115 protein-coding genes and 1 tRNA gene (2 of these 116 running past the window's edge) are annotated in these 112,753 nt (G+C 64.4%); 51 read left to right on the plus strand and 65 right to left on the minus strand.

Annotated features, from left to right (window positions below):
* From alaS to ubiA, 8 genes are all read right to left on the minus strand, one after another.
* Positions 1 to 428: the start of an alanine--tRNA ligase gene (gene alaS, locus J7347_RS05950; RefSeq protein ID WP_209161312.1), read on the minus strand. Its footprint begins 2,233 nt before the window's first position; 428 of the gene's 2,661 nt are visible here — the first part of the coding sequence; it begins with the start codon at positions 426 to 428; its stop codon lies beyond the left edge, outside the window.
* 66 nt (positions 429 to 494) lie between these two features.
* On the minus strand, positions 495 to 1,322 hold the full coding sequence (locus J7347_RS05955) for a class I SAM-dependent methyltransferase (RefSeq protein WP_209161313.1): 828 nt from the start codon (positions 1,320 to 1,322) through the stop codon (positions 495 to 497).
* 4 nt (positions 1,323 to 1,326) lie between these two features.
* Entirely contained in the window at positions 1,327 to 1,953 is a 627-nt protein-coding gene (locus J7347_RS05960; protein WP_209161314.1) for a glutathione S-transferase, read from the minus strand.
* Positions 1,954 to 2,195: 242 nt separating this feature from the next.
* A complete protein-coding gene (gene recA, locus J7347_RS05965; protein ID WP_209161315.1) occupies positions 2,196 to 3,257 on the minus strand; it encodes a recombinase RecA in 1,062 nt (353 codons plus the stop codon).
* Positions 3,258 to 3,399: 142 nt separating this feature from the next.
* Complete coding sequence (locus tag J7347_RS05970; RefSeq protein WP_209161316.1) at positions 3,400 to 5,886, minus strand: response regulator; 2,487 nt, start codon at positions 5,884 to 5,886, stop codon at positions 3,400 to 3,402.
* Positions 5,883 to 6,494, minus strand: a complete 612-nt coding sequence (locus J7347_RS05975; protein WP_245173886.1) for a DUF2062 domain-containing protein — start codon at positions 6,492 to 6,494, stop codon at positions 5,883 to 5,885. Before J7347_RS05975 ends, J7347_RS05970 begins: the two co-directional genes overlap by 4 nt.
* Positions 6,491 to 6,973, minus strand: a complete 483-nt coding sequence (smpB, locus tag J7347_RS05980) for an SsrA-binding protein SmpB (protein WP_067681833.1) — start codon at positions 6,971 to 6,973, stop codon at positions 6,491 to 6,493. The genes J7347_RS05975 and smpB overlap by 4 nt, the downstream gene beginning before the upstream one ends.
* Before the next feature lie 46 nt (positions 6,974 to 7,019).
* The gene (gene ubiA, locus J7347_RS05985; protein WP_209161317.1) at positions 7,020 to 7,931 is read right to left on the minus strand and encodes a 4-hydroxybenzoate octaprenyltransferase; all 912 of its coding nucleotides are present in this window, start codon (positions 7,929 to 7,931) and stop codon (positions 7,020 to 7,022) included.
* Between the two features lie 39 nt (positions 7,932 to 7,970).
* On the opposite strand from ubiA, the gene J7347_RS05990 reads away from it, so the two are divergent.
* Positions 7,971 to 8,735, plus strand: coding sequence for a 16S rRNA (uracil(1498)-N(3))-methyltransferase (locus tag J7347_RS05990; protein ID WP_209161318.1), 765 nt, complete (start codon positions 7,971 to 7,973; stop codon positions 8,733 to 8,735).
* A 95-nt stretch (positions 8,736 to 8,830) separates the two neighbouring features.
* Entirely contained in the window at positions 8,831 to 10,216 is a 1,386-nt protein-coding gene (locus J7347_RS05995; RefSeq protein ID WP_209161319.1) for a glutamate--cysteine ligase, read from the plus strand.
* A gap of 9 nt (positions 10,217 to 10,225) precedes the next feature.
* On the opposite strand, the gene J7347_RS06000 is transcribed toward J7347_RS05995, so the two are convergent.
* The 5 genes from J7347_RS06000 to J7347_RS06020 form a co-directional block, all read right to left on the minus strand.
* A complete protein-coding gene (locus tag J7347_RS06000) occupies positions 10,226 to 11,578 on the minus strand; it encodes an isoprenylcysteine carboxylmethyltransferase family protein (RefSeq protein WP_209161320.1) in 1,353 nt (450 codons plus the stop codon).
* A 60-nt stretch (positions 11,579 to 11,638) separates the two neighbouring features.
* Positions 11,639 to 12,994: a PQQ-binding-like beta-propeller repeat protein gene (locus J7347_RS06005; RefSeq protein WP_067681848.1), complete on the minus strand. Its 1,356-nt coding sequence runs from the start codon at positions 12,992 to 12,994 to the stop codon at positions 11,639 to 11,641.
* A 23-nt stretch (positions 12,995 to 13,017) separates the two neighbouring features.
* Entirely contained in the window at positions 13,018 to 13,821 is an 804-nt protein-coding gene (locus J7347_RS06010; protein WP_067681851.1) for a tetratricopeptide repeat protein, read from the minus strand.
* A 179-nt stretch (positions 13,822 to 14,000) separates the two neighbouring features.
* A complete protein-coding gene (locus J7347_RS06015; RefSeq protein ID WP_209161321.1) occupies positions 14,001 to 15,191 on the minus strand; it encodes a glycosyltransferase family 4 protein in 1,191 nt (396 codons plus the stop codon).
* The gene (locus tag J7347_RS06020) at positions 15,188 to 16,063 is read right to left on the minus strand and encodes an alpha/beta hydrolase (RefSeq protein ID WP_209161710.1); all 876 of its coding nucleotides are present in this window, start codon (positions 16,061 to 16,063) and stop codon (positions 15,188 to 15,190) included. The genes J7347_RS06015 and J7347_RS06020 overlap by 4 nt, the downstream gene beginning before the upstream one ends.
* Before the next feature lie 111 nt (positions 16,064 to 16,174).
* On the opposite strand from J7347_RS06020, the gene J7347_RS06025 reads away from it, so the two are divergent.
* A complete protein-coding gene (locus J7347_RS06025; protein ID WP_209161322.1) occupies positions 16,175 to 17,566 on the plus strand; it encodes a protein adenylyltransferase SelO family protein in 1,392 nt (463 codons plus the stop codon).
* Positions 17,567 to 17,576: 10 nt separating this feature from the next.
* On the opposite strand, the gene J7347_RS06030 is transcribed toward J7347_RS06025, so the two are convergent.
* Positions 17,577 to 18,029: a hypothetical protein gene (locus J7347_RS06030; protein WP_245173887.1), complete on the minus strand. Its 453-nt coding sequence runs from the start codon at positions 18,027 to 18,029 to the stop codon at positions 17,577 to 17,579.
* A gap of 104 nt (positions 18,030 to 18,133) precedes the next feature.
* Positions 18,134 to 20,242 (minus strand): YadA-like family protein, encoded by a 2,109-nt coding sequence (locus tag J7347_RS06035; RefSeq protein ID WP_209161324.1) that lies wholly within the window; start codon positions 20,240 to 20,242, stop codon positions 18,134 to 18,136.
* 319 nt (positions 20,243 to 20,561) lie between these two features.
* Here J7347_RS06035 and astD point away from each other — a divergent pair, with 319 nt between their 5' ends.
* Positions 20,562 to 21,995, plus strand: a complete 1,434-nt coding sequence (astD, locus tag J7347_RS06040) for a succinylglutamate-semialdehyde dehydrogenase (RefSeq protein ID WP_209161325.1) — start codon at positions 20,562 to 20,564, stop codon at positions 21,993 to 21,995.
* On the opposite strand, the gene J7347_RS06045 is transcribed toward astD, so the two are convergent.
* Together J7347_RS06045 and J7347_RS06050 are read right to left on the minus strand one after the other, a co-directional pair.
* Complete coding sequence (locus J7347_RS06045; RefSeq protein WP_067681868.1) at positions 21,996 to 22,715, minus strand: hypothetical protein; 720 nt, start codon at positions 22,713 to 22,715, stop codon at positions 21,996 to 21,998.
* Positions 22,716 to 22,939: 224 nt separating this feature from the next.
* Positions 22,940 to 23,380, minus strand: coding sequence for a glycine zipper 2TM domain-containing protein (locus J7347_RS06050; RefSeq protein WP_067681870.1), 441 nt, complete (start codon positions 23,378 to 23,380; stop codon positions 22,940 to 22,942).
* A 188-nt stretch (positions 23,381 to 23,568) separates the two neighbouring features.
* Here J7347_RS06050 and rarD point away from each other — a divergent pair, with 188 nt between their 5' ends.
* Positions 23,569 to 24,492: an EamA family transporter RarD gene (gene rarD, locus J7347_RS06055; protein WP_209161326.1), complete on the plus strand. Its 924-nt coding sequence runs from the start codon at positions 23,569 to 23,571 to the stop codon at positions 24,490 to 24,492.
* Between the two features lie 3 nt (positions 24,493 to 24,495).
* On the opposite strand, the gene pyrC is transcribed toward rarD, so the two are convergent.
* On the minus strand, positions 24,496 to 25,539 hold the full coding sequence (pyrC, locus tag J7347_RS06060) for a dihydroorotase (protein WP_209161327.1): 1,044 nt from the start codon (positions 25,537 to 25,539) through the stop codon (positions 24,496 to 24,498).
* Between the two features lie 38 nt (positions 25,540 to 25,577).
* On the opposite strand from pyrC, the gene J7347_RS06065 reads away from it, so the two are divergent.
* Positions 25,578 to 26,336, plus strand: coding sequence for a folate-binding protein YgfZ (locus J7347_RS06065; protein ID WP_209161328.1), 759 nt, complete (start codon positions 25,578 to 25,580; stop codon positions 26,334 to 26,336).
* Here J7347_RS06065 and J7347_RS06070 read toward each other — a convergent pair.
* Positions 26,333 to 26,941 (minus strand): TetR family transcriptional regulator, encoded by a 609-nt coding sequence (locus tag J7347_RS06070; RefSeq protein ID WP_209161329.1) that lies wholly within the window; start codon positions 26,939 to 26,941, stop codon positions 26,333 to 26,335. The genes J7347_RS06065 and J7347_RS06070 overlap by 4 nt on opposite strands.
* Before the next feature lie 205 nt (positions 26,942 to 27,146).
* Here J7347_RS06070 and J7347_RS06075 point away from each other — a divergent pair, with 205 nt between their 5' ends.
* Positions 27,147 to 28,037: a metal-dependent hydrolase gene (locus tag J7347_RS06075; protein ID WP_209161330.1), complete on the plus strand. Its 891-nt coding sequence runs from the start codon at positions 27,147 to 27,149 to the stop codon at positions 28,035 to 28,037.
* Positions 28,038 to 28,112: 75 nt separating this feature from the next.
* Here the strand turns inward: J7347_RS06075 and J7347_RS06080 are convergent, their stop codons facing one another.
* The 3 genes from J7347_RS06080 to rplU form a co-directional block, all read right to left on the minus strand.
* A complete protein-coding gene (locus J7347_RS06080; RefSeq protein ID WP_209161331.1) occupies positions 28,113 to 28,649 on the minus strand; it encodes a GNAT family N-acetyltransferase in 537 nt (178 codons plus the stop codon).
* A 224-nt stretch (positions 28,650 to 28,873) separates the two neighbouring features.
* Entirely contained in the window at positions 28,874 to 29,143 is a 270-nt protein-coding gene (gene rpmA / locus J7347_RS06085; protein WP_067681890.1) for a 50S ribosomal protein L27, read from the minus strand.
* Positions 29,144 to 29,155: 12 nt separating this feature from the next.
* A complete protein-coding gene (rplU, locus tag J7347_RS06090) occupies positions 29,156 to 29,659 on the minus strand; it encodes a 50S ribosomal protein L21 (RefSeq protein WP_209161332.1) in 504 nt (167 codons plus the stop codon).
* Between the two features lie 201 nt (positions 29,660 to 29,860).
* Between rplU and J7347_RS06095 the strand changes: the two genes are divergently transcribed.
* A complete protein-coding gene (locus tag J7347_RS06095; protein WP_209161333.1) occupies positions 29,861 to 30,376 on the plus strand; it encodes a hypothetical protein in 516 nt (171 codons plus the stop codon).
* A gap of 4 nt (positions 30,377 to 30,380) precedes the next feature.
* Positions 30,381 to 31,067: a Crp/Fnr family transcriptional regulator gene (locus J7347_RS06100; protein ID WP_209161334.1), complete on the plus strand. Its 687-nt coding sequence runs from the start codon at positions 30,381 to 30,383 to the stop codon at positions 31,065 to 31,067.
* Between the two features lie 3 nt (positions 31,068 to 31,070).
* On the opposite strand, the gene J7347_RS06105 is transcribed toward J7347_RS06100, so the two are convergent.
* From J7347_RS06105 to J7347_RS06170, 15 genes are all read right to left on the minus strand, one after another.
* On the minus strand, positions 31,071 to 31,562 hold the full coding sequence (locus tag J7347_RS06105) for a hypothetical protein (protein WP_209161335.1): 492 nt from the start codon (positions 31,560 to 31,562) through the stop codon (positions 31,071 to 31,073).
* 81 nt (positions 31,563 to 31,643) lie between these two features.
* Positions 31,644 to 32,123 carry a molybdenum cofactor biosynthesis protein MoaE gene (locus tag J7347_RS06110; RefSeq protein ID WP_348521579.1) on the minus strand — a complete coding sequence of 160 codons (480 nt, stop codon included), beginning with the start codon at positions 32,121 to 32,123 and terminating at the stop codon, positions 31,644 to 31,646.
* Complete coding sequence (locus J7347_RS06115) at positions 32,116 to 32,358, minus strand: MoaD/ThiS family protein (protein ID WP_067681907.1); 243 nt, start codon at positions 32,356 to 32,358, stop codon at positions 32,116 to 32,118. The genes J7347_RS06110 and J7347_RS06115 overlap by 8 nt, the downstream gene beginning before the upstream one ends.
* On the minus strand, positions 32,358 to 33,347 hold the full coding sequence (gene moaA / locus J7347_RS06120; RefSeq protein ID WP_209161337.1) for a GTP 3',8-cyclase MoaA: 990 nt from the start codon (positions 33,345 to 33,347) through the stop codon (positions 32,358 to 32,360). The genes J7347_RS06115 and moaA overlap by 1 nt, the downstream gene beginning before the upstream one ends.
* A gap of 7 nt (positions 33,348 to 33,354) precedes the next feature.
* Positions 33,355 to 33,684: a Rossmann fold domain-containing protein gene (locus tag J7347_RS06125; RefSeq protein ID WP_209161338.1), complete on the minus strand. Its 330-nt coding sequence runs from the start codon at positions 33,682 to 33,684 to the stop codon at positions 33,355 to 33,357.
* Positions 33,684 to 34,055 (minus strand): dihydroneopterin aldolase, encoded by a 372-nt coding sequence (locus J7347_RS06130; protein ID WP_067681921.1) that lies wholly within the window; start codon positions 34,053 to 34,055, stop codon positions 33,684 to 33,686. Before J7347_RS06130 ends, J7347_RS06125 begins: the two co-directional genes overlap by 1 nt.
* A gap of 9 nt (positions 34,056 to 34,064) precedes the next feature.
* Positions 34,065 to 34,964, minus strand: coding sequence for a class I SAM-dependent methyltransferase (locus J7347_RS06135; RefSeq protein WP_209161339.1), 900 nt, complete (start codon positions 34,962 to 34,964; stop codon positions 34,065 to 34,067).
* Positions 34,964 to 36,352, minus strand: a complete 1,389-nt coding sequence (gene thrC, locus J7347_RS06140) for a threonine synthase (protein WP_209161340.1) — start codon at positions 36,350 to 36,352, stop codon at positions 34,964 to 34,966. Before thrC ends, J7347_RS06135 begins: the two co-directional genes overlap by 1 nt.
* 69 nt (positions 36,353 to 36,421) lie before the next feature.
* A complete protein-coding gene (locus tag J7347_RS06145; RefSeq protein ID WP_348521580.1) occupies positions 36,422 to 36,982 on the minus strand; it encodes an SURF1 family cytochrome oxidase biogenesis protein in 561 nt (186 codons plus the stop codon).
* 5 nt (positions 36,983 to 36,987) lie between these two features.
* Positions 36,988 to 37,392, minus strand: coding sequence for a DUF983 domain-containing protein (locus tag J7347_RS06150; RefSeq protein WP_209161342.1), 405 nt, complete (start codon positions 37,390 to 37,392; stop codon positions 36,988 to 36,990).
* Positions 37,389 to 38,210 carry a cytochrome c oxidase subunit 3 gene (locus J7347_RS06155; protein WP_067681936.1) on the minus strand — a complete coding sequence of 274 codons (822 nt, stop codon included), beginning with the start codon at positions 38,208 to 38,210 and terminating at the stop codon, positions 37,389 to 37,391. The genes J7347_RS06150 and J7347_RS06155 overlap by 4 nt, the downstream gene beginning before the upstream one ends.
* A gap of 101 nt (positions 38,211 to 38,311) precedes the next feature.
* Positions 38,312 to 38,887, minus strand: coding sequence for a cytochrome c oxidase assembly protein (locus tag J7347_RS06160; RefSeq protein WP_209161343.1), 576 nt, complete (start codon positions 38,885 to 38,887; stop codon positions 38,312 to 38,314).
* A 2-nt stretch (positions 38,888 to 38,889) separates the two neighbouring features.
* On the minus strand, positions 38,890 to 39,015 hold the full coding sequence (locus tag J7347_RS13420; RefSeq protein ID WP_255362978.1) for a hypothetical protein: 126 nt from the start codon (positions 39,013 to 39,015) through the stop codon (positions 38,890 to 38,892).
* A complete protein-coding gene (locus J7347_RS06165) occupies positions 39,012 to 39,932 on the minus strand; it encodes a heme o synthase (RefSeq protein WP_209161344.1) in 921 nt (306 codons plus the stop codon). Before J7347_RS06165 ends, J7347_RS13420 begins: the two co-directional genes overlap by 4 nt.
* Before the next feature lie 115 nt (positions 39,933 to 40,047).
* Positions 40,048 to 41,544 carry an EAL domain-containing protein gene (locus J7347_RS06170; RefSeq protein WP_209161345.1) on the minus strand — a complete coding sequence of 499 codons (1,497 nt, stop codon included), beginning with the start codon at positions 41,542 to 41,544 and terminating at the stop codon, positions 40,048 to 40,050.
* On the opposite strand from J7347_RS06170, the gene J7347_RS06175 reads away from it, so the two are divergent.
* Complete coding sequence (locus J7347_RS06175) at positions 41,503 to 42,144, plus strand: hypothetical protein (protein WP_197465563.1); 642 nt, start codon at positions 41,503 to 41,505, stop codon at positions 42,142 to 42,144. The genes J7347_RS06170 and J7347_RS06175 overlap by 42 nt on opposite strands.
* Positions 42,145 to 42,305: 161 nt before the next feature.
* Here J7347_RS06175 and J7347_RS06180 read toward each other — a convergent pair whose 3' ends face one another.
* The 3 genes from J7347_RS06180 to coxB all read right to left on the minus strand — a co-directional run bounded on the left by J7347_RS06180 (position 42,306) and on the right by coxB (position 46,360).
* Positions 42,306 to 43,283, minus strand: a complete 978-nt coding sequence (locus tag J7347_RS06180) for an alpha/beta hydrolase (protein WP_067681951.1) — start codon at positions 43,281 to 43,283, stop codon at positions 42,306 to 42,308.
* A 169-nt stretch (positions 43,284 to 43,452) separates the two neighbouring features.
* Positions 43,453 to 45,174 carry a cytochrome c oxidase subunit I gene (gene ctaD / locus J7347_RS06185; protein WP_209161346.1) on the minus strand — a complete coding sequence of 574 codons (1,722 nt, stop codon included), beginning with the start codon at positions 45,172 to 45,174 and terminating at the stop codon, positions 43,453 to 43,455.
* A 64-nt stretch (positions 45,175 to 45,238) separates the two neighbouring features.
* Positions 45,239 to 46,360, minus strand: coding sequence for a cytochrome c oxidase subunit II (coxB, locus tag J7347_RS06190; protein ID WP_209161347.1), 1,122 nt, complete (start codon positions 46,358 to 46,360; stop codon positions 45,239 to 45,241).
* Positions 46,361 to 46,648: 288 nt separating this feature from the next.
* Between coxB and pyrE the strand changes: the two genes are divergently transcribed.
* The 10 genes from pyrE to J7347_RS06240 are packed head-to-tail and all read left to right on the plus strand — an operon-like array spanning position 46,649 to position 53,307.
* On the plus strand, positions 46,649 to 47,227 hold the full coding sequence (gene pyrE / locus J7347_RS06195) for an orotate phosphoribosyltransferase (protein ID WP_209161711.1): 579 nt from the start codon (positions 46,649 to 46,651) through the stop codon (positions 47,225 to 47,227).
* A gap of 1 nt (position 47,228) precedes the next feature.
* Complete coding sequence (locus J7347_RS06200; RefSeq protein WP_209161348.1) at positions 47,229 to 47,975, plus strand: pyridoxine 5'-phosphate synthase; 747 nt, start codon at positions 47,229 to 47,231, stop codon at positions 47,973 to 47,975.
* Positions 47,975 to 48,244, plus strand: coding sequence for a pyridoxal phosphate biosynthetic protein (locus J7347_RS06205; RefSeq protein ID WP_209161349.1), 270 nt, complete (start codon positions 47,975 to 47,977; stop codon positions 48,242 to 48,244). Before J7347_RS06200 ends, J7347_RS06205 begins: the two co-directional genes overlap by 1 nt.
* On the plus strand, positions 48,241 to 48,642 hold the full coding sequence (acpS, locus tag J7347_RS06210; protein ID WP_209161350.1) for a holo-ACP synthase: 402 nt from the start codon (positions 48,241 to 48,243) through the stop codon (positions 48,640 to 48,642). The genes J7347_RS06205 and acpS overlap by 4 nt, the downstream gene beginning before the upstream one ends.
* Positions 48,639 to 49,520, plus strand: a complete 882-nt coding sequence (lepB, locus tag J7347_RS06215; RefSeq protein WP_209161351.1) for a signal peptidase I — start codon at positions 48,639 to 48,641, stop codon at positions 49,518 to 49,520. Before acpS ends, lepB begins: the two co-directional genes overlap by 4 nt.
* 3 nt (positions 49,521 to 49,523) lie before the next feature.
* Positions 49,524 to 50,672, plus strand: a complete 1,149-nt coding sequence (locus J7347_RS06220; RefSeq protein ID WP_209161352.1) for an AI-2E family transporter — start codon at positions 49,524 to 49,526, stop codon at positions 50,670 to 50,672.
* Positions 50,662 to 51,900, plus strand: a complete 1,239-nt coding sequence (locus J7347_RS06225; RefSeq protein ID WP_209161353.1) for a DUF3089 domain-containing protein — start codon at positions 50,662 to 50,664, stop codon at positions 51,898 to 51,900. The genes J7347_RS06220 and J7347_RS06225 overlap by 11 nt, the downstream gene beginning before the upstream one ends.
* Positions 51,879 to 52,364, plus strand: a complete 486-nt coding sequence (ruvX, locus tag J7347_RS06230; RefSeq protein ID WP_209161354.1) for a Holliday junction resolvase RuvX — start codon at positions 51,879 to 51,881, stop codon at positions 52,362 to 52,364. Before J7347_RS06225 ends, ruvX begins: the two co-directional genes overlap by 22 nt.
* A 57-nt stretch (positions 52,365 to 52,421) precedes the next feature.
* Positions 52,422 to 52,904, plus strand: coding sequence for a PaaI family thioesterase (locus J7347_RS06235; protein ID WP_067681977.1), 483 nt, complete (start codon positions 52,422 to 52,424; stop codon positions 52,902 to 52,904).
* Positions 52,897 to 53,307, plus strand: coding sequence for a PaaI family thioesterase (locus tag J7347_RS06240; protein WP_067681981.1), 411 nt, complete (start codon positions 52,897 to 52,899; stop codon positions 53,305 to 53,307). The genes J7347_RS06235 and J7347_RS06240 overlap by 8 nt, the downstream gene beginning before the upstream one ends.
* Here J7347_RS06240 and J7347_RS06245 read toward each other — a convergent pair.
* Together J7347_RS06245 and J7347_RS06250 are read right to left on the minus strand one after the other, a co-directional pair.
* Positions 53,304 to 55,550, minus strand: a complete 2,247-nt coding sequence (locus tag J7347_RS06245) for a transglycosylase domain-containing protein (protein WP_209161355.1) — start codon at positions 55,548 to 55,550, stop codon at positions 53,304 to 53,306. The two genes, J7347_RS06240 and J7347_RS06245, sit on opposite strands and share 4 nt — an antisense overlap.
* Positions 55,551 to 55,599: 49 nt before the next feature.
* Positions 55,600 to 56,592, minus strand: coding sequence for an AAA family ATPase (locus J7347_RS06250; RefSeq protein WP_067681987.1), 993 nt, complete (start codon positions 56,590 to 56,592; stop codon positions 55,600 to 55,602).
* Positions 56,593 to 56,646: 54 nt separating this feature from the next.
* Between J7347_RS06250 and J7347_RS06255 the strand changes: the two genes are divergently transcribed.
* Positions 56,647 to 57,492: an oxygenase MpaB family protein gene (locus J7347_RS06255; protein ID WP_209161356.1), complete on the plus strand. Its 846-nt coding sequence runs from the start codon at positions 56,647 to 56,649 to the stop codon at positions 57,490 to 57,492.
* Positions 57,493 to 57,500: 8 nt separating this feature from the next.
* Here the strand turns inward: J7347_RS06255 and J7347_RS06260 are convergent, their stop codons facing one another.
* On the minus strand, positions 57,501 to 58,091 hold the full coding sequence (locus J7347_RS06260) for a J domain-containing protein (protein ID WP_209161357.1): 591 nt from the start codon (positions 58,089 to 58,091) through the stop codon (positions 57,501 to 57,503).
* A gap of 60 nt (positions 58,092 to 58,151) precedes the next feature.
* Between J7347_RS06260 and J7347_RS06265 the strand changes: the two genes are divergently transcribed.
* From J7347_RS06265 to J7347_RS06280, 4 genes are read left to right on the plus strand one after another with little or no spacing between them, the layout of a single operon-like run.
* Positions 58,152 to 58,424, plus strand: a complete 273-nt coding sequence (locus J7347_RS06265; RefSeq protein ID WP_067681995.1) for a BolA family protein — start codon at positions 58,152 to 58,154, stop codon at positions 58,422 to 58,424.
* Positions 58,421 to 59,173, plus strand: a complete 753-nt coding sequence (locus J7347_RS06270; protein WP_209161358.1) for a glutathione S-transferase — start codon at positions 58,421 to 58,423, stop codon at positions 59,171 to 59,173. The genes J7347_RS06265 and J7347_RS06270 overlap by 4 nt, the downstream gene beginning before the upstream one ends.
* The gene (locus J7347_RS06275) at positions 59,170 to 60,060 is read left to right on the plus strand and encodes a pirin family protein (protein WP_209161359.1); all 891 of its coding nucleotides are present in this window, start codon (positions 59,170 to 59,172) and stop codon (positions 60,058 to 60,060) included. Before J7347_RS06270 ends, J7347_RS06275 begins: the two co-directional genes overlap by 4 nt.
* 10 nt (positions 60,061 to 60,070) lie before the next feature.
* Positions 60,071 to 60,880, plus strand: a complete 810-nt coding sequence (locus tag J7347_RS06280) for an SDR family NAD(P)-dependent oxidoreductase (RefSeq protein ID WP_209161360.1) — start codon at positions 60,071 to 60,073, stop codon at positions 60,878 to 60,880.
* A 7-nt stretch (positions 60,881 to 60,887) separates the two neighbouring features.
* Here the strand turns inward: J7347_RS06280 and J7347_RS06285 are convergent, their stop codons facing one another.
* A complete protein-coding gene (locus tag J7347_RS06285) occupies positions 60,888 to 61,973 on the minus strand; it encodes a DUF2332 domain-containing protein (RefSeq protein WP_209161361.1) in 1,086 nt (361 codons plus the stop codon).
* Between the two features lie 42 nt (positions 61,974 to 62,015).
* On the opposite strand from J7347_RS06285, the gene hisG reads away from it, so the two are divergent.
* The 9 genes from hisG (at position 62,016) to J7347_RS06330 (ending at position 73,043) form a co-directional block, all read left to right on the plus strand.
* Complete coding sequence (gene hisG, locus J7347_RS06290; RefSeq protein WP_209161362.1) at positions 62,016 to 62,672, plus strand: ATP phosphoribosyltransferase; 657 nt, start codon at positions 62,016 to 62,018, stop codon at positions 62,670 to 62,672.
* The gene (hisD, locus tag J7347_RS06295; RefSeq protein WP_209161363.1) at positions 62,672 to 63,961 is read left to right on the plus strand and encodes a histidinol dehydrogenase; all 1,290 of its coding nucleotides are present in this window, start codon (positions 62,672 to 62,674) and stop codon (positions 63,959 to 63,961) included. Before hisG ends, hisD begins: the two co-directional genes overlap by 1 nt.
* Positions 63,958 to 64,410: a transcription antitermination factor NusB gene (gene nusB / locus J7347_RS06300; RefSeq protein ID WP_067682007.1), complete on the plus strand. Its 453-nt coding sequence runs from the start codon at positions 63,958 to 63,960 to the stop codon at positions 64,408 to 64,410. The genes hisD and nusB overlap by 4 nt, the downstream gene beginning before the upstream one ends.
* A complete protein-coding gene (gene thiL / locus J7347_RS06305; protein WP_209161712.1) occupies positions 64,407 to 65,261 on the plus strand; it encodes a thiamine-phosphate kinase in 855 nt (284 codons plus the stop codon). The genes nusB and thiL overlap by 4 nt, the downstream gene beginning before the upstream one ends.
* A gap of 147 nt (positions 65,262 to 65,408) precedes the next feature.
* Positions 65,409 to 67,562, plus strand: coding sequence for a sodium-translocating pyrophosphatase (locus tag J7347_RS06310; protein ID WP_067682128.1), 2,154 nt, complete (start codon positions 65,409 to 65,411; stop codon positions 67,560 to 67,562).
* A gap of 249 nt (positions 67,563 to 67,811) precedes the next feature.
* Entirely contained in the window at positions 67,812 to 69,875 is a 2,064-nt protein-coding gene (locus J7347_RS06315; RefSeq protein ID WP_209161364.1) for an alpha/beta fold hydrolase, read from the plus strand.
* 161 nt (positions 69,876 to 70,036) lie between these two features.
* Positions 70,037 to 71,221 carry a GNAT family N-acetyltransferase gene (locus J7347_RS06320; protein WP_209161365.1) on the plus strand — a complete coding sequence of 395 codons (1,185 nt, stop codon included), beginning with the start codon at positions 70,037 to 70,039 and terminating at the stop codon, positions 71,219 to 71,221.
* Complete coding sequence (locus tag J7347_RS06325) at positions 71,212 to 72,081, plus strand: cupin-like domain-containing protein (protein WP_209161366.1); 870 nt, start codon at positions 71,212 to 71,214, stop codon at positions 72,079 to 72,081. The genes J7347_RS06320 and J7347_RS06325 overlap by 10 nt, the downstream gene beginning before the upstream one ends.
* Before the next feature lie 32 nt (positions 72,082 to 72,113).
* Positions 72,114 to 73,043 carry an acyl-CoA thioesterase domain-containing protein gene (locus J7347_RS06330; RefSeq protein ID WP_209161367.1) on the plus strand — a complete coding sequence of 310 codons (930 nt, stop codon included), beginning with the start codon at positions 72,114 to 72,116 and terminating at the stop codon, positions 73,041 to 73,043.
* 188 nt (positions 73,044 to 73,231) lie between these two features.
* Here J7347_RS06330 and J7347_RS06335 read toward each other — a convergent pair whose 3' ends face one another.
* Together J7347_RS06335 and uvrC are read right to left on the minus strand one after the other, a co-directional pair.
* A complete protein-coding gene (locus tag J7347_RS06335; RefSeq protein ID WP_209161368.1) occupies positions 73,232 to 75,547 on the minus strand; it encodes an EAL domain-containing protein in 2,316 nt (771 codons plus the stop codon).
* 101 nt (positions 75,548 to 75,648) lie between these two features.
* Complete coding sequence (uvrC, locus tag J7347_RS06340) at positions 75,649 to 77,607, minus strand: excinuclease ABC subunit UvrC (RefSeq protein WP_209161369.1); 1,959 nt, start codon at positions 77,605 to 77,607, stop codon at positions 75,649 to 75,651.
* Positions 77,608 to 77,702: 95 nt separating this feature from the next.
* Between uvrC and J7347_RS06345 the strand changes: the two genes are divergently transcribed.
* Together J7347_RS06345 and J7347_RS06350 are read left to right on the plus strand one after the other, a co-directional pair.
* A complete protein-coding gene (locus tag J7347_RS06345; protein ID WP_209161370.1) occupies positions 77,703 to 78,998 on the plus strand; it encodes an APC family permease in 1,296 nt (431 codons plus the stop codon).
* On the plus strand, positions 78,998 to 80,173 hold the full coding sequence (locus J7347_RS06350; RefSeq protein WP_067682140.1) for an NAD(P)/FAD-dependent oxidoreductase: 1,176 nt from the start codon (positions 78,998 to 79,000) through the stop codon (positions 80,171 to 80,173). Before J7347_RS06345 ends, J7347_RS06350 begins: the two co-directional genes overlap by 1 nt.
* Before the next feature lie 5 nt (positions 80,174 to 80,178).
* On the opposite strand, the gene J7347_RS06355 is transcribed toward J7347_RS06350, so the two are convergent.
* Complete coding sequence (locus J7347_RS06355; protein ID WP_209161371.1) at positions 80,179 to 82,980, minus strand: TonB-dependent receptor; 2,802 nt, start codon at positions 82,978 to 82,980, stop codon at positions 80,179 to 80,181.
* 254 nt (positions 82,981 to 83,234) lie between these two features.
* Here J7347_RS06355 and infA point away from each other — a divergent pair, with 254 nt between their 5' ends.
* From infA to purQ, 11 genes are all read left to right on the plus strand, one after another.
* Positions 83,235 to 83,480, plus strand: a complete 246-nt coding sequence (gene infA, locus J7347_RS06360) for a translation initiation factor IF-1 (protein ID WP_007163491.1) — start codon at positions 83,235 to 83,237, stop codon at positions 83,478 to 83,480.
* 25 nt (positions 83,481 to 83,505) lie between these two features.
* Complete coding sequence (locus J7347_RS06365) at positions 83,506 to 84,081, plus strand: nucleoside triphosphate pyrophosphatase (protein ID WP_209161372.1); 576 nt, start codon at positions 83,506 to 83,508, stop codon at positions 84,079 to 84,081.
* Positions 84,074 to 85,051 carry a ribonuclease gene (locus J7347_RS06370; RefSeq protein WP_209161373.1) on the plus strand — a complete coding sequence of 326 codons (978 nt, stop codon included), beginning with the start codon at positions 84,074 to 84,076 and terminating at the stop codon, positions 85,049 to 85,051. Before J7347_RS06365 ends, J7347_RS06370 begins: the two co-directional genes overlap by 8 nt.
* A complete protein-coding gene (gene yacG, locus J7347_RS06375) occupies positions 85,044 to 85,232 on the plus strand; it encodes a DNA gyrase inhibitor YacG (RefSeq protein ID WP_067682029.1) in 189 nt (62 codons plus the stop codon). The genes J7347_RS06370 and yacG overlap by 8 nt, the downstream gene beginning before the upstream one ends.
* A 101-nt stretch (positions 85,233 to 85,333) precedes the next feature.
* Positions 85,334 to 85,409 (plus strand) — tRNA-Phe (locus tag J7347_RS06380).
* Positions 85,410 to 85,548: 139 nt separating this feature from the next.
* Positions 85,549 to 86,151: an NAD(P)H:quinone oxidoreductase gene (gene wrbA / locus J7347_RS06385; protein ID WP_209161374.1), complete on the plus strand. Its 603-nt coding sequence runs from the start codon at positions 85,549 to 85,551 to the stop codon at positions 86,149 to 86,151.
* A 42-nt stretch (positions 86,152 to 86,193) separates the two neighbouring features.
* Positions 86,194 to 87,510: a sodium:proton antiporter gene (locus J7347_RS06390; protein WP_209161375.1), complete on the plus strand. Its 1,317-nt coding sequence runs from the start codon at positions 86,194 to 86,196 to the stop codon at positions 87,508 to 87,510.
* A 103-nt stretch (positions 87,511 to 87,613) separates the two neighbouring features.
* On the plus strand, positions 87,614 to 88,420 hold the full coding sequence (gene purC / locus J7347_RS06395; protein WP_067682038.1) for a phosphoribosylaminoimidazolesuccinocarboxamide synthase: 807 nt from the start codon (positions 87,614 to 87,616) through the stop codon (positions 88,418 to 88,420).
* A 38-nt stretch (positions 88,421 to 88,458) separates the two neighbouring features.
* Complete coding sequence (locus J7347_RS06400) at positions 88,459 to 91,332, plus strand: insulinase family protein (RefSeq protein WP_209161376.1); 2,874 nt, start codon at positions 88,459 to 88,461, stop codon at positions 91,330 to 91,332.
* Positions 91,333 to 91,417: 85 nt separating this feature from the next.
* Positions 91,418 to 91,651 (plus strand): phosphoribosylformylglycinamidine synthase subunit PurS, encoded by a 234-nt coding sequence (gene purS, locus J7347_RS06405; protein ID WP_067682044.1) that lies wholly within the window; start codon positions 91,418 to 91,420, stop codon positions 91,649 to 91,651.
* Positions 91,651 to 92,328, plus strand: coding sequence for a phosphoribosylformylglycinamidine synthase subunit PurQ (gene purQ, locus J7347_RS06410; protein ID WP_209161377.1), 678 nt, complete (start codon positions 91,651 to 91,653; stop codon positions 92,326 to 92,328). Before purS ends, purQ begins: the two co-directional genes overlap by 1 nt.
* Positions 92,329 to 92,356: 28 nt before the next feature.
* Here purQ and J7347_RS06415 read toward each other — a convergent pair whose 3' ends face one another.
* From J7347_RS06415 to J7347_RS06425, 3 genes are all read right to left on the minus strand, one after another.
* Positions 92,357 to 94,702 carry an EAL domain-containing protein gene (locus tag J7347_RS06415; RefSeq protein ID WP_209161378.1) on the minus strand — a complete coding sequence of 782 codons (2,346 nt, stop codon included), beginning with the start codon at positions 94,700 to 94,702 and terminating at the stop codon, positions 92,357 to 92,359.
* Positions 94,703 to 94,813: 111 nt separating this feature from the next.
* Entirely contained in the window at positions 94,814 to 96,637 is a 1,824-nt protein-coding gene (gene glmS, locus J7347_RS06420; RefSeq protein WP_209161379.1) for a glutamine--fructose-6-phosphate transaminase (isomerizing), read from the minus strand.
* Positions 96,638 to 96,720: 83 nt separating this feature from the next.
* Positions 96,721 to 97,641, minus strand: coding sequence for a DMT family transporter (locus J7347_RS06425; RefSeq protein ID WP_209161380.1), 921 nt, complete (start codon positions 97,639 to 97,641; stop codon positions 96,721 to 96,723).
* Between the two features lie 213 nt (positions 97,642 to 97,854).
* On the opposite strand from J7347_RS06425, the gene J7347_RS06430 reads away from it, so the two are divergent.
* Entirely contained in the window at positions 97,855 to 99,384 is a 1,530-nt protein-coding gene (locus tag J7347_RS06430; RefSeq protein WP_067682053.1) for a CpaF family protein, read from the plus strand.
* A 6-nt stretch (positions 99,385 to 99,390) separates the two neighbouring features.
* On the opposite strand, the gene J7347_RS06435 is transcribed toward J7347_RS06430, so the two are convergent.
* A complete protein-coding gene (locus J7347_RS06435; RefSeq protein WP_233999335.1) occupies positions 99,391 to 99,621 on the minus strand; it encodes a hypothetical protein in 231 nt (76 codons plus the stop codon).
* A 124-nt stretch (positions 99,622 to 99,745) separates the two neighbouring features.
* On the opposite strand from J7347_RS06435, the gene J7347_RS06440 reads away from it, so the two are divergent.
* A complete protein-coding gene (locus tag J7347_RS06440; RefSeq protein WP_197465570.1) occupies positions 99,746 to 99,892 on the plus strand; it encodes a hypothetical protein in 147 nt (48 codons plus the stop codon).
* A gap of 48 nt (positions 99,893 to 99,940) precedes the next feature.
* Here the strand turns inward: J7347_RS06440 and J7347_RS06445 are convergent, their stop codons facing one another.
* The 13 genes from J7347_RS06445 to J7347_RS13425 all read right to left on the minus strand — a co-directional run bounded on the left by J7347_RS06445 (position 99,941) and on the right by J7347_RS13425 (position 109,550).
* Positions 99,941 to 100,546 carry a DUF938 domain-containing protein gene (locus tag J7347_RS06445; RefSeq protein ID WP_209161713.1) on the minus strand — a complete coding sequence of 202 codons (606 nt, stop codon included), beginning with the start codon at positions 100,544 to 100,546 and terminating at the stop codon, positions 99,941 to 99,943.
* Entirely contained in the window at positions 100,537 to 100,989 is a 453-nt protein-coding gene (locus J7347_RS06450) for an ABA4-like family protein (protein WP_209161381.1), read from the minus strand. The genes J7347_RS06445 and J7347_RS06450 overlap by 10 nt, the downstream gene beginning before the upstream one ends.
* A gap of 9 nt (positions 100,990 to 100,998) precedes the next feature.
* Entirely contained in the window at positions 100,999 to 101,700 is a 702-nt protein-coding gene (locus J7347_RS06455) for an NAD(P)H-binding protein (protein ID WP_209161382.1), read from the minus strand.
* Positions 101,693 to 102,865 carry a deoxyguanosinetriphosphate triphosphohydrolase gene (locus J7347_RS06460; RefSeq protein ID WP_209161383.1) on the minus strand — a complete coding sequence of 391 codons (1,173 nt, stop codon included), beginning with the start codon at positions 102,863 to 102,865 and terminating at the stop codon, positions 101,693 to 101,695. Before J7347_RS06460 ends, J7347_RS06455 begins: the two co-directional genes overlap by 8 nt.
* Before the next feature lie 130 nt (positions 102,866 to 102,995).
* The gene (locus J7347_RS06465; protein WP_245173888.1) at positions 102,996 to 104,114 is read right to left on the minus strand and encodes a S8 family serine peptidase; all 1,119 of its coding nucleotides are present in this window, start codon (positions 104,112 to 104,114) and stop codon (positions 102,996 to 102,998) included.
* Positions 104,115 to 104,237: 123 nt separating this feature from the next.
* Positions 104,238 to 104,933: an amino acid racemase gene (locus tag J7347_RS06470; RefSeq protein ID WP_209161384.1), complete on the minus strand. Its 696-nt coding sequence runs from the start codon at positions 104,931 to 104,933 to the stop codon at positions 104,238 to 104,240.
* Between the two features lie 105 nt (positions 104,934 to 105,038).
* Complete coding sequence (locus J7347_RS06475) at positions 105,039 to 105,356, minus strand: hypothetical protein (RefSeq protein ID WP_209161385.1); 318 nt, start codon at positions 105,354 to 105,356, stop codon at positions 105,039 to 105,041.
* Complete coding sequence (locus J7347_RS06480) at positions 105,353 to 105,697, minus strand: hypothetical protein (RefSeq protein ID WP_209161386.1); 345 nt, start codon at positions 105,695 to 105,697, stop codon at positions 105,353 to 105,355. The genes J7347_RS06475 and J7347_RS06480 overlap by 4 nt, the downstream gene beginning before the upstream one ends.
* Before the next feature lie 19 nt (positions 105,698 to 105,716).
* A complete protein-coding gene (locus J7347_RS06485; protein WP_209161715.1) occupies positions 105,717 to 107,156 on the minus strand; it encodes an NAD(P)(+) transhydrogenase (Re/Si-specific) subunit beta in 1,440 nt (479 codons plus the stop codon).
* Between the two features lie 41 nt (positions 107,157 to 107,197).
* Entirely contained in the window at positions 107,198 to 107,482 is a 285-nt protein-coding gene (locus J7347_RS06490) for an NAD(P) transhydrogenase subunit alpha (protein ID WP_067682077.1), read from the minus strand.
* A gap of 141 nt (positions 107,483 to 107,623) precedes the next feature.
* Complete coding sequence (locus tag J7347_RS06495) at positions 107,624 to 108,223, minus strand: fasciclin domain-containing protein (protein ID WP_209161387.1); 600 nt, start codon at positions 108,221 to 108,223, stop codon at positions 107,624 to 107,626.
* Positions 108,224 to 108,292: 69 nt separating this feature from the next.
* Positions 108,293 to 109,414: a Re/Si-specific NAD(P)(+) transhydrogenase subunit alpha gene (locus tag J7347_RS06500; protein ID WP_209161388.1), complete on the minus strand. Its 1,122-nt coding sequence runs from the start codon at positions 109,412 to 109,414 to the stop codon at positions 108,293 to 108,295.
* A 10-nt stretch (positions 109,415 to 109,424) separates the two neighbouring features.
* Positions 109,425 to 109,550 (minus strand): hypothetical protein, encoded by a 126-nt coding sequence (locus J7347_RS13425; RefSeq protein ID WP_280635681.1) that lies wholly within the window; start codon positions 109,548 to 109,550, stop codon positions 109,425 to 109,427.
* 179 nt (positions 109,551 to 109,729) lie between these two features.
* On the opposite strand from J7347_RS13425, the gene J7347_RS06505 reads away from it, so the two are divergent.
* Positions 109,730 to 111,148: a sigma-54 dependent transcriptional regulator gene (locus tag J7347_RS06505; RefSeq protein ID WP_209161389.1), complete on the plus strand. Its 1,419-nt coding sequence runs from the start codon at positions 109,730 to 109,732 to the stop codon at positions 111,146 to 111,148.
* Positions 111,149 to 111,167: 19 nt separating this feature from the next.
* Complete coding sequence (locus J7347_RS06510) at positions 111,168 to 111,956, plus strand: SDR family oxidoreductase (protein WP_209161390.1); 789 nt, start codon at positions 111,168 to 111,170, stop codon at positions 111,954 to 111,956.
* Here J7347_RS06510 and J7347_RS06515 read toward each other — a convergent pair.
* Positions 111,953 to 112,753: the 3' portion of an alkaline phosphatase D family protein gene (locus J7347_RS06515; protein ID WP_209161391.1), read on the minus strand. 351 nt of this gene lie beyond the right edge of the window; 801 of the gene's 1,152 nt are visible here — the last part of the coding sequence; its start codon lies off the right edge, out of view; it ends in the stop codon at positions 111,953 to 111,955. The genes J7347_RS06510 and J7347_RS06515 overlap by 4 nt on opposite strands.

A 112,753-nucleotide genomic window follows, 5' to 3' on the forward strand; every position in this document is an offset into this window, starting at 1 on the left:
AGCTTCTTCCACAGGTCGAACGCTTCGTCGTCCGTGTGATAGACGGTGACCAGCAGGCGCTCGGGATCGAGGCCCCATTCCTTGGTCAGCAGCGTCCATGCGTGGTGGATCGCCTGTTCCTTGAAATAATCGCCGAAGCTGAAATTGCCCAGCATTTCGAAGAATGTGTGGTGCCGTGCGGTGTAGCCGACATTGTCGAGATCGTTATGCTTGCCGCCGGCGCGCACGCATTTCTGCGCGCTTGTCGCGCGCGGCGCGGGCGGGCTTTCGAGGCCGGTGAACGAATTCTTGAACGGCACCATCCCCGCGTTGACGAACATCAAGGTGGGATCGCTGAAGGGGACGAGCGGCGCGGAGGCGACTTCCTTGTGCCCCTGACCGGCGAAATAATCGAGGAAGGAGCGGCGGATGTCGTTGGTCGAAGTCATGCCCGGCAGTTAGGCAATCGGACGGCTAGCGACAAGCCGGGAATGGCATGCGCCGAACGGAGTTGGTCATCCCGCGTTTGCGGTGACGATCCAGGTCGCCGCGGGGAGCACGATCCTGTCCTGCTCGCGATGATCCGCGAGCATGGCGCGCAGATTCGCGACGGCCCGCTCGCGCGCCGCCCCGTCGAGAGCGGCTATGGCGCTGGCGGCCGGGCCGATCCGCAGGAAATAGGCCACCGCCTCTTCGACTGCGCCCTCGCCTTCGCCTGCAATCATGGCGTAATCGACAGGTTCGAAGGCGATGTCTTTCCAGCCCGCATCGCGGAGGATCACGCTCACCCGATCTTCGTTGCCGAAGGCGAACGGTCCGGGCGCATGCGGATCGGGCTTGGAGAGCGGCTCCGGCAGAATGCCTTGCAACAATTCAGCCCAGCCATTCGCGTTTCGTTCGCGGAAGCAGGAGAAGCGGAGCAGGGCGTTTGTGGAAGCTAGTAAGCGAAGATGCGCAAAAGCGGCGACTGGATGATCGAAGAACATGACCCCGTGGCGCGAGATCAGGAGATCTGGCGCGATTGCCGCCTTGTCGAGATGCCAGGTGGCAGCATCGGCATGATGAAAGGCGACATTCGGTAATTCCGCAGCGCGTTCTCGGGCGATGGCGAGAAGATCGGACGAGATATCGAGTCCGGTGATTGCAGCATTGGGATTGCGGGTCGCGAGAGCGATCGAAATCTCGCCTGCACCGCAGCCGATATCGAGCGCATGCGAGAAGCTGCTTAGAGCGGTGGGATCAAGCAGGCGATCGGTCAGCTCGCCGAAGCTGCGATCGGTGCGCTGCCATTCTTTGGCCCACACGCCGCCGACGCGGCCAGTCCACTCACCAGCGCCGGTCATGGCCTCACCATACGAAATAGGGGCCGCCGCGTTCGCGGGCACGCTGCCAGCCCGGGCGGGCGTGAACCGCTTCCACGAAGCGCGCGAGTTTCGGTGCGCGGTCGGCATAGCCCTGCATCACGGCGATTTCGGCCGGGAAGCTCATCATTACATCGGCGGCGGACCAATCCTCGCCGACGAAATGGAGATCGTCGGATATCCGGCTTTCCGCATAGTCGATATGCGCCACGAGCTGCTCTTCGATGCGAGGCATAAGCGGCGCTGCGGCCTCGCCAAGGCGCCCGGCATAGATTTTGAGCATGACGGGAACGAAGAAGCTGCTTTCGCCGAACTGCATCCATTCAAGATGATCGATATGCGCATCGCTGGTGGGATCGGGAAGCCAGCTCTGCCCGCCATGCCGCTCGCACAGATACTGGATGATCGCCCCGCTTTCCGCGACGCTGCGCCCCGCATCCTCGATCAGGGGCGATTTGCCGAGCGGATGCGCCTGCTTCAATTCTGGCGGCGCGAGATTGGTGGTGGCATCGCGCTGGTAGGATACGATCTCGTATTCAGCTCCGAGTTCTTCCAGCAGCCAGAGAATGCGCTGCGAACGACTGTTGTTGAGATGGTGGACGGTGATGGTCATGCGCGCGCTCCCGAAAGCTGGTTCGCATGTCATGTAGTCGAGAGAAAGCGTGATGGCCAATGAGCTGGGGCAAGCCGGATACGCGAGAGACGAAGCCTGCGGCCTGAAACGCGAAAAGCCGGCGCTGCGAGGGACTTTTTGGACAGCCCTCGCCAGCACCGGCTTTCCGCGTTTTCGGATGCCTTTTTCGGGACTCGGCCTGTAGGTAGGAAGGCCGCGGCACCCGCTTGAGAAGATGGGTCTTAGTCCTCCGCGTCAGGACCGGTCATCATCTCCTCGGCGACTTCGTCGGTTTTGCCGCGAATGGCGGCTTCCAACCGGTCGCAAACGTCGGAATGCTCTTTAAGATAGTTCTTCGCGTTCTCGCGGCCCTGGCCGATGCGGATGCTGTCATAGCTGAACCAGGAGCCCGACTTTTCGACAATGCCCGCCTTGACGCCGAGATCGAGGATCTCGCCGATCTTGGAGATGCCTTCGCCATACATGATGTCGAATTCGACCTGCTTGAACGGCGGGGCAACCTTGTTCTTGACCACTTTCACGCGAGTCGAATTGCCGATGATATCGTCCCGGTCCTTGATCTGACCGGTGCGGCGGATGTCGAGACGGACCGAAGCGTAGAACTTCAGCGCGTTGCCGCCCGTCGTCGTCTCCGGATTGCCGTACATGACGCCGATCTTCATGCGCAGCTGGTTGATGAAGATCACCATGCACTTCGAGCGGTTGATCGAGCCGGTGAGCTTGCGCAGCGATTGCGACATCAGGCGCGCCTGGAGGCCGACATGGCTGTCGCCCATCTCGCCTTCGATTTCCGCGCGCGGAACCAGCGCGGCGACCGAATCGACCACCAGCACGTCGATCGCATTGGAGCGCACCAGCGTGTCCACAATCTCCAGCGCCTGTTCGCCGGTATCGGGCTGCGACACGATAAGCTCGTCGATGTCGACGCCCAGCTTGCGGGCATAGACCGGGTCGAGCGCGTGTTCCGCATCGACGAAGGCGACGGTGCCGCCCTGCTTCTGCGCTTCAGCCAAAACGTGCAGCGCCAGCGTGGTCTTGCCCGAGCTTTCCGGCCCGTACACTTCGATCACGCGGCCCTTAGGCAGGCCGCCCACGCCCAATGCGATGTCGAGACCGAGCGATCCGGTGGAGATCGACTCCACATTCATCGCTTCCTTCTGACCCAGCTTCATCGCCGAGCCTTTGCCGAACGCGCGATCGATCTGCGCGAGCGCGGCGTCGAGTGCCTTTTGACGGTCCACGGATTTTTCCTTGCTGTCCACGAGCTTCAGACTGGCCGCCATGACATGTCCCTTCCTATCTGCCTAGAGCCGCGATCGACTCTTCAACCGAAGCGGTATGTACCACTTCTGTTCCAGAGAACAAGAGGGGAACGAAAAGAATCTTTGTGCAGCGCCCTTCGCGGCGTTCGCAAACGCCGACCCGTCAGGCCTTTTCGCGCTTGCGCTTCTGCAGGCTCAGCACGTCGGCCACCTTGGCGTTGATCTGCTGGACGCTGAACGGTTTGGGGATGAAGTGCATGTTTTCGATATCGATTTCGTTGCGCAGATGCTCTTCGGCGTATCCCGACATGAAGAGGATCGGGATGTCCGGCTGCACGCGGCGGATCGCCCGCGCCATGGCGGGGCCGTCCATCACCGGCATGACCACGTCCGACACGACGAGATCGAATTGTTCGCCAGAATTGGCGACGATGCCCAGCCCGATCTCGCCGTCGCTGGCCGTCGTGACGGCATAGCCTGCGCGCGTGAGCGCCCGTTCCGCCACGGCGCGGACCGTATCCTCGTCCTCCACCAGAAGCAGTTTGCCGCCTGCCGACCATTCGCTGGCCTTTTCGCTTTCGTCGCGGCGCGGCTTGGCTGCGCGCGGCATCTCGCCGCGATGGACGGGCAGATACATGGTGAAGCGCGCGCCTACCGGATTGCCGCCCGGTCCCTGGACATTGTCCGCGAAGATGAAGCCGTTCGACTGCTTCACGATCCCGTAGACCGTCGACAGGCCCAACCCGGTGCCCTTGCCCTGTTCCTTGGTGGTGAAGAACGGTTCGAAGATCTTGTTGATCACGTCACGCGGGATGCCGCCACCCGTGTCCTGTACGATCAGGACGGTGTAATCGTCGGCGGGCATGATATCGATGCCCATTTTCCGCACGTCGCGCGCCGAAACCCGCCTTGTTGCCAGCGTCAGGCGGCCCTTCCAGTCGTTGGGCGCATTCTGGCCGTAGGAATGCATCGCGTCGCGCGCATTCACGGCCAGATTGATGATGACCTGTTCCAATTGCTGCGGATCGGCGCGCACCGGGCCCAGCTCGCGATCGTGACGGATCGAATATTCGATCTTGTCGCCCATCAGCCGCTTGAGGAGCTGACTGACCTCGCTCACCACATCCGGCAATTGCAACACGACCGGCCGCAAGGTCTGCTGGCGGCTGAAGGCGAGCAATTGCCGCGTGAGGCTGGCGGCGCGGTTGGAATTGGCCTTGATCTGCTGGATGTCGTCGTAATCGCTGTCGCCGGGCGTATGGCGCAGCAGCATGAGGTCGCAATAGCCGATGATCGCGGTCAGCACGTTGTTGAAATCGTGCGCGACCCCGCCCGCCAGCTGGCCGACCGCCTGCATCTTGGTGGCCTGCGCGACCTGACGGCGCAGGCGCTTCTCCTCGGTCGAATCGCTCAAGGATAACAGCACCGCCGCATCGCCCAGCCCGCGGACTCCCGCAAGGCCCAGCGAGATCGGCTCCTCCTTGTCGCCCGCCAGCCTTACGGCCATGTCCCCGCTTGCCGCAGAACCGCGCGCGAAACGGCGCACTGTGTCCGACAGCACGCCCTTGTCTTCGCGGACGACGAGATCGGACGGGTATTGCGGTAACCCCTGCTGCTCGCGCTCCACCGCGCGCAGGAATGCCTTGTTGGCGAACAGGAAACGCCCGTCGCGATCGGTCAGCGCGAGGCCGAGCGGCAGGGCCGACAGCAGCGCTTCCAACTGGGGGATCGCGGCCGACTGGGCGCCATCGGGCCGGTTGCCGATACCGACCTGCCCGTCGATCAAAACCATGGTGGACGGCGCAGGCGGCTGCCCCTGCTGGCGTGATTTGCGATCCGGCTCCAATGAAACCTGGACGAGCGTCTGCGGAGTGCCCTGCTGGCCTTCGCGGGCGAAGAAGATTCGGTCGCGATCGTCGGTACGCAGCAACTGGACGAACTCGCTGCCCCTCAGATCCGCATCGGGCGTACCCATCGCCCGGGTCGCCATGCCCGGCGTATGGGCCATCACCACGCCATCGCTCGCCACCAGGGCGACTTCGAGGCCGGCGCGCGACATCATATAGCCGAACGGTCCGGAAATCCGCTCCGCCACACCGTCATAGCTGTTGGCGACCACCATTTCGGTAAACCGCCAGACGAGATAGTCCTCACCCCGGCCGCTGCGCTCGACTTCCAGTTTATAATTCTTGCCGGAAGCGGCGAAGGTCAGATCTTCCGCGGTCCCGACACCGTCCCGCCACGCGCCCCGGGCAGCGCCGGTCAGCCTGTCGCGATCGGATTCGTCGAAACCCAGCTCCGGAGGCGCAGCCTCGCCACCGAACCACTGGTCGTAACACGTGTTGGAGCATACGACGCGATTGGCCCGATCGGTAATCGCGATGGCGCGCCGACGATTCTCTATCGCGGCATGCGTGACCGACCAGTCCGGCTGGCCGTGGCCGTCTTGCTCTGCCGCGCCTCGCAAACCGTTCGTCAGAAGCAGCGCCAGGATCAGCACGAGAAGGCCACCGGCATAGGCCGCGGCGACCAGCATCGAGCCTCCGACCAGCCAGATCAGAATGGCGGACAGCAGCGCCGCGCCCAGCAATCCCGCCATCAACGGCAAGGGGGGCAAGCGGTCGGACCCATCGGCGAAGCGTGTGATCATGCCTCGCCCTGTGTCGGTTCGCTGCCCACCGCTTCGCCCTTCAGCGGATCGCAGCGCTGAGCCATGTCGCGAAGGCGGTTTGTGCGCTTGCGCGCCACCATCAGGCGCCAGATCAGGCTGGCCATCAGATACCCGATCGCAGCGCTAACGATCGCCAGCACCACGAAGCCGAAAGCGGTCACGCCGGCCAGTTCGAACCAGCCCGCCAGCGCGCCGCCATCATGCGCGATCTCGCGCGCCGCATCCCCGCCGACGGCATTGTCGAGATTGAGAACGAAGGCCCCCGTGCGGTTGGCCATCACTGCCCAGAAGGGGAAGGTGAAGGGATTGGTCACGAAGGTCACCAGCGCGGCGAGCGGCACGTTGGCGCGCGAGGGCAAGGCCAAAAATGCGGCAAGAAAGATCTGCCCCAGCGGCACGATGAAGGCCGCGAACAGGCCCAGAGCCACGCCGCGCGGGACCGAGCGACGCGTGAAGCGCCATAATTCCGGGCTGAGGAAACGATGCGCGATCGGCGACAGCCAGCGATTTTCGGCCATCTCCTCGCGCGAGGGCATGTATTTGCGGATCAGGTCCGCCATGAAAGTCTTGGAGCGTCGGTCGCTCAACCCCGTTCTCGCATCAGGCGAGCCTTGTCGCGCTTCCAGTCGCGATCCTTGACCGCCTCGCGCTTGTCGTGCGCCTGCTTGCCCTTAGCCAGCGCCAGTTCCACCTTCGCGCGCCCGGTCGAATTGAAATAGACCGACAGCGGCACCAGCGTCATCCCCTTGCGCTCGACCGCGCCGAACATGCGCTCGATCTCGCGCGAATGGAGTAGCAGTTTGCGCGGGCGGCGCGGTTCGTGGTTGAGGCGGTTGCCGTGCGAATATTCGGGGATGTTGGCATTGATCAGCCACACCTGCCCGTCGCGCACCTCGGCATAGCTTTCCTTGATGCTCGCCTCGCCGGCGCGCAGGGCTTTCACCTCGGTCCCCTGCAAAGCGAGGCCGGCTTCGTAAGTGTCCTCGATATGATAATCGAACTTCGCGCGCCGATTGTCGGCGGCGACGCGTTGCTTGTCGAAGGTGGTCGGTTTGGGGCGGGCCATATGGGGGCCGCAGATAGGCTTTCGAAGGGCTTACGCCAAGGGGGCCTTACGCGTTTCCGACGACGAAACAGGCTGCTGCGACCAGCGCGCCCGTCCAACGGTTGGAGCGGAAGCGGGCCAGCGGGTTGTCGGGATCGCTCTCGTCCAGCGTCGCGATCTGCCACGCCAGATGCCCCGCCGCCGGAATCAGCGCCAGCAGCGCGATCCAGTCCGCGCGGTAGAGCCAGAAGGCAAGCGCCCAGAGCGCCATCGCGCCCCCATAGCACAGCGCCACGCCGCCCTTCACGAAACCGCCCATCCTCAGCGCGCTCGACCTGATGCCGACCAGCGCATCGTCCTCGCGGTCCTGCAGCGCATAGATCGTGTCGTATCCGATCACCCAAAGCGCCGATCCGATATACATGGCGGCAAGCGCGTCCCAATTATCGGCCCGCAATTGGGTCCAGCCGACGAGCAGCCCCCAGGTGAAGACCAGCCCGAGCCAGGCCTGCGGCCACCAGGTAATGCGTTTCATGAAAGGATAAGCGGCGACCAGCGCCAGGCTCGCCAGAGCGACGATCTGCGCGAGGGCCCGCAATTGCAGCAACACGGCCAGGCCGACAAGGCAGAGCGCCAGCAGCCAGGCCCACGCCCGCTTTTTCGATACTCTGCCGCTCGCCACCGGACGGCTGGCCGTGCGCGCCACCTTCCGGTCCAGATCGGCGTCGACGATGTCGTTATAGACGCAGCCTGCCCCACGCATCGCGATCGCGCCGAGCAGCAGCCAGCCGAGCAGCGCGACCTGCCAGCCCGCCCCCGCCAGCCAGACGCCCCAGACACACGGCCAGAACAGGAGCCACCAGCCGATCGGCCGATCGAAACGCGCCAGCATCGCGAGGTCGCGCAAATTCTGCGGCAGGCGCGCGACAAGACCGCGATGCTCGCTATCGGGAACGATGTCGGAATTGCTGGCTGGCATGGCTTGCCTCCTACTGTCCGCATCGCCAACAGGAAAGCCATGCCCGCCACGCACGATCCGAAAACCCCCGCCTGGCCTCCCCGCAGCGCGCCGCGCCTCTTCGTCGCGGACGAGCTGGATATGGGCAGCATAATCGCGATCGAGGGCAATCAGGCGCATTACCTCTCGCGTGTCATGCGCGTGGGCGAAGGCGATATCGTGATCCTGTGCGACGACATCACCGGCGAATGGGCCGCGCGCATTTCCTCGGTCGGAAAACGGCGGATCGAGGCGGAGGCGGTTGAGCGGTTGCGCGCGCGCGAGGCGGTGCCCGATTTCTGGCTCTGCCCGGCGCTGGTCAAGAAGGATCGCTTCGATCTGATCCTCGAAAAGGCGACCGAACTCGGCGTGGCGCGAATCCGTCCGGTGACGACTCGCCGCGCCGTGGTGGACAAGCTCAACGCAGAGCGGGCGCGAACCGTCACGGTCGAGGCTGCCGAGCAATGCGCGCGCACTGCTCTGCCCGTGGTGGACGCGCCCGAAAAACTCGACGCCTTGCTGCGCGACTGGCCGCAGGACCGCACCCTTTATTTTGCGGACGAGACGGGCGGCGAACCCGCCTCCGCCGCTTTCGCGCGGTACAAGGTGCCTGCCGCCTTATTAATCGGACCGGAAGGCGGCTTCGACGATGCGGAGCGCGCGGCCATTCGCGCTCTGCCGCAGGCGGTACCGATCGGATTGGGGCCGCGTATTCTGCGCGCGGAAACGGCGGCAATCGCGGCAACCGCGATGTGGATGGCAGTGGCAGGCGACTGGGCCGCGTAAACGGGCGCGACGAAGCCATCGCAGCGCCCCTCTTGCTCCGGACACTCCACTTCCCCCCTTCCCTCGCTCCGATAGGTTGCGTAACGCCACCCGCCATGAGCACGCGCGACACTTCCGAGCGGGACGATCCCATTATCGAAACCCGCGACCAATTGGTCGCGCCGATGCAGGCCGGCGAAAAACCCAAGGCGGATTGGCGCATTGGGACCGAGCATGAAAAGCTGGTCTATATGCGCGGCGATCACCACGCCCCCTCTTACGAGGAGAAAGGCGGCATTCGCGACATCCTGATGGCGTTGACCGAATTCGGGTGGGAGCCGGTCGAAGAAGGCGGCCCAGATGGTAAAATTAATGTCATCGCCATGCGGGGGAGCGACGGCACCGTCAGCCTCGAACCGGCGGGCCAGCTCGAACTGTCGGGCGCGCCGCTCGAAAACCTGCATGAAACCTGCGCGGAAACCGGGCGGCATTTGGCGCAGGTCAAGGCGGTGGGCGAACGGCTCGGCGTCGGCTTCCTCGGCCTCGGCATGTGGCCGGACAAGGCGCGTTCGGACCTGCCGATGATGCCCAAGGGCCGCTACGAGATCATGAAGAACCACATGCCGCGCGTCGGCGATCTGGGGCTCGACATGATGCTGCGGACCTGCACCATTCAGGTCAATCTCGACTATTCGAGCGAGGCGGACATGGCGCAGAAATTCCGCACCGGCCTCGCGCTGCAACCGCTGGCGACGGCATTGTTCGCCAATTCGCCCTTCACCGAAGGGCAACCGAACGGTTACCTCTCCTTCCGCAGCCATATCTGGTCGGACACCGATCCGCACCGCACCGGCATGCTGCCCTTCGTGTTCGAGGACGGCTTCGGCTACGAACGTTGGGTCGATTACATGCTCGACGTGCCGATGTATTTCGTCTTCCGCGAAGGGAAATATATCGACGCGGCGGGCCTCAGCTTCCGCGATTTTCTCGACGGAAACCTGTCGGTCCTACCGGGCGAGAAACCGACGCAGAGCGATTGGTGGGATCACCTCTCCACTGCTTTTCCCGAAGTGCGCCTCAAGAGCTTCCTCGAAATGCGCGGTGCCGATGGCGGGCCGTGGAGCCGAATCTGCGCCCTGCCCGCTTTCTGGGTCGGCCTGCTTTACGATCAGACCGCGCTCGATGCGGCGTGGGATCTGGTCAAGGACTGGACGATGGAAGAGCGCGAGGATCTGCGCAACGCGGTGCCGAAATTGGCGCTCGACGCGCCGATTCCCGGCGGCGGCAAGCTGCTCGATCTGGCGCGCGAAGTGATGAAGATCGCCCGCGCGGGCCTGTCGGCGCGCGCGCGCCTCAATTCGAGCGGGGACAACGAGACGGGCTTCCTCGAAACGCTCGATGAGATCGTGACAACCGGGAAGGTGCCCGCGCAAGTCCTGCTCGACCGCTATCATGGCGAATGGGGCGGCGATATCGACCGGGTCTACAAATACAGCTTCTAGAGCCGGAGATCAGGCGGGTGCGGTCACCGGCCTCAACCCCTTGACCCAGGCGAACAATCGCGTCAGCGGCGCGGTGATCAGCCCGTTTTCGGCCATATAGTCGTAATAGGCTCGGTATTTGGCGTCCTCGCGCAGCAGATGCGCCTCTTCGGTCCGCGCGCGCCAGTAATAGATACCGTTAACGACCAGCAGGAAGAACGAATTGCGGATCATCTCAACCGGGCTGCCCGTGGTGACGAGGAAGGGTAAGGTCGCGAACCACCAGAACAGGTTCTTCGACACATAGGCCGGATGCCGCGTCCAGCGATAGGGGCCGTTGGTGATGACGCCGCGATAGGTGAGGTTGGAAAATCGCAGGCCGAACACGAAGGTTGCCCAGGCATAGAAGAACGTCAGCACGACGAGCCACGCACCCCAGCCCGCGACCAGAAGGTCGTTCCCCTGCATCCAGTACAGCCATTCGGGCGTGTTCTGCTGGTAATTGACGAATTGGGCGTTGCCCATGATCCCCCACACCATCGGGGGATAACAGATTAGCGCCGCGATCCAGCCGCCCAGGAACGGATTGCCGCTGCGGATATGCGCGTCGAGCGGGCGCACGGTCATGATGTAGCCCACCGTGCCGATGATCACGTCCATCATGAACATGACTTCGATCAGGAACAGCGCCGCGCTGGCCGGATGCGAAAAGGTCTGCGGCAGGTCCGCCGTCACCACGGTCGCGAAGGCGAAGGGGACGATCGAGATCATGAAGGCGGTGTAGAACCCCTTGATGATCCAGGCGCGCCAGTGCTTCTTGATCTGCTCCGGCTCCCAGCCCGGCCTGCCCAGGATCAGCGCGCCGAAATGCCAAGCATGGTCGCGCGGGTTCAGCATCACCCGGTCGAGCCACAGCACATAGGGCACCGACAGCACGACCAGCGGGAGCGCCGCCCAAGTCAGCACCTTGATCGCGAAGATGTAATTCCCGTCCCAATACCAGCGGCACAGGCAATAGAGCGCGGCGATCACCGCCCAGGTCGTCCACAGGCCGAGCAGCTTGACCATGCTGGTGCCGCGATCGGGCACGCGGGTCTTTCGCAGCGACCAGTCGATCCCGGTCGAGGGGCGCAGATGCACCTTGTCGACGAAGACCGACCACAGCGCCATCGGCACCGCTGCCGCGACCAATGCGGCCAAGGCGGAATGCGGCCCGCTCATCGGCTGGCGCGGCAGGGGAAGATCGAAATAATCGGCGATGGCGGGGAAATTGCGCGACACCGCCACCCACGCGAACAAACCCGCCAGCCCCACCAGGCCGACAAAGGAGGAAACGTCGCTTTGCGGTCTGGCGGCGCGGGGCGGCGCCTGTGCGGTGTCCATGCGCAAAACTCCTACGCCGCAAGGGTTAACATGCGGGTAAGGCCGAGTCTCGCGCGGGGTTTAGCGGAAGGCGTGGATGCGCCCGCTATCGTCGAGGATGTAGAGCGTTTCGTTGGCTACCACCGGAGGCAGGCTGACCGGCTCGCCGAGTTCCTGATAGAGCTGCGCCGAGCCTTCGCCCGTGCTCACCCGCCACAACTCGCCGCGCGAATTGACCAGCCACAGCGAATTGCCCGCCAGCACCGGCCCGGTCCAGAAGATCGGATCCTTCTTCTTCTCGACATTGCGATACTCGGCCAGCTGGGTCAGCCAGCGCACCTTGCCCGTCGAGCGCGCGATGGCGAGCAGGCGGGCATCGTCGGTCAGCGTGAAGATCCACTCGCCCGCGATTGCAGGCGTGGAAATGCCCGCGAGGTTCAGCTCCCAGATTCGCTGGCCGGTGACGAGTTCGTAGGCCGCCATGCGCCCGCCTTGGCCGAGCGCGTAGACGCGGCCATTGTCGATGATGGGATCGGCGTCGATATCGGTCAGCGTGCCGACCTGGGTCGAGATGCTGGTGCGCGCCAGAGCGTCCGCCCACAGGCTGCGTCCGTTCTCGTAGCGATAGGCCACCAGCTCGCCCGAGCTGTAGCCTGCGATGACCGTGCCCTGCCCCACGGCAGGCGCGGCCACGCCGAACACGCCGGCCTGCGTCGAAGAGGCCGATTCCTGCCACTGGAGCGAGCCGTCATTGGCATCGAGGGCGAAGATCTGGTTGTCCTGCGTCATCACATAGACCGACCCAAACGCGACGGTGGGTGAACCGCGCAGCGGGCCCGATGGGGTGACCTTCCACAATTCGTTGCCGGTCGCCGCGTCCATGGCGATGACCTCGCCCGCGCCATTGGTGCCATAAAGCTTGCCACTGTCGAAGCTCACGCCGCCGCCGAAGGCGCTGTTGCGCAGATTGTTTTCGAGCGCGGCGTTGCGGGTCCAGATCCTGGCACCGGTCTGCGCGTCGAAGGCGTAAACCGTGCCGTCCACGTCGACGGCGTAGAGCCGTCCACCGCCGACCACGGGCGCAGCGCCGAGGCGCGCGCGATTGCTCGATCCGGCGATCTGCGCGGTCCAGGCCTTGGTCGGCTGCTGACCCAAAGCGAGATGGCCGTAGGACTTGCTGGCCGTGCCGCCGGCTTGCGCGAAGCTGGCATTGGTCTGCGCGGGCGGCAGCACCACCTGGACGCTGGCCAGCGCGGGATCGACCTGTGCGCCGGTTTCGATGCGCGACAGGATCGGAATACGCTCGCCCACGGTGGGCGTGGTGTTGTCGTCGTCCCCGCCGCCGAACAGTCCGCCTGCGCAGGCCGACAGGCCAAGCGTCAACGCGCCGAAAAGGCCGGTCCGGGCCAGGATCTTCGTCTTGGAAATGCTCGTCATAGCGTTGTGCCTGTGATTGCGCGTCATTCGGCCGCCGGTGCGCCTGGCGCGTCCGGCTCCGCTTCGCGGTCGATACCCTGTTGTTCGAGAAGCGCGTCGACATCCGCAATGGCGTCGACGCCCAGAATGCCCGCCATCTGGCGCGAGCGCGAGCGCAGGCTTTCCGGCGCGGTCTCGCTCTGCGCGATCTGCGAGAACAGTTTGCCCGCCTCAGCCCGGTTGCCCCGTTCGAGCTGCGCCATGGCGACCAGTTCCGCCGCGCTGCCGAAGAAGGGATGATCGGGCTGGGCCAGCGCATTCAGTTCGCTGACCACGGCGCCCTTGTCCATCGTATCGAACCCGGCCGAAACCTTGCGGATCAACGCCAGATCGCGCAGCGGCTGCGGCGCGCTTGCATCCTTGGCGAGCGCATCGAACGCGGCCACCGCCTGTTCGGTATCGCCACGGCGGGCCAGAATCGCGCCGCGCATCATCTTGGCATTCGCGCTCGCCGCACCGCGATCGGCGGCGGCAAGGCCTTCGAGATTGTCGTAGGCCGTCTGAAGATTGCCCGCCTCCAGATTATCGAGCGCGGCAATCAGCACCTCGCCATCGGCCTCACGCGCGGCTTCCTGCTGGTTCTGCCAGAAGAGATAGCCCGCAAAGGCGACGAGCAGCAGGACGATCGCGCCCGCGATCGGCACGCCGTATTTCTTGCCGAAGCTTTGCAGATCGCCCTGGCGGACGGCATCGTCCACTTCGCGGATCAGCGCGTCGTCTTCGGCGGCCTTGCGGCGAGCCAGTTCTTCTTCGCGGGTGAGGGCGGGTTTTTTCGGTGTGAGAGCCACGAGCGGCTGGTTTCCCGTTCAGATAAGCGTTGCGTTCGGCATCACGGCGACAATCTCGCCCACCGGTTCAGCGGCGTTCATTAGGCGGCGCACTGCATTAGGGCAATGGGCTGGGGAAACAGCGTGGGCATGACGCATCGACTGCCCCCGCAAGCGTGAATGGCGGCTGAAACCTTCGCTCAGAGATCGAAGCCGTGCATCGCGCTCGAATAGAGGCGGCGATAGGTAGCGATCATCTTGTCCGCATCGAATTGCGCGCGGGCCTTTGCGCGGTTCGCCTTGCCCACCGTGTCGCGCAGTTTCGCATCGTCCGACAGAGCGACGAGCTCGCTTGCGATCGCTTCCTCGCTCGGCGTGTCGGCGAGATAGGCTCGGTTTTCTTCGGCGACGATGTCCGCGATATCGCCCACTTTGGGTGCCACCACCGCACGCCCCGCCGCCATCGCCTCGACAACGGAGAGCGGGAATTGCTCGCTGTCGCTCGACAGGGCGAAGATGTCGAACAGGCCGACCACTTTGGCAGGATCGTCCACCGCTCCGGGCAGATGGACGCGATCGTTCAGTTCCAGCCGGTCGATCTCCGCCTCGATCCGCGCGCGATCCGGCCCCTCCCCGCATACGATCAGATGCCAGTCATCGGGCATGGCAGCAAAGGCGCGCACCAGGCGGGGGATGTTCTTGACCGGGCGCAGACCCGCCAGCGTGCCCACCCATTTTTCGCCCGGCCTTTTCAGAAGGCGCGGGATCGCATCGGTCTTGGGCTTGGCGGCAAAGGCACCGGTGTCGATGCCATTGGGAATGCGCTTCACCCGCCCGAGCGGCTGCTGCCATTCGACAAGCGCGATCTCTTCCAGCACGCTCGACGGGACGACCAGGCCAGAGGATTTGCCCAGAGCGATCCGGCGAAACCAGGTCCGCCGCTGCTTGCGTTTGACCAGCTCGCTTTCGTCGAAGCCATCCTCGTGATGGATCAGCTTGGGCAGGTCGAACGCCTCGGAAAACAGCGTGTGCGCCATCACCGCGTCCATCGCGCCCCAATTATAGGTCAGCACGAGATCGTAGCCGCGCATCGCCTTGGCGAGTTTCTGCAGGCGTCCGGGCGTCGGCAATCCCTTGAGCGCGGGGAAATCCGGCTGGAGCGTGACCGCGATCCCCTGGCGGATTCGCTTCGCCGCGCCCAGCTGGTCGGGCTCGGCGGATACGATCGTATGCCGCGCCTTGGCCCCGAAGGCGTTGATCAGCTGGACGCAGCGCAGCTCCTTGCCCCCCGGCGAGAACGTGGAGTGGATGTGCAGGATATGCGGCACGCGCGATGCCTGCCGAACGTCTTGCTTGCCCGCGCGGCGGGGCGGACCCTTGGACTTACTCATGCGAATTCGGACAGGAAAGCGTCGATCGCGGCGCGCGCCTCGGGCTCGTCTAGCGTGGGGGCATGGCCGGTTTCGGAGATCGTCACTGCTTTCGCTTGCGGAAGGCGGCGTTGCATTTCCGACAGCGTCTCAGCCGCGAACAGCGTGGATATCTCGCCCCGCACCACCAATACCGGCTTGCCCTTCAGCGCTTCGAAGGCCGGCCACATATCGGGTGGCACCGCGCTTTCGTCCGCAGCCATGATCGGCTCGGCGATCTTCATATCGTAATCGTAGGAAATGCGGCCATTGTTGCACAGCACCAGCGTGCGCTTGGCCATCCTGATCCAGTCCTCGGTATCGAAGCGCGGGAAGGCGGCGCCATGCGTTTCCTCCAGCGCGCGCGCGGCGTGCATCCAGGTAGGGAAACTGCGCCCCTGCCCGACATAGGTTTTGATCGCGTCCAGCCCCTCGGTCCGCAATTCGGGGCCGATATCGTTCAGCACCGCGCCCGCGATCGTCCGGGGGCGAGTGGCGGCCAGAATCATCGTGATGATCCCGCCCATGGACGTTCCGATCGAAACGAACCGCTCGATCCCCTGATCTTCGAGCAGCGCGATGACATCGCCGACATAGGTGGGGACGGCATAGCTCGCCGGGTCGGGCGCATAATCGCTATCGCCCCGCCCGCGCATTTCGGGCACCAGCACGCGCCATTCGCCCGCCAGATGCTCTGCCAGATCGGCGAAATCGCGCGCATTGCGGGTGAGGCCGTGGAGGCAGATTATCGGCGGGCGCGCGGGATCGGCGCCCGCGCTGGCCGGATAGTCGCGGTAATGCAGGGTGAGGCCGTCGGCGCTTTGCCAGGTCCGGTCGGTATAGGGCTTGTCCATTATCGGCGCGGTGTCGCTCTTCACTGGCTGTGTCGGTCATACGGAACGGTCGGCCCTGCGGTTTCGGCGGGCGGTCTTGTGCCGTATCGGTCTCACCCCCACTATCGCTGGATGAACGACCCTGTGCAAGCCGCCTCCTATCGTCCCGACACCCCGATCGCCGCGCTGGCCGACTGGATCGGCGATCCGGTGGAGGCCGCAGACTTTCCCGAAACCACGCTGCGCTGGCGCAATGACCGCGCGGCGCGAACGGTCGGGCTGGCGGAATTGAGCGATGCCGACTGGGTACGCCATTTCGGGCGGTTCGATCCCGTGCCCGGCAATCTCCCCCAGCCGCTCGCGCTGCGCTATCACGGGCATCAATTCCGGGTCTACAATCCCGAGATCGGCGACGGGCGCGGCTTTTTGTTCGCTCAGATGCGGGACGAATCCGGGCGCCTGATGGATCTCGGCACCAAGGGATCGGGCACCACGCCGTGGAGCAGGCGCGGCGATGGGCGGCTGACGCTGAAAGGCGCGGTGCGCGAGATTCTGGCGACCGAAATGCTCGAAGCGCTCGGCGTGAACACGTCGAAAACCTTTTCGGTGATCGAAACCGGCGAGCAGCTGGAGCGCGGTGACGAGCCCTCGCCAACCCGCTCCGCCGTGCTGACGCGGCTCAGCCACGGACATATCCGCATCGGCATCTTCCAGCGCCTGCTGGCCTTGGAGGAGCGCGATCATATGGTTGAGCTGATCGACTATTGCCTGGCGCAATTCCCCGGCCCTCCGCCCCCCGAAGACGCCCCCGACCGCTACGAGCCTGCCGTGCGTTTGATGCATCTGGTGGTCGAACGCATGGCCGATCTCGCGGCGAGTTACATGGTGGCCGGCTTCGTCCACGGCGTCCTCAACACCGACAACATGAACATTTCGGGCGAAAGTTTCGATTACGGCCCGTGGCGGTTTCTGCCGCGATGGGAACCGGGCTTCACGGCCGCCTATTTCGACCATGCAGGGCTCTATGCCTTCGGTCGCCAGCCTGAGGCGTTGCACTGGAATTGCGGGCAGCTTGCAGTGGCGTTGCGCCTCGTTTGCGATGCACCGCCCCTGATCGCCGCGCTGGAGCGATTCGGTTCGCTCTATATGGAAGCGGTCGGGCGGCGCTGGTGCTGGCGGCTCGGTATCGCGAACCGCGGGTCGGAGGCCGATGCTGCACTTGTGGGCGCATGCGAGCGCGCGATGCGGGAAAGCGGCGAAAGCCCGGACGCTTTCTTCCACCGGCATCGGGGCGGCCGGAACGCGGAGGGAAGCCTCGCCGAAGCGCTGTCGGACCACGCACCTACGGACAGCGCACATCCCTATTGGGACGAAGAACCCGAAACGATGGTGATCGAGGAGGTCGAGCGTATCTGGGCCGCCATCGACGAGACGGACGATTGGCAGCCCCTGGCCGACAAGATCGCCGCGATCCGCCGCATGGGCGCCGCACACGGCGACGCTCCGCGACCTGCCGGGCAATAGCTGTTGCGATTTAGCGCGAAGGTGCCTGGCTCGTCATCTGGAGTGGCTGCAGGTCGATGCCGACCAGTTTCCAGCGGCCCTGTTCCCATTGATAATACAGGTCGAATCCGATCGAGATCGGGCGCATCTGGAACACGCCCTGGACGCGGAAGACGTCTTCCTGAACCAGTTGCGGCGCCACCGTATAGGTTGGTGGGACCAGCAAAGCGTTGGAAAGGTCGATCTGCAAGTCGCGCAGGCCCGCGAAGATCTGGCCCAATTGCGCAGGCGTATTGTTGATCTGGAACCCTTGCGCCGAGATATCCCGCAGCACCGAGTAATTGCCCGACCTATTAGCATGATCGACCGCCGCAACGGTGGACCATATCAGCTTTGACAGTTCGAGCTGCCCCGGCGTCGGGCGAACCGATGGCGGTGGCTGAACGCTGGGCTGGGGTGCGGCCTGCTGTGCGGAAGCGGGCATGGAACAAGCGAGCGCCGCCGCCAGCGCGACGAAAAATGCCGGGGCAGGACGCCCCGGCATTTTCCTGATGTTTGCGATCCTGAACATGGACCGGGTGTAGCCGCTTACCAGGCGATCTGGAAGCCGCCGCGTGCACCGACTTCGCCGCTGTCGAAGCCGACGCCGAGGCCTGCACCCACCGACATGTTGGTCCCGACGCGAGCCGAAACCGCCAGCGTACCGGCAGCCTGATCGTCATAATAACCGACGCCGCCCGACAGGCCGAAATTGGTCCCAGCCGGAAGCATCGGCGATTCCATCGCCAGCGCCATCGCGACACCTTCGTTCGCCCGATCGACCGCGTCGCGCAGCTCGGCAGTCTGGCCGAACAGCGTATTGATCTGCGCAGTCTGGTTGGAGGTCAGCGTCTGCAGCGAAGCGATGTTGGCGTTCGCCGTCGTGATCGCCGCCGAATTTGCACCGATCGACGCAGTATTCGCTGCGATCGACGCATTCGCGGCTGCCACCGAAGCCGTCGTGGCGAGAGCCGAACGGCCCAGCGTCCCGTTGCTGTCCGTCGTCACCGCAAAGACCGTTCCCGTCTGGCTCGCCGTGCTGGTGTCCAGTCCGGCGATGACCACCTGACCGTCATTCACAGCGCGCGCGCCATTGCCGATCGCGACCGAGTTTGCTCCCGAAGCGACCGACTGGTTGCCCATGGCAATCGCACCGCTGCCGGTCGCAGTTGCCGCTTCACCGACCGAGACGGAGCGCACGCCGCTCGCCACGGCAAGATGGCCAAGAGCGGTCGCCCGTTCGGCGGTCGCTTCCGAACGCCAGCCATAGGCGGTTGCGCCCGCCCCATTGGCAAGCGCCTGACCGCCGACCACCGTCGTCGACGGGCCAGTGGCGACAGTTGCACGGCCGTTAGCGCCATCGCGATTGCCGCCGATCGCGATCGAATCGCCGCCGGTTGCCTGCGCAGTGTTACCGATCGCAACCGCGTTGGAACCCGACGCGACGGCATCTTCCGCCCCGGCAAAGCTCTGTGCGCCCGATGCGGTAGTCTGATGGCCGACGGCAGTGGCCATCGCGCCGGTGGCACGGGCCTGCCAGCCCAGGGCGGTCGAGCCGGGCGTGGTCGCAACCGATTCGCCGCCGACCGCCGTCGTCGAATTGCCCTGCGCCAACGCGGTATCGCCAAGCGCCAGCGCGTCGATACCGTTGGCGATCGCCTCGTTACCGATCGCAGTGGAATTGTCGGTCTGCGCGTCTGCATTCTCACCCACGGCTAGCGAACGCACGCCCTGCGCGGTCGCCAGATGACCGAAAGCCTGCGCACGCTCGGCAGTCGCCATAGCCTGCCAGCCGAATGCCGACGCGCCCGGACCCGTGGCTACGCTTTCGCCGCCGATGGCCGAGGTCGAATTGCCGTTCGCGCTGGCATTGTCGCCCAATGCGAGCGCATCGACGCCCGTCGCGCTCGCCTGATTGCCGATCGCGGTCGAAAATGCGCTTTGCGCCTGTGCCGCCTCGCCTACCGCGAGCGAGCGCTCGCCCTGCGCGCTGGCGAGGTGCCCGAATGCATGGGCGCGCTCACCCGTCGCGTTCGACCGCCAGCCGAAGGCCGTGGCCGCCGTTCCGTTCGCGACGCTTTCACCGCCTACCGCCGTAGTCGAGGTTCCGGTCGAACTCGCATTGTCGCCGACGGCCAGCGCGTCGACGCCATTGGCAACCGCCTGATTGCCGATCGCGGTCGAGAACGCGGTCTGCGCCTGCGCGGCCTCACCTACGGCGAGCGAGCGCTCGCCCTGCGCGCTGGCGATATGGCCGATCGCGTGGGCGCGTTCGCCCGTCGCGTTGGACTGCCAGCCGAAGGCCGTGGCCGCTGTACCGTTCGCGACGCTCCGAGCGCCGACTGCCGTAGTGGACGTGCCGGTCGCCGTAGCTACGTTACCGTAGGCGCTCGCGCCGTCCCCATTGGCCGTCGCGCCCGATCCGGTCGCCGTTGCACCAGTGCCGGTGGCTGTTGCATCGCCGCCGCAGGCCAGTGCATCGTCACCTGTCGCGTTCGCGCCAGCCAAGGTCGGGTTGGCCTGATCTTCGGTCAGCACGCATTCCGCATCGGGATTGCTTTGGGCGGCGGCAGTGGACGGCATGATCCCCACGGCGGCAATCGCCATAAGCGATGCGCCGAAAGAGAGGCCGGTCGTTTTGCTGAATTGGAAACGCATGAGTTTTCCCCTTGGTTACCTCGAAACCGGTAACGAAATTGCGCGAGCCGCGATCTCGAACCAATTCGATGGAAATGATCTGGAAAGTGCTGAAAATGGATAGGCGTCGAAACGATCGGTACGCTCTCGTACCGTCGCACGAAGTATTGTCGCTGCGCTCTCCTCCTCCCCGCCGTTCGAACCGATTTGACGTCGCGAGCGATACGGACCACATGCTTGCGCGGCGCGCAGCCGCCTGATCGGCAACGCCAGCAAAATTTCCGCAATCGGACACGATTGCACTTGACCGACGTTGCAACCGAGCAACCGACCCCGATCCATGAGGTTCCCTGAGACCGTGAGCAGCTCCGAACTAGTTTCCTTCGAACCCGCGACCGGACGCGAATTGTGGCGCGGCGGAATCGGCGATCCGGATGCCGCGATCGAACGCGCGCGGGCCGCCCTTGCCGAATGGTCGCGCCTTCCCGTTGCGAACCGGATGGAGCTGATGCGCCGCTTCGCCAACGAAGTCCGGCGTCAGGCCGAACCTTTCGCCGAAGTGATCGCGCGCGAAACCGGCAAGCCGATGTGGGAAGCGCGCACTGAAGTCGAAGCGGTGATCGGCAAAGTGGAGATCTCGATTTCCGCCTATGCCGAACGCACCGGGCAGAAAAAGCTAAACAGCGCGCTGTCCGGTACGGCGGCTGTGCGGCACAAGCCGCATGGCGTGATGGCCGTGTTGGGGCCGTATAATTTTCCCGCCCACCTTCCCAATGGCCATATCGTTCCGGCGCTGATCGCCGGGAACACGGTGATCTTCAAACCCAGCGAAAAAACGCCTGCGACGGCGGAATTCCTGGTAAAATGCTTCCACGCCGCGAAGGTACCCGAAGGCGTGGTCCAGCTGCTGATCGGCGGGCCGGACGAAGGCAAGGCGCTGGTGGGGCACTGGCTTGTCGACGGGGTGCTTTTCACCGGATCGGCGCGCGCAGGCATCGCGATCAATCGCAAGCTCGCCACCGAACCGAACAAGATCGTGGCGCTCGAAATGGGGGGCAACAACCCCGTCGTCATGCTCGACACGCCGAAGATCGACGATGCGGCGGCGCTCATCATCCAGTCCGCCTTCACCACGGCGGGCCAGCGATGCACGGCGGCGCGGCGATTGATCGTCCTCGATTCCGTCTACGACCAGATCGTGCCCAAGCTGAAGGAGCTGACCGAGCGGCTGATCGTGGACGAGCCTTTCGCCGATCCCCAGCCTTTCATGGGATGCGTGATCGACAATCAGACAGCCGATCTGCTGCATGAAAGCTTTCTGGCTCTCATGAGTCGGGGCGGACAGCCGATCCTGCATATGAAGCGCCCGCAGGAAGACCGGCCCTTCCTCACGCCCGCCATTATCGACACGACCGAGATGCACGAGCGCCCCGATATCGAGCTGTTCGGCCCCCTGCTCCAGGTGATCCGGGTGCCCGATTTCGACGCTGCCATCGCAGAGGCGAACAACACCCGCTACGGCCTGTCTGCCTCGCTCCTGGGTGGCGGACCGCACGATTTCGAGCGCTTCTGGGACAATGCGCGCGCGGGGATTCTCAACTGGAACCGCCCCACCAACGGCGCATCCTCCGCCGCGCCGTTCGGCGGCGTGGGACTGTCTGGCAACCACCGCCCGGCCGCCTATTACGCCGCTGATTACTGCGCCTATCCGGTCTGCAGCACCGAAATGGAGCAGCCGCGCGCGAGCATCGGAGTGGGTCTCAGCGACGCGTGATTAGGGATTGCTGGTGACGAGGTCGATCTCGGTCACGCCCGAAGGCAGGCGCCGACCGTAGACGACATAAGCCGCTTCGCCCTTGGTGCCGCTCAGGATATTGTCACCGGCCGCCTTCACATGCTCCGCCGAATAGCCGTTGGCGAGCGCGCGGGTGTTATAGAACGCCAGCACCTCGTCGAGCGGGACGGGCGAGCGGAAGCTGACGACGCGCAGCGCACATGCGCCTTCGTCCGTTCCTGCCGCTTCCTTGGTGTTGCCGCGTGGATAGACCGGGAAGGTGCCGGGAAGCTTGGCAGCCCAGGCAGTCGAATATTCGACCTGTTCGGCGCAATTCCCGCCGCCCGGGCTGACTGCTGCCTGCGCAGCCTTCTGCATCGCCTTGGTGACGGTGGCCTGGGTGCCGAGATCGCGCGGGGCCGGAGCCGGGCGCAGCGCGTTCGTGCCGCCGACCAGTTCGGCTGCGCGGCTGCGGGCCGCCGCGATCGCCTCGGGTGAGGTGTTGATCGTCGGCACCGAACCGTCGCCCGAACCCGAGAGCGCCGCATCGCCCTCATTATTGGCGGCCATATCCGGATCGGTCATCAGATCGCCATTGAGCGCCTGCTCGCTCGCCGGATCGCTCGCGCCATCCGCAGTTTGCGCGTCGGGTTCGTTGCTGCAAGCCGACAGAAGCACGAACGGCAGAGCGATGGTAAGAGCGACAGGGGTGAAGCGCATGGGACAATCTCCGACAGGATTTTCCGGAGCCGTAAGCACGCAAGCGTTAAGATCAAGAGCAGCGGCCGGCGCATGCGCCATCGCGGGACAGCCGATCGCCTGAATCTTACGGCACGGAATCGAAGACGCCGCCCACCCCGATCATGGGACGAGCGACGCCTTCCACGGTCCCCTAGGGTCCGCGCTACGACCGTGGGTGGGCACGGTCGAAGTTCGTTTCTACTTTAGCGGCACTTGGTGCTCGATCGGTCGATCGCGCGGCCCAGCAGGGCCCCGCCCGCTGCGCCGAGAATCGCGCCAAGCGTCCGATCGCCATTGCGTCCGGCGACTTCGTGTCCGATCAATCCGCCGACGCCTGCGCCGATCAGCAGCCCGGTCGTGCCATTTTCTTTCTTGCAGTAATAACGGCCGTCATTCCCGCGCCAGACCTGCGTGTCGCGATAGACCGGCTCTGCGTAATTGCGGTCGTAACGCTGCCCGTAATTGCGATAATCACGGCGATCGCGATATTTGTCGCGCCCGTGATTGAACGCGGTTTCGCCGAATACCGAAGTCTGCGCCGAAGGGGTGGCCGTGTGGTAGGCCGGAGCGGCAGAAGCCGGGCCGGACAGAGCGAGGCCCGTGGCGGCAAGAGCGAGACCGGCGGTCTTGAGCGATAGGGTCATGTCGGTATTCCTTCCTCATTTCGCGAGAGCGGCGCGGGGCTCGTCCGCCTCTGACGTTCAGCTATAAGCGTTCGAAACTGAACGGATCGCAACCGAGACGACAGATTCCGGATTTGCGGCGAAACGACTTTCATGCGGCGACGAAATGAGCGCTTGCCGCCGTCATACCCCGGCCCTAGCGCGCCGAAATGGCCGATCCCGATCCCGATACCGAACAGACCGACGCGAAATCGGGCCTGCCATCGGCACTCGGCGCCTATACGATATGGGGTTTCTTTCCGCTCTATCTGATCCTCGTCAGCGCGGTTCCGCCTTTCGAATTCGTGGCCTGGCGGATCATCTGGACGGTACCGATCTGCGCAGTGATCGTGCTGGTGCGCCGCCAATGGCCGCAGGTGCGGGCCGTGCTTTCCGACTGGAAAGTCCTGCGCTGGCTGCTGCTGAGCTCGGTTCTGATCGCGATAAACTGGGGCGTCTATGTCTGGGCGATTCAGCGCGGCAATGTCTATGCGGCCAGCCTTGGCTATTACATCAATCCGCTCTTCAATGTCCTGCTCGGCACGCTCGTTCTGGGCGAGCGGCTGACCCGCTTGCAGTGGAGCGCGGTCGGACTGGCGACGGTGGGCGTGTCGCTGCTTGCCGCCGGCGCGCTAACCACGCTGTGGATCAGCCTGACGCTGGCCTGCTCATTCGGAACCTACGGGCTGGTCAGAAAGCGTGTTCCGGTGGGGGCCCTGCCCGGGCTGACCATCGAATCGGCGCTGCTCATGCTGCCCTCCGCTGCGGTTACCTGGTGGTATGCCGCCAGGTACGGATCGTCCTTCGCCATCGATCCGGGCCTCAGCTTCGCGATCGCGCTCGGCGGGCTGGTGACCGCTGTACCGTTGCTGATGTTCGCCGTGGCGGCCCGGCGAATGCCCTATTCGACACTGGGTTTCATCCAGTTCCTGGCCCCCAGCATCGTCTTCGTGCTCGGCCTGACCGTCTTCGAAGAGCCGCTGAAGCCCGTCCAGATCGCATGCTTCGGCTTTATCTGGGCGGCGGTGATCATCTTCGCCTGGGATCTCGTCGCCAAGGCCCGCGCGGCGCGCGTCGTCGCTCCTGCTGGCTGACGATCAGGCTCGCAGCCGCCAGCCGAGCCTTTCCCCGGCATGGAACGGGACCACGCGCGCATCGCCGCCATCGACTTCATAGGGCACGGGAATGTCCGCGCGCTCCAGCGTCACTTCGTCTTCGTTTACGGGCAGGCGATAAAAGCCCGGGCCGTTCAGCGAGGCGAAGGCTTCGAAGCGGTCGATCGCGCCCTCCTCCTCGAACACCGTGAGATAGCTTTCGAGCGCAAAGGGCGCGTTGAAGATGCCCGCACAACCGCAATCGCTTTCCTTCGCATGGCGATGGTGCGGTGCGCTGTCGGTACCGAGAAAGTATTTGGCGGAGCCCGATGTCGCGGCCTTGCGCAGGCCCAGCCGGTGCTCCTCGCGCTTGGCGACGGGGAGGCAGTACATGTGCGGCCTGATGCCTCCCACCAGAATGGCGTTGCGATTGATGTGGAGATGCTGCGGCGTAATCGTGGCGGCGACGTTCTCACCGGCCGAATCCACGAAATCGACCGCTTGGCGCGTCGTGATGTGTTCGAAGATCACGCGCAGTTCGGGCATGCGCTCGATCAGCGGCGCCAGCACGCGTTCGATAAAAACGGCCTCGCGGTCGAAAATGTCGATATCCGCGCTCGTCACCTCGCCATGGACGCAGAGCGGCATGCCGATTTCGGCCATGCGTTCGAGCACGCGGTCGATCTTGCGAATGTCGGTCACGCCGCTCGCCGAATTGGTGGTGGCGCCCGCCGGATAGAGCTTCGCCGCCGTCAGCACGCCCGATTCGAAACCCTGGGCCAGATCGTCGGGATCGGTATCGTCGGTGAGATAGGCGGTCATCAAAGGCGTGAACGCAACACCTGCGGGCACGGCGGCCACGATCCGGTCGCGATAGGCCGCAGCCATGGAAGTGGTCGTCACGGGGGGCGACAGATTCGGCATCACGATCGCGCGGGCAAACTGGCGGGCCGTGTGCGGCACCACTGCGCGCATGGTCTCTCCGTCGCGGAAATGGAGGTGCCAGTCGTCGGGGCGGCGGATCGTGATCGTGTCTGGGGAAGCCATGGGTTTTCCTATGACGCGGTGCATCCTATCTGTCACCCATGCCGCATGCCCCAGCCCCGACCCGCCTGTTCGACCGCGCAATCGTGCGCCTGACGCCCGAAAGCGAAGAGGAAGATGTCAAAGGCTTTCTCCAGGGCCTCGTCACCAACGATCTCAACCAGCCGCTTCCGATCTATGCAGGGCTCTTGAGCGCGCAGGGCAAGGCGCTGTTCGATTTTCTCGTTTGGCCTTCGGGCGACAGGGAATTGCTGATCGACTGCGAAGCGGATCTGGCGGAGGAATTGGTCAAGCGCCTCTCGCTCTACCGCCTGCGTCGTAAGATAGCGATCGCGGTTGATCCGACGGTGGCCGTCCATTGGCGCGCTCATCAAGGCGATGGCGGAGTGGCCGATCCGCGGCTGGGCGAACTCGGCCAGCGCTGGCTCGCGCCTGCCGAAGAGCAGACTACCGACAAGCGGGAAGGCGCCGATGCCGCCTGGCGCGCGCATCGCCTGCATCTGGGCGTGCCCGAGGGGCGGGCGGAATTGGGCGACATATTGTGGCTCGAAACCAATGCGGTCGATCTCAACGGCGTCAGCTTTTCCAAGGGCTGCTATATCGGGCAGGAAAATACCGCGCGGATGAATTGGCGCCAGAAGGTCAATCGTCGCCTGGTCGTCGTTCCGCTCGACCGGTCTGAAGAAAAGCGCCGTAAGGCCACGTATCCCGAACTGGGCCTCGCAGTCGATCATCTGCGCGTGGCGGATATCGATCCCGCTATCGCGCCGCCCTGGATGAGCCTGGAACCCGCGAACTAGCCCGGCGGGAGATCGACGCCGATCGTGGCGATCGAATTGACCAGCATCCGCTCCGCCCGGTCGCGCGCGGCCGTGTCCGGCAAGCCGAGCGACCGCGTCAGCGCGCCACCGATCAGCGCATCGCCCATTGCCATCAGCACCAGAGCGAGCGTCGCTTCGTGCAGACGCGACAAACCTTCCGGATCGGTGCATTCGCCGGGCGCGATCTCGTCGATGAGCTCGTGGATCGTCTCCACGATCGGTGCCAGCGCATCCTCGTTCCCGGTCAGGATCATCCAGCTGGCGAGCTGCCCCGCCCCTTCCTTGTCGAAGGCATCGAATGCCAGATCGACCACTTCGCGCGGGGTGCCGAGGCCGGCGCGCGTGGCCCGCACCGCATCGGCGATGGCATCGCACACGGTCGCAGCCAGATGGCCGGCCAACGCCTTCTGAAGGCCCGCCGCCGATCCGAAATGGTGCAGCAGATTGGCGTGCGTGCGGTCGATTCGACCCGCCACGGCCTTCAGCGTTACCGATTGCGGCCCGGTCTCGATCAGCAGTCCACGCGCCGCTTCGAGAGCGGCGAGACGTGATTCTTCGGGGCTGAGGCGCTTGCGGGTTGCCATCGCGACGGAAAGAGTCCTGTTCGGCTGAGAAAATCTGGGGTGCGGAAAAACGTAGATCGCCCGGGCGCGCGCGGCAAGCCGGATCGGAGAAATGCGCGGTTCAGCCGCTCCCCTTAAGTTAACCCTGGACATCGAGGCTAATTGACACTCGTGTCAGTAAGGCTTACTTACATCTCTGTCAGTAACGTAAACCGGACCCCTATCCATGAATGCACAGACTGGTTTCGAGACCGCCAAGCCGATCGGCGCGCCGACGCCCGCCGATCTGACCATCACCGTGCGCGACGAGCGCTTCAACCGCGATGCCACGCCCAAGCGCTGGTGGGCGGGCGAACCGTTCGGCACTGCCTGGCACAATGCGCTGTCCGCGACCTTTCCGCGCGGCGAGGCCTTTTTTATCGAAGCGGTGAAGGCGCACCGGCCCAAGGACGGCGATGGCGCCGATCCCAAGTTGACGGCGGAAATCCGCGCGTTTGTAAAGCAGGAAATCAATCACACTCGCGAACATATCGCTTTCAACCGCCTCGCCGAAGACCATGGCTACGATATCAAGGCGATCGACAAGCGCGTCGAGGAATTGCTTGCACTGACGAAGGGCCGTCCTGCGATCGCCAATCTGGCCGTCACCATGGCGCTCGAACATTTCACCGCCATGATCGCGGCGGAATTTCTTCAGAACCCCAAGCATTTCGAAATCTCCGACCCCGAAGTCGCCGCCATGTGGCGCTGGCATGCGGTCGAGGAGATCGAGCACAAGGGCGTGGCCTACGACACCTGGAACCACGCGACTCGCGATTGGAGTGCCTGGCGCCGCTGGCGGGTGCGCAATCTCGTCATGCTGATCGTAACCGGACGCTTTCTCAAGAATCGCTGGATCGACACTCTGATGCTGCTCGAACAGGACGGTATCACCGGCTGGAAGGCGCGGTGGGGCCTGTTCAAATACCTCGCCGTCACGCCCGGCGTGATCCGGCGGCTGGCCCTGCCCTGGCTTTCCTATTTCAAGCCCGGTTTCCACCCGTGGGACCATGACGATCGCGCGCTGATCGGGAAATATGATGGCGAATTTTCCGACGCGCTGATGCCCGCCGAATAGACGATCCGCCCGAAACGATAAAAGGCCCCGCGAGACATCGCGGGGCCTTTCTCTTATCGCATTATGGCACCGAACTCAGGCGGCGACCGGAATTTGCGGTGCATCCTGAAGATCGAGCGCAAACATCACGCAATCGGCTGCACCGCCTCTGCCGCAGCTATGGCGCTTCGCGACCTGACCCGTCGGCTGGAAACCGGCCTTTCGCAGCACGCGCCCCGACGCCGGATTGTCCACGAAATGACCTGCCGACAAACGGGCGTGCCCCAACAGCCGGGCAATCTCGATCACGGCGCGGGTCGCCTCGGTCGCGAAACCGCGCCCCCAATACGGGCGGGCTATCCAGTAACCGAGTTCGGCAGCGCCCGGCCCCGCATCGCCATTCTGATCGATGCCGATGCACCCGACGAGCCGGGATTGCGAGGTGATGAGGAAAAGGGGATACGAATCGCGCTGAGCGCGCAGGACGAAGGCCTGCGCATCTTCGCGGCTGTAGGGCCACGGCGCGCTCGCCAGATTGCGGACCACGCCTTCATCCGCAATACCGCCGAAGATCGCTTCGGCATCTTCCGGCCAGGCAGGCCGCAACAGCAGCCTTTCGGTCACATGGAACATCGTCTGTCTCCCCTTCGAACCACGTGCAGGTCTCCTAGGCCGGCCGCGTGACGATTGCGTGATGACGAAACAAAGTTTCGCCGTTTCGGTTGCAGAGGGAGAAACGATAAAAGGGAGCGGAACCTCCCCGACAAATCGGGCTGGTCCCATCTCCCTCTACGAATGCCGGTCGTAAGCCCGGCTGGGACCGTCCCGATGGACGATCCCCTTATCGAACCGTCCGGTTATTCCGCGGCTTGCGCCTGCATGTCGACCGATACGTATTTGCGGCCGAGCTTGCCCGCGTGGAATCGCACGATCCCGTCGGTAAGCGCGAACAGCGTGTGGTCCTTCCCCATGCCGACATTGCTGCCCGGGTAGAACTTGGTTCCGCGCTGGCGCACGATAATGTTGCCGGCGACCACGTCCTGGCTGCCGAACTTCTTCACGCCGAGACGACGGCCAGCCGAATCGCGACCGTTGCGGGACGAACCACCTGCTTTTTTATGTGCCATGGTTAGCGATCCTTACTTCTTGTCTTCGGACTTGGCGGCAGCCTTCTTAGGCGCTGCCTTCTTGGCGGGAGCCTTCGCGGCCGTCTCGGTTTCGTGCGTGCCGGACTTGGCGGGCGCAGCATCCTTCTTCGGAGCGGCCTTCTTCGCCTTCGCTTCGGCCGAATCGTCAGCCTTGGGAGCGGCTTCCTTCTTCGGCGCGGCCTTCTTTTCGGCCTTCGAATCGCCAACCGCGGTGATGCGCAGCAGCGTCATCTGCTGGCGGTGACCGGCCTTGCGGCGGTAATTGTGGCGGCGGCGCTTCTTGAAGACGGTGACCTTCTCGCTCTTCGCCTGAGCGATGATCTCGGCAGACACGGTGACCTTGCCCGCATCTTCCATCTTTTCGCCTTCACCGGCGAGCAGAACGTCGCCCAGCGTGATCGTGTCGCCGGCGTCGCCCGCCAGCTTCTCGACCGCGATCTTGTCTCCGGCGGCAACCCGGTACTGCTTGCCGCCCGTACGCACGACTGCGAACATGGTGCTTATCTCTCAATCAGTTTGCTTTGCCACGTTCTTGCGAAAGCGCGGCGCGCCCGTCAGGCCGCCGAAAGCAGCCCCGGAAAGAACGGTGCCGTTAAGGTAACCCGCTTGCGAAGTCAACGCCGGAATCGTTCAATCCGGGTGGTGGGATCGCTCTGCGCTGGCGCCGGGCCGACGCCGTGCTATCAGGACCGCACTATGCGTCTAGCCCTTATCGCCGCAATCGTCCTCCTCCCCACCCTTGCCGCGTGCCAGACCGCGCCCCACGGCGCCTACCCCTCGCTGGCGATCCGCGATGTCGAGCGGGTGGAGGGGCGGTACGAGCCCATTCCGGGCGATCCCATCGACGTGCCGCCGGTCGAAGTGCCTCTCAACGGCCCGCTCGATCAGCGCCTCGCCGCGTTGCTGGAACAGGGCCGCAGCGCCCATGCGCGCTTTACCGAAGCGGCACCGCGCGCATCGCGGCTCGCTTCGGCAGCCAGAGGCGTGAGCGTGGGCAGCGATGCCTGGGCCTCCGCGCAAGTCGCGCTGGCCGATCTCGATTCGATCCGCAGCGCGACCGCGATCGCTCTCGCCGATGTCGACCTGCTCTACATCGCGGCGAGCGTCGAAGCGACGACCACGCCCGCTCTTACCGACGCACGCCAGTCCCTGCTGGCGCTGGTGCAGGACGAAGACCGGACGCTCGCCGATCTACGAGCGCGGGTGCGCTGAACGCATGAGCCTCGCCTGCGCCTCATGTCCGGTGCGCGACCGAGCGGCATGCGCCGTACTCGCCCCCGAAGAGCGGGCGGCGCTGGCCGAGGCCGGGCATACCCGCACCCTCGCACGCGGCCAGACGCTGTTCGCGGCGGGCGATCCAGTAACCAGCTGCGCCACGCTGGTTTCGGGCGCGCTCAAGATCGCGAGCCTCGATGCCGATGGAAGCGAACATATCCTGGCCCTCGTCCATCCTTCCGGATTTGTCGGCGAGTTCTTCCAGCCTTTCGCCGCCTATGACGTGATCGCTCTCGCCGATAGCCGGTTGTGCGTGTTCGCCGGGCCGGACATGGACTCGGCGATCGCGCGCTATCCGGCGCTGTCGCGTGCGCTGCTCCGCCGCGCGCAGGAAGACCTCCATGCCAGCCGGGCCCTGCTGGCGATCGGAAGCAAGACCTCGGCCCGGGCGCGGGTTGCCGCGATCCTCATCGAATTCGCCCGCGCCGCCAGCGATTCGCCGTGCCACCCGGCGCGGACATTCGACCTGCCTTTGTCGCGCGGCGACCTGGCCAGTTTCCTCGGCCTCACCATCGAGACCGTCAGTCGACAGATCACCGCTCTCGAACGCGAGGGAGCGATTGCACGCACCGGGAAGCGCGGGATCGAACTGGTCGACCCCGCGCTCCTCTCCACCGCGGCGCAATGACGATCACACGAAGGCGCGGATCGTCACTACCGCCATCCCCCAACCCAGGATCAGCACCGGCAGGATCAGCATCTGGATCGCCGCGTCACCCCCTTCGAGCTGGCCCGTATAGGTCGCGATTCCCCGGCGCATCAGTTGCTGCAGTTTCAGGGGACGCTTGCCATGGTCCGGAGCGATCCGTGTCCACAGCGCCGGAACGCCGAACCCTGCCACGATGAACAGCGCGAAGATCGCCATCGGAATGGCCAGGCCGGGGCTGGCGAAACCGACGGCCATGACCGCCACGAAACCCAGATAGAGCGCAACCGTCGCAGCATAGAGCGCGACCGGCATTTCGAAGCTGCGGTCGACGACGACCGGCTGCACCGGATCGGCGTGCAAGGCGGGGAGGATGTCGGGAAGGACATCCGGCGCGGGCTTGCGCTGGGTTGCGATCGGATCTGCATGAATCCGGGCCCGCTGCGCCATCTGGTCTCGTGCGACGTGCTTGGACATTGTCTGTACTCCCGTTGCTGTGGGAGCAGGAATGCGCCGATCCCGCCGCTCGCACCTTGATCTCGATCAAACGGGAGGAATTTATTTCCAGCGGGCCAGCGCCGCATGGTCGTCGCCACGCGGTTCGATCCAGTGCCAGGCGCCGTTCGCACCGTCTCCGCGCCGTTCGCGCTTCCAGAACCATGCGGCGGACTTGAGGTGGTCCATCAGATAATCCACCGCATCGAACGCGGCGCGGCGATGGCGCGCGGCGGCAGCCACCAGCACGATCCCCTCGCCCGGCTGCATCGTGCCGACCCGGTGCCAGACGAGCACCCCGTCGAGCGCAAATCGATCCAGCGCCTGCCCGGCGAGCTTTTCCATGCCCGGCAAAGTCAGCGGCTCGTAATGAGTCAGTTCGAGCGCCTTTACATCCTCACCCGGCCGCACCTTGCCGAGAAAGCTGGCGATCCCGCCCGCATGATCGTGCGTTGCGTTGAACGCGGCCAGCGCCTCGCCCGCCGACAGCCCCTTGTCGAGCAGGCGGACATCCGCCGGGCTTTCGAGGGTCAGCCTAGCCACCGCTGACCGGTGGGAGCAGCGCCACCTCGTCGCCGTCCTCGGCTCGCAGCGCGGTCTTGTCGGCCAGAACCTCTCCCGCGCAAGCGACATGGACGCGGGCGCTCCGCAATTGCTCGGCCACGACGGAGCCGGCCACCGCCAGCAATCCGTCCCAATCGAGCGGTGCGGACACTTCGAGCGAGTCGGTGCCCGCCGCCTCGCGCAGCGGGCCGAGAAAGACGATCCGGACCGCCATCAACCGCCCGTCACCGACATATGGCGCGGTTGCGAGGGCGCTTCGCCCGGCCCGTCGATCGCAAAGGAATGGCGTAAGGGCTTGATCGCCATCGCGCGCTGCATCGCGGCCTGCAACGCGCCGTCTCCGTCACCCTCGCGCAAGGCGGCGCGCAGATCGACGCGCTCTCCGCCGCCAAGGCAGGGATAGAGCTGGCCGGTGGTGGTCACTCGCACCCGGTTGCAGCCTTCGCAGAAATTCTGAGTCAGCGGCGTTATCAGGCCGAGCCTGCCGCCGGTTTCCGCCACATCGAAATAACGCGCCGGGCCGCCGGTCCGGTGATCGGACCCGGTCAGCGTCCAGCGTTCTTCCAGCCGGGCGCGAACGGTTTCGAGCGACAGGAAATGATCGAACCGATCCTCGTCCACCTCGCCCAGAGGCATCGCTTCGATCAGAGTGACCGAATGGCCTTCGGAATGCGCCCAGGCGATCAGGTCGGGCAGCTCGTCCTCGTTCCGGCCCTTCAGCGCCACCGTGTTGAGCTTGACCTCAAGACCCGCAGCCTTGGCCGCAGCGATCCCTTCCATCACCTTGTCCAGCGCATCGCGCCGGGTCAGTTCGGCAAACAGCGCCCGGTCGCGCGTGTCGAGCGAGACGTTGACGCGCCTGACGCCTGCCGCCGCCAGAGCGTCGGCATGCTGCGCCAATTGCGTGCCGTTGGTGGTAAGCGTGACTTCGTCGAGACCGGTTCCGATCTGCCGCCCCAGTGCGCGGACCAGATCCATCATGTCGCGCCGGACCAGCGGTTCGCCGCCGGTCAGGCGGATACGCCGGACGCCGTGGGCGATGAACGCCGTGGCCAGCCGATGCAGCTCTTCCAGCGTGAGCACTTCCGCCTTGGGGAGGAAGCGCATCTTTTCCGGCATGCAATAGGTGCATCGCAGATCGCACCGATCGGTGACCGACAGGCGCAGATAGGTGATGCGGCGTTGGAATGTGTCGACGAGCATGAACGCCCTATTGTGCCGGATCGCCCGCGCCCTGGCCATCCCCTTCGAGATATTGGCCGGTTATTCCGCGCGCTTCGCCGAGATAGGCTTCGAAAGCGTCCAGCGCGTCGCCGTGGCCCGCGACCACATTGGCGCGGGCTGGCGCGTGGGCGCGCGCAAGACCCGTGGCGAGCGCCAGCCGCCATTCGCGGTGCGTATGGTCTGCCGGCGGCAAGGCGATCATCACATCCTCACCGCTCGTCATGATCGCTTCGACCGACGCGAGATGATCGTGATGGAACGCGCCCGACGCGGCGAGCGGTGCCTCGGGCAGGTCGGCCAAGGTCACGCGCCGCATCAGCGCCGCTCGCGGTGGAGCGTGATGCCGATCTTCTCGCCCGCTTCGGCAATGGCGAGTTTCACGATCTTCACCGTCACCGCCTCGATCCGCTTATCCTGCAGGAACAGGGTCTCGCAGATGTGGTCCGCCACGGCTTCGATCAGCTTGAAATGCACGCCTTCCGGCAGTGCCCCGGACGCGGCGAATTTCAGATCCATGTAATTCTTGGAATGTTCGAGCGAGGTGTCGGGATCGTACTGGTCCAGCGGCTTCATCCGCGCCTGGATCGTGAAGCGCAGCGGTTGAGGCTTGCCGGTCTCCTCGGAATAGATTCCGGTGAGCACGTCGTGTTCGAAATCGGCGATTTCGAGAATGAGCGAATCGGTCATGCGTCCGCCCTAGCCCGGATTGGACCAGCGCGCGAAGATCGCGGTGGGAAGCAGGCGCGGATCGTCGCCCTGTTCCGCAACCGCCAGATCGCCGTGCTCGATCGTGCCGGGCAGGTCGGCGAACACCTCTGCCAGCAACCCGCCGAGCGCGAGGCTGCTCATGCGGACGGCATAGACGGTCAGGAAGAGGAAGCGGCTGTCCGCATCGAGCAGCTGGCGGCAATCCGAGACCAGCGGCGCCAGCCCCTCCTCGATCCGCCAGGTCTCGTTCTTCGGCCCACGCCCGAATTTCGGCGGGTCGAGGATAATGCCGTCATAGCGATTTTCGCGCCGCACTTCGCGGCTGGCGAACTTCATCGCATCGTCCACCAGCCAGCGGATCGGCCGGTCCTCGAGTCCCGAAAGAGCCGCGTTCTCGCGCGCCTGAGCGACCGATTTCTTGCTCGCATCGACATGGGTGACGGGGCCGTGCCCGCTCAGCGCGAGCGATCCCACCCCGGTATAGCCGAACAGGTTGAGCGTGGGGCGCGGTTCGCCCGCGCGCCCTTTGAGTCGCTCGCCCATCCAGTCCCACACCGGGGCCATGTCTGGGAAGAAGCCGAGATGGCGGAACGGCGTACACTGGGCGGTGAAGCGCACAGTGTCGCCCCAGCCCAGTTCCCAGCCATCTTCGGGAACGTCCGGCGATAGCTGCCACCGCCCGCCTCCATCCTCGTCGCTGCCCGGCACGAATTCGCCATGCGCGTCCCATTCGGCAAGGCGCGGCGCCCACAGGGCCTGCGGTTCGGGCCGGATGAAGCGATAGGGGCCGTAGGCCTCGAACTTGCGGCTATGCCCACTGTCGAGCAGGCGATAGGCATCCCACCCTTCGCCCACCATCAGAACCGAATTGCGGACCAGCTCCGCCATCAGCGCGCCTTGGCGAGGATATGCGCCTTCACCGCCTCGTAATCGCCCGGCAATTCGTCGAAGCGCTCCTCGCGCGCGAAAAGGTCGCCGACGCGGGTGGGCAGTGGGGGGCGCGTGCCCGTGGCCCGCTCCACCGCGTCGCGAAACTTGGCCGGGTGCGCGGTGGCGAGCGTGACCGTGGGCACAGTGGAGGGCAGATCCTGAAGCCGCGCCGCATGCAGGCCGATCGCGGTGTGGGGGTCGATGATCTCGCCCGCTTCCTCAGAAGCCCAGCGCATCGCCGCCGCCATGTCGTGCGCATCGGCGCGCGCGCTGGCGAACAGGGCAGCGCCGCCGCGCTGCGCATCCGTCAACCGCATGGCCCGCGCGCCTTCGAAGCCGCGCATCTGGTCCGCCATCGCCACGCCGTCGCGCCCGCCGACATCGAACAGCAGGCGTTCGAAATTGGAACTGACCTGGATGTCCATGCTGGGCGAGGCCGTAGGCGTGACGTCTCCGGCGGAATAATCCCCCTCGGACAGCGCGCGGTGGAGAATGTCGTTCACATTGGTGGCGACCACCAGCCGTTCGATCGGAAGGCCCATGCGCGCGGCGACATGGCCTGCGAACACATCGCCGAAATTGCCCGTCGGCACGCTGAAGGCGATGCGGCGCTCGGGCCCGCCGAGCTGAAGCGCGGCGGCGAAATAATAGACCACCTGCGCCATCAGCCGCGCCCAATTGATCGAATTGACCGCCCCGATCCGGTGTTTCGCGGTAACGTCCTCGTCGGCGAAGATCCGCTTCACCATCGCCTGCGCATCGTCGAAACTGCCGTCGATCGCGATGTTGTGGACGTTGGGCGCCAGCACCGTCGTCATCTGGCGGCGCTGCACGTCGCTGACCCGACCTGCGGGGTGCAGCATGAAGATCTCGACATTCTCGCGCCCGGCAACCGCATCGATCGCGGCGCTGCCGGTATCTCCGCTGGTCGCGCCCACGATGGTGAGGCGGCTGTCGTCGCGCGCGAGAAACTCCTCGAAAAGCAGGCCGAGCAATTGCAGGGCCACATCCTTGAAGGCGAGCGTCGGCCCGTGGAACAGCTCGAGCAGCCATTGACGCTCGTCGAGCTGGACCAGCGGTGTCACCGCAGCATGCGCGAACCGGCCATAGGCCTGCTCGCACAATTCGCGCAGACGCTCTGGAGAAAGACTGTCCCCGACGAAGGGCTGCATCACACGTGCCGCCAGCTCCGCATAGGGCATGCCGCGCATCGCCGCGATCTCGGCGGAGGAAAACTCCGGCCAGCGTTCGGGCAGGTACAGCCCGCCATCGCTGGCAAGACCTGTCAGCGTGACCTCGGCGAAATCGAGCGTGGGCGCCGCGCCGCGAGTGGAGATATATCGCATGGGTGCGCCGGTTAGCTCCGCCGGGCCAAGCGAGCAAGCGAGGCCCGCTTTACGCCCGTGAAGATCGGCTCACGCCGATGGGCGACGCCGCCTCAGCGCAAGCCAGTAGATCACCAGCGCAGTGAGCGCGAAGAAGAACCACTGGCCCGCATAGGCCAGATGATTGTTCGGAATCCCCGAAGGATCGGGGCGGGCAAGCGGTTCGAGCCCCGCGACCGGCGGTTCGCTGGCGACGAGCCGCGGCCCGGGCGCGATCACCCCCGTAACCTCGCCTCCGCTCCATTCAGCCGCGGCCGGTTCGCGCGTCCAGCCGAGATCGATGGCCACAGGCGCGCTCGCCCCCTTCACCTCGCACGAGGCGCGCTGCGCCCAGCCGCTCCGCGCGCTTGCACTGCGTCCGGCAGTGGGCTGGACGCCGAGCACGCGCAGGCAGTCGAGCGAACTGCGGCGGAACCAGTCCCGCTCCCCGTCCCCTCGAATCGGGAAGGCGACCGGGGCGGCGATGCCTTCGGCGGCGGCGTAGCGCGCGAGCAGCGCCTCCTTCTGTTCCAACCGCTGCAATTGCCACACGCCGAGTGCGACCATGACCGCAGCGGCGGCGAGGACGACTATCGTGGCGAATATGGGCACGCGTCTCACTCGTCGCGCCCCGCTTCACCGGCCTTGTTGCGGTATTCCGCGATCAGGAGGAGCGCCTTGGACACGCGAAGCCCTGCCAGCACCGCCGCCACCGTGACCGGAACCCAGATCACGATATGAACCCAGAACGGCGGGCGCACCGACAGGTCGAGCCAGATCGCAAGCCCGGTAATGAGCGCGCCGATGATCAGCGTCAGAAAGCCTGCCGGACCGTCGCCCACATTGAAGCGCGTGAAATCGAGCCCGCAGGCGCGGCACCGCTCCGCGAATTTCACCGGACCGTCGAACAGCGTTCGCGCGTCGCAGCGCGGGCAGCAACCGAAAAGGGCGGCCTCTGCGAGAGAGGGCCGCCCTTTCGTGTTTTCCGGTGCATCGTCCGGAGAACCGGGCTGATCCGTCAATGGATTTCCGCGCCCCAGCCGCCCCAGACATAGACGACCACGAAGAGGAACAGCCACACCACGTCGACGAAGTGCCAGTACCACGCCGCCGCTTCGAAGCCGAAATGCTGGCGCGGGGTGAAGTGGCCGAGATAGGTGCGGCGCAGGCAGACGATCAGGAAAATCGTGCCGATCAGAACGTGGAAACCGTGGAAGCCGGTCGCCATGTAGAAGGCGCTGGAATAGGTGTTGCCGCCGAATGCGAACGGGGCGTGCATGTATTCGTAGGCCTGGATGAAGCTGAACACCACGCCGAGCAGGATCGTGGCCCACAGGCCCTTTTTGAGGCCTTCGCGATCGCCATGGATCAGCGAATGGTGCGCCCAGGTCACCGTGGTGCCCGAACACAGCAGGATCAGCGTGTTGAGCAGCGGCAGGCTGAACGGATCGATCACCGCCTCGATCGCTTCGGGCGGCCAGACCCCGCCGACTACTTCGGACAGCACGCTTGGGAACAGCGAGAAGTCGAACCAGCTCCAGAACCAGCCGACGAAGAACATGACTTCGGAAGCGATGAACAGGATCATCCCGTAGCGCATGTGCAGCTGGACCACCGGCGTGTGGTCGCCGCGCTCGGCTTCCTTCACGATGTTGGAGAACCAGGTGAAGAAGGTGGCGATAAGACCGGCGATGCCGAGACCCAGGATCAGGTATCCACCCGCCATGTCGTGCATGAAGAATACCATGCCGGTGGTGAACACCAGCGCCGACAGCGAGCCGACGAACGGCCAGATATCGGGTTCGAGAATGTGGTAGTCGTGATTTACGGTGCCGGCCATGGTCTCGTATCGTCCTGTTGGTCTGTCGCCTTCGCCCTTATCGCGCGCGTGGCCGATGGTCTAGGGGCTAGTGTCCGGTTTCCCTATCGCAGGCGTCCCGCTCACCCTTCGGGCGAATCCTTCGCCTTGTGGAAGGTGTAGCTCAGCGTGATCTGTTCGACGTCCTTGGCGTTCTCGTCTTCGAGGATCGCGGGGTCGATGTAATACAGCACCGGCATGCGGACTTCCTGGCCCGGCATCAGCGTCTGTTCGGTGAAGCAGAAGCACTGGATCTTGTTGAAATAGCGCCCGGTCTGTTCCGGCTCGACATTGAAGGTGGCCGTGCCGGTGATGGGTACGTTGCTGTTGTTGCGCGCAGTGTAGAACGCCATGTCGCGCTGGCCGATCTGGACGGTATCGGTCGATTGGACCGGCTGGAACGTCCACGGCACATCGCGCGCCGTGCTGGCATCGAAGCGCACCGAAATCGCCTTCGCCCCGGCGCTGAGCGCGGCCTGCGCGGCGATATCGGCATCGCTTTCGCTGGCGCGCTGCGTCGTCCCGCCGAAGCCGGTGACGCGGCAGAAAAGATCGTAAAGCGGCACGGCGGCATATCCCATGCCCAACATGAACAGCGCGCCCAGCAAGGCATAGAGGGCAGTGCGGGAATTGCGGTTTTCGAGAGGCGCAGTCGCCACGGTCAGTCTCCCATGCGAACGATGGTGATGGCGTAGAACAACACGACCAGGAACAGCAGCACCCCGGCCAGCACCAGATTGCGCGTCTTCTGGCGGCGCTTCAGTTCGGTCTCTTCCTCGGGCGTCATGCGATTACTCCGGCATCGATCAGCAGGCGGTCGGCGACCAGCGCGGCGAACAGGGCGAACAGGTAGAACACGCTGAAGGCGAACAGTCGCTTTTCAGGCCGCATTCCGTCGCCCGGTGCTGCCTGCCGCATTCCGACCGGCAGCGAAAGCGCAAGGAAGGCAAGCGTCAGTGCGAGCGCCGCAATCCCGTAGACCGGGCCCGTCCCGCCGATCGCCCACGGGGCGACCGCGACGGGCACCAGAGCCACGCAATAGGCGACGATCTGGCGGCGGGTGGATTTCTCGCCCCGGACCACCGGCATCATCGGAATGCCGACCTTGGCGTAATCCGACTGCACGAACAGGGCCAGCGCCCAGAAATGCGGCGGAGTCCATACGAAGATGATCGCGAAAAGGAGGATCGGCATCGCCGTGATCTCTCCCGTCACCGCGATCCACCCGATCAGCGGGGGAAATGCGCCCGCCCCTCCTCCGATCACGATATTCTGCGGCGTGCGCGGTTTCAGCCAGATCGTGTAGACGACCGCATAATAGACGATCGAGACAGCCAGAATGGCGGCGGCGAGCCAACCGATCGCCAGCCCCATCACCATCACCGATCCGACGGACAGCATGATACCGAAATCGCGCGCATCCTCGCGCCGCATCCGCCCGGTAGGGAGCGGGCGGTTGGACGTGCGCTTCATCCCCGCATCGATATCGGCTTCCCACCACTGGTTGAGCGTGGCCGCCCCGCCCGCGCCCAGTGCGATGCACAGGATCGCGGTGAAGCCGAGCACCGGATTGATCGATCCCGGCGCGGCAAGCAGGCCGCACAGGCCCGTAAACACGACCAGTGTCATCACCCGCGGCTTGGTCAGCGCGAAGAAGTCCCGCCAGTCGGCAGGCATGGCAAGGGGAGCGGTGGATTGAGTCATCGGATATAGGCCATCGGGGGTTTGCCCCGCCTATACAGGGACGCGATCGAAAGGGAAAGCGGGCGCGGGTAAAGCGGGCGGTGTCAGCCGCGGCTGTCCCGCGTTTGCGACCGCATCAATGCACCTTCCACTTGAAGCGCCGCTCCTTTCCCGATCGACGCTCCAGCGAAGCCATCTTCGCGGCGGCGGCCTTGCGCTTTTTGCGCTCCAGAAGCGCCAGAACCTCCGCTTCGGGCAAAGGCTGTCCGAGGAAATAGCCCTGACCGAAATTGGCCCCCAAATGGAGAGCGGTATCGCGGTCCTCCTCGGTCGCGATAAATTCGGCGACGCTTTCAAGCTTCATCGCCGACAGCATCTTGATGACGCCGTTCAGCATATCCCGACCGGCACTGTTGCGAGCTTCCTGAATAAGCGATCCGTCGATCTTCACCTTGTCGAACCGGATTTCGCGCAGATAGACCAGCGAGGCGAAGCCTGCGCCGAAATCGTCCAGCACGATGCGGCACCCCGCCTGGCGCAACTCCTCGATATTGCGCCGGGCGGCGTCGAAATTGATCATCATCGCCGTTTCGGTAATTTCCAACTGCAGGCGATGGAGGGGAAAGCCGCTCTGCTCGACCAGCGAGACGATCTCGCCTGCGGCATCCTCTGCGCAGATATGGGCAGCGCTCAGATTGAACGAGAGGCGGCAGTCTGAATCCCAGCGGCTTGCAAATTGCAACGCCTTACACAGCAGCGCGGTCGTTATGTCGCGGATTGTCCCGGTGCGCTCTGCGATGGGTATGAATTGGGACGGTGAGATTTCGCCGAGCGTCGGATGATACCAGCGCGCAAGGGCCTCAAACGAGGATAGTTTGCCGTTCCTCAAATTGACGATCGGCTGATAGGCGAGCGAGAACTGTTCTAGTGCGCCGCGTTTCGACATCGCCGCCTCGATCGCGTTCAGGCGTGTGGCATCGATCCTGATGGCATCGTCGAAGACCCGGATCGTATCCAATCCTTCGCGCTTGGCTACGTAGAGGGCGGAATCGGCGTCCTGCAATGCCTGCGCAACGCCGATCTCAGGGCAATAGAGAATTCTGCCGCCCGCGCTGCTTCCGATCGTCACCAGCGAACCGGACATGCGCATGGGGCGGCGCAGGCGCATCAACGCACGATCGCAATGGGACGCAAGCTCGCCCAATTCCTGTGTGTTCGATGTGCCGCCGACGAACACTCCAAACTCGTCCCCACCAAGCCTGCCAACGATAGCCGAGCCGGGAAGCGCCCTTTGGAGACGTCGCGCGACGAAGCGCAGGACGAGATCGCCGGCAAAATGCCCATAGAGATCGTTGATCGGCTTGAAGCGATCGAGATCGATCACCGCCAGCATCCCGCCTTGCCCATACAGAAGAGCGGCTTCGACGTCGCGAATGAAGGCGTAGCGATTGCGGACCCCGGTCAGGCCATCGAACTCCGCGCGATATTGTGCGCTGCGCCGTGCCTCCATCAGGTCGAAATTGGTTTTCTCCGCCTGCGACAAAGCTTCGTCGGCATCGACCTGCGCGCCGAAGAGCTTCAGGCGCGTCTTGTGGCTCAGCTCCGCAAGATAGAAGGAGATGGCAGTCAGCACCGCTCCCGCGATGGGAACGGCGAGGAGTCCGTTTGGAAATCGAAAGGCGGCGAGCAGAACCAGGGGAAAAGCGAAGCACGCAAAGGCGACGCGCGAGGCATAGATGATGCCACTCAGCGCGGCCCCTTGCGTCAGGGCCGCAAGCAGGCCGACGCCCAAAACCTTCAGCCACAAGAAAGCGTCCGGACCGGCTGCGTCAATCTCGAAAACCAGATCGATGTAGAAATACGCCTGAACGCACGACAACATGACGACCATGACGCCCGTAAAGCGGGCGGTGGCCGCATTGGTGTCCTCGCTCTGGCCCTCGACTGGAGGCGACACCCAGTGACGAAAGCGCAGCAATACTGCCAACAGAAGAAATCCTCCGACAATTTGTGTCGGAAGTCGATCAGGAAAACTCGCTGCAATGCTGGCGAAAGGCACCAGGATCGCAAGATAATAGACGAAAATGATGTCGCGTACGGAGCGGATGCGCTCTCTGCCGAACTCGACCAAGTTCGCGTCTTCACCGGAGAATCCGATCATCCGGTCGAAACGCTCGACGATTTTCACGCAGTTTCCTCCATGGAAGCGCAAAAATACACCAAGGCGTCCTAATTCGCGCTGAATGGCGCTTCGGTAAATTTACGGGGGTGCTACTGCCGTCCTTTCAGCGCGCAGTTCCTACCGGTGATGCCGGAAAGCGCCTCGGTGTGGATCAACCGTTCTTCTGGCGGGGCCGATGCTTCCTATACGATCGGTATCGCGGCGCAGCCTGGTCAGGCCTCCAGCCCCTCCAGCCAGTCGATAAGGATGCGCGTGACCGCTTCCGGCTTTTCCTGCTGCGTCCAATGACCCACACCTGACAGGATATGCCCCTCCACCTTGGGCGCGAACATCCGCATCATGGCGACAGGATCGCTCACCGCCCCGAACAGGAAGGTCGCCGGATCGCTTGTCCCGCCGATGAAGAGGCTGGGCTGCTCGATTTTACGGTCCTTATATCCCTGCAGCCACGCGAAATCGCGCTCGTGATTGCGATAGCGATTGAGCGGTCCGCGAAAACCGGACTGGCGGAATTCGGCCTCGTAGAAATCGAGATCGTCCTCGGTCAGCCAGGCGACCGGCGCGGGATCGGGCAGGCCCTCCAGAAAGGTCGCCCCGTAGGGTTTGTCGAAATGATTGCCGGGGGGCGCATCGCCGCTGATCGCGTACATCATCCGCTGGACGAAATCGCGCGGATCCTTTTCCGCCTCGGCTTCGGCAACGCCGGGCTCCTGAAAATATTCCTGGTAGAAGAATTTGCCCTTGTCGGTGAAATGCTGGCGGAAAACTTCGGTAAAGGGGCGCTGCGGTACACCGGCAAACGGTACCGACAGGCCCGCGACGGCGCGGAAATGATCCGGGTTCGTCAGAGCTGTGTTCCACACGATCGGCGCACCCCAGTCGTGGCCGACCAGGATCGCCTTCCGCTCGGGTGAGAGCGCCGTTTTCAGCCCGACAAGGTCGCCGACGATCTTTTCGAGCGCATATTCCTCGATGGCCTGCGGCTTGTCCGATCCGCCGTAGCCGCGCACGTCGATTGCACAGGCGGTGTAACCGGCTTGCGCCACCGGTCCGAGCTGATGGCGCCAGCTATACCAGCTTTCGGGGAAGCCGTGGACGAAGATGACGAGCGGCGCGTCGGACGAGGGATCGCCCTCGATCGCGCATCGCAGGCTGATGTCACCGACATCGACAGTTCGCATTTGGGGCATTGAGCGTCCTCTCACCAGATCGGACGGCACTCTAACCCTTCGCTGCGGGCGAAGTCGAGCGTGCGATGCGCTGTCTGATTTCGATCTCGCATTCGATGCGCACAGCAAAACGGCCGGTCCACTGGGACCGGCCGTCGATTGTTTCCGATTGTCGCGAGGCGTGACCGGATCAGGCGGGCTCGCGCTGATCGGCCGGGCGGTGATCGTGATAGTCGTGATGCTCTTCGATCACAGGCAAGGTTTCGAACTGGTGGAACGGCGGCGGACTGGACAGCGTCCATTCCAGCGTCGTTGCACCCGGACCCCACGGATTGTTGCCCACCTTCTTGCCCGCCACGAAGGCGTAGACGAGATTGGCGAAGAACAGCAGCATGCTGGCAGCCATGATGACATAGCCCCACGAGCTGATCGCGTTCCAGTATTCATAAGCCGGGGTGTAGTCAGGATAGCGGCGCGGCATGCCCTGGAGGCCCAGGAAGTGCTGCGGGAAGAAGATCACGTTCACGCCGATGAAGAAGCCCCAGAAATGCGCGTGAGCGAGAAATTCGCTGTGCATCCGGCCGCTCATCTTCGGGAACCAGTAGTAGAACGCCGCGAACAGCGAGAACACCGCACCCATGGAAAGCACGTAGTGGAAGTGCGCGACTACGAAATAGGTATCGTGGACCACATCGTCGATACCGCCATTGGCGAGATAGACGCCGGTCACGCCGCCCACGGTGAACAGGAAGATGAAGCCCATCGCCCACACCATAGGGGATTTGAACTCGATCGATCCGCCCCACATCGTGGCGATCCAGCTGAAGATCTTCACGCCGGTCGGCACCGCGATCACCATGGTCGCCGCCGTGAAATACATCTTCGTGTTCACGTCGAGGCCGACCGTATACATGTGGTGCGCCCACACGATGAAGCCGACCACGCCGATCGCAACCATGGCGTACGCCATGCCGAGATAGCCGAACACCGGCTTGCGGCTGAAGGTCGCCACGATCTGGCTGACCATGCCGAAGCCCGGCAGGATCATGATGTAGACTTCCGGGTGGCCGAAGAACCAGAACAGGTGCTGGTAGAGCACCGGATCGCCGCCGCCCGCCGGATCGAAGAAGGTCGTTCCGAAGTTACGGTCGGTCAGCAGCATGGTGATGGCGGCCGCAAGCACCGGCAGTGCAAGCAGCAGCAGGAAGGCGGTGACCAGCACCGACCACACGAACAGCGGCATCTTGTGCAGGGTCATGCCCGGCGCGCGCATGTTGAAGATGGTGGTGATGAAATTGGTCGCGCCAAGGATCGAGCCCGCGCCGGCAAGGTGCAGCGCGAAGATCGCGAAATCGACGGCCGGGCCCTGGCTACCCGTAGTGGATAGTGGCGCGTAGACGGTCCAGCCGGTGCCCGCACCGGGGCCGGTGCCGCCGGGAACGAACATCGAGAAGATGAGGCTGAAGAAACCCGCAACGGTCAGCCAGAACGACACGTTGTTCATACGCGGGAACGCCATGTCCGGCGCGCCGATCATCAGCGGAACGAACCAGTTGCCGAAACCGCCGATCATGGCGGGCATGACCATGAAGAACACCATGATCAGGCCGTGTGCGGTGATGAACACGTTCCACATGTGGAGCGAGGTGTCGAAATCCGACGTCCCGCCCATCAGCTGGGCCCAATAGGTCAGGTACTGGATCCCGGGCTCGTGCAGCTCGGCACGCATGATGCCCGAGATCGCGCCGCCGACGATGCCCGCGACGATCGCGAAGATCAGGTAGAGCGTGCCGATGTCCTTGTGGTTGGTGGACATGAACCAGCGCGCAAAGAAACCGGGCGTGTGATGCGCGTCATGATCGTGCGCATGATCCTCGGTATGGGGCTGGAAGTTGTCGGCGGTGGTAGCCATGGTCTGCTGTTCCTAGCGCTCGGTAAGTCGTCTGTGTCGTTCGATCGGTATCGGTCGGTGTATATCAGGTCGTCGGCGACGTGTCTTCAGTCGGCGGGGCACCTGCGCCCGGCGCGCCGGGCTCGGCGCTTTCGGGGCCCTGGATCGGCGCCAGCTCGGGCGCGGCATCCTCGGCATCGCCGAAGGTACCACCCTGGGCGAGCACCCAGGCGCGCCACTGGTCGACCGGAAGAGCTTCGATCGCGATCGGCATATAGGCGTGGCGCGCTCCGCAAAGCTCGGAACACTGGCCATAATACACGCCCGGCTCGTCGATCGTCAGCAGGCGCTCGTTCAGACGGCCCGGGATCGCGTCGATCTTGAACCACAGGCTCGGAATGGCGAAGCTGTGGATCACGTCCGCGCCGGTGGTCTGCAAGCGGATCGGCACGCCGACCGGAAGTACGAGACGATTGTCGACCGCCAGCTGCGGCGGCTCGCCCTCGGCGACGGCCTGCGCTTCGTCCTTCATGTTCGAAATGATCTCGAACCCGCCATTGTCGGGATAGGTGTAGCCCCAATACCACTGATACCCGGTCGCCTTGACGGTGACGGCATCTTCCGGCGGCGTTTCGTACTGACGCGCCAGCAGCGAGATGGAGGGAATCGCAATGCCGACCAGGATCAGGACCGGAACCAGCGTCCAGGCCACTTCGAGCGCGGTATTGTGAGTCGTCTTCGACGGGGTCGGATTGGCGCGGCGGTTGTACTTCACAACCACCCAGATGAGCAGAGCGAGCACGAACACGCTGATGACCACCATCACCCAGAACAGGCCGAAGTGAAGGCCACGCGCGAATTTGCCGATTTCGGAATGCTGGTCCTGAACGTCGATACCGGCATAGACCGGCATGCCCTTACCTTCGGTCGGAGCCATTGGCGTGTAGCTGCTGCTCGGATCCACGACCGCATCGGGATCGGCGACTTCGGCCGCCTGATCGTCGGGCACCTGTTCGAGCGCGGCGGGCGGCGTGATCGCCGGAGCCGGAGCGACCAGATCGCCGGACTGCAAGGTCGTTTCCGATTGCGCCTGCGCCGGGTTCGCCGCGACGAAGGCGGCCGCGAAGGCGAGCGCCAACAGGACGACGAGGCCCGCAAGAATGCGGGAGAGGCCGGGGCGGGATGCGGTAGGATTAAGGATCGACATGCTGTTCCGCTTCGCTAGGCGGGTGCCCCTTCACGCGACAGGAGGGCTCCCCGTGATCGAAAAACGTCCTGGGCAGCGCATAAGCGCCCTATGCCCACGGGCCGGTTCGGAACGGCCTATAAGCGCGGTTTGCCCCGGCCTCAAGCGCGCGGGGAAAAAAATACGTTTTGCCTGGGAACCTAACCCGGTTCGCGACCGGTGCTCGAGGAGCGGCAGACTGCCCCAGGCGCTCATGGGGCTTGCAGAACGCACCGCAACAGGCTTTGAACCCGCGCCATGAACGACCCCATGACAGACGAAACCATCCTCGCCGAATTTCGCGCCAGCGAAGCCCTGCTCGAAGGGCATTTCCTGCTCTCCTCCGGCCGCCATTCCGCGCATTATCTCCAGTGCGCGCGCGTGCTCATGGATGCCGAGCGCGCCGGAAGGCTGGCCCGCGCGCTGGTCCAGCGCCTTCCGCGAGAGCTGCGCAGCCGGATCGACATGGTCGTGAGCCCGGCCATGGGTGGACTTATCATCGGGCACGAAATCGGCCGCGCGCTGGAAAAAGGCGCGATTTTTCTGGAACGCCCCGACGGCGTCTTCCATCTGCGGCGCGGCTTCCGGCTGGAAGCGGGGCAGAAGGTGCTGATGGTGGAAGATGTCGTGACCACGGGCCTATCGAGCCGCGAGGCGATCGCGGCGGTGGCGCGCGAAGGCGGCGAGGTGATCGCCGAAGCGGCGCTGGTCGACCGCAGCAATGGGTCGGTCGATCTGGGCGTGCCTTTCTATCCCCTGCTCGACATCAACTTCCCGACCTATGCAGAGGACGATGTGCCGCCAGAACTCGCCGCCATTCCCGTGACCAAGCCCGGCAGCCGCGCCTGAGATGACGCGCGGCTCTCCCCTGCGCCTGGGCGTGAATATCGATCACGTCGCCACGATCCGCAATGCGCGCGGCGGCGATCATCCCGATCCGGTGCGCGCCGCTGAGATCGTGGCCAGCGTGGGCGGTGACGGGATCACCGCCCATCTGCGCGAGGATCGCAGGCATATCCGCGATGCCGATCTCAAACGCATTCAGGAAGCGACCGACCTTCCCCTGAATCTCGAAATGGCGGCGACCGAGGAAATGCTGGCGATCGCGCTGGCCCATGCGCCGCATGCGGCCTGCATCGTCCCCGAAAAGCGCGAGGAACGCACCACCGAAGGCGGTCTGGATGCGGCGGGCCTGCACAACACGCTGGCGCCAATCGTCGATCGCCTGCGCGAAGCGGATATCCGCGTCTCGCTCTTCATCGAGGCGCAGGAGCGACAATTGGATGCGGCCCTGCGGCTGGGCGCGCCGGTGGTCGAATTTCACACCGGGGAATACGCCCATGCCTTCGAATCCGGCGACAGCGAGCGGACCGCGCGCGAACTGAAGCGCATTGCCGATATGGCCGCCCTCGCCGCGAAGAACGGGATCGAGCCGCATGCGGGCCACGGGCTGACTTACGAGAACGTCCAGCCCATCGCCGCCATTCCCCAGCTCGCGGAACTGAATATCGGCCATTATCTGGTGGGCGAGGCGGTTTTCGTCGGCCTGGAACAGGCGGTGCGGCACATGCGCGAATTGATGGACGACGCGCGCTGATGACGAATGCCTCGTCATCGCGGGACGGTGTGCTGGCGCTGGCCGCCGCGATACCGTTTCTCTTGAGCCTTGCCCTGCTCGGCTTCGCGCTGAGCCGGCAGACCCTGCTCGCCTTCGCGATCGGCTGGCCGCTGGTCCAGGTGTTCGGTTACGGCGGCTCGCTCAAGCTGGCGAAGGGCACGATCGATCACCCGCTCGTCAAGACGCAGATCGTCCTGCACTGGATGATGCTGGCCCTTTTCATTGCTATTCTGGTGCGCGCGACATGATCATCGGCCTCGGCTCGGACCTCTGCAATATCGAGCGAATCCAGTCCTCTCTCGACCGCTTCGGAGAACGCTTCGAAAATCGTGTCTTCACCGAGACGGAACGCGCCAAAGCGCGCAAGCGCCCCTTCACCATCGCCGGAACCTACGCGAAGCGCTTCGCCGCCAAGGAAGCGTTCTCGAAAGCGGTCGGCACCGGTTTTCGGCGCGGCGTGTTCATGAAGGATATCGGCGTCATCAACGCTCCCTCGGGCGCACCCACGCTCGCGCTGACCGGAGGGGCTGCAAAGCGCCTTGCGGAAATGGTGCCGCCCGGCCATGAGGCGCATGTTCATCTCACCCTCACCGACGATCACCCATGGGCGCAGGCCTTCGTGATCATCGAGGCCTTCCCCGCATGAGTAGCTCCCCCGCCGTGACCAAACGCGCTTCCGATACAAAGCAAGATGGCGAGGAAAACGTCAACTGGCTGGCCGAACTGCGCGGCCTTCTGGTGATGCTGCTGGCCGTGTTCGCCTTCCATAGCCTGGTGGCGAAGCCATTCTATATCCCGTCCGAATCGATGATGCCGAACCTGCTGGTCGGCGATCGCCTGATCGTGAGCAAATACCCCTATGGCTGGAACTGGTCATCGATCAGCTTCCACCTCGCCCCGCGTGGAGATTGGCGCATCTTCGGATCGACTCCCGAATATGGCGACATCGTGATCCCCGTCCATCCAGAACGGGACGAGGATTATATCAAGCGCGTGGTCGGCCGTCCGGGCGACCGGTTCGAGGTCAGGAACGGCCAGATCATCCTTAACGGTGTGCCCGTGCCCCAGAAGGTCGAGCCGCCGGTCGATATTCCGGTCGATCTCAATTCGACCTGCAACGATTATCCGGAAATGAAGACCACCCTGCCATCGGGCGAACGGGTGTGCGAAATGCCGATCCTGCGCGAAACGCTGCCCAATGGGGCGACCTATCGCATCATCGATCATCTCGATCAGGGGCTCGACAATTATCCCGAGATCGTGATCCCCGAAGGCCATGTCTTCGTGATGGGCGACAATCGCGACCATTCGGCGGACAGCCGCGCCAGTATCGGCGCGCTCGGCCTTGGTGGGCCGATTCCGCTGGAAAATATCGGCGGGCGCGCGGAATTCATCACCTTCTCGCTCGATGGGACGACGAACTGGAACCCGATCAGCTGGTTCACCTCGCTACGGGAAGGCCGCGCTTTTACTACTCTGCGCCCACCCATCGTAGAGTCCGCCGCGCCCGCTCCGAAGGACTGATATATGGCAGACGGCGATTCTTCCGCTGACGGCAGCGCAGGCGCCAAGGGCGAAGCCAGAATCGGAACCAGTCCCTCCCGCCTGACCGATCCGGCGATGCGCGAAGAGATGCGGCGGGCCTTGGTCTGGGCTGGGGTGATCGGCCTGATCGTGCTGACGGTCTATATCTCGCGCTCGCTGCTGGTGGTGTTCGGCGCGCTGGTCTTTGCCGCCATGATCGATGGCGGCGCGCGCCTGCTTGGGCGTATTCTGCCGATCGCACGCGCCTGGCGCGTGGCGCTTGTGCTGATCCTGTCCGTGCTCTTCTTCGTCTGGCTCGGCTATTTCGCGGGCTCGACGATTTCTAGCGAAGCCGCGCAGTTCCCGGAGCTTGTCCAAGGACAGATTTCCGACCTGTTGGCCTGGGCGCAAGGCAAGGGCCTTCAGATCGATCAAAGCCAATTACAGAACTACGCGGGCAGCATCACAAGCGGCATCGGCACCCTGACCAGCGCGCTGGGCGGTATTCTGGGCGGCCTGACCACCATCGTCCTGATTCTGATCATCGGCATCTACGTCGCGGTGGAACCCAGGCTTTACGAACGCGGCGTCGCCTGGATGATGCCGCGCGAGCGGCGCGATTCCTTCCACGTCACCGTCGCGCGCATGGCGCATACGCTGCGCCGCCTTATGGCCGGGCGGCTGCTCGGCATGTTCGTGGAAGGCGTGTTCACTTACATCATGCTCGCCTGGGTGGCTCCGCTGGTCGGGATCGGCGCGGTTCCGATGGCATCCCTCCTGGCGATCCTGACCGGCCTGCTCGCCTTCGTGCCGAACCTCGGCGCGCTGGTGTCGGGCGTACTAATGGCGCTGGTCGGATTTTCGGGCGGGATGGATATGGGGATCTACACAATCGCAGTGTATTTCTTCGTCCAGAATTTCGACGGCTACGTCGTGATCCCGATGATCGCGAAAAAGACGGTCGACCTCGCGCCAGCGCTGGTGCTGGCCGCGCAATTGGTCATGGGCGTGCTGTTCGGGATCATCGGCATCTTCCTTGCCGATCCGCTGCTTGCGATGCTCAAGGTCGCGCTGGAACGCCGCGCGGAAGAGAACGAGGCCAAGGGCGAGCGGGTCGCGAGCCTTGCGGAAGGGTCCAAGAGTGGCGCGTAAGTTCCTGTATGTCATTGCCGTTCTGATCGTGCTCGTGATTCTGGGCGCGATCGCCCTGTCGATCTGGTCGCGACAGGCGACAGAGATCGCCTTCGTTCCGCGCGGAGAATTCGTGGAGCAGGAACCGCTTGCCGAAAACGCGTATCAGGATCCGGCGATGTGGTATTCGCGTCCCGGCCTCGGCACCGACGATCCGGCGCGCTATCAGCCTGCCCTCGCCCCGGTTCCGGAAGACTCGGCGAGGGAAACGCCTTCCCCGCAAGCGCCCGCTGCGGAACGCGGCCTCGGCACATCCGCTCCGGTGCTGGAGCCTGAAACCAGCCGCCGGGCCGACCCGGTCGAGGCGGAGGACATCCCCGATTTCGCGGTCTTTTTCGTACCGCCCACCAGCTATATCCAGGCGGGAGGGGACTGGAACGCCTCGCTCGAAGACGGGCTGACCGACGATCGCGCGCGTCTGTTCCTGCGCGGCATGGCCAGCGCCTTCAATCGCGCCGACGAGATCTGGGCCCCGCGCTATCGCCAGGCCGCTGTCGGCGCCTTCCTGACCGACCGGCCCGAAGCGGTGATGGCGATCGATGCCGCCTATGCCGACGTGCGCGATTCCTTCCGCTATTTCCTCGACAGCGTCGACCCCGACAAGCCCATCGTGCTTGCGGGCCACAGCCAGGGTTCGCTCCATGTCCTGCGCCTGTTGATGGACGAGGTTCGCGGCACGCCCATCAGCGACCGGATCGCAGCCGTCTACGCGCCCGGCTGGCCGATCTCGGTCGATCACGACCTGCCAGAACTGCCCTTCCCCGCCTGTGCTGCCGCCGGGCAGACCCAGTGTGTGCTATCGTGGTCGAGCTTTGCCGACGGGGGCGATCCCGATTTCATCATGCGCCGTTATTCCAGCACGCCCGGCTTCGATGGCGAGCCGCGCGGCGAAGGCCCGATCCTGTGCGTCAATCCGCTGACCGGCGGCACCGGCGGTTCGGCACCGGCGTCGCGCAATCTGGGTACGCTGGTGCCCGACGAGACGATGACGCGGGCCGATCTCGTGCCCGAGGCCGTCCCGGCGCGCTGTGACGAGCGCGGCCTCCTCCTGATCGGCGATCCCCCGCGCATGGGCGAAGGCGTACTGCCGGGCGACAATTACCACGTCTACGACATCCCCCTGTTCTGGGCGAATGTGCAGGCCGACGTGGTCGAGCGGGTGCGGGCATGGATCGACCAGCGCTCGTAACCGATTTCGCGCGGGGTTTCGGCGATGCGCTGCCCGATGGCGGCGCGCTGCTGGGGCTCGATCTCGGCACAAAGACCGTCGGGATCGCGACCTGCGATGCCGGATGGCGCTATGCGAGCCCGGGCAAGACGCTGCCGCGCGGAAAATTCACCAAGGATTGCGGCAAATTGCGCGAGATCGTGAACGAACGGTCGATCGCGGGCGTGGTCATCGGCCTGCCCCGCAACATGGATGGCAGCGAAGGCCCCCGCGCGCAGGCGAGCCGCGCCTATGCCAAGAACCTCGCCGCAGCGCTGGAGCTGCCGGTGCTCCTGTGGGACGAGCGCTGGTCGACCGCCAGCGCCGAAGCCGCGCTGATCGGCCAAGATATGAGCCGGGCCAAGCGCGCGACCCGGATCGACAGCCACGCTGCGGCAGTGATCCTCCAGGGCGCGATCGACAGCCTCGCGGGCAGCGCGTTCTAACCGCCCGGCCGTTTTCCCGGCTTGTCATTCCCCGATCCGGCGGGCAGACGCCCGCCCATGTCCGACACGCAAACCGCCTTCGATCTTGCCGCCGCCGCGCCCTTTTTGGCATCGCGCGCCCATAATGGCTGGCTTGGCCTGCGCTTTTCCGATCACGGAGAGGATTGGGTGGAGATGGAACTGCCCTGGCGCGATGATCTGCTGGGCGAGGAAGGCCGCGACGTGCTCGCCTCCGGGCCGATCGTCAGCCTGCTCGACATGGCCGGTGGACTGTCGATTTGGGCACGGATGGGCAAATTCCGCGCCATCGCCACGCTCGATCTGCGGGTCGATTACACCCGCCCCGCGCGCGAGCGAGCCTCGGTCTTCGGGCGCGTCCAGTGCTATCGTACAACGCGCTCTGCCGCTTTCGTGCGCGGCATCGCGCATGACGGCGATCCGGACGATCCGGTCGCGCATATGCAGGCGGTCTTCATGACGGTCGACAAGCGCACCGTCGATCTGCCGAGGGAAACGAGCGGGGAGACGGCCCGTGGCTGACACGCCCGATATCGCCCTGCTGACGCCCTATGCCCGCTCGCTCGGCATTTCGCTCGACCGGTGGGACGGGGAAGCGCCCGTGCTGCGGGTGGACTTTTCCGAAGCGGTGCTGGGACGCCCCGGCGCGCTGCATGGCGGCGCGATCAGCGGCCTGCTGGAAACGGCGGGATATGGCGTGCTGCGCGCGGCATTGGCCCGCAGCGGGCGCGAGGCCGGTTTCGTGCCGATCAACATCACGGTCCAGTTCATGCGCGCCGGCAATGAAAAGCGCAGTTTCGCCCGCGCGCGCATCGTCAAGCTGGGACGGCGCACGGCCAATCTGTCGGTCGAAGCGTGGCAGGACGATCCGCTTAAGCCGATCGCCAGCGCGGTGATGAACGTGATGATCCGCGACGCGGATTAGAAGTTTTCGACGTCCGCCGCGCGCTCCTCGGCTTCGCGGCGTATCTCCTCGGCGCGGCGGCGTGCTTCTTCGATCCGTTCCGAATCGACGCGTACGCCCCCTTCGTTGAGGCGAACGTCGAACGGCTCGCCATTGAGATCGGTCGAATAGATCAGTTCGCCTTCGCGGATCTGCAGGCGCGAGCCGTCTTCCATCGGGATATCCGCGCCGTCCGGCACATCGAGCGGTTCGACCGGCCCGCCCGGATCGGCCTGTTCGGTCGGGTTGCTGCGCGGTGCGGGGGCGGCGCCGATCGCCTGCCGCATGAAATCCCTCCAGATGCGCGCAGGCACCGTACCGCCGCTGACCTTGCCCAGCGGGGAATTGTCGTCGTTTCCGACCCAGACGCCCACGACCAGCCGATCCTCGCCCTCGCCCGCATAGCCCACGAACAGCGCATCGCGATTGTCCTGCGTGGTGCCGGTCTTGCCGTAATTGGGGACCGACAGCATGGCGGCACGGCCAGTGCCGGAATTGACCGCCTGGCGCAGCATGGCCTCCATCGCCTCGTGCTGGCGGCCGGACAGGCTGTCCGGCCCGTCCATCAATTTCTGCCACCAGCTCCGCTCGGGCCGGACGAAAGCGTGCGGCTCCACAGGGAAGGCATTGCCCGCAATCCCGGCATAGGCGGCGGTCAGCTCCAGAAGGCTCATCGTATTGGTGCCCAGCGCCAGGCTGGGATCGCCTTCGGCCAGCGCGGACGACACGCCGAGATCGCGCGCCGCCTGGATCACCGCCTCGCTCCCCACCTCGCCATACAGGCGCACGGCAGCGACATTGCTGGACTGCGCGAAGGCTTCGCGCAGCAGCAGGCTTTCGGAATAGCGGCCCAGCGCGTTCTTGGGGCGATAGCTGCCTTGCACGATCTCGGTGTTGTCGATGCGGTCGTCGGGATCCCAGCCGTTCTGAAGCGCGGCGAGATAGACGAACAGCTTGAAGGTCGATCCGGGCTGGCGCTTCGCCTGCGTGGCCCGGTTGAACGGCGATTTGGCGTAATCGGTGCCCCCGATCATCGCCACCACCTCGCCATTGGGTCGCATCGCCACCAGCGCCACCTGTGCGCCGCCCAGAGAAGCCCGGCTCGTCACCTGGCGGGCGACATTCTGCAACCGGCTGTCGAGCGTGGTGGTCAGGGTCTGCCGCTCGTAGCCGCTTTCCGCCAGCTCGCGCGCCTGCGGCAGGGCCCAATCGGCGAAATAGGTGCCGGTCGGCAGGTCGCTCTTGGTCCTGACGTCGAGCGCGGGCGGGCGAATGCGCGCCGCCTCGGCCTCGGTCAGATAGCCCGCCGCCACCATCGCGCCGACCACCGTCTGCATCCGCCGTTCGGCCCGCTCGTAATGCTTGACCGGATTGTAACGCGAGGGCGCCTGCACCAGGCCGGCCAGCATCGCCGCCTGACTGTCGGTCAGGTTTTCGGGCCTGCGATAGAAGAAATGGAGGCTCGCCGCGCGCAGGCCATAGACGTTGTCGCCGAAATAGGCGTTCGACAGATAGCGTTCGAGAATCTCGTCCTTGGTGAGCCAGCTTTCCAGCCAGAAGGCGATCAGCATCTCGCGCGCCTTGCGGGTCAGCGTCTGTTCGGACGTCAGGAAGGTGAACTTGGCGAGCTGCTGGGTGATGGTCGATCCGCCGCCATATCCGGTCCAGGCGGCACGCGCGATGCCGCGCGGATCGATTCCCCAATGCGAATAGAAGCGCCGGTCCTCAACGGCCAGAAACGCCTCGACCACATGCGGCGGCAGTGTGGCGATCTTGACCGGCTCGTCGACGATCGCGCCGTTGCGCGCTATCGGCGTTCCGTCGGCGGCCAGAAGCGTAATCTGCGGCGGCGCGATCGGTTCGAGCGATTTGTTGAGCGGCGCGGTTATCGCCAGCCAAGCGACCAGCAGAATGAATACGCCGATCGCGGCCGCAACAATGCGAACCGCCCACCAGCGTTTGCGCCGGTCGCGCCAGTAAGCGGGGCGCCACCACGGAAGACGTCGCCGCTCCTCGCTCTCGATCGCCTGGTCGACATGGCCGAGCCGGGCATCCCAGTCGTCATAGGCTGGCGTGCGGGGATCGGGACGGAAGGCCGTGAACCGCTCGTCGTCATCGTCGTCGGGATCGGGGCCCAGCCCGTCATGCAGCGCGAAATAGCCGCGATGCGGAGCAGGTTCCGCATCGTCGTTACGCTTGCGCCGGAAAGAATCGAACAGGCCCATCGCCTACTGTGCTAGTCTAACAACACAGTCATTTCTAGTGGGGCGAAGCTTAACCCTTGCCGACCACGCTCTCAGGCAGGTCCTCGCCGAACACGCGCTGGTAGTATTCGGCCACCAGCATCCGCTCTTCCTCGTCGCATTTGTTGAGGAAGCTGAGGCGGAAGGCGAAGCCGACATCCTTGAAGATCGCATAGTTCTGCGCCCAGGTGATGACCGTGCGCGGGCTCATCACGGTCGAGATATCGCCATTGATGAAGCCCTGGCGCGACAGGTCGGCAACCTTGATCATGTCGGCCAGCATCTTCGGGTCGAGATCGGGGTTCTTCGCCGCGACGATGGCCTGCTCGGTCTCGGCGGGCAGATAGTTGAGGCCGACCACGATATTCCAGCGGTCCATCTGCCCCTGATTGATGGCCTGCGTGCCGTGATAAAGGCCGCTCGTATCGCCGAGGCCGACCGTGTTGGAGGTCGCGAACAGGCGGAAGTTCGGATCGGGCCGGATCACGCGGTTCTGATCGAGCAGCGTCAGCTTGCCCTGCTGTTCCAGCACGCGCTGGATCACGAACATGACGTCCGGGCGGCCCGCATCGTATTCGTCGAACACGAGCGCCACGGGGTGCTGCAAGGCCCAGGGCAGCAGGCCTTCGCGGAACTCGGTCACTTGCAATCCGTCGCGCAGCACGATCGCATCGCGCCCGATCAGGTCGATACGGCTGATATGCGCGTCCAGATTGATGCGGATGCACGGCCAGTTGAGGCGCGCGGCGACCTGTTCGATATGAGTCGACTTGCCCGTGCCGTGATAGCCTTGCACCATCACCCGGCGATCATGCGCGAACCCGGCCAGGATCGCCATCGTGGTATCGGGTTCGAACACGTAGCTGTCGTCCCGATCCGGCGTGCGCTCGTCCGGCTTGGAGAAGGCCGGGACCTGCCAGTCGATATCGATCCCGAACGTCTCGCGCACGTCCACCGTGGTGTCGGGCGCGGTCAGCACGGTTTTGGCGGAAGGTTCGAAGCTTTTGTCGGTCGTGTCGCTCATCGCAGGCGGACCTAGGCATTTATCCTGCGAGCGCCAACCCTATATTGGATAGCGATGCCGACAGATCCCCTTTCCGAACGCCTGCGCCTCGCCCTTGTCGGCAGGGTGCGCGCGGTGTTCAACGACGCGCAAAGCGGCGAACAGCCGGTGCCGCCATCGGAAGAGGCCCTGTTCGAGAAGGACAGCCCGATCCGCATGGTCCATGCCGATGTCGTCGGCATGATGGTGGGCGGGATACGCGGGCTGCTGTTGCAGATGCTGCATCCCCACGCGCTGCAAGGCGTGCTCGACCATTCCAATTTCCGCGCCGACATGCACGGGCGGCTGCGCCGCACCGCGCGCTTCATCGCGACGACGACCTTCGGCCATCGGGACGAGGCGATGCAGGCGATCGAGCGAGTCAATCGCATCCACGCGAAAGTGGGCGGAACGCTACCCGACGGCACGCCGTACTCCGCAACCGATCCCCGCACGCTCGCCTGGGTGCATGTGGCGGAGGCGACCAGTTTCCTCGCCGCCTATCTGCGCCATGTCCGTCCGGGGATGCCGGGGCACGAACAGGACGAATATTATCGCCAGTTCGCCGTGATCGCCCGCGCCCTGGGGGCCGATCCGGTCCCGATCGACCGCAACGAGGCCGAAACGATCTTTCGCGACCTGCGAAGCGATCTGACGACGAGCCCCGAAGCGCGCGAGATCGCCGATCTGGTGCTCAACCAGCGGCCAGAAGGTGCGCCACCGGCAGTGCAGGCCATGCTCGGCGGCGAAGCAGTGGCGTTGCTACCGCCTTTCGCGCGATCCATGCTTGGGCTGGAGCGGCCCGGCCTGTCCGCCCTGCCCGCCCGCGCCGCGACCTGGGGCATGGGCAAGACGCTGCGCTGGGCCTTCCGGCAAAGCTGACGGCGCGCTCAGGCGAAGGCCGAGCTTTTGCGAAGCACCTGATAGGCTTCGACCACGCGGACCAGCCTTTCTTCGAACTTGCGATCGCCGCCATTGCGATCTGGGTGATACCGGCGCACGAGCTCCGAATATCGGCGCCGCAGGCGCTGGCGATCCGTATCTAGCCCCAGCCCCATCGTGTCGAGGGCCTTGGCCTCTTCCTTCGAAAACCGGCCATCCATCGCCAAATCGGCCTGGCGCTTCGCCCGGCTCTTGATCCCCGATGCGCGCGCCGCGATCGCATCGAGCGGATCGTCGTAATCGGTCCAGCGCGGCATTCCGTCGACGCCCGCATTGGGCCGGAATGTCGGGCTCTCGGTCCTCCACCCGCTCGACGGGGCCTGCGCATGCAGGATTTCTTCCGCGCTCATCCCCTCGAACCAGTCATAGCCCGCGTTGAATTCGCGCACGTGATCGAGGCACATCCAGCGCCAGCCACCCGGCCCGTCGAAGCCGTGGCCGTGTCCGGGCGCGCGGAATTCTCCCGGCTCGCTGCAGGCCGGATGCTCGCACACCCGCCCGTCCGCCTCGTATCGTCCATGAAACTTTGTCTGCCGCATTCGGTTGAGAATGGGGATTGGGCACGCATATGCAAAGCCCGGATACAGGAGATCGAACGCATGGCCGAAACCGTCCAGCAGGAAATGGAGCGCTTGCTCACCGAAGCTTTCAGCCCGACCCGGCTCGAAGTGATCAACGACAGCGCCAAGCATAGCGGCCATATGGGCGACGACGGCAGCGGGGAATCGCATTTCACCGTCGCGATCGAAGCGCCGGCCTTCGCCGACAAAAGCCGCGTAGAGCGCCAGCGCATGGTCAACAAGGCGCTGGGCGACATTCCAGGCGAGCGCGTCCACGCGCTCGCCATTCAGGCTTCGGCCCCAACCCCATGAGCAGCGCTACCTTGAGCGACGAGACCAAGGCGCCGTACGATCTGTGGTATTGGCCCGGCATTCAGGGGCGCGGCGAATTCGTGCGGCTCTTCCTCGCCGCTGCCGACATTCGCTGGCGCGACCGGGCGCGCGATGCCGATGCGCAGGCGTTGGTCGAGGATATGGAAGAGCGCGCCGAAAACGGCTTCGCCCCCTATGCCCCGCCCTATCTCGTCGAGCGCGAGACAGATTTCGCCATCGCGCAGGTCGCCCATATCGTCACCTGGCTGAGCGAGAAGCATGGGCGCAGCACCGGCGATGCGGCGACCGACCTGCATCTCGTCCAGCTGCAATTGACCATCACCGACATCGTCGCCGAAGTGCATGACGTCCACCATCCGATTGCGGGAAGCCTCTATTACGACGACCAGAAGGACGCGGCTAAAATCGCGGCGGAGAAATTCCGCGAGGAACGCATTCCCAAATATTTCGACCATTTCGAACAAGCCTTGGGCGTGATGGACGGCCCCTTCATGGCGGGCGAGAGCTGGAGCCATGTCGATACCTCGCTGTTCCAGCTGATCGAGGGACTGCGCTACGCTTTTCCGCAGCGGATGAAGGCGATCGAGGCCGATTATCCACGCCTTTTCGCCTGCCGCGACGCAGTCGCCGAGATCGAAGGCGTCGCTCGCTATCTGGACAGCGAGCGCCGGATCGCCTTCAACGAGGACGGCATCTTCCGCCACTATCCGGAGCTCGATGCGGCATGAGCAATATCGTCCAGACCCTCACACCGACCACTCATGATCTGGGCCAATTCCAGGTGCGCCGCGTGCTTCCGTCGCGGGCGCGGAGCATGGTGGGTCCGTTCATCTTCGTCGACCAGTTCGGCCCCGCACAGCTCGACCTGGGATCGGGAATGGACGTGCGCCCGCACCCGCATATCGACCTCGCCACAGTGACCTGGCTGTTCGAAGGCGCGATCGACCATCGCGACAGTCTGGGCAGTTTTTCCACCATCCGCCCCGGCCAGGTCAATCTGATGACCGCCGGGCGCGGGATCGTGCATTCGGAGCGCTCCCCACAGGAAGAGCGCGATTCCGGGCCGAAGCTTTACGGCATGCAGACCTGGCTGGCCCTGCCCGATGGCCGCGAGGAAATCGATCCCGCGTTCGAAGCGATCAGCGACCTGCCCGTGATCGAAGACGGGCGCAGCAAGGCGATCGTGATCATGGGTGAATTATGGGGCGAACGGGCTGCAACCACCACTCACGCGGCCACGATCTACGCCGAAATCCTGCTGCAACCGGGCGGGGCGATCCCGATCGAAGACGAAGCGGACGAGCGTGCCGTAATGCTGGTCGGCGGCGAGGCGCGGATCGACGGTATCGCGCTGAAACGCTACGAATTGTCCGTGCTGAAGCCGGGCCGCGAAATGACGCTGGAAAGTGCCGGCGGAGCGCGGGTCATGCTGCTCGGCGGAGAAGCCTTCGCGACACGTCGTCATGCCTGGTGGAACTTCGTCAGTTCCAGCCGGGAGCGGATCGAACAGGCCAAGCAGGACTGGCGCGAAGGCCGCTTTCCGGCGGTTCCGGGCGATGCCGAGGAATTCATTCCGTTGCCCGAGGGCGCCCCCAAGACCGTGACCTATCCGTGAGGACGAATTTATGAGTTTCGACGACAAGACCGTGTGGATCACCGGCGCGAGCAGCGGCATCGGCGCGGCGCTGGCTCGCGACTGGGCCGGACGCGGGGCGCGACTGATCCTGTCGGGGCGCGACGAGGCGCGGCTTGGCGAGGTCGCCGAATCGCTCGACACGGAAACGCTCGTGCTTCCCTTCGACGTGCGCGACGAGGCTGCGATGCACCGGGCGAGCGAAGAAGCGGTGGCATGGCACGGCGTCGATATTTTCGTCGCCAATGCAGGGGTTTCCCAGCGCAGCCCTGCCGTCGATACCGACTTCAAGGTCTATCGCGACATCGTTGAAATCGACCTCCTCGCCCAGATCGCCGCGACCCAGGCCTTGCTGCCCCATCTGGTCGAGCGCGGATCGGGAAAGCTGGTCTTCATTTCCAGCATCGCAGGCAAGGTCGGCGTGCCGTTGCGGACCGCCTATTGCGCGGCCAAATTCGGCCTGATCGGCTATGCCGACGCGCTGCGAGCCGAATTGTCGCAGAGCGGTGTGGACGTCCATGTCGTGTGCCCGGGATCGGTTGCCACCGATGTCAGCCGCAATGCGCTGACGGCCCAAGGGGAACGGCGCGGCAAGAGCGACAAGGCGATCGACAACGGCATTCCGCCCGCCGACGCAGCGAAGCGGATCGTCGATGCGATCGAATTGAACCAACGCGAGATCATCGTCGCCGAGGGGATGGAAGAAGCGATGGGCGAGTTACGCCGCACGCCGGACCAATTGCTCGATCAGGTCGCCGCGATGGTAGCGAAGGGGTACATGGAGAAAATGCAGGGCGAGTGATTGCGTCCTAGGCGACCCACTCCACCCATTCCCCGTGCGGATGGGCGGTGGCGAGCTTCACCCAGGCATCGCCACCCGGCCAATACCGCACCCACAATTCGTGGCGGTGCGTATCGCGATTGGCCTCGAGCGAAATCCAAGCCAGTGGAGCCTCTTCGGTCGCCGAGGCGCCAGCCTCCACCATCTCCACTTCGATCCGCTCGCGCTCGTCCTGCGGCACGTATTGCCATACCACCGAGTGCACCAGCGCGCGCGTGACGCCGGGCTGCATCTCGCCCGAGAGCATGTCCGCGACGAATTCGCCGCCGCGCTGCCTTGCGATCTCGGGCGGGAAGCGGTTGGCCGCCTCGATCGCAGCGTCCATCCGCATGAACCGCGTGGTGAATTCGGGCCAGATATAGGCCTTGAGACGCAGGGCCTGATCCGGGTCCGTCAAATCGACCGGCGCCAAGTCGCACCCCTTGGCACCGACGATGTCGAAATCCACGTCGGGCGGGGGCACGCCGCGCCATTCGGGCTTCAATTGCATGCCTGAGGTCGCGGGCCCTAGGGTCACTCCGCCCAGGTCGAAGCGATAGCGGCGCATCATCAGGTTGATCCCTGCGCTGGAGCCTATCTCGAACAGGGAGAAATCTGCTGGCAATCCCTTGTCGGCAAGCCACAGCATCGCCGCAGCGTAGCCCCAACTGCGGCCCGCTTCGTTGGTTTGGGGCGGCCCGTCCAGCCATGGCAGCAGGAAGGCCTCGTTCCGCTCGATCGCATCGGCGATCAATGTGGTCGCATCGTTGGGGCTGAGCCCGTCGTAAATCGGGGCGAGCGCGGGTTCCTCCCCCGCAAGGTGCAAGGCGTGGAGCCCGCCGGCCAGACGCAGCGGCAGCGCATCGGCAAGCGGCGGACCGGCCCATTTGCGCACGCGCAGCATCACCGTGCCGCCGCGATCCGTCTCGATCAATTCGCGCAGGGCCTGATTGACGCTGGCAGTGATCGGCGCATCGTTGTCGCGGCAATAGGCCACCTGATTTTCGAAGGCGCGCTCGATTGCCTCCGGTCCGCGCGCCTGCGGATCGATCACTTTGTATTCCGCGTCGGCCATTCGTGTTGCCCTTTGTCCCACCGCTGCCTATCTGCCCGCACCATGCCGCAAAAGCTTACCTTCGCCGTGCCCAAAGGGCGCATCCTCGACGAGGCGCTGCCCGTTATGGCGCGCGCAGGCGTGGTGCCGGAAGACGCCTTCCACGACAAGGCGAACCGGTCGCTTACCTTCGCGACCACGCGGGAGGACATGCGCCTGATCCGCGTGCGCGCCTTCGATGTGGCGACCTTCGTCGCTCATGGCGCGGCGCAATTGGGCATCGTGGGATCGGACGTGATCGAGGAGTTCGACTATGCGGAGCTATACGCTCCGGTCGATCTCGATTTCGGCCATTGCCACCTCGCCGTAGCGGAACCGAAGAACGGCGCGCGCGACGTTTCGGGCGCGAGCCATCTTCGCGTCGCCACCAAATACCCCAACCTCACCCGCCGCCATTTCGAGCGTCAGGGTATTCAGGCCGAGTGCGTCAAACTGAACGGCGCCATGGAGATCGCGCCGGAACTTGGCCTTGCCGGGCGCATCGTGGACCTGGTCTCGACCGGCACCACCCTGCGCGAAAACGGCCTTGTCGAAACCAGCCGTATTCTCGACATCTCCGCCCGCCTGATCGTCAATCGTGCCGCGCTCAAGACCGACAGCCGCGTCGGCGCGCTGGTCGAAGCGTTCCGCGCCGATGCCGCGAAAAGGAAAGCCGCCTGATGCAATTCCTCACCCATGGAGAAGACGGCTTCGAGCGGGCGTTCGAACGCGTGGTGCGCGACCGGCGCGAAAGCGATGCCGATGTGGCGCGCGATGTCGGCCGCATCCTCAACGAAGTGCGCGAGCGGGGTGACAAGGCGCTGGTGGAATACACCATGCGCTTCGACGACCATCGCCTGACCGAGGATTCCGACTGGCGGATCACGGCGGAAGAATGCGCCGCGGCCCACGCCGCGCTGGACCCCGACCTGCGCGATGCGCTCCAGCTCGCCGCCGATCGCATCCGCGCCTATCACGAAGGCCAGCTGCCCCAGAACCGCGACTATACCGACGATATCGGGATGCGGATCGGCGCGCGCTGGAACGCAGTCGAGGCGGCAGGGCTTTACGTGCCCGGAGGCCGCGCGGCCTATCCCTCCTCGCTGCTGATGAACGCCATTCCCGCCAAGGTCGCGGGCGTCGACCGGCTGGTCGTGACGACGCCCACGCCCAAGGGCGAAAGCAATCCGCTGGTGCTCGCTGCGGCGCATATCGCCGGGGTGGACGAGATTTGGCGGGTCGGCGGGGCGCAGGCCGTGGCCGCACTCGCCTACGGGACGGACAGGATCGCCCGCGTCGACGTCGTGACCGGACCCGGCAATGCCTGGGTCGCGGAGGCCAAGCGCCAGCTCTACGGCGTGGTCGGCATCGACATGGTCGCGGGCCCAAGCGAAATCCTCGTCATCGCCGACAAGGACAACGATCCCGACTGGATCGCCGCCGATCTTTTGAGTCAGGCGGAACACGATCCCACCAGCCAGTCGATCCTCATCACCGACGATCGCAGCTTCGCGAAACTGGTCGAAGATGCAGTGGACCTGCAATTGATGAGCTTGCCGACTGCAAAGACCGCGCGAACGAGTTGGGAGGCGAACGGGTTGATCGTGGTGGTCGACACGCTCGACGATGCGATCCCGCTCGCCGATCGCCTCGCCGCCGAACACGTTCAGCTCGCCGTGGCCGATCCCGAACCGCTATTCGCGAAGCTGCGCCATGCGGGCAGCGTGTTCCTGGGGCGGACCACGCCAGAAGCCGTCGGCGATTACGTTGCCGGGCCAAATCACGTCCTTCCCACCGGGCGCCGCGCGCGCTTTGCCAGCGGATTGTCGGTGCTCGACTTCATGAAGCGCACCAGCTTCATCGACGCGAACCCCGAGGCACTCGCCGCGATCGGGCCGGCAGCCGTCGCGCTCGCCCATGCCGAGGGCCTGCCCGCCCACGCCAAATCCATCGAATTGAGACTGAAATGAGCCGCAACTCCCGCTCTCAGGCCCGCAGCGCCGCGCGCCTTGCCGCCGTCCAGGCGCTGTATCAGCGCCACATGGAAAAGACCCCGCTTCCCCGCCTGCTCGACGAATTCCATCAGCATCGGCTTGGACGAGAAATCGAAGGCGACGAATATGCCGATGCCGAGGTCGCCTTTTTCGACGATATCGTCGGCGGCGTGGACGCGCGGCGCGAGGAGATCGACGACAAGCTGACCGCGCGACTGGCGCAAGGGTGGACGCTCGCCCGGCTCGACAAGACCATGCTCCAGATCCTGCGCGCGGGCACATACGAACTGATCGCGCGCCCGGACATCAGCAAAGCCACCGCGATCAGCGAATATGTCGATGTGGCCAAGGCCTTCTTCGACGATCGCGAGGCGAAATTCGTTAACGGCGTGCTGGATGCGGTCGCCAAGGATGCCGGGCGCTGACGGAAGGCGATTTCATCGCCGCGCTCGGCTCGCTCGCCAGCCATCCGGCGGCGCGCGAGTTCAGGGACGACGCGGCGATCATCGCTGTCGGAGGCGAGCGCCTGATCTTCACGCACGATACGCTCGTCCAAGGTGTGCATGTTCGCGAAGGCGAAGATCCGGCGGATATCGCCTGGAAGCTTATCGCCGTGAATCTGTCCGATCTGGCGGCCAAGGGCGCGGAGCCGGTGGGTGTTCTCGTCGGCCACATGCTCGGCGAAGGCGATGACCGTTTCGTCGAAGGCCTAAGCCAGATACTTACCGAATACGACGTGCCCCTGCTTGGCGGAGACACAGTCCGCGCGGAGGGGCGCAGAGTGTGGGGCTGCACCGCGATCGGGCGCGCAACGTCGGACCCGGTGCCAGACCGGCGCGGCGCGCAGGTGGGCGATGCGGTCTATGTCACCGGCACCCTCGGGTGTGCCATGCTCGGCTTCGAGAGACCCGAAGGAGAGCACGATCTCGCCTATCGCCGCCCGCGCCCACGGCTGTGCGAAGGGCGCGCTCTCGCGCCGATCGTCACCGCGATGATGGACGTCTCCGACGGGTTGCTGCTCGATTGCTGGCGGCTGGCCGAAGCGAGCGGGACGCGCATCGAAGTCGACAGCTCAACAATACCCGTCGCCAATCCGACGCGCCGCGACGAGTGCCTGCGCTGGGGCGACGATTACGAATTGCTGTTCACCGCGCCCGCCGATGTCGAGCTTCCGATCGCAGCCAGCCGGATCGGCACGGTCGTGGCGGAGGGGGCGGCCCTCATCCTCGACGGAAAGGCGCTCTCCCGCTCCGACGGGCTCGGCTACAGCCATTAGGAAAATTGCGCGGCGCGGGCCCGACGACGCATAAAAGCCCGCGCGATTGCGCCTTGCCACGCAATCCTCCCCGCTTATACCTTTCCCCTATGTGCACCGGCGTTCCCTCGCCGGGAGACACGATAAAAACAAATGTGGGAGGGGAACTTGGAACTCATTTGGATAGCCATCGTGCTTGGCCTGCTCGCGGTCGTGTACGGTTTCGTCACCAGCCGACAGGTGCTGGCATCGGGGACGGGCAATGCCCGTATGCAGGAAATCGCCGCCGCAATTCAGGAAGGCGCGCAAGCCTATCTGAAGCGGCAATATATCACGATCGCCTTCGTCGGCGTGGTCGTAGCCATTCTCGTCGGCGTGTTTCTGGGCGCGATCCCGGCGGTCGGCTTCGTTATCGGAGCGATTCTGTCGGGCGTGGCGGGCTTTATCGGGATGAATATCTCGGTCCGCTCCAACGTCCGCACTGCCGCCGCCGCGCAAAGCGGGCTGCAACAGGGCCTCACCCTCGCCTTCCGTGCGGGCGCGATCACCGGCATGTTGGTGGCGGGCCTCGCCCTCCTCGCGATCGCGGTGTTCTTCTGGTATCTCGTCGGTCCGGCGGGCTATGCCGCGAACGACCGTGCGGTGATCGATGGGCTGGTCGGCCTTGCCTTCGGCGCTTCGCTGATCTCGATCTTCGCGCGCCTTGGCGGCGGAATCTTCACCAAGGCCGCCGATGTCGGCGCCGACCTCGTTGGCAAGGTCGAGGCCGGTATCCCGGAGGACGATCCCCGCAACCCCGCCGTCATCGCGGACAATGTCGGCGACAATGTGGGCGATTGCGCAGGCATGGCCGCCGATCTGTTCGAAACATACGTCGTCACGGTGGGCGCCACCATGGTCCTGACCGCGCTGCTGTTCGGCGAGCGGCTGGGCGATGCGCTGCTGCCGATGATGGCCCTGCCGCTGCTCATCGGGGGTGCCTGCATCCTCACCAGCATCATCGGCACCTATTTCGTGAAGCTCGGCAAGAGCCAGAACGTGATGGGCGCGATGTACAAGGGCTTCACCGTCACCGCCGTGCTTTCGATCCCGCTGATCTGGCTGGTCATGAATTACGCACTGGGCGGGATGGACGCCGTCATCGGGGCGGAGGCAACCGGAGTCGATCCGGGCGCGCCGTTGGCCGAAGAGGGAGTCACCGAACAGGTCGTGACGCTGACCGGCTGGGCGCTGTTCTGGTGCTCGGTCATCGGGCTCGCCATCACCGGGCTCATCATCTGGATCACCGAATATTACACCGGCACCAATTACCGCCCGGTGAAATCGATCGCCAAGGCTTCGGAAACGGGCCACGGCACCAATGTGATCCAGGGCCTGGCCATCAGCCTGGAATCGACCGCGCTGCCCACTCTGCTGATCGTGGCGGGGATCATCTCCACCTTCCAGCTCGCCGGCCTGATGGGCATCGCCTATGCGGCCACCGCGATGTTGGCGCTGGCGGGCATGGTCGTGGCGCTCGACGCATACGGGCCGGTAACGGACAATGCCGGGGGCATCGCCGAAATGGCGGGCCTCGACGACAGCGTGCGTGAGAAGACCGACCTGCTCGATGCAGTGGGCAACACGACCAAGGCGGTGACCAAGGGGTATGCGATCGGATCGGCGGGCCTTGCCGCCCTAGTCCTGTTCGCCGCCTACACCACCGATCTGGCCGAGTTCTTCCCGAATGCTGACGTCGATTTCAGCCTCGAGAACCCATACGTCATCGTCGGGCTGCTGCTCGGCGCGCTATTGCCCTATCTGTTCGGGGCGATGGGGATGACCGCCGTGGGCCGCGCGGCGGGCGACGTGGTCAAGGACGTGCGCGAACAGTTCGCGGGCGATTCCGGCATCATGGCGGGCACCAGCAAGCCCGACTACGCCCGCACGGTGGACCTGGTGACGAAGGCCGCGATCAAGGAGATGATCGTGCCCTCGATGCTGCCGGTGCTTGCCCCGATCGTGGTCTATTTCGTGATCACGCTGATCGCGGGCCAGGAAAACGGCTTCGCGGCTCTGGGCGCCCTGCTGCTCGGCGTGATCGTGGGCGGCCTGTTCGTCGCGCTGTCGATGACGGCAGGCGGCGGCGCGTGGGACAATGCCAAGAAATACATCGAGGACGGCAATCACGGCGGCAAGGGCTCTGAAGCCCACAAGGCCGCAGTGACGGGCGATACGGTCGGCGATCCATACAAGGATACGGCCGGTCCGGCAGTCAATCCGATGATCAAGATCACCAACATCGTCGCTCTGCTTTTGCTGGCAGCCTTGGCTGCCGGCTGATCGTCTCAATTCGCAGTGAAAGCGAACCCCGTCGGAAGCGATTCCGGCGGGGTTTTTCCTTGCAAGAGGTCCTCGTATCCGTATTATTTCGCTCCGGAGCGGGGCCTTTAAGAAAAACATTGTGTTTGTTTCAGTTCGCCCCGTGGCAGCGCCTTTGTTGGCGCGCCTTGGACAAGACGGATTTCGACTGGAGGGACGCATATGACTATTTTTGGAAAAGCCGCACGACGGGGTTCTAGCCGCCTCGCCATGGCGCTCGCGATCGGGGCGCTGGGTACTGTAGGCATCGCGAATTCGGCACCGGCGGTGGCGCAGGCCGCTGCGCAGGAACACAAGCGCATGCCGATTTCGGAGATCGGCACCCTGCCGAATACGCAGCAGGTTCGCATTTCGCCCGAAGGCAATCGCCTCGCGATGACCATCAACAATGACGGTCAGGAAGTCTACGCGGTCCTCAATCTGGATGAAGCAAATCCGACGCCGAAGATCTTCGCTTCGTCCGGCGAATTCATGGAAGCCGGGGATCGTACCGTGGGCTTCTATCGCTGGATCGGGAACGATCATATCGTCTTCCAGCTGGTCAGCCGCGAAAATTTCGGCGGCCAGCGGGGCGACATGGCGCGCCTCGTGTCGTTCAACGTAAACACTGGCAAGATGGAACCGCTGGTCTGGCGGGACAGTGGCGGTAATGCCAGCACCATCCTCCATGTCGATCATTCGACCGGCAAGTTCCTGCTCGAACGACAGAATCTGAGCTACGATAGCGGCGCGGACCGGAATCGCCCCGAAGTGGTCGAAGTCGATGTCGCGACCGGCAAGTTCCAGCGCGTGCAGCGCCCCAACCTCGCCGTTTACGGCTGGTTCGCTGATGGCGACGGCAACATCCGCGGCGGATCGAGCTATGATGGCGATACCGGACAGGACCGGCTGCTGTACCGTTCCGATGGCAGCGAAAACTTCAAGACTGTCCAGAAGGTGAAGGACGAGGACTTCACCGGAGCCGGGATCAGTCCCTCGATCTTCCTCGACGAACCGGACATGGCGATCGCGACCAGCAATCACGACGGTTTCACCAAGGTCTACAAGGTCAACATGCAGACCATGGAAATCGTGGAGGAAATCTTCGGTGTCGAAGGCTACGATGTCGGCGGCACGAGCGCGAACAAGGACGGGAACGCCCTCGGAAGCGTTTCGTATGTGACTGATCGCAGCCGCGTCAAATATTTCGACCCGCAGCTGAAGGCCGTGCAGGAGCAGATCCTCGACGATTCCTTTGGCAAGGATAACGCCCGCATCATTTCGACCAGCGAAGACATGACCAAGCTGGTCATCTATGTCGCGGAAACCAATCAGGCCGGTGGATTCTACTATTACGATATCCAGTCGGGCGATTTCCGCCAGATCGGCTGGTCGAACAACGTTCTGAAGGATGCAAAGCTCAACCCGGTGGAAATGGTGCGCTATCGGGCGAGCGACGGCGAAATGATCGAAGCGGCGGTGACCATGCCGCGCCATCGGATGGGCCAGAAGAACCTGCCGGTCGTGATGATCACGCACGGCGGACCGTTCGGCCCTCGCGACAATGCCGAGTTCGAACCCTGGGCGCAGGCGATGGCGGAACAGGGCTATGTCGTGGTGCAGCCGAACTATCGTGGCTCGGGCGGCTATGGTAGCGAATGGATCAAGAAGGGCCGTGACGATGGGTTCGGCCTGCGTATGCAGGACGATCTCAACGACGCGATCACCCACCTTGCACAGCAGGGCGTGGTGGACGCGAACCGCGCCTGCATGATGGGCTGGTCCTATGGCGGCTATGCCTCGGCTCGTGCGGCCCAGCGCGATCCCGACAAGTGGAACTGCACGATCGCCGGCGCTGGCGTCTACGATCTCGGCCTGATGCGGCGTTACGACGTTGGATATCTCGGCAAGTTCGGCTCGAACTATCTGGCAAAGGGTGCGGCAGATCTCGATTCCGTCAGCCCCGCGAAGAACGCATCGGGTGACTGGGCGCCGATCCTGATCGTCCATGGCGTGCGCGACGCGCGCGTTCCGGTCGAACAGGCCCGCACGCTCGTCAGCGCGCTCAAGAGTGCGGGCAAGCAGGAAGGCAAGGATTTCGTGTATCTCGAACAGCCGAAGAACACGCATAACCTTCCCTACGACTATACTCGCATTGAATGGCTGGGGGCGGCTGCGGCCTGGCTGGAAAAGCACAATCCGGCCTATGTGTCGTCCGATCCCGATTTCGCATCGAAACCGGCTCTGGACGCTTCGGCGGTCAAGATGGCCAAGGAGTTGGACATCACGATCTGACCTGAGCCGTTCGAACTATCTTCGTAAGGGAGCGGCGGGCCGAGCGTCCGCCGCTCCCTTATTAGTTCGGCAAGGTTCGGCCTCCAGCTTTAAGCAAGTTTAAGCGCTTGGGCTGCTAAGGGCTTTGCAACTTCCATGCGGGGAGGGAGCATGGGATAGCAATGACGCAAGTCGATCGACCGGGGGCCGGCAAATGGCGAAGCGAAGGGCGCGGTGCACCGGCGCTCGGCGCGGTTAGGCATCTGGAGAATGGCTTTTCCGCCCTGCCCTGGCCCGAATGCCAAGGGCAGGCCTTTATCGAACAATGGAAGGAATTGGGGCGGACCTCTGTCTCTCCCAACCCGTTCAACGAAGACTGGTTCATCCTTTCCGGCCTGCGCGCGTTCGATCCTGAAGGCCGTGTCAGGCTCGCGACGCTGGTCAGCGGCGGCCGGCTCGTTGGCCTGTTGCCGATCCTCGCTGCACGTACATATCATGCGCGGCCCCTCCCGCATCTCGCAGGCTGGCAGCACGCCAACAGCTTCTGCGGCGAACCGCTGATCCGTGCCGGTTTCGAAGATGAATTCTGGACCGCGCTGCTTGCATGGGCCGACGCGCGAAGCGGCTTGTCGACCTTTCTGCATCTTGGCGGATGCCCTGCGGCCAGTCCCGCCCTCGCCGCTCTGAATTCGGTCTGCGCGCGGACGAACCGCGCGTCTTCCATCGTGCATCGCGAAGAACGAGCGGTGCTGCACCATGGCCCGTCCCCCGAAGCGCATCTCGCCGCTGCCGCCAGCAAGAAACGTCGCAAGGATTGGGCACGCCGCCGCCGACGGCTCGAGGAAGAGGGCGAACTCCAATTCAGTTGTCGCGACGATGCAGAAGGCCTGGAAAGCTGGATCGACGAATTTCTCCGGCTGGAACGGGCCGGATGGAAAGGCGATGAAGGATCGGCCCTTGCCAGCGACCCCCGGACCGAGGCCATGTTCCGCGCCAGCCTGACCGGTGCCGCCGGGGCCGGGCGTCTCCAGCGCCTCGCCTTTCATCTCGATGGCCGGCCCGTGGTGATGCTCGCCAATTTCCTGGCACCCCCGCACGCCTTCAGCTTCAAGACCGCTTATGACGAAGACCTCGCTCGCTTTTCGCCCGGCGTCTTGCTTCAACTCGAAAACCTTGCCCTTCTCGATCGCGACGACATCGCGCTGACCGATAGCTGCGCCGCGCCCGATCATCCCATGATCGATCACATCTGGCGCGACCGCCGGGAAATCGTCAAAGTCTCGATCCCGATCGGCGGCCGCCTGCGCAGGACAATAGGTTCCGTTCTGACTTCTATCGAGGCACGCCGCCTGGAGAAATGCCGATGACCGTTCACGACATGTCGCTTGCGCAGACCTTTCCGCGTTCCGCCCGCGAAACCTTTGCACGGAATTATCCGGAAACGCCGCACAAGCTGACGCACAGCTTGACCGCCGATGCGCGCCTGTCGCTCGAAGGGCTCGCATCGCTCGCGGAAAGCCTTCCCGAAACGTCGATCGAATATAATCGCGGCGATCTTCCGGTCGGCATCGATGGGAAGCCGGGCGGGACAGGACTTTCGATCGGCGAGACCATACGCCGCATCGCCTCAAGCAATAGCTGGGCGGTGCTGAAGAATATCGAACAGGTCGCCGAATATCGATCGCTGCTGATGGAATTGCTGGAGCAGTTGCGGCCCCAGATCGAATCGGCAACCGGTGAGTTGCTTACCCCCCAGGCATTCGTCTTCATTTCCAGTCCGAACGCGGTCACGCCCTATCACTTCGATCCGGAGCACAATATCTTGCTCCAGCTGACCGGCAATAAGGCCATGACGCAATTTCCCGCAGGCGATCCGCGCTACGCCCCGGACCGCGTGCACGAAAGCTATCACCTGGGCGGTCCGCGCGAATTGCCGTGGGCCGAAGACCTGCTCGAAGGCGGCACCGAATTTTCGCTGGCGCCCGGCGAAGCGCTCTACGTGCCCGTGATGGCGCCACATTTCGTCCGCAACGGTCCGGAAAGCTCCGTCTCGCTCTCCGTTACCTGGCGTTCGGAATGGAGCTATGGGGAATCGGACGCGCGCTGTTTCAACGGGATCGCGCGGCGCTATGGCTTCAATCTCCGCGCGCCGAAACGCTGGCCGCATGCGAACCGTACGAAGTCCTTTTCCTATCGCGCCTATCGCCGCCTGTTCGGCGCGGGTTGACCGAAGCGAATCGGGGCGCGTAGGCGCGAGAGGTGACCGACCCTGCCCCAGACTCCTCGCCCCAGGCCCTGAACGACAGCCTCGTCCGTCTCCTCACTGTCGAGCGATCGGGCAAGACGGACCATTTCGACGGACCGTGCCAGCCCGGTGGCGTGGGGCGGGTCTTTGGCGGGCAGGTCATCGCACAGGCGTTACAGGCCGCGCAGGCGTGTGCGCCTGACGGGTTCGAAGCGCATTCGCTGCACGCCTATTTTCTGCGAGGCGGGATCGAAGGCAGTCCGCTTGGCTACGATGTTTCCGCCGACTTCACCGGTCGCAGCTTCGCCAATCGCAGAGTGATCGCCAGCCAGCAGCGCGATGGTGCGTCCAAACCCATCCTCAATTTCACGGCCAGCTTCCAGCGTCCGCAGGATGGGCTCGAGCATCAGGACGCGGCGATGCCCGACGTCCCGGCGCCCGAGGATCTGCGACCCGATAGCGAGATGCGGGCGGAAATGCTGGAGAAGATGGGCGATCGGATGAGCGAAAGCCAGCGCGCGCTGATGCTTCGCCCGCGCCCGATCGAAATGCGGACCAGTGACAAGCTGCATTGGATGAACAGCGAGCCGCGCGCGCCCCTGAACCATAGCTGGTTCCGCGCCGTAGGCACTCTGCCCCCGATCGAGGAGAACCGCGCTCTGCACCGGGCGGTGATCGCCTATGCCAGCGATTTTACGCTACTGGGGACATGCGTCCTTCCGCATGGGCTAAGCTGGATGCGCGGCGAATTGGTAGGCGCCAGTCTCGACCACGCGATCTGGTTCCATCGTCCGGCGCGGGCCGACGAGTGGCTGCTTTACGTCACCGACAGCCCTTGGAGCGGCGGGAATCGTGGCTTCAACCGGGGGCGAATCTTCGACCGTGAGGGAAACCTGGTGGCAAGCGTCGCGCAGGAAGGAATGGTGCGGAAACGCGAGCGATAGCGGCGAACGTCACCGCCGCAAGCGTCTAGCGTTCAATGAAAAAGGGCCCCCATCTGGGAGCCCTTCTTGAAAATTTTCGTAAAGACTACCGGTTTTTGCCGAACAGCCAATCCCAGAAACTAAACATCGTTGTTCCCCTTCTGCAGTTGCAGGAGAACAATGCGTTAACCATGTTTGTTTGTCAATCGTTAACCAAGTTGTCTTCGGCCATCAGCTCCTTCGCCCTTAGATTTCAGTAACTTGATCAGATCTTTCGGCGGTATTGGTCGGGACAAAAAATAGCCCTGGGCGCGGTCACAACCCAGTTTCTTAAGCAGCTCGAGGGTCGCATTGTCCTCGATTCCCTCGGCCACGGAGATCATACCGGCATCGCGGGCCAGAGAGATCAGACTGGCTGTGATCGCTCGGGCCTTGGAAGACTGCCGCAGACCGCCGATAAACAGCCGGTCGATCTTGATTTCGTCGAAAGGCAGCTCGTAGATCGTCTGGAGATTCGCAGTCTCGATACCGAAATCATCTATTGAGAAACGAAGGCCGAGTTGCTTGATCCGATCGATCGTACGTCTTGCCACGTCGAAATTATCGATCCTGGCAGTTTCGGTCAGCTCGATCGTGATGCCGCTGGGGTCGATCGCGCGCGGGACGAGCTGACGCTCGATCAGATCGGCGATTGCCTCGTCGGCGAGCTGAATGGCAGAGATATTGATCGAAACTTCAGGCGCGCGCGCATTCACGGCCATCGCTTCGACCGCATCGAGCGTCTTGGAAAGGATGCGCTCGGTCAATTCATCCAATCTACCGACCCTCTCGCACTGGCCGATAAACCGCTCAGGAGGGATCTGTCCCTGTTCGTTATCGAACCACCGCGCAAGGGATTCGGCGGCGACAATAGTGCCGCTCTTCAGATCGAATTGGGGCTGCAGGGCGATATCGATCCGATCGTGCGACAGCGCCTGCTCGAGACGTGTCTGCAGGGAATGATCCCAATCCTCACCATCGGACTGAAAGTCGCTGATCATGAACACGGGTCGATAGGCTTCGCGTGCCCGATCCGCTCCAGCAATCGCCGAACTAAGGCGGTTCGATACGATTCGGTCGACATCCTGATCGACGCCCAAGGTCATGGAAACGTCGAACAATCTTGCACCGACTTCGACCGATTGCGTCGCGATCGCACGCAGCCCGCGCAGATGCGCTTCCAAGTCTTCGAATTGCGCGGCCTTCAGACCGAATGCGAAGTATTTTCCGCCATCGTAATAGATGGTGCTACCGCTCTGACCGAAGGCTAGACGATCGGCGATCTGGCGAAGATAGCGTTGCTGTTCGCTCGGACTCAGAGTTGTGAAAACGGAATCGAGACGTGCCACCTTGGCCACGATGATGGCGAGTTGCGGTGCGACGGCATCGCCTCCCAGATCCCGATGCAGAGCCACGAAATTCGGCAAATTGCTGCGCGGCTCGATCAGCAGATGGCGGCGCTTGTACCGTGCAAGAGCTCTCAGTCCGCCATAGATCGCTAGCAGGGCGACGGAATCCGAGAACTCAGCACGAAAACCGACATTACCGGTCACGACGATAGCGACCAAAGTAATGATGACGATGGCCCCATAGGCCTGCTTACGCCTTAAAGCACGAACACGGCTGATTACGCTCACGAGCAGCAAAGAGAAGATGGCAATCACAAGAACATGCCAGTGAATGATCGTGCCGCTACTTTGATTATACGTTTCGGCGGCTAAAATATGGATCAGTCCGGAAGGCGCGATGCCGAAAGCGGGAATTCGAAGATCGCGCTGCGAGCCGATTACGACTTTGGCGCCAGACGGGATCTTCAACTCCGCTGCATTTCCGGCCATCAATTGCGCGCTATCGAAGCGCGCGATATCGTTCACGCGGATCGTATAATCAGGAGCGATGATCTTCCGAGACGGGGACCCTGACTTGGTCAATCGCGTCCAGAGGGAAGGTAACCTCCCTCCATTCTGATCGACTGAGGATTCCACCGCCCAGACGAAATCCATGAAATCGGCCTCAAGGTAGTTACTGAGGACCGGTATTTCATTTTCGAAATAGGCATCGCTGCGCGTTTCTACTGCGCTTGGGAGCCCCTCTGGACTTTCATTCAGTGTAAGAAAAACGCGTTCACGATTTCGCGACAGCTCATTGCGCAACTCCCGGTCGACATCTGGGGAATTGCTCCGCCGGAGTGGAACATTGACTGCGATAAGCTGGGCATCGGCGCGCTCGAACGCCTGAAGGGTAGCGAGGATCTGTCGGTTCAGCGAAGCCGCGATCTCGGGATCGGTATCGCCTCGCGGTTGCAGATCGACATACACCAAATCGCTCGCAACCGGCTTTTCGAACATCTTGGTCTGAAGCGACCAGATCGTCATGTCGATTGGTGCCAGAAAGCGCAGAGATGCCATCATCAGCACCAGCACCAAGGCGATGGCCGCGTGTTGGAGCCTTTCGGAGGCAAAGAGAGGACGGGTCCGGGTTTTCAAGGGTTCTTTCCAGTCCCCCTGCCCCTAATCCAACGTCGTAAATAACCCGTTTAAGCCATAACGGATGTTATTCGGCTTCCCCCGCTGCCAGGCTAGAAAACCTAACCGCCCGCATGGTAAAAATCATAGATCTGCCGGGCCACGCCCTCGCTGATTCCCGGGGCGCGCTGAAGGTCTTCGAGCGCAGCGGCCCTGACTTTCCCGGCAGTGCCGAAATGCAACAAAAGCGCACGCTTACGGGCCGGGCCGATACCGGGAATCTCGTCCAGCGGGCTGGCCGTGATCGCCCGGCTGCGCTTGGCGCGATGAGCGCCGATGGCGTAGCGATGCACCTCGTCGCGAAGGGTCTGGAGATAGAACAGCAATGGTGAATTGACCGGTAAGGTTTTTTCGCGCCCATCGGGAAAATGGAAGACTTCACGGCCCTCGCGCCCGTGATGCGGCCCCTTGGCGATGGCGATCAGCGGCACGCGTTCGATCCCCATTTCTTCCAGCGTATCGCGCACGCTGGACATCTGGCCCTTGCCGCCGTCGATCAGGACGAGATCGGGCCAGACGGTTTCGTGGCTGCCCTTCTTCCCTTCCTCACCTTCGGGGTGTTCGGATAGATTCCGAAAGCGGCGCCCCATCACTTCGCGCATCATTCCGAAATCGTCATTGGTCTGCGCGCTCTTGATGTTGAACTTGCGATACTGGCCCTTCTCGAACCCTTCGGGCGAGGCGACCACCATCGCGCCGACCGCCTTCGATCCCTGGATGTGGCTGTTGTCGTAGACCTCAATGCGCTGCGGCACTTCGTCCAATTCGAGGAATTCGGCGAGTTCGCGCAGGATCTTGGCCTTGGTCCCGCTTTCCGCCAGCCGCCGCTCCAGCGCCTCGACCGCATTGCGGGTGGCCTGCTGCATCAGCTTGCGCCGATCGCCACGCTGGGGGATCGAGATGGCGACAACGTGTCCCGCCTTTTCGGCCAGCGCCTCGGCGATCAGATCCTGTTCGGGCAATTCCCGATCGACGAGGATCGTGCGCGGCGGCGGCACTTCCTCGTAGAACTGGAGCAGGACGTCGGCGAGCACTTCGGCTTCTTCCACGTCGCCGGTGTTCTTCGGAAAGATCGCCCGGTGGCCCCAATTCTGGCCGCCCCGGATGAAGAAGGCCTGGACCCCCATCTGTCCGCCCTTGGCCGACAGTGCGAACACGTCCGCATCGCCCACGCCGCTGGCATTGATCGCCTGGCTGCCCTGGATGAAGGTCGCCGCGCGCAACCGATCGCGCAGGATCGCCGCCGTCTCGAAATCCAGGTCCTGCGCAGCTTTGGCCATCTGTTTCTCGATGCTCGCCTGCACCGCACCCGACTTGCCGCCGAGGAAGTCCTTCGCCTCGCGCATCAGGCTGGCATAGCCCTCCTGATCGATCCGCCCTACGCAGGGCGCGGAGCAGCGCTTGATCTGATACAGCAGACAGGGCCGATCGCGGTTCGAAAAGAAACTGTCTGTGCAACTGCGCAGCAGAAACAGCTTCTGCAACGCGTTCAACGTCTTGTTGACCGATCCGGCGCTGGCAAAGGGACCGTAATAATCGCCCTTCGCGCGGCGGGCGCCGCGATGCTTCTGGATGCGCGGAAAGGCGTGATCGGCGCGCAGGAGGATGAAGGGGAAGCTCTTATCGTCGCGCAGCAGGACGTTGAAGGGCGGGCGATAGCGCTTGATCAGCTGCGCTTCCAGGAGCAGCGCCTCGGCCTCCGAATTGGTGACCACGATCTCCATCGCGCGGCACTGGCTGACCATCCGCTTGAGCCGGTTCGAGAGCCCTTTGACCTGCGCGTAATTCGCCACTCGCGCCTTCAGGCTGCGCGCCTTGCCGACATACAGGACATCGCCGCGCGTATCGAGCATGCGATAGACGCCGGGGCGCGGTTTCAACGTCTTCACCGTGTCGCGAATGACCCCCACGCCTGTCTCCAGATCGGGCTGAGCGCTGGCGACGGTATAGGTCGCGCGTTCCTCGTTGAAACGCCCGCTGCCTCGGGGATCGTGGGGAGAACCGGCTTTCGTTCGCGACATGGCGCGGGAGATAGTGCGCGCGTACGTTTTTCTCAAACTCTTGTGCGCGCCCGAGAGCGCTTGTCTAACACCCTGTTTCACGCCATCCGGCGGCGATGGACGTCCTTCCCACCAGCAATGCTTCCGCACCACCGCGCACGATCGGCTTCTGGGGCACCGCCCTGTTCCCGATCAACGGCATGATCGGCGCGGGCATTTTCGCTCTGCCCGCCGTGCTGGCGGCGGGTGTCGGCAGCTTCGCGCCCTGGCTGATGCTGCTGGGCGGAATCGCCTTCATGCCTCTGGCGCTGTGTTACGCCTGGCTGGCGGGTAAGTTCGAGAACAGCGGCGGGCCGGTCCTTTACGGAGAGGCCGCCTTCGGTCGCTTCGTCGGCTTTCAGTCCGGCTGGGCGCGCTATGCCAGCGCCATCGTGACCGCCGCGGCGAATACCAGCGTCATGGTCGCCTATATGGCGGCGCTGTGGCCCGCCATGGCCGATCCGGTGATCGAGATGGGCGCCATCGCCACGATCCTTGGCATCATCACTGCAGTCAACCTGGTGGGCATGAGCCGGGCAGTCGGCGCGCTGGGTGTGATGACGGTGATCAAGGTCGTACCGCTCATTGCGCTCGTCGTCTCCGCGCTGTTCGCGGGCGATCCGGCGATCGGCTTCGCCCTGCCCGAATTCAGCGCAGTGGAAACGGTCGTGCTGCTGACCTTCTACGCCTTCATGGGGTTCGAAGCGGTGGTGGAACCGGCTGGCGAGATGCGCGAACCACGCCGGGACATTCCGCGCGCCATCGTGACCATGGTGGCGGGCGTCACCGCGCTCTACATGGCAGTGATCTGGGCCTATCTCGCGATTGCTCCTGCCGTCGCCAACGAGGAGAACGCGCTGGCCGGGGCCGCGCTGGAAACGATGGGACAGGTCGGATCGCTCGCCATCGTCGTCGCCGCAGCGTTCAGCATCGGGGCGAACAATTTCAACGGCGCCACCACCCAGCCCCGCATTCTCTACGGCATGGCGCAGCGGGGCATGCTGCCGCGCTGGTTCATGGGCGTATCGAAGCGATACGGTACGCCCGCAAACGCTATCCTGTTCACAGGCGGCGCGTCGATCGCATTCGGCATGTGGGAAGGGTTCGCCGTGCTGGCCGTGGCGGGCACGCTGATCCGGCTTGTTACGTATTCGATCTGCGCAGCGGCCCTGCCGATGATCGAACACCGCGAGGGGCGGATAAACCCCGTGCACGCCGTCTGCGCCCTGCTGGCGATATTGGTCAGCCTCTACGTCGCGCTTCAGGTCGATACGCAGACGGTGCTGGTATTTGCAGGCCTGATCGTCCTCGGCACCGTGTTCTACTTCGTCGCGGGACGACAGGACGCGAAGACCAGCCTTCCGGTCGGATGATGACCGAGAACTTCGATGCGATAATCCTGGGTGCGGGTGCTGCCGGCCTGATGGCGGCGGCCCGCGCCGGGCAGCGCGGGCGGCGTGTCGCAGTGCTGGAACGCGCGGACCGACCGGGCAAGAAAATCCTGATTTCGGGCGGCGGGCGCTGCAATTTCACCAATCTGGGCGCGGGCCCTGCAAACTATCTGTCCGCCAACCCGCATTTCGCCAAGTCGGCGCTGGCCCGCTATACCGCGCGCGATTTCCTCGATCTGGTCGAACGCTACGCGATCGCGTGGCATGAAAAGACGCTCGGCCAGTTGTTCTGCGACGGGTCGGCGCAGCAGATCGTCGACATGCTGCTGGAAGAGTGCGCGAAAGGCGGTGTAACGATCCGATGTGGGCAGAACGTGACGGCGGTTTCGCGTGATGATGATCGCTTCACGGTCGAGACCGATGATGGGTCGATTGCCGCTCCTGCCTTGGTCATCGCCACCGGGGGCCCTTCGATCCCCAAGATGGGTGCGACGGGATTCGCTTACGATCTGGCGCGGCAGTTCGGGCTGAAGATCGTGGAGCCGCGCCCCGCCCTCGTCCCGCTGACGCTGGGCGGCGAGGAAGTGCTGTTCCGCGAAATTTCGGGCGTTTCCGCGCCGGTCGTGGCGAAAGCGGGCAAGGCCAGTTTCCCCGAAGCGGCCCTGTTCACGCATCGCGGGCTGTCCGGCCCGGCCATTCTGCAGGCCAGCTCCTATTGGAAGCCCGGCGACACCGTGACGGTCGATTTCCTGCCTGATCGGGAGCCCGGCTGGCTGTTGGCGCTGAAGCGTGAGAGCCCGCGCATTACTTTGCGGACCGTGCTGCGCGAACGCCTTCCCCAGCGCCTCGCCGATATCCTGGCCGAGCGGATCGACATCGCCAGCGAGCTTGGCAACGCCCCCGACAAAAAGCTGGCCGATGCGGAACGACGCCTGTCGGCATGGACCTTCACGCCCAATGGCAGCGAGGGATACGCCAAGGCGGAAGTGACGGTTGGCGGGATCGCCACGAGCGAGCTTTCCTCCAAGACCATGGAAGCGCGCCGCGTTTCCGGCCTTTATGCCGTGGGCGAAGCGGTCGATGTCACCGGCTGGCTCGGTGGCTACAATTTTCAGTGGGCCTGGGCGAGCGGGAAGGCCGCAGGCGAGGCGATCTAGGCCGGTCAGAACGCCTTGCGCAGGTCCACCCCGATATAGCGACCGGTCGGATCGATGCGGAACGGCTGGAAGGCATCGGGCACGACCCCGGTTTCATCCTCCACCCGGCGGCGCGCATCGAACACATTGTCGATGCGGAACGAGACGCGGAAGCCGTCCAGCCAGCCCTCCTCCTTCTTCAGCACCTGACCGAGATCGGCGAACACGCGGATGTCGAATGTTGCCAGATCGCCATAGAACAAGTCGCTCGATCCCGGCAGGCCGGAGCCGTTGAGGCGCGCTTCGCCGATGTAATTGCCCGACAGGCGCAAGCCGTATCCCTGCTTGAAGATGCCGCCTTCGAGCCGCGCGGTATGGCGCGGGATCGCGCCGCCCGCCAGGACGTCACCGTCGAGCTGGTCGAACAGCGGGCCGCCCTGCGACAGCAGCACTTCGTTTTCGAGCGTGATGTTGTGATTGAGGCTGAGGAAATAGCGCGCGCGGGTATCTTCGGGATTGCCGCCGAACATTCCGCCACCCCGGCGGCGACTGCCGCCACTGCTGCGGCCAGAACTTTCACCCGAAGCCTGCGCCCCTTCCGCCGAACACATGCGGGCGCGCAGCGCGGCCAGCTTTTCAGAGTGGATCTCGCCCGCCTCGTTCTTGAGGCGCGCCAGCATCTGTTCGGGCAGCCCTTCCAGATTGGGAGGATCGGCACAGATCGCCGTCCGCATGGCGGCGAAGCGTTCGCTGGTCTGTTCGGCCTGCTCCTCGCAGAAACGTGAGCGGGCCTGGGCGAGTTTCTCGGGGTCGGGATTGCCATCCGCATCGAGGAGGCGGGCGCGGAACGGTTCCGGAATTTGCGACAGGTCCGGCATCTCGCCTTCGGGCACGGTGCAGAACGCCTTGCGGATCGCTTCCATCCGCGCTGGATCCATCATCATGCCGCCGCCTTGACCACTGGCCTGCCCGCCGCCCTGGCCGCCGGACTGGCCGCTCGACTGGCCTGGCGCAGTTCGCGCGGGCGGACCCCCACGCGCTTCGCGCAGCTCGGGCGCCTTGCCGATCTCGCCGCGCGTGTTGATCCCGAAGGACAAAACCCGGCTACGCGTCTCGAACAGGGTCAGCGGCCGCCGGTCGATCGCCAGCAGGGTGCCGTCGCCATCGCGCTGCACCCGATCCGGGAACGCCTGCTCGAACGCCGCACCGAAGCCCGGCGTGGAGGTCACATCGCTCGACCGGTTGATGCCGTAATCGACATTGACGCGGGTGTTTTCCCAGAAGGGGAGCTCGTAATTGGCGCTGACCTTCCAGTCCTTCTGGGTTTCGGCGCGCAGGTTCGGATTGCCGCCCGTGATCAGCGTCACGAACTCGGTATCGCCGCGGGCATAATCGAACACCGGCACGTTGAATTCGTCGATCCGGGGGCTGCCCAACTCGGTCAGGCTCGGCGCGACTTCGCGGACGATCCGCGTCGCCGTGAGCGAAAGATTGTCGGTTGGCGACCAAGTCAGCCCCGCGCTCCAATTGGTGAGTGCGCCGAAATCGGACAGATCCTGGATCCCTGCGGTCAGATTGGCGCTCAGGCCGCCGATCGCCCCCAGGAACCCGTCGCGCTCGGCAATGGGGACCGACAGGTTCACGCCGCCATTCAGGCGCCTGCGCGTCAGTTCGAGATCGCTGTCGGCGCGGGTGTCGCTGCTCTCGATGCGTCTCCAGTCGAAACCGAGATCCAGCGTCGTCGTCACCTCGCCCGCAGGCAGTTCCAGCGGATTGCCGATGAAGGTCGCCTTGTTGACGAAGGACCAGGTGCGGCTGTCCGCCACATCGAAGCCCGTGCCGTCGCGTCGGTCGATCTGAGTCTGCCCGTCCGCCACCACCGCGTCCGCCGTGAAGGTCGATCGCCAATCGCCCAGAACGCCGCTCAGCGTACTGCCAAAGGATGCAGTGTCCGTATCGCTGCGGCGCTCGATAGGATCGATCGTTCCGGGCACGAGACCTGAAAGGCTCAGGCTTTCGCTGTGATTGAAGGTGCCATTGAGGCTCAGCGAAGCGCCGCTGTCCATGAAGGCGCGCACGTAATTCGCCGTCGCCTCGGCGCTCATGCTGTCGGCGATCAGACTGCGGAAGAAGGCCTCGTCCTCGCGCCCCTCGATCGTCAGGCCGCGCTCGCCTTCGGTCAGGAGGGTGGTGTCTTCGAATTCGACATTGAAATTGAGCCGCCCCTTCTCGCCGATACGCAGAAAAGTCGCTTCCTGCTCGTTGCGGGAGAACCCGCCGCGTGTCGGCTGGGCGTATTCGACCTCCGCCGTCACGGACTTGAAATTGGGCTTGAGGATAATGTTCACGACGCGCTGATCCGCAGAATAGCCAAAGCGCTGGGCCACTTCCTCGGGGAACACCTCGACTTTCTGGATCGCTTCGGGGGGATAGTTCGAAAACTCGCGAAAGCTCGAAACCCGGATACCGTTGATGAGGAATACCGGTCGCCCGCCTCCGCGCCCGCCGCGCGCGCCGCTCTCGGTCGCAGGCGCGATCGCTTCCAGCACGTCGGCGATGGAGCCCGCCCCGAAAGCGGCGATATCTTCCTCGCTGAATTCGGCGATCGGTGGCTGATCGACGTCGAGCTGTCCGCGCAGCCGGGTGCCGGTGACGACGATGGTGTTGGCCGCGTCAACCACCGGTTCGGCCTGCGGATCATCCTGCGCCCCGGCAGGTTCCTCGTCCTGGGACGGAGCCGTCTCATGCGCCATCACGGGCTGCGGCGCGGCGGCTGCGAGCGACGCGGCAACCAGAGCCAGGATCGAACCATGTGTCGTGAAGTGCAATGAACGAGCTTTCGAAAAAATTTGTCCGCCCCCCGGCGCCCAAGCCTGTTGCAGCATGCGGCGTGAACCGGCCATAACGAAAACAGCTTGCACTCGACGCCGGTCGAACCATATCGGCACTTGGTCGGACTTGCGCCGACCCTCTTCCCTTTTATGCCGCGCGCGGCTAAAGCGCGCGCCCAGCCGGGCAAGCGAGCGCGGCGCTTACGAACCCATCGGCTTTGCCCGAGATATTTCCCGAGACAAGGATACACATGGCCAAAGAAGAACTCCTCGAAATGCGCGGCCGGGTTGTGGAGTTGCTCCCGAACGCGATGTTCCGGGTAGAGCTCGAAAACGGTCACGAAGTGTTGGGCCACACCGCGGGCAAGATGCGCAAGAACCGCATTCGCGTGCTGGTGGGTGACGAAGTGCTGTGCGAATTGACGCCGTACGACCTCACCAAGGCGCGCATCACTTATCGCTTCATGCCGGGCCGTGGCGGTCCGGGCCCGCAATAAGTCGACACAGTCGGAGGCTCGTTCGATGAGCGCGCCGCGCCTGATTCTCGCTTCCGCCAGCCCGCGCCGCCGCGAATTGCTCGCGCGGCTGGGCGTGACGCCGGATGCGATCGCTCCCGCCGATATCGACGAAACGCCTGCCAAGGCGGAGCTTCCGCGCGACTATGCCAAACGCATGGCGCGCGAAAAGGCCGAGGCCGCTGCGAGCGAAGACGCCCATGTCCTTGCAGGCGACACGGTGGTCGCCGCCGGGCGCCGCATCCTTCCCAAGGCCGAAGACGAGGCAACCGCGCGGCGCTGCCTCGAGCTGCTTTCCGGTCGGCGCCACACGGTCCTTTCCGCCATCGCGCTGCGCGCCCCGGACGGCACGATCCGCGAACGGTTGAGCGAGACGGCGGTCAAGTTCAAGCGCCTCTCCGAAGAGGAGATTGCCGCCTATCTCGCAAGCGGAGAATGGGACGGGAAAGCCGGGGGTTACGCCATTCAGGGCGCGGCGGAAGGGCTCGTCTCGTGGTTGCAGGGCAGCCATTCGGGCGTCGTCGGCCTGCCGCTTTACGAAACGCGCGCCCTTCTCAGATCGGCGGGATTCCGGCTTGGCTGAGTGGCTGGTCGAAGAGGGATTCGGCGAAGAACGCGCGGTTCTTATCGACAAGGGCGAGATCGTTGCGGCGCGGCTGGTGTGGCCGGGTCGGCTGGCGGCTGGCCAAGTCGAGGATGCCGTGCTCGCTTCGCACCATCAGGGCAGCAGACGGGGAACGGTGCGCTTTTCGAGCGGCGAAGACGCGCTGGTCGATCGCTTGCCACGCGCCGCACAGGAAGGCGCGCCGATCCGTGTCGAAATAACCCGTGAAGCGCTGCGAGAGCGCGACCGGACCAAGCTCGCCCATGCGCGCCCCAGCGCATCCCCGCCCCGCCCCGCCCCCGGGCTGGTCGAGCAATTGCGCGGCGAAGGTTTCGAAGCCCGACCCGTGCGCCGCTTCGATGGGAGCGCGTGGGAGGATCTTTGGCTCGAAGCCTGGCAGGGCGCGACCGCATTCGACGGCGGCGAGCTCGCTTTCTTCGATACCAGCGCCATGACGCTGATCGACGTCGATGGCGCGGGCGATCCGCGCTCTCTGGCGCTGGCAGCGGTTCCGGCCATCGCCACCGTGTTAAGACGCTTCGACATTGGAGGATCGATCGGGGTCGATTTCCCGACGCTTGCCGCGAAAGCCGATCGCAAGGCCGTGGACGATGCGCTCGATCAAGCCCTTTCCGGCTGGCCGCACGAGCGCACCGCGATGAACGGGTTCGGTTTCGTCCAATTGGTCGCGCGTTTTGCCCGCCCGTCGCTGCTACAACGCATCCAGCGCGGGCGGACGGGCGCAGCGGCGCGTCTGGCATTGCGCCGCGCCGAGCGGGTCGAAGGGCCGGGCGTCACGCTGCTGACGGTCCATCCGGCCTTGAAGGCGAAGCTGCGCCCGGAATGGCTGGCCGAACTGGAGCGCCGCACCGGGCGACCGACACGGTTGGCGATCGAACCCGCACTTGCGCTCGAGGCTGCCGCCGCCCAGATCGTACCGCATGACTAACGCCGCCAAACCCTGCCCCATCTGCCGCAAGCCCAGGACGTCCGAACACGCGCCCTTCTGCTCCGAACGCTGCCGCGACCGCGATCTGGCACGCTGGTTCGGCGATGGCTATGCCGTGCCGGGGCGCCCTGCCCTGCCGGAAGAAATCGCCGCCGAGGTGACCGGCGGGCAAGACGACTGAATCGCGCGCCGAAAACCCCTTGCCAAGCTCTCGTGGCTTCGCCATAGGGCGGCGCTCCAACCGCTCGCCGGTTCCTTTCGAGGGCCGCCGCAAGAGTGCAAGCCTCGGTAGCTCAGTTGGTAGAGCACACGATTGAAAATCGTGGTGTCGGTGGTTCGAATCCGCCCCGAGGCACCATTTTCCCAATGAGGTCGCCCCCCGCATTTCGGCATCGCTTTGGCGATGAACGAACCTTGCAGCTTTGCGGAAACCAAGGCGGCCGCTGATTGGTTGATCGGACGAACCTCCCTTCTCCAACAGACAGGACGACCGATCCATGACCAAGATTCTGGTGCTCTATTATTCCTCCTACGGCCACACAGCGAAAATGGCGGAGGCGGTGGCCGAAGGCATTCGCGAAGGCGGTGCGGAGGCGGTTATCCGCCACGTCGCCGAAACCGCGCCGCAGGAGGTGGTGGAAAGCGCCGGCTTCCAGCAGATGGAAGGCCATACCTGCATCGGCGGTCCGGACGAGCTGACCGAGTATGACGGCATCGTCGTCGGTTCGCCCACGCGCTATGGCCGGATGACCAGCCAGATGGCCGCGTTCTGGGACCAGACCGGTGGCCTGTGGCAAAAGGGCGCGTTGATCGGCAAGGTCGGGGCCGCCTTCACCTCCACCGCCAGCCAGCATGGCGGGCAGGAGACGACTTTGTGGTCGATCCTCAACAATCTGCTCCACATGGGCATGACTGTTGTGGGTCTCGACTACGGCTTCCAAGATCAGATGGGCACGGACGAGGTAAAGGGCGGCGCGCCCTATGGCGCCACCACCATCGCCGGGGGCGACGGATCGCGCCAGCCTTCCGAGACCGATCTTGCCGGTGCCCACTATCTCGGCAAGCGCGTGGCGCAGACGGCCGCCAAGCTGGGCGCGTAAAAAGGATTACCCTTCGCCGCCATCGCTCGTTAGGCGGATCGCATGCATGAGACTGCCTCCGCATCGCTTTCCGCCTTCGACATGGCGGCGATCCTGGTGGTCGCCTCGGCCCTGCTGGGCTGGTTCAATCATCACTTTCTGAAGCTGCCGCACGTCATCGGCCTGACAGTGATGGGCGCGCTGGGCGCAATCGGGCTGATGGTGGCGAACACCGTCATCCCCGGCATCACGCTGGACGACACGGTGGCCCGCCTGCTCCAGCAGTTGAATTTCACCGATACGCTTTTGCAGGGCATGCTCAGCTTCCTGCTGTTTGCAGGCGCATTGCATGTCGATCTCGAACGCTTACGCAGCGCCTGGCTGCCGGTGCTGCTGCTCTCCACTGTCGGCGTGATCGTATCGACCGTGCTGGTCGGCCTTGCCGTATGGGGCGTCGGCCTCCTACTCGGCCTGTCGATCGCGCCGATCTGGTGTTTCGTCTTCGGCGCGCTGATCGCACCGACCGATCCGGTTTCCGTCCTCGGCGTGCTGAAGGAAGAAAACGTCCCCCTCTCGCTCCAGAGCGCGGTGGCGGGCGAGAGCCTGTTCAACGACGGCGTCGGCATCGTCGTCTTCACCATTCTGCTCGGCGCGGCGGTTACGGGCGCGGACTTCTCCCTTTCGGAAGGCGCGCGTCTGTTCGTGATCGAGGCGGGCGGCGGCGTTCTGGTCGGGCTCGCGGCAGGCTATGTCGGCTATCGTGCACTCGCAGGGATGGACGAATACGCGATCGAAGTGCTGATTACGCTCGCCGTGGTGATGGGCGGCTATGCCCTGTGCAGCGCGCTCCATATCTCGGGCCCTCTGGCCATGGCCGTCGCGGGGCTGCTGATCGGCAATCACGGCGTCACTTACGCGATGAGCGACGTGACCCGCGATTACGTCATCAAGTTCTGGGAGCTGGTGGACGAGCTCCTCAACTCCGTCCTGTTCCTGCTCATCGGGCTGGAACTGATCGCGCTGGTGCCGGGCGTCGACGAAGTCATCATGGCGATCGTCGCCATTCCCCTGACGCTGGCGGCACGGGCCGTGGCGGTCGCCAGCTCGACCAAGCTCATCCCCGCCGCTCGCCTCCAGCAACAGGGCGCCGCGCGCGTGCTGTGGTGGGGCGGCTTGCGCGGCGGCATCTCGATCGCGCTCGCCCTGTCGCTGCCCGCCGGGCCGGTGCGCGATCTCGTCCTTGCCGCCACCTTCGGCGCGGTGCTCTTCAGCGTGCTCGTCCAGCGCGCGACGCTCGGCAGGTTGATCGACCATCTCAAGGGCCAGCGCGCCGAAGCGGTGGAAGAGACCGACGGAAGCCCAACTGTGCGCGGGCATTGATTGCCTCCACCTGCCGGCTGATGTAAGGCAACCCGCTCTTGCCCCGGCACGCGATTCCACCGCGCCGGGGCGTCTTCTATTCGGCTTCCGGGGGTTTCCCAATATGGCACGTCGCCGCCAGATCTACGAAGGCAAGGCAAAGATCCTCTACGAAGGGCCAGAGCCTGGCACGATCATCCAGTATTTCAAGGATGACGCCACCGCCTTCAACGCCGAAAAGAAGGGCACGATCAACGGCAAGGGCGTGATCAACAACCGGGTGAGCGAATACGTCTTCACGCGCCTGTCCCATATCGGCGTGCCCACCCATTTCATCCGCCGCCTCAACATGCGCGAACAATTGGTGCGCCAGGTCGAGATCGTGCCGATCGAAGTCGTGGTCAGGAACGTGGCCGCCGGATCGATCTGCAAGCGGCTGGGCCTGGAAGAGGGCGAACCCCTGCCCCACACGCTGATCGAATATTATTTCAAGGACGATGCGCTGGGCGATCCCCTGATCGCGGAAGAGCATATCGCCTGCTTCAACTGGGCCTCGAACGAGGAGATGCAGGACATCTCCAGCATGGCGATCCGCATCAACGATTTCCTGTGCGGCATGTTCGCCGCGATCGATATCCGGCTGGTCGATTTCAAGCTCGAATTCGGACGCTTGTGGGATCAGGATTACAGCCGGATCATCCTGGCCGACGAGATTTCGCCCGATGGCTGCCGGTTGTGGGACATCAACACCGGCGAAAAGCTCGACAAGGACCGCTTCCGCCGCGATCTGGGCGGCGAGGAAGAGGCCTATCGCGAGGTCGCACGCCGCCTCGGCCTGTTGAAGGAAGAGGATAGCGGCCCGGGCGAAGTGTTCGACCTTTCCGCCCATCGCGGCCGCCTGCGGAGCGGGAAGCCCAAGAAAAAGGGCTGACCCTTCGACAGATCGGCGGGATACGGTTACCACGGGGCATGCCTATCCTGCGTCGCGCCGTGCTTCCTATCATCCTGCTGTCCTCACCCTTGGCCGCACAGGATGCTGCGGGGGAGAATGGCGTTGCGGAGGTGGCAGAGCCTGCCGCCGGTTGGAATCCGGCGCTGTGGGATCTTGCCGATAGCGAATTCGCGCCCGAAGCCGCCTGGCGCTTCGGGCAGCTCGACAATGGCCTTCGCTACATCATCCGCCGCAACGACCGGCCCGAAAATACGGCACTGGTCCGCATGGAGATCGCCGCCGGATCGCTGGACGAGCGCGAGGAAGAGCTCGGCTTCGCGCATTTCGTCGAACATATGGCGTTCAACGGATCGACCAATGTGCCCGAAGGCGAGATGGTCAAACTGCTCGAAAGACTGGGCCTCGCCTTCGGAGCGGACACGAACGCGTCGACCGGAATGGAGCGCACGCAGTATAAATTGGACCTGCCACGCGCCGATCCCGAACTGCTCGACACCGCGCTGATGCTGATGCGCGAAACGGCGGGCGAACTGACCTTCGACGAGGAAGCGGTGGCGCGCGAACGCGGGGTGATCCTGGCAGAGCGCCGCACGCGCAACACCTATGCGCTGCGCAATTCGATCGATTCGCTCGAATTCTTCTTCCCCGAATCGCGCGCGGCACAGCGCATACCGATCGGAACGGAGGAGACGCTGGCCGCAGCCGATGCCGCTGGCCTGCGCGCCTTCTGGGAACGCGAATACGTACCGAGCGACACGGTGCTGGTGGTTGTCGGTGATTTCGATCCCGATCTGGTCGAGGCCGCCATCACGGACCACTTCGCCGATTGGCAGGCGGCATCATCGCCCGACCAGCCTTCCGCCGGTCCAGTGGAGAGCGCGGATCGCGGGCGCGAGGCCATCTATCTCGACCCGGCGCTGACAGAGCAGGTCACGATCGGGCGCACCGGCGTATGGATTGACCGCCCCGACACCGAAACGAATCGGCGCGACACACTTTTGCGCGCGGTCGGCAACCGCATATTGGGCCGTCGTCTCCAACGGCTGCAACGAAGCGAAGACCCGCCCTTTCGCGGTGTTTCGGCAGCCACGTCGAATTTCTTCGAAGCGGCTCGCAGCACGCAGCTCATGGCGGCAAGCGAGGAAGGGCGATGGCCGCGCGCGATTGCAACGGTGATCGAGGAATATCGCCGCATGCTGGAACACGGGCCGACGGCGGGCGAGATCGCGGAGCAGACCGCCAATCTGCGCACCGCTTTCGACAATGCGCGGGCCAATGCGGCCACCCGCAGCAACGCGGCCTTCACCGCCGAAGCGTTCCGGATCGCGCGCGGCGAGAGCGTACCGACTGGCCCGGCGCAAGATTACGCGCTCTACGAGCGCTACGAATCCGAGATCACGCCCGAAGCTGTCCTCGCTGCGATGCGCGCCGATGCGATTGCGCTCGACGATCCCCTGATCCGTTTTTCGGGCCGGGTCGCGCCGGAAGGCGGGCTTGGCGCGGTGCGCGCAGCAGTCGATGCCGCTCTCCGAAAGCCCGTGTCCGCGCCGGCTGAGGGCGATGTCGGCCAATTCGCCTACACCGATTTCGGCCCGCCGGGCACAATCGTGGAGGATGAACGGATCCCCGATCTCGGCATCCGTACCCTACGCTTTGCGAACGGGACGATGCTCAATCTGAAGACCACCGACCTGTCGGACGATCGGGTGATGGTGCGCCTGACGCTCGACGGTGGCAAATTGCTGGAAAGCCGCGCCGAACCGCTCGCGGTCGAACTTACGCCGCTGCTGTCGGCAGGCGGGCTCGGGCGCCATAGCCGGGACGAATTGCAGTCGATCCTTGCCGGGCGTTCGGTCGGGGCCTCGTTCGGCGCGGGCGATGAAGTCTTCGTGAGCAACGCCACGACCACGCCCGGCGATCTGGAGCTGCAATTGCAGCTGATGGCCGCCTACCTCACCGATCCGGGCTATCGCGCCGAAGGATTGGGGCCGTGGAAACGGTCGCTGGACGATTTCTTCGCGCAGCTGGGGCGCACGCCGCAATCGGCCCTGTCCGAAGGGCTCGGCCCGATCCTGTCGGACAGCGATCCGCGCTTCACCCGCCAGCCGATCGAGGCCTATCGCGCGCTCGATTACGAAGTCTTGCGCGAAGCGATCGCGGACCGGCTCGAAAACGGCGCGCTCGAAATCGCGATGGTCGGCGATTTCGACGAGGAGGAAGCGATCCGTCTGGTGGCGCGGACCTTCGGCGCCTTGCCGCAGCGCGAGGCGCAATTCCGCCCCTACGATCAGGGACAGCGCCAGCGCAGCTTCACCGACCGGCGCGAGACTTTCACTCTCACTCATGGCGGCGAGCCGGATCAGGCGCTGCTCCGCTTCTACTGGCCGACCGCCGATCAAAGCGACTGGGAGCTGTCGAGCCGTCTCACCCTGCTGGCGCGAGTGGTCGATCTGGCCCTGACCGAGACATTGCGCGAGGAACTGGGCCAGACCTATTCCGCGCTGTCCGCCAGCAGCCAGTCCAACGCCTATACCGGCTACGGCACTTTCGGGATCGGGGCCGAGGTCGATGTGGCGCAGATCGCCGAAGCGCGCGCGGCCATGGTCGCGACGATCGAGCGGATCATTGCCGAAGGGCCGGACGAAGACACGCTCGAACGCGCGCGCCGCCCCCTGCTCGAAGGGCTCGCCAATCGCTTCAAGACCAATGGCGGCTGGATGGCATTCACCGCGCGCGCCCAGAGCGAGGAGGATCAGCGCGAGCGTATGCTGATGGCGCCCGAGCGACAGGAGGCGATCACCGCTGCCGAGCTTCAGGCGCTCGCCGCGCGCTATCTCGATCCGGCGCGGGCCGTCGTGATCGAGGTCTTGCCGGACGCGCCCGCATCCTGACGCCTTGCTCTTGTCCGCGCAGGGCGGCATAGGCGCGCTCGATCCCGACCATACGGCCAGACCCCACGAAAGGCAGGTCCTCCCGATGAAAGTCCGCATTCTCGTCAGTCTGAAACCCGGCGTGCTCGACCCGCAGGGCCGCGCCGTCCACCACGCGCTGGAAGGCATGGGCTTCGAAGGTGTCGATGATGTGCGCATCGGGCGCACGGTGGAACTCGACGTCGCCGATTCGACCAGCGACGAAGCGCTCGAGAAGATGTGCGAACAGCTGCTCGCCAACACCGTGATCGAGAATTATCGCATCGAAAGGCTCGGCTGATGAGCTGGCGCGCGGCGGTCGTCACCTTCCCCGGTTCCAATTGCGACCGCGACATGGCGGTCGCGCTCGAACGCGCGAGCGGCACGCCTGCGCTGCGCGTGTGGCATGGCGATAGCGACCTGCCAGAGCGGCTGGATTTCATCGCCCTGCCCGGCGGTTTTTCTTATGGCGATTATCTGCGCAGCGGCGCGATGGCCGCGAACAACCCGATCATGCGCGCGGTCAAGCGCGAGGCGGAGCGCGGCGTGCCGGTGCTGGGCGTGTGCAACGGTTTCCAGGTGATCGCGGAAGCGGGCCTGTTGCCGGGAGCGCTGATGCGCAATGCCGGGCAGACCTTTATCTGCCGCACCGCCGATCTGACGGTCGACAACACCGAATCGGTCTTCACGCGCGGCTACGAACAGGGCGCGTCGATCCGCATCCCGGTGGCCCATCACGACGGGAATTATTTCGCCGACGCGGACACTCTGGATCGCCTGGAAGGCGAAGGCCGCGTCGCGTTCCGCTATGGGGAAAACTACAACGGATCGCAGCGCGCGATCGCTGGTATTCTCAACGAGCGCGGCAATGTGCTCGGCATGATGCCCCACCCCGAACGCGCGGTCGATCCGGCGCATGGCGGGACCGACGGGCTGGTGCTGTTCGACAGTGCCGTGCGAGCGCTCGCCGAAGCCTGACGCGCGGGCTCACCCCCGCTCCGCATCTCTACCCGGCGGAGCGGATCGCATCCGCCCGCGAGAACACGGCGCGCGCCTCTTCGGACGGCATCGGCCTGCCGAAATGGTAGCCCTGGATCTTGGTGCAGCCCATATCGCGGATCATCGCCGCTTCTTCGGCCGTCTCCACGCCTTCCGCCGTCGTCGTCATGCCGAGGCTGCCCGCCATGGCCACGACTGCATTGATGATCGCCAGGCTTTCCGCGCTGTTCTGCGATGCACCTTGGACGAAAGTGCGATCGATCTTGATGGTCGAGAATCTGAGCTTGCGCAGATAGCCGAGCGAGGAATAGCCGGTGCCGAAATCGTCCAGCGCGACCGAACAGCCCAGCGCCATCACCTGTTCCAGCGCGCGCCGCGCGACATCGGCATCGCGCAGGAAGATGCTTTCGGTCACTTCGATTTCGAGCCGGTTCGGTGTCAGGCCGCTGCGCGAAAGGGCCTGGACGACCGTGGTGGCGAAATCGGGCTCCAGCAATTGCTCGGGTGAGACGTTGACGTTTATCTTGACGTATTCCGGCCAGTTCGCCGCTTCGATGCAGGCCTGCTGCATCACCCATTGGCCGATCGGCACGATCAGGCGCGTATCCTCGGCCAGCGGGATGAATTTGGCCGGGCTGACGAACCCGTGCTCCGCGCTGTTCCAGCGCACGAGCGCTTCGAAACTGACGAGATTTTCGCTACGCGCGTTCACGACCGGCTGATAGTTCAGATACAATTCGTTGCTGGCCAGAGCCGAACGCAGCGAAAGTTCGAGCTGGCGCCGCTCCTCAGCCGTGGCGTGAAGCGATGGTTCGTATTCGTGATACTGCCCGCCGCCCTCGTCCTTGACGCGATAAAGCGAAAGATCGGCGTTGCGCATCAGTTCTTCCACGCTGCGCCCGTCGCGCGGCCCGAACGCGGCCCCGATGCTGGCGCCGACATAAAGCACGTGGTGATCGATCTGATAGGGTTCGGACAGATGTTCGATGATCGAACGCGCGACCTTTTCGACATAGGCGCGGTCCCCGGCGTCGCGGATCACGACGGCGAATTCGTCACCGCCCAGTCGGCCGCACATTTCGTTTTCGCCCATCAGGGAATTCAGGCGCTTGGCGACTTCCGCCAGCATCCGGTCCCCGATCAGGTGGCCGAGCGAATCGTTGACCGCCTTGAACCGGTCCAGATCGATCATCAGAAACGCGCAGCGCGTGCGCCATTTCTCGGAATACCGCAGAGCCGCCCCCAGGCTTTCGTTGAGCATCAGGCGGTTCGGAAGTGCCGTGAGCGTATCGTAGCGCGCGAGATAGGCGATCTTGGCCGAGGATTCCTGCTGTTCCGTCACGTCGGATCCTACGCCGCGGAAGCCCGCATAGCTCCCATCCGCTGCAGTGATCGCCGTGCCCGACAGTTCCCACCAACGCCGTTTGCCCGCAATCGAGACTTCGACCACGAGATCGGAAAAACTTTCGCGCCGCTTCAGCTTGTCGGCAAGGACGTGGAGGCTGGGCGGAAAATCTCCCGTTTCCCAGGCTTCGCCAGCAATCAGCTTAATGAAGGATACGCCCTCGATCTCGCCGAGCTCGCGCGAGAGAGCGAAGGCGAGGCGCGGCGTCACCGATCGCAGCCGCCGCGCGGGATCGAGCTCGAAGAGCCAATCCGCGTCGGAATCTTCATATTCGCGCAGCAGGAAGGATACGACCTTGCTCTTCTCGTCCATACCGGACTGAGCGACCTGGGCACTCATCGAAATCCAGGCCGTCTCGATTGAGGCACCTGCCCCGAGCAAAGCGGTGAGGAAAGCCAATGCGGCCGGAACCAGGGCGCCGACGAATGCGAAAGCGATCGTAGAAATCAGACCGATCGCGCAACAGAACGCGATCGCGCCGAGCGGAGCGCTGAACCGGCTGGCCGAGGAGGTCACGACCAGCATAGCCGTCACGCCCCAGACGATCATGGCTCCGAGAACGTCGCCCCTGACCGCCAGATACGCGATCATACTGGCCCATACGATGCCTTTCAGCGCCAAGAGAGCGGTATGCCGCCAGTATTCGCTGCGGGTGAAGACCCGCTTGTCGGCATCGGAAAGCTGGCGATCGAGTACCGTTCCATAAGCGATGACGCCAAAAAGCGCCGCCGCCCACGCGCCGAGGACCGCCCAGGAAACGCTGGTGTGCAACTGGCTGAAGACCAGCACCATCCCCGCCAGATGCAAGACCTGCCGTGCGAAAATCCGTTTCGACAGAAGGGCGTATCGCGCCCCTTGCACCGCCGACCAGTCATCCGCGCCGGACTGCGAGAGCCCGATCACCGCAGCAACGCTCAGGCGGTCCGGTTTCGTGTCTGGATCTTTCATTTCGCTCACGCCGGCGCAATAGCCGGAAAAAGGTTATTTCGAAGTAAACCAGGGCTTTCCCCGGCATCGGCAGGAACCGGCGATATGCCGATCCCTACCCATCGAAAATCCTCATTCGACCGTGACGGATTTCGCCAGATTGCGCGGCTGATCGACGTCGGTGCCTTTGACGCAGGCCACATGATAGGCGAGCAGCTGAACCGGGACGGCGTAGACTAGCGGGGCGATCAGCGGATGGACGCGCGGCATTTCGATCGTCGCCAGGCATCCCTCGCCTGCATCCTCTAGCCCTTTCGCATCCGAGACCAGCACGATCTGTCCCCCGCGAGCGCGGACTTCCTCCATGTTCGAAATGGTCTTTTCGAACAGGGGGCCGGACGGCGCGATCACGATCACGGGCACTTTTTCGTCGATCAGGGCGATCGGGCCGTGCTTCATTTCGCCAGCGGCATAGCCTTCGGCGTGGATGTAGCTGATTTCCTTCAGCTTGAGCGCCCCTTCGAGCGCGAGCGGATAATCCGGTCCGCGCCCAAGATACAGAACGTCGCGCGCCGGGGCGATCAAATGCGCCATCGCGGCGATATCGGCGTCATGATCGAGCGCGGCGTTGAGGCAGGCAGGCGCTTCGAGCAGGTGGGCGACCACATCCTCTTCCTCGGCCCGGTCCATCAGCCCCTTCTTCACGGCTATGTGTGCGGCCAGAGCGGCCAGCACGGCGAGCTGGCAGGTGAACGCCTTGGTGGAGGCGACGCCGATTTCGGGCCCGGCATGGGTCGGCAGCAGCAGATCGGCTTCGCGCGCCATCGAACTGGTCGGCACGTTGACGACGACGGCGATGGTCTGGCCGTTCGCCTTGCAGTGGCGCAGGGCCGCCAGCGTATCGGCGGTCTCTCCGCTCTGGCTGATGAAAAGCGCCAGTCCGCCTTCTTCCAGCACGGGTTCGCGATAGCGAAATTCCGATGCGACATCGATATCGACCGGCACGCGGGCGAAGTGTTCGAACCAGTATTTCGCCACCAGGCCGGCATAGAAAGACGTGCCGCAGGCGACGATCGTCACGCGGCGAATGCTCGACAGGTCGAAATCGAACTGGGGCAGCGCCACCGAATTGTCGGCGCGGTGGATATAGGAGGAGAGCGTCTGCGCCACCACGGTCGGCTGCTCGAAGATCTCCTTCTGCATGAAGTGGCGGTAATTCCCCTTCTCGGTCGCTGCGGCGGACGCGCCGGAGGTGGTGATCTCGCGCTCAACAGGTTCGTTTTCCTGGTCGAAGACCTGCGCGCCATCGCGGCGTACCACCACCCAATCGCCTTCTTCGAGATAGGAGATCTGCTGTGTCAGCGGTGCGAGCGCCAGCGCATCGGAACCGAGAAAGGTTTCACCCTCGCCATAGCCCACCACCAGGGGCGAGCCGAGCCGCGCACCGATCAGCATGTCGGGATGCGCGCGGAATGCGATCGCCAGCGCGAAAGCGCCGCGCAGGCGCGGCAGGACGGTCTTCACCGCGTCTTCGGGCGCCGCCCCGTTCTCGACCTCGCGCGAGAGGAGGTGCGCGACCACTTCGGTGTCGGTATCGCTTTCCAGTGTACGGCCTTCGCCGCGCAATTCGGCGCGCAATTCCTTGTAATTCTCGATGATGCCGTTGTGGACGACGGCGAGGTGTTCGGTCGCGTGCGGGTGGGCGTTCTTTTCGTTCGGCGCGCCATGCGTGGCCCAGCGGGTATGCGCGATCCCGATTTCGCCCGGCGCGGGTTGCCGCTTCAGCTCTTCGACCAAATTGGAAAGCTTACCTTCGGCGCGGCGGCGGATCAGGTCTCCATCGTGGATGGTGCAGACGCCGGAGCTGTCATAGCCGCGATATTCCATCCGCTTGAGGCCGTCGACAAGCCGATCCGCGACCGGACTCTCGCTGACGATACCGATAATTCCGCACATGGTAGAAAAGGTCCTGAATTCGCAAAGGTCGAGATTGCGCTCGCTCTAGCGTGAATCCCGAAAGTATCAACAAACCGGATCGATCACTTCGGCCCGGTCAGACCCGACGGTTCGTTCGACGGCGCGCGCGCGGCGGTACGGGACCACAGCAGGAGCCCTGCCCCTATGATGATTCCCGCGCCAGCAAATGTCGCCAGATCGGGCACATCGCCGAACAAGGCATAGCCAAGCGTCGTCGCGACGAGCATCTGGATATAGGTGACAGGCGCGATGGTCGCCGCTCCGGCCCGCATCGTACCAAGATAGGCGAGCCAGTGCGCGCTGCTGGCGGTCAGCGCCACCAAGGCACAGCGCGCGACAACGCTCCAGTCGGGCATGCCAACGGCGAGGTTCGGCTGCCCGCTCAAATGTCCGATAGCCGCGGCCGCGATCAGGAACGGCGTTGCCCACAGAGCGATGAATGCCTGCATGGACAACGAACTGCCCTGACCGGCGCTGGCCCGGTTCATGATCACCATCAGGGCGAAGAAGGCTGCGGAGGCGAGCGGCAACAGCGCCACCATGCCCAGGGCCGCAAGATTGGGCCGCAGGATCAATGCCACGCCGCACAAAGCGATCGCCGAGACCACCCAGACGAGAGGACGCACCTTTTCGCCCAAAAGCGGCCCGCTCAGGATCGCGACGAAGACGGGCGAGACGAAGGCCAGCGCCATCGCAGTCGCCAGCGGCATGGCGAAGATCGCAGAGAAGAAACACAGCGTCGCACCGGCCAGGCACGCCCCACGCCCGACCTGGAGCCAGGGATTGCTCGGCCGAAAGCCTGAGCGCCCCTCCTTGATAAACAGCAAGAACGCCAGCCCCATCGCACCGATCGAAAAGCGCAAGGCCGCCACGGCAAGCGGGGACCATTCGCCCGCCATCGTCTTGACGATCGCATCGCCGACCGAAAGCGAGGCGAAGCCCGAGGCGGCAAGCAGCAATCCGCTTCTGTCATCCTGTTGCATGATGATTGCAGGGCCTTTGCGATAGCGAAGCAATCGCCCTTAACCATGCCACTCCGCTTTGGCGACAGCGCACGGCACGCCCGAGCGGAGTGAGAACATCGGCTTAGGAAAAATTAAGGTTTCCAAACTATTCACCTTCTCTCGAAAGAGAGCGCCGGAAACCGCGCCTCTAAGCATGCCGGAAAATACAGTCGCGCCTGGGGGTTGTCGGGAATGAGTGCATTCGGACGAAAGAACGGACCGGGCGGAATGTCCTCCGGCGCACGTCCGCAATTCGGAGTCGCCAAGCCGATGCGCGGCGGAGGCCCGCCCGCCCCGCCGAAATTCGAACCCGAAAGCGACGGAGGCGAGCAGTTCCCACCGCTTCCCGACGACGCACTCTCGCCGCAGACCGGCGGCGGCGCGCAGAAATCCGAAGCGATGGCGCGTCTGGAAGACCGCATGAACGCGGTCCACGACACCAGTTCGCAGGTCGGCGGGTTCGAAGCGAGCGTCCACAAGATCAAGGAACAGGTGCTTCCCCGCCTGCTCGAACGCGTCGATCCGGAAGCGGCCGCCACGCTGACCAAGGACGAGCTGTCCGAAGAATTTCGCCCGATCATTCTTGAAGTGCTGGCCGAGCTCAAGGTCACGCTCAACCGGCGCGAACAGTTTGCCCTGGAAAAGGTGCTGGTCGACGAGCTGCTCGGCTTCGGCCCGCTCGAGGAATTGCTCGCCGATCCCGATGTGTCCGACATCATGGTCAATGGGCCGCAGCAGACCTATATCGAAAAGAAGGGCAAGCTTGTGCTCGCCCCGATCCAGTTCCGCGACGAACAGCACCTGTTCCAGATCGCGCAGCGGATCGTGAACCAGGTCGGCCGTCGTGTCGACCAGACCACTCCGCTTGCCGACGCGCGCCTCAAGGATGGCAGCCGCGTCAACGTGATCGTCCCGCCGCTCTCGCTGCGCGGCACGGCGATCTCGATTCGTAAATTCTCCGAAAAGCCGATCACGATCGACATGCTCCAAGGCTTCGGCTCGATGAGCGAGAAGATGGCCACCGCGCTCAAGATCGCGGGCGCGTGCCGCATGAACGTCGTGATCTCCGGCGGTACCGGCTCGGGCAAGACGACCATGCTCAACGCCCTGTCGAAGATGATCGACCCGGGCGAACGCGTGCTGACGATCGAAGACGCGGCGGAACTTCGCTTGCAGCAGCCGCACTGGTTGCCGCTCGAAACGCGCCCGCCAAACCTCGAAGGCCAGGGCGCGATTACGATCGGCGACCTCGTGAAGAACGCCCTGCGTATGCGCCCCGACCGGATCATTCTGGGCGAAATTCGCGGCGCGGAGTGTTTCGATCTCCTCGCCGCGATGAACACCGGCCATGACGGCTCGATGTGTACGCTCCACGCCAATTCCCCGCGCGAATGCCTCGGCCGTATGGAAAACATGATCCTGATGGGCGACATCAAGATTCCCAAAGAAGCCATCAGCCGCCAGATCGCGGAAAGCGTCGATCTGATCGTTCAGGTCAAGCGCCTGCGCGACGGTTCGCGCCGCACGACCAACATCACCGAAGTGATCGGGATGGAAGGCGACGTGATCGTGACGCAGGAATTGTTCAAATTCGAATATCTGGACGAAGGCGACGATGGCAAGATCATGGGCGAATACCGCTCCAGCGGCTTGCGACCCTATACGCTCGAAAAGGCGCGCCAGTTCGGCTTCGACCAGGCCTATCTCGAAGCCTGCCTCTGACCGCTTCTATCCCGCGATAACCACCGGCAGGGCAAGCGCCAGCATCCCGCCGCCAAGCACAGCCAGCATCAGGAACAGCCCGGTCCACGGCACCCAGCCGACCCGGTCGATATCCTTGCGCCGCGACCGACGGCGATCCATCGCCAGCGCGATCACTGCCAGCAGAACGAGCAATCCGCCGCCCATTGCCAGCAATTGCGCATCGTTGGCGAAGAGCAGGAAATCGGGTTCGGTCACAGCACGGCCATATGGTTCAGCCGCGCGAAACGGCAAGACCGCTAGCGCGACGACTTGGAATAGCCGACTGGCTCGGAGAGATCGCCCCGGCTAGTCTGAGCGCGAGCCGGGATCGGCTTCAATCATGAAGAGTGGATTTATCGCCATGCGCAAGATCATCATCGCCCTCGGCCTCGCCGCCATGACCATCTCGACCGCTGCGTGCAACACGGTGCGCGGCATCGGGCAGGATCTCGAATCGGTCGCGAACGACGTCGATAACGCCACCTGATTCAGGTAGCATTCCGCCCTTTCCGGCGGGTGCTCCGCAGTCCGCCAGTCAGCCTTCGGTCTGTCGGTAGACGAGAACCAGATTGTTGGCGGGCATGGCGTGGCGCTCGGTGCGTACGAAACGATGCTTCGCAGCCAGGCGATCGAGATCGTCCAGCCTGCGCAAACCCCAGCGCGAATCCCGGTCTTTCAGGCTTCGGTCGAATGCCAGATTGGAAGCGGCGGTCTCGACGCCGTCTTCGATGAAGGGCCCATAGAGGATCAGGGGCGCCCCCCGCCCCAAAACCTCTGCCGCGCCCGCGAACAATCCCTCGGTAGCCTCCCACGGGCTGATATGGACCATGTTGACGCAAAGCAGCGCGTCGGCATGCTCGATCGGCCATTCGATGCTCGCCGCGTCGAGGAGGATCGGATCGGCGATGTTTTCCAGCGCCGCCTCGCTGGCCCAGGCGCGGATCGAATCCAGTGCCCCTTCGTCCCGGTCGCTCGGCTGCCAGCGCAATTGCGGGAAACGTCGTGCGAGGAAGACCGCGTGCTCTCCCGTCCCGCTGGCGATCTCCAGAACCAGACCCTTTTCGGGCAGTTCGCTTGCGAGAACGTTCGCGAGCGGCTCGGCATTGCGCGCGGTGGCAGGCGCGTGGCGCTTCACTGCCAGCGTCCGCCCTGCCGCGCTCGCCGTTCCCGCACCGCCAGCCAGACCAGCAGGCCGAGCGGGCCCGCCAGGAAGGTCGCGAGCAGGATCGGCGCCTGAAGCAGGCGGGAGAAGTTTTTCGCATCCGCATCCCGCGCGATCCACAGGCCGACGAACAGGTCGAAGGCGAGATAGTGGATCCAGCCGACCACCGCCCCGCCCTTGCTGGCGAAGATCGCCTGCACGCCGGAAATCGTGGTGAAATCGGCCCCGCCACTCGCCCCGATGGGATCGACCGAACCGCTCACGATCAGGCCGAGCAAGACAGCGTAAGCGAGGCAGAGCAATCCGATCCCGGCGAACAGAACGCCCGACAGCAAGGCCGCCCAGCGCGGGCCCAAGATCAGTCCGGCCCACCAGATCATCGCCCAGACATTCGCGATCCCGAATACGGTTTCCCAAGCCATCTGCGCTCCTTAGTCCAGTTCCGCCGTCGGCAGGGGCAGGCTACGCGCGGCGCGCTCGATGCCCGAATTGGAATGGGCGAAGCGTCCCCGCGCCGGTTTCAGGGCCAGCGCCAAGCATGCCTGCGCGACCGTTTCCGCTTCAATGGCACGGTATTGCGCGTATTTGCCGTGCAGTAGCAGGTTGAACAGCGGGCTCGCCGCGATCGCCAGCCTTTCCCCCGGGCGCCGGTCTCCGCCCCTGTCGCCGCGCAGCAGGCCGGGGCGCAGAATGTCGAGACGGTGAAATCCCACGCGGCCAAGTTCCCGTTCGACTTCGCCTTTCACGCGCAGGTAGAACTGCTTCGCGTGCGGATCGGCCCCGACCGAACTGACCACCACCATCCGGTCGCACCCTTGCGTCTTCGCCGCGCGCGCCGTTTCCAGCACCAGATCGTAATCCACCGCGCGAAACGCCGCTTCGTCCTCGCCTGCCTGTTTCCAGGTGGTCCCGAGCGCGCAGATCAGCGCGCGCGGGCGCAGGGCTTCGAAGACGTCCCCCCAATGAGAAGGCTCGGCCACGAACATTTCCATGGTCGCGCCCTTGGGCAGAGCCATTTCGCGGCGCGCGACCGCGGCGAGGCGCAGATCGCGTCGCCCCACGCAGGCTTCGACCACATGCCGCCCGACCAGCCCGGTCGCGCCCACCAGCGCCAGGCGCATTGCATCAGACATTGCGCAGGCCTTCGGGCACCCGACCATGGATGCGGGCATATTGGTCGATGGCGAAGCGATCGGTCATGCCCGCGATGAAATCCGCGATATGCCGGCTGCGTTCGGGTTCCCGCTCGGGCAGGCCGACACGCCAGCTTTCGGGCAGCGCGCCCGCATCCTCGCTATAGGCCACGAAAAGCGCCGCAATCACGTCGCGTGCGCGTTCGGCGGTCTGCTTTTGATCGGGATGATAATAGAGGCGCTCGTACATGAAGGCTTTCAGGCGGCGTTCCTGGGCCTGCATGGTGGGTGAGAACCCGGCGAGGGCCCGGCCCGCAGCCCGCACGTCATCGACGCTGCCGACCCCTGCAAGCTGCGATCCGCTATGCTCCAGCACGTCGTTTACCATGATCCCGATCTGCCCGCGCACCAGTTCGCGCAGTTTGCGCTCATGCTCGGCATGGGGGAAGCGCGCCTCGACCCGCTTCCACTGGTCGGCGACGAAATCGAGCGTCAGCAGGTCGTCGAGCTGGAGGAATCCGGCGCGCAGACCATCGTCGATATCGTGATTGTCGTAAGCGATATCGTCTGCGACATTGGCGATCTGCGCTTCCGCCGAAGGCCAGCTGGCAAGATCGAGCGGAAACGCGGCGTCGATTTCGGCCAGCGCCCAGTTCGGCGAAGCGACCGGGCCATTATGCTTGGCGAGGCCTTCGAGCGTCTCGAAGGTGAGGTTGAGGCCGTCATGCGTCGGATAGGGGCTTTCCAGCCGCGCCAGCGTGCGCAGCGAATGCGCGTTGTGATCGTATCCTCCCGCCTGCGCCATCGCAGCGGACAGCGCCGTCTCCCCCGCATGGCCGAAGGGCGGATGGCCGATATCGTGGGCGAGACAGAGCGCCTCTGTCAGATCCTCGTCCAACCGAAGGGCGCGGGCGAGGACACGACCGATCTGCGCGACTTCGAGGCTGTGCGTCAGGCGGGTGCGGTAATGGTCGCCATCAGGTGCGACGAAGACCTGCGTCTTGGAGCGCAGGCGGCGAAAGGCGATCGAATGGACGATCCGGTCCCGGTCGCGCTGGAACTCGCTGCGCGGTCCGCGCACTTCGCCGCGCGCGATGTCGCTCGCTACGGGAAATTCCCGCCCGCGCGAGAAGGCCGGGTCCGAGGCGTATGCTGCGCGATCCATCGAGCGGAGCGCCTAGGTCAGCTACGCCCGAGCGGCAACGTGAACAGATTGGCAACCTCAAGTCAGGCGCCGATAAAAAAGGGGCCGCGCGTCGCGAACGACGCACGGCCCCCGAAGCCAGATCGAAAAATCAGCGAACGCCGATGGTATCCGGATTGCCGTCCGGATCGCCGTTGACCGTCCCGCCCGAGCGCACCGGACCGAGCAGCAGCAGGCCCGCAAGGTGCGGGGCCGCCATCGACGTGCCCGACAGAGTGGCATAGCCGCCGCCCTTATAGGTAGAGTAGATCGACGAGCCCGGCTCCGCGTAATCGACCGGCGGATTGCCGAAGTTCGAGAAGCTGGACCAATTATCTCCCTGCGCGAAGCTGGACACGGTATAGACGTTCGGTCCGTTGGCGCGCGCGGGCGAGTGATTGTCCGCATTGTCGCTTTCATTGCCCGCCGCGAGGATGAACTTCACCCCGCCGGCCGCGGCATTGATCACCGCATTGTCGAGCGTGGTGGAAACCCCGCCGCCAAGGCTCATATTGGCGACATCGCCCGCGCGCCCGACCTGTGCGACATAGTCCACGCCCGCGATCACGCCGCTGTTCGATCCCGAACCGCTGCGCGTCAGCACCTTGACCGCGACGACTTCCGCCCCGGCAGCTACACCGACCACGCCGATATTGTTGTTCGCGATGGCGGCGATCGTCCCGGCGACATGCGTGCCGTGGCCGTTGCCGTCATCCCCGTTCTTTTCCCGCGTGAAGCTGCGCGACATGGCGGTGTTGACGTTCAGATCGGGGTGATCGAGGTCCACCCCGCTATCGATCACGAAAGCGCGACCCGTGGCGCCCGTCTGCCCCCCGCCGACGCGCGCGATGCCCCAGGGCGTGGTTTCGGAAGCGCTACCCGTGCTGCCGCCGCCCTTGTTGGGCTTGCCCTGCACGATCTTCACCACCTGATCCTGCTCGCAATAGGCGATGCGCGGGTTCGAAGCCTGCATCTGCGCAGCGCCGCGGGCAGACATGTTCGCAGCGAAACCGCGAATGGCGCGGGTGTAGACGTGATTGACGTTTCCGCCCGCATTTGCGGCAGCGGCGTTCGCTTGGGCCCTCTCCTGTCCACGCGCCACCGTGCCTTCCTTGAAGACGCAGATATAGCTGTTGTCGATCTTCTGCGCTGCCGCCGGCGCGGCGATGCCCGCCGCTGCGAGCGCCATTGCGCTCACCATGGCGAGGCGACCCAAAGTACCTGATTTCATGTGTAACGTCCCTTCCCGAGTTACGAGAAGGGCAGCATGCCGCCTGCAGACCGGCGTGCAAGAGCGGACGTCGAATTTTCGCGAAATTTGCAATAGTGTTACAGGATTGCGACGCTTTTCTTTTCAGTCCTTCGCCAGTATCCAGTCGGCAGCCGCCTGGCAGTGCGTGTCGGTAGTATCGAACACCGGCAGGACGTTCGCGTCGGTATCCACGACCAGGCCCAGTTCCGTGCAGGCCAGGATCACCGCGCCCGCCCCGCGCTGTTCCTTGCGCGTGATGATGGTCTTGAGCGCGCGTTCGGCATCGCGGCTGACCTTGCCCAGCATCAGTTCCTTGTAGATGATCGAATCGACCATCTCGACATCGTCCTCGTCGGGAGGAAGCAAGTCCACGCCATGGCCGATGATGCGCTGGCGATAGAAGCTCTCGGTCATTACCGGCCGCGTGCCGAGCAGCAGCACCTCGCCGATATCGTGCCCCTCCAGCGCCTTGCCGACCGTATCCGCGATATGAATGATCTCGATTCCGATCGCTTCGGCGACCCGATCATAAACCCGGTGCATGGAATTGGCCGCGATCACGATGGCGCCTGCGCCCGCATCTTCCAGCCGCCGCGCGCTTTCGATCAGCGTGCGTGCCGCTTCGTCCCAGCTTTCTTCCTCGCGCACGGCATAAAGCGGTGCATATTCGAGGCTTTCGATCAGCAGCGGTGCGCTGTGCACCGGCGTCTTCGCCTTTTGCACGAGGCGATTGATCCGTTCGTAATAGGCGCGGGTCGAGACCCAGCTCATCCCCCCTATGAGGCCTAGCTTACGCAATGCACCGTCCTTCCTGTGGCACCCGCCATCTATCGGGCGAGGTCGTTCGTTTCGGGCACAACGATCCGGGTAGCGGGGGGTTCCGACACCCGGGCCCGCGACAGGTCAGTCGGCGAGGCCGGTGGCGCAGAGCGCGGCGGAGGACGAGGTCACGGCCACCACTTCGGCATCGCCCACTCTGGCGACCCGACCGAGATAATCTCTCACCGTAACGGGATCGCGCTCCGAGGCGCGGGTCTTGAGGCGTTCGAGCTTCCTGAGCTGTTCGATGGTCAACCGATCGACCATGCGCCCGGCCATGCAATCGGACACCCGATCGCTCAGGCCTGCCTCGCTCAACGCGCTGCGCACGCGGCTCTCGGCGATGGCCTGGACGCATCCGGCCAGAAGGAGCGGCGCAAGGACAAGCGCCGCATATCTCACAGCGAAATCCCCAGCGAACAGCCCGCCGCCGCCCGCACCGTCACTTCGATGGCCTGCGGATCGTCCACCCGCTCCAATCGCGCGATCACGTCGCCGGGCGCAAGCGGGATGCCGGGCTCGCCTTCCAGCGGAGCGAGCCGTTCGAGGCTGCGCAATTGCGCGATCGTCAGCTGGTCGGTCATCCGCCCAGCCATGCATTCGGCGAGCCGGGGCGGGACGCCCTGTTCGGTCAGCGCAGTGCGCACGCGGGTCTCCGTCACGCGCTCCACGCCGCCGAAATAAAGCCAGGCGGCGGTTCCGGCGAGTGCCAGGACGACAATAAGGATCAGAACCTTGCGCATGGCTGGATCGCCTTTTCGCTCAGTCGAGCGCCTTGACGATTTCCTCCACCATCTTCTTGGCATCCGCCAGCAGCATCATGGTCTGGTCCATGTAGAACACATCGTTGTCGACGCCTGCATAGCCGACCCCGCCCATCGAACGCTTGATGAAGAAGACCTGTTTGGCCTTGTCCACGTCGAACACGGGCATGCCGTAGATGGGCGAGCTCTTGTCGGTCTTGGCCGCCGGGTTCACCACGTCGTTGGCGCCGATGATGAAGGCGACATCGGCCTGAGCGAATTCGCTGTTGATGTCCTCCAGTTCGAACACCTTGTCGTAGGACACGTTCGCTTCGGCCAGCAGCACGTTCATATGCCCCGGCATGCGCCCGGCGACGGGGTGGATGGCGAACTTCACCTCCACGCCCTTTTCCTCGAGAATGTCGGTCATCTCGCGCAGCGCGTGCTGCGCCTGCGCGACCGCCATACCGTATCCGGGGATGACGATGACCTTCTCCGCCTGTTCGAGCATGAAGGCCGCATCGTCGGCGCTGCCCTGCTTGTAGGGACGCTGTTCGCGCGCTTCGCCGCCTGCGCCACCGCCCGCATCCGCGCCGAAACCGCCTGCGATCACGCTGAGGAAGCTGCGGTTCATCGCGCGGCACATGATGTAGCTGAGGATCGCGCCCGAAGAGCCCACCAGCGCGCCGGTGATGATCATCGCCGAATTGCCGAGCGTGAAGCCCATCGCCGCCGCCGCCCAGCCCGAATAGCTGTTCAGCATCGACACCACGACCGGCATGTCCGCCCCGCCGATGGGAATGATCAGCAGGAAGCCGATCGCGAAGGCCGCGACGGTCAGCGCGACGATAAAGGGCAGGTTCGCCTCCGCCCCCGGCGTATGCGCGAAGAAAGCCGTCAGGACGAGAATGGCCGCCAGCGTGCCGAGATTGATGATGTGCCGCGCGGGCAGGAGGATCGGCGATCCGCTCATCCGCCCGGAGAGCTTCAAGAAGGCGATGACCGAGCCCGAAAAGGTGATCGCCCCGATGGCGATGCCGAGGCCCATCTCGACTTTGCTGACCGGATCGATCGCCCCGCCCGGATCGAGCAGATCGAACGCGCCGGGATTAAGATAGGCAGCCCAACCCACCAGCACCGCGGCAAGACCGACCAGCGAGTGGAAGCCCGCCACCAGTTCGGGCATCGCCGTCATCGCGATGCGTCGGGCGATGGTGACGCCGATCAAGCCGCCGATAGCGATGGCGATCAGAATTTCGACCAGATTTGCGATGTCGTGCGTCACCAGCGTCGTCACGACGGCGATCAGCATTCCGACCATGCCGAAGCGGTTGCCCGTTCGGCTCGTCGCAGGGCTGGACAGGCCGCGCAGCGCGAGGATGAAAAATACGCCCGCTACGAGATAGGCGAGCGCGACCCACGGGTTTACGGTCTCTCCTGTGGCGGCATGGGCGGGCATGGCCAGGACCGCGAACGGCGCGGCAAGCAGAAGGCGAAGCATCACTTCTTCTCCTTCTTCTTATACATCGCCAGCATTCGCGCCGTCACCGCGAAGCCGCCGAAAATGTTCACGCTGGCGAGCACGATCCCGAGCAGCCCGAGCCATTTCGCCCCCGGCACGTCCGCTGCCGCCGCCGCGATCAGCGCGCCGACGATGATGACGCTGGAAATCGCATTGGTCACTGCCATCAGCGGCGTGTGCAGCGCGGGCGTGACCGACCAGACCACGTAATAGCCGACGAAGCAGGCCAGCACGAAGATCGACAGGATGGTGATGAAGTCCAAGTGAGCCCCCTCCCGAAGCAGGAGCCCTTTATTGCAAGCACCCGGAGACAAGTCGAGCGCGGAAAATCGGCTATCCCTCAAACGAAAAGGGCCGCGAACGTCATGTGACGCTCGCGGCCCCCAACCTTTAGAGGGTTCGCCTTACATCGAAGGCGTCAGCACCCCGTCGATCACGTGCACGATGCCGTTCGACTGGCGCACATCGCCCTGCGTGACATGCGCGCTGGAACCCGCCTGGCCGTTGATCATGATCTGATTGCCCATCATGCTGAGGCGAAGGGTCTGGCCCTGCACCGTGGTCAGCGTGGCGGTCCCGTTACCGGCGCGGATACGCTGCATCAGATCGGCGGCGGTCAGCGTGCCGGGTACGACGTGATAGGTCAGCACGCCGCGCAGCATGTCGCGATTGGCGGGCTGCATCAGCGCGGTGCGCGTGGCGGCGGGCACCTTGTCGAAGGCCGCATTGGTCGGCGCGAACACGGTGAAGGGGCCCGGCCCGCTCAGCGTGTCGACGAGGCCAGCCGCCTTCACGGCCGCGACCAGCGTGGTGAGGTTCGATGCGGCGGACGCGTTCTGGACGATGGTGCGGTTCGGATACATCGCCGCACCGCCGACCATCACGCTCGTCCCGGCGGACATGCCGGCGGCATCGACGTCGGCATCTGCGTCGACAGTGGTCTGGCAAGCGGTGAGCGCGAGCGCGGCGGCCGAAATGGCCGCGAGTTTCAAAGTGGTTTTCATGATTAAACTTTCGTTCCTATCCCCGTCCCGTATGCAACGGATGGTAGGAGCGAGAGTTCCGAAACCCGCCTAGGAAGCCAGTTTCGGGTGCACGACAGCGCCATCGCGCGTCAGGCGGATCGCATCGCCAATCTCTTCGTCGAGCACCGGGCGGCCCTCGTCCTTGTCCCAGAAGGCGTTGAGAAAATTGAAGAGGTTGCGCGCGAACAAAGCGCTGGCATCGGCTGCCAGATGGCCTGCGGTATTGGTGTAGCCGACGATCTTGACGCCGTGTTTTTCGACCACCTCATCGGGCGAAGAGCCTTCGACATTGCCGCCCTGCGCGACTGCCAGATCGAAAATCACGCTGCCCGGTTTCATAGTGGTGATCTGCGCGTCCGACATCAGGCGCGGTGCCGCACGGCCGGGAATCAGCGCGGTAGTGATTACGATGTCCTGCTTGGCGATGTGGTTGGAAACCAGTTCGGCCTGCGCCTTCTGGTACTCCTCGCTCATTTCCGTGGCATAGCCACCCGCACCCTCGCCTTCGATCCCGGCGACATTCTCCACGAAGACCGGCTTCGCGCCGAGCGACTGGATCTGTTCCTTCGTCGCGCTGCGCACATCGGTCGCGGAAACCTGCGCGCCCAGCCGCTTGGCCGTGGCGATCGCCTGAAGCCCGGCGACACCCACGCCCATCACGAAAACGCGCGCCGCCTGCACCGTGCCTGCGGCGGTCATCATCATCGGAAAGGCGCGGCCATAGACGTTGGCCGCTGTCAGCACCGCCTTGTACCCCGCGAGATTGGACTGGCTGGACAGGACATCCATGCTCTGCGCGCGGGTTATGCGCGGCATCAATTCCATCGCCAGCGCCTCGAACCCGCCCTTCGCGTAATCGGCCACCAGCTCCTGCTGACGGAAGGGATCGAAGCTCGCCGCGACCCACGCGCCTTTCTTCGCGCCCGCCAGTGCCATGACCGGCGGGGCCTGGATGCCCAGCACGATATCCGCGTCCGCGACGGCGCGGGCCGTGGGAAGCACTTCCGCCCCTGCTTCGCGATAGGCTTCGTCGGGATAAGACGCGGCGGCCCCCGCCCCCTCCTCGATCGCGACCGTCGCGCCCAGAGCGGTGAATTTCTTCACCGTTTCGGGCGTCGCGGCGACGCGGGCTTCGCCCGGTGCCGTCTCTTTCAGGATCGCGATCCGCACGGGCGCGCGATCAGGTGGCGATCAGGATCACGACGATCGCGGCGATCGCGGCGATCAGCGGCACCGACCATTTCAGACTGGCGATGAAGCTTTCGTACATGCGGTTGGCAGACTTCATGTCCTGGCGCGATTCCATGATATTCCTTCGAATGCTGAGTTGTGTTCCTTCCAACCTGTATCGCGGCCCGCGCCCGCGCTCAAGCCTTCCCAAAATCCGCACGCTTCCGGAGGATAATCGCCTCTTTAACCATTTGGCGCTATAGAGATCGCCCGGTGCCGGATCGCGGCGCAGGTTTAGGAGTTGCGCGAACTATCATGGCCGATGGGGAAACCCGCCTGCTGATGTTGATCGACGACGAGCCGGTGCAGAGCCGCCTCGTCGGCGCGCTTGCCGCGCGTGAAGGTTGGCGCACGCTGGTCGCCGAAAGTGCGGACGAGGCGCTTGCCAAGCTCGATACGCCCGAAGGCCGGACCCTGGGCGCGGTCCTTCTCGATCAATGGGTTCCGGGCGACGACGCCTGCAATCTGATCCGCGAGATCAAGACGCGCCGCCCCACGCTTCCCGTGCTGATGATCACGGCGAGCACTTCGCCGCTCCTCGCCGTCGAAGCGATGCGCGCCGGGGCGACCGATTATCTGATCAAGCCCGTCGCTGGCGAACGCCTGCTGCTCGCCCTGCGCAGCGCGACCCGGCCCGAACCGCCGCGTTTCGAGTTGCAGCCGCTGGCCGAAAAGCTGGTCGGCACACTCGACTTCGACACCATGGTGGGCACTGCGCCCCCCTTCCGCACCGCGCTCGCCAAGGCGGCCACTGCGGCGCGCGGCCACGCCCACGCGCTGGTCGAGGGGGAAACGGGCACCGGCAAGGAAATGCTCCTGCGCGCGATGCATTCGGCAAGCCCGCGGGCCAAGCTGGAGATGCGCGCCATCTCGATCGGCGGAACGACGGCGGGTTCGATCGAATCGCTCCTGTTCGGGCATGAAAAGGGCGCCTTTCCCGGTGCCTTCGATCGCCAGGTCGGCCTGTTCGAAAGCTGCGACGGCGGCACACTGATCCTCGACGAGATCGACCGGCTCGACCCGCTGATCCAGGTCCGCCTCGCCGAAACGCTCGAAACCGGCATTGTCCGCCCGACAGGCGCCAAGCACGGCTTCCGCGTCGATATCCGCGTTCTTGCAGCCAGCGACCGACCGCTCGCTCCGCTGGTGGAAGCCGGGCAGTTTTCGTCCGACCTCTACGAACAGCTGGGCGCTGCGCATATCGTGCTACCCCCTTTGCGCGAGCGCGCCGGCGATATCCCAGCCCTCACCCGCTTCTTCCTCTCGCGCATCGGCCAGCAACCGGGCCTGCGCCACCATTCCATCGCCGATAGCGGGCTGCATCTGCTCGAAGCCTATGACTGGCCGGGCAATGTCCGCCAATTGCAGGCGGTTCTGTTCCGCGCCGCGGTCTTCTCCGAACAGGAAGCGCTGACCGCCGACAGCTTCCCGCAATTGTCCGAACTGCTCGGCGACATGGAAGACCGCACCGAGAGCCGCCAGCGCGGGCTCGGCGTGATGCTCTACACCGATGACGGCAATCTGCGTCCGTTGGAAGAGATCGAGGCCGACGTGATCCGCCTCGCGATCGGCCATTATCGCGGACGGATGACCGAAGTGGCGCGGCGCCTCGGGATCGGACGCTCGACGCTCTATCGCAAGCTTGCGGATCTCGGCATCGACAACGCCGCCTGAGCGGCTTAGCTTTTACCCCATGACGAATTTTACCTTCGAAGGGCGCAGCGCGCTCGTAACCGGTGCGGCCTCCGGCATCGGCGCAGCCTGCGCCCGCTGGCTTGACCGGCAGGGCGTATCGAAACTCTGGCTGATCGACCGCGACGGTGACAGGCTCGCCGAACACGGCTTGGCCTGCGATGTCGAGACGATCGCGGGCGATATCGCGGACGAAGCGCTCTGGACCGACCTCGAACCCAATCTCGCCGGGCTGGACCACGCCGTGCTCAACGCAGGCATCGGTGTGGGCGGCGCGATCGCCGATCATTCCTTCGAGGAATGGCGGCGCGGCATGGCGGTCAATCTCGACGGCGCCTTCCTGTCGCTGCGCGCCTGTTTGCGCGCGATGCGCGATAAGGACGCGCAGACCAAGACTACGCAAGAAAGCCGGCGCGGCAGCGTGGTCCTCACAGCTTCGATCACCGGGATCAAGCCGGTGCCCGGCATCGGCAGCTACGGAGTCGCCAAGGCAGGCGTCGCCCACATGGCCCGGATTGCCGCTGCCGAAGTTTCGAAGGACGGTATCCGCGTCAACGCGGTCGCGCCCGGCGGCGTGGACACAGCGATCTGGGACAGCTCGAAGGATTTCCGCGCCGGCGTGAGCGCGCATGGCCGCGAAGCGACGCTCGCCGCGATGGCGGCGACTACGCCGCGTGGCCGCTTCGCCACGCCGGACGAGATCGCGGGCGAAATCGGCTTCCTGTTGAGCGATCAGGCCAGCAACATCACCGGCACCGTGCTGGTGACCGATGGTGGCTATTCGCTTTAGGGCGCGCTCCAGTTAACCGTACGCTCGGCACGCACTTCACCCTTATTGCCGAGCAGGCGCAGCGTCAGCGCCTTGGCGCCCCAGTCGATATCGACCGTGCCGAAATTCTCTTCCGAGATGAAATCGGTGACGCGCTTGGGATCGGGCTCGCGCGCGGTGTTGCTGGCAGTATCGTTGAAAGCGAGATTGAGCGAGGAGCTGGTCAGCTCCCACATCTCTTCGCCCCCGATGCGTTCGCGATAGATGCCGCCCGCATGCCGGTCCCCCGACAACAAGAGAACCCCGCCCCCGGCGCGCTGGCCGAGCATTTCGTAAAGCCGCGCGCGTTCCTGCGGCATGGTCTCCCACGCCTCGTAATCATGCGCGTCGGTGATGACCTGGATCGAAGAAACGACGAGGCGCAGATCGGCGGGCTTTGCCAGTTCCTGGCGCAACCACGCCCATTGCTCGGCGCCCAGCATCGTCACATCGGGCCCGGTATTGGGCCGCGAATAGGGCCCCAAAGGCGGACGATCCTCGCTATACGGGCCGCGATCGAGATCGGAGCGGAAGAAGCGCGTATCGAGCAGGATCACCTGAACACGCTTGTCTGCTTCGGTCCCGATCGTGCGGCTTTCATAGACGCCGGGGCGCGAACGAACCTGCGCACTCGAATCCCAGAACGTCTCGTAGATCTTTTCCGACAGGAGCTTGAACGCGAAGCTCGCTCCGCCATCGTTGAAGCCGTAATCGTGATCGTCCCAGGTCGTCAGCATCGGAATGTCGCTGCGAAAGCGCGCGAATTCGGGATGGCTCGC

The sequence above is a fragment of the Erythrobacter sp. A6_0 genome (assembly GCF_017744235.1).
Taxonomy (GTDB): domain Bacteria; phylum Pseudomonadota; class Alphaproteobacteria; order Sphingomonadales; family Sphingomonadaceae; genus Qipengyuania.

Bases quoted from the DNA above. Each gene is read 5' to 3' on its own strand.
- J7347_RS05955 (WP_209161313.1), bottom strand. From the start codon at position 1,322: ATGACCGGCGCTGGTGAGTGGACTGGCCGCGTCGGCGGCGTGTGGGCC.
- J7347_RS05960 (WP_209161314.1), bottom strand. From the start codon at position 1,953: ATGACCATCACCGTCCACCATCTCAACAACAGTCGTTCGCAGCGCATT.
- recA (WP_209161315.1), bottom strand. From the start codon at position 3,257: ATGGCGGCCAGTCTGAAGCTCGTGGACAGCAAGGAAAAATCCGTGGAC.
- J7347_RS05970 (WP_209161316.1), bottom strand. From the start codon at position 5,886: ATGATCACACGCTTCGCCGATGGGTCCGACCGCTTGCCCCCCTTGCCG.
- smpB (WP_067681833.1), bottom strand. From the start codon at position 6,973: ATGGCCCGCCCCAAACCGACCACCTTCGACAAGCAACGCGTCGCCGCC.
- ubiA (WP_209161317.1), bottom strand. From the start codon at position 7,931: ATGCCAGCCAGCAATTCCGACATCGTTCCCGATAGCGAGCATCGCGGT.
- J7347_RS05990 (WP_209161318.1), top strand. From the start codon at position 7,971: ATGCCCGCCACGCACGATCCGAAAACCCCCGCCTGGCCTCCCCGCAGC.
- J7347_RS05995 (WP_209161319.1), top strand. From the start codon at position 8,831: ATGAGCACGCGCGACACTTCCGAGCGGGACGATCCCATTATCGAAACC.
- J7347_RS06000 (WP_209161320.1), bottom strand. From the start codon at position 11,578: ATGGACACCGCACAGGCGCCGCCCCGCGCCGCCAGACCGCAAAGCGAC.
- J7347_RS06005 (WP_067681848.1), bottom strand. From the start codon at position 12,994: ATGACGAGCATTTCCAAGACGAAGATCCTGGCCCGGACCGGCCTTTTC.
- J7347_RS06015 (WP_209161321.1), bottom strand. From the start codon at position 15,191: ATGAGTAAGTCCAAGGGTCCGCCCCGCCGCGCGGGCAAGCAAGACGTT.
- J7347_RS06020 (WP_209161710.1), bottom strand. From the start codon at position 16,063: ATGGACAAGCCCTATACCGACCGGACCTGGCAAAGCGCCGACGGCCTC.
- J7347_RS06025 (WP_209161322.1), top strand. From the start codon at position 16,175: ATGAACGACCCTGTGCAAGCCGCCTCCTATCGTCCCGACACCCCGATC.
- J7347_RS06030 (WP_245173887.1), bottom strand. From the start codon at position 18,029: ATGCCCGCTTCCGCACAGCAGGCCGCACCCCAGCCCAGCGTTCAGCCA.
- J7347_RS06035 (WP_209161324.1), bottom strand. From the start codon at position 20,242: ATGCGTTTCCAATTCAGCAAAACGACCGGCCTCTCTTTCGGCGCATCG.
- astD (WP_209161325.1), top strand. From the start codon at position 20,562: ATGAGGTTCCCTGAGACCGTGAGCAGCTCCGAACTAGTTTCCTTCGAA.
- J7347_RS06045 (WP_067681868.1), bottom strand. From the start codon at position 22,715: ATGCGCTTCACCCCTGTCGCTCTTACCATCGCTCTGCCGTTCGTGCTT.
- J7347_RS06050 (WP_067681870.1), bottom strand. From the start codon at position 23,380: ATGACCCTATCGCTCAAGACCGCCGGTCTCGCTCTTGCCGCCACGGGC.
- rarD (WP_209161326.1), top strand. From the start codon at position 23,569: ATGGCCGATCCCGATCCCGATACCGAACAGACCGACGCGAAATCGGGC.
- pyrC (WP_209161327.1), bottom strand. From the start codon at position 25,539: ATGGCTTCCCCAGACACGATCACGATCCGCCGCCCCGACGACTGGCAC.
- J7347_RS06065 (WP_209161328.1), top strand. From the start codon at position 25,578: ATGCCGCATGCCCCAGCCCCGACCCGCCTGTTCGACCGCGCAATCGTG.
- J7347_RS06070 (WP_209161329.1), bottom strand. From the start codon at position 26,941: ATGGCAACCCGCAAGCGCCTCAGCCCCGAAGAATCACGTCTCGCCGCT.
- J7347_RS06075 (WP_209161330.1), top strand. From the start codon at position 27,147: ATGAATGCACAGACTGGTTTCGAGACCGCCAAGCCGATCGGCGCGCCG.
- J7347_RS06080 (WP_209161331.1), bottom strand. From the start codon at position 28,649: ATGTTCCATGTGACCGAAAGGCTGCTGTTGCGGCCTGCCTGGCCGGAA.
- rpmA (WP_067681890.1), bottom strand. From the start codon at position 29,143: ATGGCACATAAAAAAGCAGGTGGTTCGTCCCGCAACGGTCGCGATTCG.
- rplU (WP_209161332.1), bottom strand. From the start codon at position 29,659: ATGTTCGCAGTCGTGCGTACGGGCGGCAAGCAGTACCGGGTTGCCGCC.
- J7347_RS06095 (WP_209161333.1), top strand. From the start codon at position 29,861: ATGCGTCTAGCCCTTATCGCCGCAATCGTCCTCCTCCCCACCCTTGCC.
- J7347_RS06100 (WP_209161334.1), top strand. From the start codon at position 30,381: ATGAGCCTCGCCTGCGCCTCATGTCCGGTGCGCGACCGAGCGGCATGC.
- J7347_RS06105 (WP_209161335.1), bottom strand. From the start codon at position 31,562: ATGTCCAAGCACGTCGCACGAGACCAGATGGCGCAGCGGGCCCGGATT.
- J7347_RS06115 (WP_067681907.1), bottom strand. From the start codon at position 32,358: ATGGCGGTCCGGATCGTCTTTCTCGGCCCGCTGCGCGAGGCGGCGGGC.
- moaA (WP_209161337.1), bottom strand. From the start codon at position 33,347: ATGCTCGTCGACACATTCCAACGCCGCATCACCTATCTGCGCCTGTCG.
- J7347_RS06125 (WP_209161338.1), bottom strand. From the start codon at position 33,684: ATGCGGCGCGTGACCTTGGCCGACCTGCCCGAGGCACCGCTCGCCGCG.
- J7347_RS06130 (WP_067681921.1), bottom strand. From the start codon at position 34,055: ATGACCGATTCGCTCATTCTCGAAATCGCCGATTTCGAACACGACGTG.
- J7347_RS06135 (WP_209161339.1), bottom strand. From the start codon at position 34,964: ATGGCGGAGCTGGTCCGCAATTCGGTTCTGATGGTGGGCGAAGGGTGG.
- thrC (WP_209161340.1), bottom strand. From the start codon at position 36,352: ATGCGATATATCTCCACTCGCGGCGCGGCGCCCACGCTCGATTTCGCC.
- J7347_RS06155 (WP_067681936.1), bottom strand. From the start codon at position 38,210: ATGGCCGGCACCGTAAATCACGACTACCACATTCTCGAACCCGATATC.
- J7347_RS13420 (WP_255362978.1), bottom strand. From the start codon at position 39,015: ATGACGCCCGAGGAAGAGACCGAACTGAAGCGCCGCCAGAAGACGCGC.
- J7347_RS06165 (WP_209161344.1), bottom strand. From the start codon at position 39,932: ATGACTCAATCCACCGCTCCCCTTGCCATGCCTGCCGACTGGCGGGAC.
- J7347_RS06180 (WP_067681951.1), bottom strand. From the start codon at position 43,283: ATGCCCCAAATGCGAACTGTCGATGTCGGTGACATCAGCCTGCGATGC.
- ctaD (WP_209161346.1), bottom strand. From the start codon at position 45,174: ATGGCTACCACCGCCGACAACTTCCAGCCCCATACCGAGGATCATGCG.
- coxB (WP_209161347.1), bottom strand. From the start codon at position 46,360: ATGTCGATCCTTAATCCTACCGCATCCCGCCCCGGCCTCTCCCGCATT.
- pyrE (WP_209161711.1), top strand. From the start codon at position 46,649: ATGACAGACGAAACCATCCTCGCCGAATTTCGCGCCAGCGAAGCCCTG.
- J7347_RS06200 (WP_209161348.1), top strand. From the start codon at position 47,229: ATGACGCGCGGCTCTCCCCTGCGCCTGGGCGTGAATATCGATCACGTC.
- J7347_RS06205 (WP_209161349.1), top strand. From the start codon at position 47,975: ATGACGAATGCCTCGTCATCGCGGGACGGTGTGCTGGCGCTGGCCGCC.
- acpS (WP_209161350.1), top strand. From the start codon at position 48,241: ATGATCATCGGCCTCGGCTCGGACCTCTGCAATATCGAGCGAATCCAG.
- lepB (WP_209161351.1), top strand. From the start codon at position 48,639: ATGAGTAGCTCCCCCGCCGTGACCAAACGCGCTTCCGATACAAAGCAA.
- J7347_RS06220 (WP_209161352.1), top strand. From the start codon at position 49,524: ATGGCAGACGGCGATTCTTCCGCTGACGGCAGCGCAGGCGCCAAGGGC.
- ruvX (WP_209161354.1), top strand. From the start codon at position 51,879: ATGGATCGACCAGCGCTCGTAACCGATTTCGCGCGGGGTTTCGGCGAT.
- J7347_RS06235 (WP_067681977.1), top strand. From the start codon at position 52,422: ATGTCCGACACGCAAACCGCCTTCGATCTTGCCGCCGCCGCGCCCTTT.
- J7347_RS06245 (WP_209161355.1), bottom strand. From the start codon at position 55,550: ATGGGCCTGTTCGATTCTTTCCGGCGCAAGCGTAACGACGATGCGGAA.
- J7347_RS06250 (WP_067681987.1), bottom strand. From the start codon at position 56,592: ATGAGCGACACGACCGACAAAAGCTTCGAACCTTCCGCCAAAACCGTG.
- J7347_RS06255 (WP_209161356.1), top strand. From the start codon at position 56,647: ATGCCGACAGATCCCCTTTCCGAACGCCTGCGCCTCGCCCTTGTCGGC.
- J7347_RS06260 (WP_209161357.1), bottom strand. From the start codon at position 58,091: ATGCGGCAGACAAAGTTTCATGGACGATACGAGGCGGACGGGCGGGTG.
- J7347_RS06265 (WP_067681995.1), top strand. From the start codon at position 58,152: ATGGCCGAAACCGTCCAGCAGGAAATGGAGCGCTTGCTCACCGAAGCT.
- J7347_RS06270 (WP_209161358.1), top strand. From the start codon at position 58,421: ATGAGCAGCGCTACCTTGAGCGACGAGACCAAGGCGCCGTACGATCTG.
- J7347_RS06275 (WP_209161359.1), top strand. From the start codon at position 59,170: ATGAGCAATATCGTCCAGACCCTCACACCGACCACTCATGATCTGGGC.
- J7347_RS06280 (WP_209161360.1), top strand. From the start codon at position 60,071: ATGAGTTTCGACGACAAGACCGTGTGGATCACCGGCGCGAGCAGCGGC.
- J7347_RS06285 (WP_209161361.1), bottom strand. From the start codon at position 61,973: ATGGCCGACGCGGAATACAAAGTGATCGATCCGCAGGCGCGCGGACCG.
- hisG (WP_209161362.1), top strand. From the start codon at position 62,016: ATGCCGCAAAAGCTTACCTTCGCCGTGCCCAAAGGGCGCATCCTCGAC.
- hisD (WP_209161363.1), top strand. From the start codon at position 62,672: ATGCAATTCCTCACCCATGGAGAAGACGGCTTCGAGCGGGCGTTCGAA.
- nusB (WP_067682007.1), top strand. From the start codon at position 63,958: ATGAGCCGCAACTCCCGCTCTCAGGCCCGCAGCGCCGCGCGCCTTGCC.
- J7347_RS06315 (WP_209161364.1), top strand. From the start codon at position 67,812: ATGGCGCTCGCGATCGGGGCGCTGGGTACTGTAGGCATCGCGAATTCG.
- J7347_RS06320 (WP_209161365.1), top strand. From the start codon at position 70,037: ATGACGCAAGTCGATCGACCGGGGGCCGGCAAATGGCGAAGCGAAGGG.
- J7347_RS06325 (WP_209161366.1), top strand. From the start codon at position 71,212: ATGCCGATGACCGTTCACGACATGTCGCTTGCGCAGACCTTTCCGCGT.
- uvrC (WP_209161369.1), bottom strand. From the start codon at position 77,607: ATGTCGCGAACGAAAGCCGGTTCTCCCCACGATCCCCGAGGCAGCGGG.
- J7347_RS06345 (WP_209161370.1), top strand. From the start codon at position 77,703: ATGGACGTCCTTCCCACCAGCAATGCTTCCGCACCACCGCGCACGATC.
- J7347_RS06350 (WP_067682140.1), top strand. From the start codon at position 78,998: ATGACCGAGAACTTCGATGCGATAATCCTGGGTGCGGGTGCTGCCGGC.
- infA (WP_007163491.1), top strand. From the start codon at position 83,235: ATGGCCAAAGAAGAACTCCTCGAAATGCGCGGCCGGGTTGTGGAGTTG.
- J7347_RS06365 (WP_209161372.1), top strand. From the start codon at position 83,506: ATGAGCGCGCCGCGCCTGATTCTCGCTTCCGCCAGCCCGCGCCGCCGC.
- yacG (WP_067682029.1), top strand. From the start codon at position 85,044: ATGACTAACGCCGCCAAACCCTGCCCCATCTGCCGCAAGCCCAGGACG.
- wrbA (WP_209161374.1), top strand. From the start codon at position 85,549: ATGACCAAGATTCTGGTGCTCTATTATTCCTCCTACGGCCACACAGCG.
- J7347_RS06390 (WP_209161375.1), top strand. From the start codon at position 86,194: ATGCATGAGACTGCCTCCGCATCGCTTTCCGCCTTCGACATGGCGGCG.
- purC (WP_067682038.1), top strand. From the start codon at position 87,614: ATGGCACGTCGCCGCCAGATCTACGAAGGCAAGGCAAAGATCCTCTAC.
- J7347_RS06400 (WP_209161376.1), top strand. From the start codon at position 88,459: ATGCCTATCCTGCGTCGCGCCGTGCTTCCTATCATCCTGCTGTCCTCA.
- purS (WP_067682044.1), top strand. From the start codon at position 91,418: ATGAAAGTCCGCATTCTCGTCAGTCTGAAACCCGGCGTGCTCGACCCG.
- purQ (WP_209161377.1), top strand. From the start codon at position 91,651: ATGAGCTGGCGCGCGGCGGTCGTCACCTTCCCCGGTTCCAATTGCGAC.
- J7347_RS06415 (WP_209161378.1), bottom strand. From the start codon at position 94,702: ATGAAAGATCCAGACACGAAACCGGACCGCCTGAGCGTTGCTGCGGTG.
- glmS (WP_209161379.1), bottom strand. From the start codon at position 96,637: ATGTGCGGAATTATCGGTATCGTCAGCGAGAGTCCGGTCGCGGATCGG.
- J7347_RS06425 (WP_209161380.1), bottom strand. From the start codon at position 97,641: ATGCAACAGGATGACAGAAGCGGATTGCTGCTTGCCGCCTCGGGCTTC.
- J7347_RS06430 (WP_067682053.1), top strand. From the start codon at position 97,855: ATGAGTGCATTCGGACGAAAGAACGGACCGGGCGGAATGTCCTCCGGC.
- J7347_RS06440 (WP_197465570.1), top strand. From the start codon at position 99,746: ATGAAGAGTGGATTTATCGCCATGCGCAAGATCATCATCGCCCTCGGC.
- J7347_RS06450 (WP_209161381.1), bottom strand. From the start codon at position 100,989: ATGGCTTGGGAAACCGTATTCGGGATCGCGAATGTCTGGGCGATGATC.
- J7347_RS06455 (WP_209161382.1), bottom strand. From the start codon at position 101,700: ATGTCTGATGCAATGCGCCTGGCGCTGGTGGGCGCGACCGGGCTGGTC.
- J7347_RS06460 (WP_209161383.1), bottom strand. From the start codon at position 102,865: ATGGATCGCGCAGCATACGCCTCGGACCCGGCCTTCTCGCGCGGGCGG.
- J7347_RS06465 (WP_245173888.1), bottom strand. From the start codon at position 104,114: ATGAAATCAGGTACTTTGGGTCGCCTCGCCATGGTGAGCGCAATGGCG.
- J7347_RS06480 (WP_209161386.1), bottom strand. From the start codon at position 105,697: ATGCGCAAGGTTCTGATCCTTATTGTCGTCCTGGCACTCGCCGGAACC.
- J7347_RS06485 (WP_209161715.1), bottom strand. From the start codon at position 107,156: ATGCCCGCCCATGCCGCCACAGGAGAGACCGTAAACCCGTGGGTCGCG.
- J7347_RS06495 (WP_209161387.1), bottom strand. From the start codon at position 108,223: ATGAAAACCACTTTGAAACTCGCGGCCATTTCGGCCGCCGCGCTCGCG.
- J7347_RS13425 (WP_280635681.1), bottom strand. From the start codon at position 109,550: ATGGAATCGCGCCAGGACATGAAGTCTGCCAACCGCATGTACGAAAGC.
- J7347_RS06505 (WP_209161389.1), top strand. From the start codon at position 109,730: ATGGCCGATGGGGAAACCCGCCTGCTGATGTTGATCGACGACGAGCCG.
- J7347_RS06510 (WP_209161390.1), top strand. From the start codon at position 111,168: ATGACGAATTTTACCTTCGAAGGGCGCAGCGCGCTCGTAACCGGTGCG.